Annotated in this window: 77 protein-coding genes, 2 tRNA genes and 1 pseudogene (2 of these 80 only partly in view); 37 read left to right on the top strand and 43 right to left on the bottom strand. The window is 68.8% G+C overall.

The window, feature by feature from the left end; all coding sequences use genetic code 11:
* The 5 genes in view from rplB to rpsJ are tightly spaced (at most 33 nt apart) and all read right to left on the bottom strand, a layout consistent with a single transcriptional unit that may run on beyond the window.
* Positions 1-648, bottom strand: partial view of a 50S ribosomal protein L2 gene (gene rplB / locus AC5W7N_RS00945; protein WP_036533184.1) — the 5' portion only. It extends 189 nt beyond the left edge of the window; 648 of the gene's 837 nt are visible here — the first part of the coding sequence; it begins with the start codon at positions 646-648; its stop codon lies beyond the left edge, outside the window.
* 33 nt (positions 649-681) lie between these two features.
* A complete protein-coding gene (gene rplW, locus AC5W7N_RS00950) occupies positions 682-987 on the bottom strand; it encodes a 50S ribosomal protein L23 (protein WP_011207266.1) in 306 nt (101 codons plus the stop codon).
* Positions 984-1,664 carry a 50S ribosomal protein L4 gene (gene rplD, locus AC5W7N_RS00955; RefSeq protein ID WP_036533182.1) on the bottom strand — a complete coding sequence of 227 codons (681 nt, stop codon included), beginning with the start codon at positions 1,662-1,664 and terminating at the stop codon, positions 984-986. The genes rplW and rplD overlap by 4 nt, the downstream gene beginning before the upstream one ends.
* Entirely contained in the window at positions 1,661-2,326 is a 666-nt protein-coding gene (gene rplC, locus AC5W7N_RS00960; protein WP_036533181.1) for a 50S ribosomal protein L3, read from the bottom strand. The genes rplD and rplC overlap by 4 nt, the downstream gene beginning before the upstream one ends.
* Before the next feature lie 14 nt (positions 2,327-2,340).
* A complete protein-coding gene (gene rpsJ / locus AC5W7N_RS00965) occupies positions 2,341-2,646 on the bottom strand; it encodes a 30S ribosomal protein S10 (protein ID WP_003938093.1) in 306 nt (101 codons plus the stop codon).
* Between the two features lie 462 nt (positions 2,647-3,108).
* Between rpsJ and AC5W7N_RS00970 the strand changes: the two genes are divergently transcribed.
* Entirely contained in the window at positions 3,109-3,585 is a 477-nt protein-coding gene (locus AC5W7N_RS00970) for a hotdog fold domain-containing protein (RefSeq protein WP_163814422.1), read from the top strand.
* Positions 3,586-3,615: 30 nt separating this feature from the next.
* Here the strand turns inward: AC5W7N_RS00970 and AC5W7N_RS00975 are convergent, their stop codons facing one another.
* Both AC5W7N_RS00975 and AC5W7N_RS00980 read right to left on the bottom strand, forming a co-directional pair.
* Positions 3,616-4,506: a lipase family alpha/beta hydrolase gene (locus AC5W7N_RS00975; RefSeq protein WP_163814423.1), complete on the bottom strand. Its 891-nt coding sequence runs from the start codon at positions 4,504-4,506 to the stop codon at positions 3,616-3,618.
* Positions 4,507-4,570: 64 nt separating this feature from the next.
* Entirely contained in the window at positions 4,571-5,581 is a 1,011-nt protein-coding gene (locus AC5W7N_RS00980) for an alpha/beta hydrolase (RefSeq protein WP_195020618.1), read from the bottom strand.
* 240 nt (positions 5,582-5,821) lie between these two features.
* Between AC5W7N_RS00980 and AC5W7N_RS00985 the strand changes: the two genes are divergently transcribed.
* Entirely contained in the window at positions 5,822-7,018 is a 1,197-nt protein-coding gene (locus AC5W7N_RS00985) for a lycopene cyclase family protein (protein ID WP_495923051.1), read from the top strand.
* A gap of 16 nt (positions 7,019-7,034) precedes the next feature.
* On the opposite strand, the gene AC5W7N_RS00990 is transcribed toward AC5W7N_RS00985, so the two are convergent.
* From AC5W7N_RS00990 to AC5W7N_RS01000, 3 genes are read right to left on the bottom strand one after another with little or no spacing between them, the layout of a single operon-like run.
* Positions 7,035-7,907, bottom strand: a complete 873-nt coding sequence (locus tag AC5W7N_RS00990) for an ABC transporter permease (protein WP_495923052.1) — start codon at positions 7,905-7,907, stop codon at positions 7,035-7,037.
* A complete protein-coding gene (locus AC5W7N_RS00995; RefSeq protein ID WP_194989426.1) occupies positions 7,904-8,719 on the bottom strand; it encodes an ABC transporter permease in 816 nt (271 codons plus the stop codon). The genes AC5W7N_RS00990 and AC5W7N_RS00995 overlap by 4 nt, the downstream gene beginning before the upstream one ends.
* Positions 8,716-9,699, bottom strand: a complete 984-nt coding sequence (locus AC5W7N_RS01000) for an ATP-binding cassette domain-containing protein (RefSeq protein ID WP_495923053.1) — start codon at positions 9,697-9,699, stop codon at positions 8,716-8,718. The genes AC5W7N_RS00995 and AC5W7N_RS01000 overlap by 4 nt, the downstream gene beginning before the upstream one ends.
* Before the next feature lie 271 nt (positions 9,700-9,970).
* On the opposite strand from AC5W7N_RS01000, the gene AC5W7N_RS01005 reads away from it, so the two are divergent.
* Positions 9,971-11,491, top strand: a complete 1,521-nt coding sequence (locus AC5W7N_RS01005; RefSeq protein WP_495923054.1) for an aldehyde dehydrogenase family protein — start codon at positions 9,971-9,973, stop codon at positions 11,489-11,491.
* 60 nt (positions 11,492-11,551) lie between these two features.
* Here AC5W7N_RS01005 and AC5W7N_RS01010 read toward each other — a convergent pair whose 3' ends face one another.
* Positions 11,552-12,775 carry a TetR/AcrR family transcriptional regulator gene (locus AC5W7N_RS01010; RefSeq protein WP_495923055.1) on the bottom strand — a complete coding sequence of 408 codons (1,224 nt, stop codon included), beginning with the start codon at positions 12,773-12,775 and terminating at the stop codon, positions 11,552-11,554.
* A gap of 130 nt (positions 12,776-12,905) precedes the next feature.
* Here AC5W7N_RS01010 and AC5W7N_RS01015 point away from each other — a divergent pair, with 130 nt between their 5' ends.
* Positions 12,906-13,697: an enoyl-CoA hydratase gene (locus AC5W7N_RS01015; protein WP_495923056.1), complete on the top strand. Its 792-nt coding sequence runs from the start codon at positions 12,906-12,908 to the stop codon at positions 13,695-13,697.
* 49 nt (positions 13,698-13,746) lie between these two features.
* Entirely contained in the window at positions 13,747-14,805 is a 1,059-nt protein-coding gene (locus AC5W7N_RS01020; RefSeq protein ID WP_495923058.1) for an SDR family oxidoreductase, read from the top strand.
* 87 nt (positions 14,806-14,892) lie between these two features.
* On the opposite strand, the gene AC5W7N_RS01025 is transcribed toward AC5W7N_RS01020, so the two are convergent.
* From AC5W7N_RS01025 to AC5W7N_RS01050, 6 genes are all read right to left on the bottom strand, one after another.
* Positions 14,893-15,918 carry an alpha/beta hydrolase gene (locus tag AC5W7N_RS01025; protein ID WP_163814445.1) on the bottom strand — a complete coding sequence of 342 codons (1,026 nt, stop codon included), beginning with the start codon at positions 15,916-15,918 and terminating at the stop codon, positions 14,893-14,895.
* 236 nt (positions 15,919-16,154) lie between these two features.
* Entirely contained in the window at positions 16,155-32,915 is a 16,761-nt protein-coding gene (locus AC5W7N_RS01030; protein ID WP_495923060.1) for a non-ribosomal peptide synthase/polyketide synthase, read from the bottom strand.
* 248 nt (positions 32,916-33,163) lie between these two features.
* Positions 33,164-45,457 (bottom strand): amino acid adenylation domain-containing protein, encoded by a 12,294-nt coding sequence (locus tag AC5W7N_RS01035; protein ID WP_495924242.1) that lies wholly within the window; start codon positions 45,455-45,457, stop codon positions 33,164-33,166.
* Positions 45,458-45,885: 428 nt separating this feature from the next.
* Positions 45,886-53,265 (bottom strand): amino acid adenylation domain-containing protein, encoded by a 7,380-nt coding sequence (locus tag AC5W7N_RS01040; protein WP_495923061.1) that lies wholly within the window; start codon positions 53,263-53,265, stop codon positions 45,886-45,888.
* A gap of 196 nt (positions 53,266-53,461) precedes the next feature.
* Complete coding sequence (locus AC5W7N_RS01045; RefSeq protein ID WP_194990095.1) at positions 53,462-54,445, bottom strand: helix-turn-helix domain-containing protein; 984 nt, start codon at positions 54,443-54,445, stop codon at positions 53,462-53,464.
* 87 nt (positions 54,446-54,532) lie between these two features.
* Positions 54,533-55,297 carry a M23 family metallopeptidase gene (locus tag AC5W7N_RS01050; RefSeq protein WP_425343122.1) on the bottom strand — a complete coding sequence of 255 codons (765 nt, stop codon included), beginning with the start codon at positions 55,295-55,297 and terminating at the stop codon, positions 54,533-54,535.
* A 341-nt stretch (positions 55,298-55,638) separates the two neighbouring features.
* Between AC5W7N_RS01050 and AC5W7N_RS01055 the strand changes: the two genes are divergently transcribed.
* Positions 55,639-56,685: a nitronate monooxygenase gene (locus AC5W7N_RS01055; protein ID WP_495923064.1), complete on the top strand. Its 1,047-nt coding sequence runs from the start codon at positions 55,639-55,641 to the stop codon at positions 56,683-56,685.
* A gap of 56 nt (positions 56,686-56,741) precedes the next feature.
* Positions 56,742-57,134, top strand: coding sequence for an SCO5389 family protein (locus tag AC5W7N_RS01060; RefSeq protein ID WP_163814437.1), 393 nt, complete (start codon positions 56,742-56,744; stop codon positions 57,132-57,134).
* 185 nt (positions 57,135-57,319) lie between these two features.
* Here the strand turns inward: AC5W7N_RS01060 and AC5W7N_RS01065 are convergent, their stop codons facing one another.
* Positions 57,320-58,966: a long-chain fatty acid--CoA ligase gene (locus tag AC5W7N_RS01065; protein ID WP_195020610.1), complete on the bottom strand. Its 1,647-nt coding sequence runs from the start codon at positions 58,964-58,966 to the stop codon at positions 57,320-57,322.
* A 423-nt stretch (positions 58,967-59,389) separates the two neighbouring features.
* Between AC5W7N_RS01065 and AC5W7N_RS01070 the strand changes: the two genes are divergently transcribed.
* The 3 genes from AC5W7N_RS01070 to AC5W7N_RS01080 all read left to right on the top strand — a co-directional run bounded on the left by AC5W7N_RS01070 (position 59,390) and on the right by AC5W7N_RS01080 (position 62,500).
* Positions 59,390-60,532, top strand: coding sequence for an acyl-CoA dehydrogenase family protein (locus AC5W7N_RS01070; RefSeq protein ID WP_495923066.1), 1,143 nt, complete (start codon positions 59,390-59,392; stop codon positions 60,530-60,532).
* Between the two features lie 76 nt (positions 60,533-60,608).
* Positions 60,609-62,081 carry a flavin-containing monooxygenase gene (locus tag AC5W7N_RS01075; RefSeq protein WP_495923067.1) on the top strand — a complete coding sequence of 491 codons (1,473 nt, stop codon included), beginning with the start codon at positions 60,609-60,611 and terminating at the stop codon, positions 62,079-62,081.
* Between the two features lie 346 nt (positions 62,082-62,427).
* A tRNA-Arg gene (locus AC5W7N_RS01080) sits at positions 62,428-62,500 on the top strand.
* 15 nt (positions 62,501-62,515) lie between these two features.
* Here the strand turns inward: AC5W7N_RS01080 and AC5W7N_RS01085 are convergent.
* The 4 genes from AC5W7N_RS01085 to AC5W7N_RS01100 form a co-directional block, all read right to left on the bottom strand.
* On the bottom strand, positions 62,516-63,730 hold the full coding sequence (locus tag AC5W7N_RS01085) for a tyrosine-type recombinase/integrase (protein WP_495923068.1): 1,215 nt from the start codon (positions 63,728-63,730) through the stop codon (positions 62,516-62,518).
* On the bottom strand, positions 63,727-63,924 hold the full coding sequence (locus tag AC5W7N_RS01090; RefSeq protein ID WP_495923070.1) for a helix-turn-helix transcriptional regulator: 198 nt from the start codon (positions 63,922-63,924) through the stop codon (positions 63,727-63,729). Before AC5W7N_RS01090 ends, AC5W7N_RS01085 begins: the two co-directional genes overlap by 4 nt.
* A 12-nt stretch (positions 63,925-63,936) precedes the next feature.
* On the bottom strand, positions 63,937-65,586 hold the full coding sequence (locus AC5W7N_RS01095; protein WP_495923072.1) for a replication initiator: 1,650 nt from the start codon (positions 65,584-65,586) through the stop codon (positions 63,937-63,939).
* A 709-nt stretch (positions 65,587-66,295) separates the two neighbouring features.
* A complete protein-coding gene (locus tag AC5W7N_RS01100) occupies positions 66,296-67,036 on the bottom strand; it encodes a GntR family transcriptional regulator (RefSeq protein WP_495923073.1) in 741 nt (246 codons plus the stop codon).
* A 941-nt stretch (positions 67,037-67,977) separates the two neighbouring features.
* On the opposite strand from AC5W7N_RS01100, the gene AC5W7N_RS01105 reads away from it, so the two are divergent.
* The 3 genes from AC5W7N_RS01105 (at position 67,978) to AC5W7N_RS01115 (ending at position 69,934) form a co-directional block, all read left to right on the top strand.
* A complete protein-coding gene (locus AC5W7N_RS01105; RefSeq protein WP_014349026.1) occupies positions 67,978-68,139 on the top strand; it encodes a hypothetical protein in 162 nt (53 codons plus the stop codon).
* A 416-nt stretch (positions 68,140-68,555) separates the two neighbouring features.
* Positions 68,556-68,618, top strand: a tRNA-Ser gene (locus AC5W7N_RS01110).
* Between the two features lie 443 nt (positions 68,619-69,061).
* Positions 69,062-69,934 (top strand): hypothetical protein, encoded by an 873-nt coding sequence (locus AC5W7N_RS01115; protein ID WP_495923075.1) that lies wholly within the window; start codon positions 69,062-69,064, stop codon positions 69,932-69,934.
* A gap of 557 nt (positions 69,935-70,491) precedes the next feature.
* Here AC5W7N_RS01115 and AC5W7N_RS01120 read toward each other — a convergent pair.
* Positions 70,492-70,791: a hypothetical protein gene (locus AC5W7N_RS01120; RefSeq protein ID WP_195020606.1), complete on the bottom strand. Its 300-nt coding sequence runs from the start codon at positions 70,789-70,791 to the stop codon at positions 70,492-70,494.
* A 171-nt stretch (positions 70,792-70,962) separates the two neighbouring features.
* On the opposite strand from AC5W7N_RS01120, the gene AC5W7N_RS01125 reads away from it, so the two are divergent.
* On the top strand, positions 70,963-72,183 hold the full coding sequence (locus AC5W7N_RS01125) for a helix-turn-helix domain-containing protein (protein WP_490724621.1): 1,221 nt from the start codon (positions 70,963-70,965) through the stop codon (positions 72,181-72,183).
* Between the two features lie 134 nt (positions 72,184-72,317).
* Entirely contained in the window at positions 72,318-73,118 is an 801-nt protein-coding gene (locus AC5W7N_RS01130; RefSeq protein ID WP_495923077.1) for an alpha/beta fold hydrolase, read from the top strand.
* A 76-nt stretch (positions 73,119-73,194) separates the two neighbouring features.
* Here the strand turns inward: AC5W7N_RS01130 and AC5W7N_RS01135 are convergent, their stop codons facing one another.
* From AC5W7N_RS01135 to AC5W7N_RS01145, 3 genes are all read right to left on the bottom strand, one after another.
* Positions 73,195-73,911, bottom strand: a complete 717-nt coding sequence (locus AC5W7N_RS01135) for a histidine phosphatase family protein (protein WP_163817543.1) — start codon at positions 73,909-73,911, stop codon at positions 73,195-73,197.
* Positions 73,912-74,094: 183 nt separating this feature from the next.
* Entirely contained in the window at positions 74,095-74,757 is a 663-nt protein-coding gene (locus tag AC5W7N_RS01140) for an SGNH/GDSL hydrolase family protein (RefSeq protein WP_194991009.1), read from the bottom strand.
* Positions 74,758-74,776: 19 nt separating this feature from the next.
* Complete coding sequence (locus AC5W7N_RS01145; RefSeq protein ID WP_495923078.1) at positions 74,777-75,067, bottom strand: hypothetical protein; 291 nt, start codon at positions 75,065-75,067, stop codon at positions 74,777-74,779.
* A 12-nt stretch (positions 75,068-75,079) separates the two neighbouring features.
* On the opposite strand from AC5W7N_RS01145, the gene AC5W7N_RS01150 reads away from it, so the two are divergent.
* Complete coding sequence (locus AC5W7N_RS01150; protein WP_495923079.1) at positions 75,080-75,709, top strand: TetR/AcrR family transcriptional regulator; 630 nt, start codon at positions 75,080-75,082, stop codon at positions 75,707-75,709.
* An 18-nt stretch (positions 75,710-75,727) separates the two neighbouring features.
* On the opposite strand, the gene AC5W7N_RS01155 is transcribed toward AC5W7N_RS01150, so the two are convergent.
* Positions 75,728-76,168: a winged helix-turn-helix transcriptional regulator gene (locus AC5W7N_RS01155; protein WP_495923081.1), complete on the bottom strand. Its 441-nt coding sequence runs from the start codon at positions 76,166-76,168 to the stop codon at positions 75,728-75,730.
* A gap of 82 nt (positions 76,169-76,250) precedes the next feature.
* Between AC5W7N_RS01155 and AC5W7N_RS01160 the strand changes: the two genes are divergently transcribed.
* Positions 76,251-77,708 (top strand): MFS transporter, encoded by a 1,458-nt coding sequence (locus AC5W7N_RS01160; protein WP_495923083.1) that lies wholly within the window; start codon positions 76,251-76,253, stop codon positions 77,706-77,708.
* Positions 77,709-77,801: 93 nt separating this feature from the next.
* Positions 77,802-78,428, top strand: a complete 627-nt coding sequence (locus tag AC5W7N_RS01165; protein ID WP_495923084.1) for a helix-turn-helix domain-containing protein — start codon at positions 77,802-77,804, stop codon at positions 78,426-78,428.
* Here the strand turns inward: AC5W7N_RS01165 and AC5W7N_RS01170 are convergent.
* Positions 78,410-78,985, bottom strand: a complete 576-nt coding sequence (locus AC5W7N_RS01170) for a dihydrofolate reductase family protein (protein WP_163814296.1) — start codon at positions 78,983-78,985, stop codon at positions 78,410-78,412. The genes AC5W7N_RS01165 and AC5W7N_RS01170 overlap by 19 nt on opposite strands.
* A 276-nt stretch (positions 78,986-79,261) precedes the next feature.
* Here AC5W7N_RS01170 and AC5W7N_RS01175 point away from each other — a divergent pair, with 276 nt between their 5' ends.
* The 3 genes from AC5W7N_RS01175 (at position 79,262) to AC5W7N_RS01185 (ending at position 82,642) form a co-directional block, all read left to right on the top strand.
* The gene (locus AC5W7N_RS01175) at positions 79,262-79,936 is read left to right on the top strand and encodes a DsbA family protein (RefSeq protein ID WP_495924244.1); all 675 of its coding nucleotides are present in this window, start codon (positions 79,262-79,264) and stop codon (positions 79,934-79,936) included.
* Between the two features lie 83 nt (positions 79,937-80,019).
* Positions 80,020-80,976 carry a transporter substrate-binding domain-containing protein gene (locus AC5W7N_RS01180; protein WP_495923085.1) on the top strand — a complete coding sequence of 319 codons (957 nt, stop codon included), beginning with the start codon at positions 80,020-80,022 and terminating at the stop codon, positions 80,974-80,976.
* 61 nt (positions 80,977-81,037) lie between these two features.
* Complete coding sequence (locus AC5W7N_RS01185; protein WP_495923087.1) at positions 81,038-82,642, top strand: BCCT family transporter; 1,605 nt, start codon at positions 81,038-81,040, stop codon at positions 82,640-82,642.
* A gap of 65 nt (positions 82,643-82,707) precedes the next feature.
* Here the strand turns inward: AC5W7N_RS01185 and AC5W7N_RS01190 are convergent, their stop codons facing one another.
* Entirely contained in the window at positions 82,708-84,297 is a 1,590-nt protein-coding gene (locus AC5W7N_RS01190) for a GMC family oxidoreductase (protein ID WP_495923089.1), read from the bottom strand.
* A 29-nt stretch (positions 84,298-84,326) separates the two neighbouring features.
* A complete protein-coding gene (locus AC5W7N_RS01195) occupies positions 84,327-86,102 on the bottom strand; it encodes an aldehyde dehydrogenase family protein (protein WP_495923090.1) in 1,776 nt (591 codons plus the stop codon).
* Between the two features lie 203 nt (positions 86,103-86,305).
* Here AC5W7N_RS01195 and AC5W7N_RS01200 point away from each other — a divergent pair, with 203 nt between their 5' ends.
* Positions 86,306-87,514 (top strand): PucR family transcriptional regulator, encoded by a 1,209-nt coding sequence (locus AC5W7N_RS01200; RefSeq protein ID WP_416383082.1) that lies wholly within the window; start codon positions 86,306-86,308, stop codon positions 87,512-87,514.
* A 1-nt stretch (position 87,515) separates the two neighbouring features.
* On the opposite strand, the gene ppnP is transcribed toward AC5W7N_RS01200, so the two are convergent.
* Positions 87,516-87,827 (bottom strand): pyrimidine/purine nucleoside phosphorylase, encoded by a 312-nt coding sequence (ppnP, locus tag AC5W7N_RS01205; RefSeq protein WP_138446135.1) that lies wholly within the window; start codon positions 87,825-87,827, stop codon positions 87,516-87,518.
* Between the two features lie 56 nt (positions 87,828-87,883).
* Entirely contained in the window at positions 87,884-88,615 is a 732-nt protein-coding gene (locus tag AC5W7N_RS01210) for an HD domain-containing protein (RefSeq protein WP_495923092.1), read from the bottom strand.
* Positions 88,616-88,899: 284 nt separating this feature from the next.
* Here AC5W7N_RS01210 and AC5W7N_RS01215 point away from each other — a divergent pair, with 284 nt between their 5' ends.
* Entirely contained in the window at positions 88,900-89,781 is an 882-nt protein-coding gene (locus AC5W7N_RS01215) for a universal stress protein (RefSeq protein ID WP_163814289.1), read from the top strand.
* A 92-nt stretch (positions 89,782-89,873) separates the two neighbouring features.
* Complete coding sequence (locus tag AC5W7N_RS01220; RefSeq protein ID WP_194990903.1) at positions 89,874-91,040, top strand: thiolase family protein; 1,167 nt, start codon at positions 89,874-89,876, stop codon at positions 91,038-91,040.
* Here AC5W7N_RS01220 and AC5W7N_RS01225 read toward each other — a convergent pair whose 3' ends face one another.
* On the bottom strand, positions 91,041-91,625 hold the full coding sequence (locus AC5W7N_RS01225) for a helix-turn-helix domain-containing protein (protein WP_104897747.1): 585 nt from the start codon (positions 91,623-91,625) through the stop codon (positions 91,041-91,043). It abuts the gene before it with no gap.
* A gap of 91 nt (positions 91,626-91,716) precedes the next feature.
* Here AC5W7N_RS01225 and AC5W7N_RS01230 point away from each other — a divergent pair, with 91 nt between their 5' ends.
* From AC5W7N_RS01230 to AC5W7N_RS01250, 5 genes and pseudogenes are all read left to right on the top strand, one after another.
* Positions 91,717-92,313 carry a class I SAM-dependent methyltransferase gene (locus AC5W7N_RS01230; RefSeq protein ID WP_195020591.1) on the top strand — a complete coding sequence of 199 codons (597 nt, stop codon included), beginning with the start codon at positions 91,717-91,719 and terminating at the stop codon, positions 92,311-92,313.
* A gap of 185 nt (positions 92,314-92,498) precedes the next feature.
* A pseudogene (locus AC5W7N_RS01235) lies at positions 92,499-94,568 on the top strand (CocE/NonD family hydrolase).
* 70 nt (positions 94,569-94,638) lie between these two features.
* Positions 94,639-95,646, top strand: a complete 1,008-nt coding sequence (locus tag AC5W7N_RS01240) for an adenylate/guanylate cyclase domain-containing protein (RefSeq protein ID WP_163814285.1) — start codon at positions 94,639-94,641, stop codon at positions 95,644-95,646.
* 71 nt (positions 95,647-95,717) lie between these two features.
* Positions 95,718-96,488, top strand: a complete 771-nt coding sequence (locus AC5W7N_RS01245; protein WP_194992248.1) for an RluA family pseudouridine synthase — start codon at positions 95,718-95,720, stop codon at positions 96,486-96,488.
* A gap of 257 nt (positions 96,489-96,745) precedes the next feature.
* Positions 96,746-97,525, top strand: coding sequence for a metallophosphoesterase (locus AC5W7N_RS01250; protein WP_163814283.1), 780 nt, complete (start codon positions 96,746-96,748; stop codon positions 97,523-97,525).
* Positions 97,526-97,916: 391 nt separating this feature from the next.
* Here the strand turns inward: AC5W7N_RS01250 and AC5W7N_RS01255 are convergent, their stop codons facing one another.
* From AC5W7N_RS01255 to AC5W7N_RS01265, 3 genes are all read right to left on the bottom strand, one after another.
* On the bottom strand, positions 97,917-98,903 hold the full coding sequence (locus AC5W7N_RS01255; protein WP_495923095.1) for an Rpn family recombination-promoting nuclease/putative transposase: 987 nt from the start codon (positions 98,901-98,903) through the stop codon (positions 97,917-97,919).
* A gap of 85 nt (positions 98,904-98,988) precedes the next feature.
* On the bottom strand, positions 98,989-100,038 hold the full coding sequence (locus tag AC5W7N_RS01260; RefSeq protein WP_495923097.1) for an AraC family transcriptional regulator: 1,050 nt from the start codon (positions 100,036-100,038) through the stop codon (positions 98,989-98,991).
* A gap of 27 nt (positions 100,039-100,065) precedes the next feature.
* Positions 100,066-100,980 (bottom strand): cation diffusion facilitator family transporter, encoded by a 915-nt coding sequence (locus tag AC5W7N_RS01265; RefSeq protein ID WP_280211116.1) that lies wholly within the window; start codon positions 100,978-100,980, stop codon positions 100,066-100,068.
* Between the two features lie 76 nt (positions 100,981-101,056).
* On the opposite strand from AC5W7N_RS01265, the gene AC5W7N_RS01270 reads away from it, so the two are divergent.
* The 5 genes from AC5W7N_RS01270 to AC5W7N_RS01290 all read left to right on the top strand — a co-directional run bounded on the left by AC5W7N_RS01270 (position 101,057) and on the right by AC5W7N_RS01290 (position 105,730).
* Positions 101,057-103,159 (top strand): ABC transporter ATP-binding protein, encoded by a 2,103-nt coding sequence (locus tag AC5W7N_RS01270; RefSeq protein WP_495924246.1) that lies wholly within the window; start codon positions 101,057-101,059, stop codon positions 103,157-103,159.
* Positions 103,156-103,896, top strand: a complete 741-nt coding sequence (locus AC5W7N_RS01275) for an energy-coupling factor transporter transmembrane component T family protein (protein ID WP_495923098.1) — start codon at positions 103,156-103,158, stop codon at positions 103,894-103,896. Before AC5W7N_RS01270 ends, AC5W7N_RS01275 begins: the two co-directional genes overlap by 4 nt.
* Before the next feature lie 116 nt (positions 103,897-104,012).
* Positions 104,013-104,534: a YbaB/EbfC family nucleoid-associated protein gene (locus AC5W7N_RS01280; protein ID WP_495923100.1), complete on the top strand. Its 522-nt coding sequence runs from the start codon at positions 104,013-104,015 to the stop codon at positions 104,532-104,534.
* The gene (locus AC5W7N_RS01285; protein WP_163814277.1) at positions 104,534-104,845 is read left to right on the top strand and encodes a WXG100 family type VII secretion target; all 312 of its coding nucleotides are present in this window, start codon (positions 104,534-104,536) and stop codon (positions 104,843-104,845) included. The genes AC5W7N_RS01280 and AC5W7N_RS01285 overlap by 1 nt, the downstream gene beginning before the upstream one ends.
* Before the next feature lie 234 nt (positions 104,846-105,079).
* Positions 105,080-105,730 (top strand): DUF8020 domain-containing protein, encoded by a 651-nt coding sequence (locus AC5W7N_RS01290; RefSeq protein ID WP_194991734.1) that lies wholly within the window; start codon positions 105,080-105,082, stop codon positions 105,728-105,730.
* A gap of 85 nt (positions 105,731-105,815) precedes the next feature.
* On the opposite strand, the gene AC5W7N_RS01295 is transcribed toward AC5W7N_RS01290, so the two are convergent.
* From AC5W7N_RS01295 to AC5W7N_RS01315, 5 genes are all read right to left on the bottom strand, one after another.
* Positions 105,816-105,998: an antitoxin gene (locus AC5W7N_RS01295; protein WP_014348983.1), complete on the bottom strand. Its 183-nt coding sequence runs from the start codon at positions 105,996-105,998 to the stop codon at positions 105,816-105,818.
* A 63-nt stretch (positions 105,999-106,061) separates the two neighbouring features.
* The gene (locus tag AC5W7N_RS01300; RefSeq protein ID WP_495924248.1) at positions 106,062-108,407 is read right to left on the bottom strand and encodes an ATP-dependent DNA ligase; all 2,346 of its coding nucleotides are present in this window, start codon (positions 108,405-108,407) and stop codon (positions 106,062-106,064) included.
* 108 nt (positions 108,408-108,515) lie between these two features.
* A complete protein-coding gene (locus tag AC5W7N_RS01305; protein WP_163814275.1) occupies positions 108,516-108,761 on the bottom strand; it encodes an antitoxin in 246 nt (81 codons plus the stop codon).
* 37 nt (positions 108,762-108,798) lie between these two features.
* Entirely contained in the window at positions 108,799-109,941 is a 1,143-nt protein-coding gene (locus AC5W7N_RS01310; RefSeq protein ID WP_495923102.1) for an MBL fold metallo-hydrolase, read from the bottom strand.
* Entirely contained in the window at positions 109,941-110,666 is a 726-nt protein-coding gene (locus tag AC5W7N_RS01315) for an enoyl-CoA hydratase (RefSeq protein ID WP_163814273.1), read from the bottom strand. Before AC5W7N_RS01315 ends, AC5W7N_RS01310 begins: the two co-directional genes overlap by 1 nt.
* Positions 110,667-110,898: 232 nt before the next feature.
* Here AC5W7N_RS01315 and AC5W7N_RS01320 point away from each other — a divergent pair, with 232 nt between their 5' ends.
* A complete protein-coding gene (locus AC5W7N_RS01320; RefSeq protein WP_495923103.1) occupies positions 110,899-112,083 on the top strand; it encodes an NAD(P)-binding domain-containing protein in 1,185 nt (394 codons plus the stop codon).
* A 24-nt stretch (positions 112,084-112,107) separates the two neighbouring features.
* Here the strand turns inward: AC5W7N_RS01320 and AC5W7N_RS01325 are convergent, their stop codons facing one another.
* Positions 112,108-112,992: an aldo/keto reductase gene (locus tag AC5W7N_RS01325; RefSeq protein ID WP_495924249.1), complete on the bottom strand. Its 885-nt coding sequence runs from the start codon at positions 112,990-112,992 to the stop codon at positions 112,108-112,110.
* A gap of 70 nt (positions 112,993-113,062) precedes the next feature.
* Here AC5W7N_RS01325 and AC5W7N_RS01330 point away from each other — a divergent pair, with 70 nt between their 5' ends.
* Complete coding sequence (locus AC5W7N_RS01330; protein ID WP_194992145.1) at positions 113,063-113,338, top strand: helix-turn-helix transcriptional regulator; 276 nt, start codon at positions 113,063-113,065, stop codon at positions 113,336-113,338.
* Complete coding sequence (locus AC5W7N_RS01335; RefSeq protein WP_195020584.1) at positions 113,335-113,877, top strand: hypothetical protein; 543 nt, start codon at positions 113,335-113,337, stop codon at positions 113,875-113,877. The genes AC5W7N_RS01330 and AC5W7N_RS01335 overlap by 4 nt, the downstream gene beginning before the upstream one ends.
* 91 nt (positions 113,878-113,968) lie before the next feature.
* On the opposite strand, the gene AC5W7N_RS01340 is transcribed toward AC5W7N_RS01335, so the two are convergent.
* Positions 113,969-115,343, bottom strand: partial view of a carboxyl transferase domain-containing protein gene (locus AC5W7N_RS01340; RefSeq protein WP_495924251.1) — the 3' portion only. Its footprint extends 233 nt past the window's final position; the window shows 1,375 of its 1,608 coding nt (coding positions 234-1,608); the start codon falls outside the window, past its right edge — the gene reads right to left on this strand; its stop codon occupies positions 113,969-113,971.

Raw genomic sequence — 115,343 nt, forward strand, 5'->3', positions numbered from 1 at the left:
TCCCTTCCAGCGCATACGGCCGGCCTTGCCCCAGTTGATGTTCGACTGCTCGGCGTTGCCGACCTCGCCGACGGTGGCGCGGCAGCGCACGTCGACGCGGCGGATCTCACCGGAGGGCATACGCAGCGTGGCGTAGGGGCCTTCCTTACCCAGCAGCTGGATGCTCATACCGGCCGAACGGGCCAGCTTGGCACCGCCGCCGGGACGCAGCTCCACCGCGTGGATGGTGGTACCGGTGGGGATGTTGCGCAGCGGCAGGTTGTTACCCGGCTTGATGTCGGCGGTGGGGCCGGACTCGATCGGGGTGCCCTGCGTCACGCCCTTGGGGGCGATGATGTAGCGCTTCTCGCCGTCGCGGTAGTGCAGCAGCGCGATGTTCGCGGTCCGGTTGGGGTCGTACTCGATGTGCGCGACCTTGGCCGGGATGCCGTCCTTGTCCAGGCGACGGAAGTCGATCAGACGGTAGGCCCGCTTGTGACCGCCACCGCGGTGGCGGGTGGTGATGCGACCGTGGGCGTTACGACCGCCGCTCTTGGTGAGCGGACGGATCAGCGACTTCTCGGGGGTCGACCGGGTGATCTCGGCGAAGTCCGAGACAGACGACCCGCGGCGGCCCGGGGTTGTCGGCTTGTACTTACGGATTGCCATGAGTTCTTCTCTGCTTTCTGGATTCCCAGGCGCTTACGCGACCGGGCCTCCGAAGATCTCGATGGGCTTGCTGTCGGCCGAGATGGTCACGAGCGCGCGCTTGGTGTTCTTGCGCTTGCCGTAACCGAAGCGGGTCCGCTTGCGCTTGCCCTGACGGTTGGCGGTGTTGACGCTGGTGACCTTGACGCCGAAGACCTTCTCGACGGCGATCTTGATCTGCGTCTTGTTCGAGTCCGGGTGCACAAGGAAGGTGTAGGTACCTTCCTCGATCAGCCCGTAGGACTTCTCCGAGATGACCGGCGCAAGCAGGATGTCGCGGGGGTCGGCGATGGTGGTCACTTGCTCTCCTCCTGTGCCGCCTCAGCCGGCCCGTGCACGAAGGCGTTCAGGGCCTCGACGCTGAACACGACTTCGTCGCTTTCCAGCACGTCGTAGGTGTTGAGCTGATCCGGCGCGATCGGGTGCACGAACTCGAGGTTCTGCACGCTCTTCCAGGCCGCGATGTCCTCACGACCGAGCACGACCAGGAACTTCTTCCGGTCCGACAGCTCGGACAGGAAGGTCTTCGCGGTCTTGGTCGACGGGGTCTGGCCCGCGACCAGTTCGCTGATCACGTGGATCCGCTCGTTGCGCGCGCGGTCCGACAGCGCTCCGCGCAGCGCGGCGCGGATCATCTTCTTCGGGGTCCGCTGGCTGTAGTCGCGCGGCTTCGGGCCGTGCACGGTGCCGCCACCGGCGAACTGCGGCGCGCGGGTCGAGCCCTGACGGGCGCGGCCGGTGCCCTTCTGCCGGTACGGCTTCTTGCCACCACCGCGGACTTCACCGCGGGTCTTGGTGGAGTGCGTGCCCTGACGCGCGGCGGCGAGCTGGGCAACGACCACCTGGTGCATCAGCGCGATGTTGGCGGTGGTGTCGAAGATCTCCGCGGGGAGTTCGACGGTGCCGTTGGTCTTGCCACCCAGTTCCTTGACCGGCAGGGTCAGGTTGGTCTTCTTCTCAGTGCTCACAGCGCTCATGCGTGCGCACCACCCTTCACGGCGCTCTTGACGATCACGACGCCGCCCTTGCGACCCGGGATCGCACCCTTGATCAGCAGCAGGCCGTTCTCGGCGTCGACCTTGTGAACCGAGAGGTTCTGCGTGGTGACGCGGTCGTTACCCATGCGGCCCGACATGCGCATGCCCTTGAACACGCGGCCGGGGGTGGCGCAGCCACCGATGGAACCCGGGCGACGGTGCACGGCCTGCGCACCGTGGGAGGCACCCTGGCCACGGAAGCCGTGGCGCTTCATGGTGCCGGCGAAGCCCTTGCCCTTGCTGGTGCCGGTGACGTCGACGTAGGTGCCCTCTTCGAAGACATCGGCGGAAAGCTCCTGGCCGACCTCGAAGGAGGAGGCGTCGGCGACGCGGATCTCCGCGATGTGCCGACGCGGGGTGACGCCTGCCTTGGCGAACTGGCCGGAGACCGGCTTGTTCACCTTGCGCGGGTCGATCGCGCCGAAGGCGAGCTGCACGGCGCTGTAGCCGTCGCGCTCTTCGGTGCGGATCTGGGTGACGACGTTCGGTCCGGCCTTGATGACGGTCACCGGGACGACGCGGTTCTTCTCGTCGAACACCTGGGTCATGCCGAGCTTGGTGCCCAGGATGCCGGCCGCTGGCCTGTTCTTGTTATCAGTCATGTCTCGAGTCCCCGTCACTGAATGTTGACGTCGACGCTGGCCGGCAGGTCGATACGCATGAGCGCGTCGACCGTCTTCGGCGTCGGGTCGAGGATGTCGATCAGCCGCTTGTGCGTACGCATCTCGAAGTGCTCGCGCGAGTCCTTGTACTTGTGCGGCGAACGGATGACGCAGTACACGTTCTTCTCGGTCGGCAACGGCACCGGCCCGACGACCCGGGCCCCAGTGCGGGTCACCGTCTCGACGATCTTGCGCGCAGACGCGTCGATCGCCTCGTGGTCATAGGCCTTGAGCCTGATGCGGATCTTCTGTCCCGCCACGCTAAGTGTCCTTTTCTCCGCTTTCGTTCGTGATCCGGAAGCTGGGCTTCCGTACCACCCTCATTGGCACAGTCCGAACACACGAAGACGTCTCAGGGAGACCACGACCGGGACGCACCCAGTCTTCGCCGCTGTTCATCTGTCATGGTTCTCCGGTCCACGCGGTCGGGCGTGTCGCCCGCCCGCTCATTCCTCGGCCCCGGAAATCACTCCATGTCAGGCTCGGAACACTGTCCCGGACGTACCCACACCGAAAACGGTGAGGTACACGATTGGTACTGCCTGCCCCACCCGACCAACCGTTTCAGGGAAACGGGCACGGGCCGGTGCAAGGCAACCCGAACAGTATGCCCGAACCCCCCGGCCCGATCAAATCGGGGTCGCCGCGCCCGGGAAAACCGGCCTGACGTGCATCGTCGCAGCCTACTACCGGGCTATCTTACCGCAGAGTAAGATAGCCGCATGACCACAGAGACCGTGACCTATCGCGGCTGGAAGAAGTTGCCGGACAATCGCCTGGGCCACACCCTGTTCTCGCTCGGCATGGTGGCGCGGGTGCCCTTCTTCGGCACCGTGCTACCGAACGTCGTGCGGCTGGAGCCGGGATTGTGCGAGGTCACCTCGCCGAAATGGTTCGGCATCCACAACCACCTCGGCACCTTCCACGCCATCGCGGCGTGCAATCTGGCCGAAGTCGCCATGGGCATGCTCAGCGAGGCCACCGTGCCGACCACCCACCGGTGGATTCCCAAGGCGATGAACGTGCAGTACCTGGCCAAGGCGGAGACCGGGTTGCGCGCGGTGGCCAAGCTGCCCGAGATCCCCGATTTCGACTCGATCGTCGAAGGAACCGAGGTGATGGTGCCGGTGTCGATCTATGACAAGCACGGCCTCGAGGTCGTGCACGCCGACATCACCACCTGGGTCACCCCGAAATAGGACAGGCCCGGCGGCCGGGCCGGCCGCTGCTCAGCAGGGCAGCGGGCGGTCGCGGCCGTCGAGCGCATTGGCGACGGCGGTGATCGCGCGGGCGTCGGCGAGCATGGCGCTGTGATCGGCCTTGTCGGCCGGGCAGCCGTCCTGCAACCAGATATTGCGGTCGTCGGCGTCGGGCTGGGCGAGCAGTGCGGTGTCGGTGGGAGTGATCACGGTGTCGGCGCGGGACGCGATGGCGGTGTAGCGGATGCCTGGCAGGGTCTCGCCGCCGGCGTTGAGCCGGTGCAACAGGGGTGAGCCCGCCGCCTGCTGCGCACCAGGGGTGCCGAAGACCTGGGTGGCGATCTGCCCGTCGGCCAGCCCGAGCGAGGCGAGATCCGGATACATCTCGCGCAGGCCGTCCCAGGTGGTGCCCCGGTACGGAGTGCCGAGCGTGACCACGGTCGCGATATCGGCACCGCCGCGTTCGCGCAGGTACTGCCGGATCACCGTGCCACCGGTGGAATGGCCCACCAGGGCGAGGCGCGGGGCGCCGGTGCGTTCGCGCACGGTGCGCACCACATCGGCGAGCTCATCGGCCATGTTCTCGATCGAGGCCACTCCCCATACCGGGCGACCGGACAGCGCCGCACCCACCGGGCCGACGCCGACCGAGGAGCCCGCGTGCCCGCTGACCGCATCGACCAGAGCGGGGCCCTGACCCAGATTCGCCGCGAACACACAGTGCCCTTCGCCGCGCAGCGCGGGCGCGAGCACACCGAAGCTGCGGGTGATGTCGGTACCGGAGCCGTGCACCAGCAGCACCGGCTCCCGATTCGGCGCGAGCACACACCCGGAATCGTTGGCGCCGGCCAGCGGCGGAAGAAAGACCTGGGCCGTCCCGGAGGGGGCGAGAGTGATCGCCGCGAATGCGACGGTCGTCACTACGACAGCGAGGCGGGCTGCTCCTCGGACCAGCGGACCGAGGGTCGATTTTCCGATGCGCATGTCAAATCCCCAGGGCCGGAGCCAGCGTCGGCCAGGAATCCTTCAGCGCGTCCTGCCAGTAGCCCCAGGAATGGGTGCCATCGGGCCGGAAGTTGTAAGTGGCCGGAATTCCGAGATCATTCAGCCGGTCCTGCATATTGTGCGAGCAGTAATTCGTCGCGGCCTCGATGATGCCGCCGAGCACGATTTGATTCGCGAAAAGCCATGGGCCTTCCAATGAATACTTGCCGCCGTATTGGTCGTACATACCCGGCAGGCCGCTTCCGCTGGAAATGTAGAGCGCTTTTCCGCGCAGGCCCTCGGCCTGGACATAGGGGTCGTTGGCGGCCCAGGCCGGATCGCTCGGCGGGCCGTACATGTTGTCCTTGTCGGCCAGGCCCCACTCTTCGATGGTGAGCCGCACGAACTCCTGCCCGGCCGGATCGCTGATCTGCGCGCATCCGCTGTAGGCGGCCGCCGCGTCGTACAGATCGCCGGTGGTTGCCGCGAGCGCCAGACTGCTGGTACCGGACATGGAGAAGCCCGCGATGCCGTTGCGCCCGTTGCTGCCGAGGTATTCGTCGATCAGCGGCGGCAGCTCGCTGGTGAGGAAGGTCTTCCACTTCTGCTTGCCCAGCCGCGGATCATCGGTGCGCCAGTCGGCGTAGTAGCTGAACATGCCGCCGATCGGCGAGACCGCGTGCACGTTCTTGTCGGCGAGGAAGTCGAGCACATCGGTCTTGGTCCCCCAATTGGCGCCGTCCACGCCGCCGCCCGCGCCGAGCAGCAGATACAGCACCGGCCGCGGCGCGCCGGTATCGGCCGCCTTCATCACCTCGACCGGAATATCGAGATCCATCGCCGCCGAATGCACGGTGAGGGTGACATTGCGGGCGTCACGCTCGGCTACCGAAACAATCGACGATGCCGCGCGGGATTCCGTCGGCTCGGCGGACGCCGAGACGGGAAGGATCGCGGTCGCGGTGACGGCGGCGGCCAGCAGCCCGAGCTGGCGGAGGTATCGGCCTCTCATGATGTCCCTTCTGCATGTGGAACACCTCGATGCTCCGAAAGCAACGCTATGTTGCGGCACAACAACTTTCACGACTGGAATTGCGGGGACACCAGAAATGGGGGCAGCCGCCGGGGCCGTGGCAGCGGAATTCGGACCGATTCGAATTTCTCTGTAACACCGGCACTTTGCCCGCCGATATATCGCGGCACACGCGCGCGATGGTTGCGTCGGCGCCTCGGGTGCGGTTTGAATGCCTCTATGGCAGTCAGCGCGGTTCACAATGTCGACGTGTGCGTCGTCGGCCTCGGCCCGACCGGCCGGGCGCTGGCACACCGCGCCGAAGCCGCCGGCTTGTCCGTCGCCGCGATCGACCCCCGCCCCGACCGGCTGTGGCCGCCCACCTACTCCTGTTGGGTGGACGAGCTGCCCGAATGGCTACCGCAGAGCGCCATCGCGACCCGGATCGAGGCACCCACCGTCTGGGCCAGGACCGAACACCGCATCCAACGGCCGTACTGCGTGCTGTCCAAGCCCGGCCTGCGCGAGGCGCTGCCGCTGGATCCGGCGCGCGTGCGCGCCGGGCGTGCCGTACGGGTGGAACCGCATGTGGTGGAACTGGCCGACGGATCACTCATCTCCGCCGACGTCGTCGTCGATACCAGGGGCCTGCCCACCCTCGGCTCGCGTCGCGCCGCCAGCGCGCACGGCATCTTCGTCGACGCCGAGACCGCGGCGCCGATGGTGACCGACGGCGAGGGCCTGCTGCTGGACTGGCGGCCGGAGAACGGCGCGAGCAACGACGAACCGCCCTCGTTCCTGTACTCGGTCCCGCTCGGTGACGGCACGGTGATCTTCGAGGAGACCAGCCTCGGGCTGCGCGGTGGCATGCCGCAGCACGAACTACGCAAACGCACCCTCAACCGGCTCGCCGCGCACGGTATCCGGCTCACCGGCAGCGAGCCGACCGAGGCGGCGCACTATCCGCTGGATCAGCCGCCGCCGAAGAAGGGCACCGGCCGGGTGATTCCGTTCGGTTCGCGCGGCGGGATGATGCACCCGTGCACCGGCTACAGCGTCGCCGATTCGCTGGCGCTGGTGGATACCGCGGTCGCGGCGATCCAGCAGGGCCGCGATCCGGTTGCCGCGCTGTGGTCGCCGCGGGCGCGGCTGGTCTATTGGATGCGGATGCGCGGGCTGTGGGGCTTGGGCCGGCTGACGACCGAGCAGTCCATCGCCATGTTCGAGGCGTTCTTCACCGCCTCACCGCGTGGGCAGCGGGCGCTGCTGTCAGCGCACGACGATTACACCGCGCTCGGCGCCGTGCTGGTCAATACCGTCGCCCACACCTGGCCCTTCCGCTGGCGCTACGACCTGGTCGGCTGGACCAACCGCAATCGCTGGGTGGGCTACGAGTACGAGCCCGCGCCCAGCCCCGAAACCCCGCGCATCGGCTGAGAAGCCGACCGCAGGATCAGGCCCCCGTCTCGGCGGCACGCCGGTAGCCGCGCACCGCCGGGTACGCGAACACGATGACGATGCCGACGGTCCACAGCAGCGTCTTGATCATCGGTTCGGCCACCGGACCGCCGTAGGACAGCCCACGCATAGCGTCGATGGCGCAGCTCATCGGCTGGTTGGCCACCACGTCCTGCAACCACACCGGGTAGGCGTAGACCGGGACGAAGCCGGAGTTGAAGAACATCAGCAGCGTATTGATGATGCCGATGACGTTGACCAGCATGACGCCCTCGGTGAGCGTGGCCAGCGCCGTGACGAACACCGCGAACCCGACGCCGAACAACACCGGAATGCCGATCAACGCCAGCGCCGCCACCGGCCCCTGATCGAACCGGAACCCGATGCAGAAGCCCACCGCGATCACGAACAGCGTGGTGATCAGGACCCGGATGGCCTCGGCGAACAGCCGACCGGTCAGACCAGCGGCCCGGTGCACCGGCATGGTCCAGAACCGGCCGAGCAGTCCGGTGGCCTTCTCGGTCTTGAAGCCGAGCGCGCTCACCACCGCGCCCGCCATGGCGGCCACCAGGGTGATCATCGGGACGGTGCCGTAGACGCTGGGTTTGCCGGTGGCGTTGGTGATCGAATCGCCGAGCACGATCCAGAACATCAGCAACGTCAGCGCCGGGTACAGGATGGTCTGGATGGTGGTCGCTGGATCGCGCGCCCACACCAGCAGCAGCCGCTTGGTCTGGATCAGGCTGTGCGTCCACCAGTTACCGAGCGAGCGTTCCGAGCGCGCGCGCACGGTCGGCAGCGGGGTGTTCCACCCGGTGTCGGCCGCCTCGGTCACCTCGGTGTCCGCGGTTGTCTCGACTGAACTCATGACCGCCTCACGCTCGCCCACACCGCCAGCGGCGCGAAGACCACCGCCGCGCCGATCAACCACACCAGCGGCACCCACAGCACCTGCCAGGTCACGCCGTCGGCGGCCATATCGCGCAATGCGAACGACAGCTGCGAGATCGGCTGGTTGCGCACGAACGGCCGGATCCACTCCGGGAACCCGGACTCCGGCACGAACCCGCAGGAGAGCATGCCGAAGATCAGCGTGGGCAGGGTCAGCGCCTGGCTCAGCGATTCCGGGCTCTTGGTCAGGCTGCCGAGGGCGTCGGCGCCCAGCGACAGCACGATGCTGATGGCCAGCGAGAACACACAGAACAAGATCGCCTGGCCCCAGCCGGCCTCGAACCGGAACCCGATGATGTGGCCGTAGATCAGGGCCGCGGTCAACGAGCACACCGACCGCACCACACCGGCACTGATCCGTGCCGACAGCGGCACCAGCGTGCCGATGGGCATGGTCTGCAACCGGGTGCTGAGCCCGGTCAACGCCTCGAACGCCGACAGCTGAGCGTTCGACATCATGGTGAACGCCATCGTCTGCAACACGATGATCGGCATGACGAACTGGGCGTAATCGATGCCCTGGAACTTCATCACGTACCGCAGCGGCAGATAGAAGCCGAGGGTGAACACCAGCGGGGTGATGATCGCGACGATCAACTCACCCTTGGTGGCCATGGTCCAGATGATGCGGCCGGTCAGCGCGCGCCACTGGGCGAACGAGGACAGCTTGGCGACGGGCAGTTCGGCGAACAGCTGGGCGCCGCCTGCCTCGGTGGTGGCAACACTCACGAGTGACCACCCGAATGGCCGGTGATGGAGAGGAACACGTCGTCGAGTGAGGGCCGGCGCAGCGCGATATCGGCCAGGTCGACGCCGGCGGAATCCAGCCTGCGCAGGGCCTCGGCCAGGGTCGCGGCGCCTTCCGGCGCGGGGATCGACAGCCGGTCGGCGCCGTTCAGTTCGGCCGAGACCGCCGAAGGCACCAGATCACCGAGCGCGGCTGCCGCCTTGGACAGATCCGACGGGTCCAGCGGGACGACCTCGCAGTAGCTGCCGCCGGTCTTCTCCTTGAGTTCGTCGGCGGTGCCCTCGGCGATGACGGTGCCCTTGTCGATGACGATGATGTTGTCGCTGAGTACGTCGGCCTCTTCGAGGTACTGCGTGGTCAGCAGGACCGTGATGCCCTGCGCCTTGAGGGCGTTGACCAGATCCCACACGCCCTGGCGGCTGCGCGGATCCAGGCCGGTGGTCGGCTCGTCGAGGAACACCACCTCCGGGCGCACCACCAGGCCGCAGGCGATGTCCACGCGCCTGCGCATACCGCCGGAATAGTTGCGCACCGCGCGACGGCCCGCACTGACCAGGTCGAATTCCTCGAGCAGGGTGTCGGCGCGCTTACGGGCGGCCGATTTGCTCAGGCCCATGAGCCTGCCGAACAGCTCCAGGTTCTCCCGGCCGGACAGGTTCTCGTCCAGCGCGGCGTACTGGCCGGTCATCATGATCGAGCGGCGCACGCCCGCCGGATCCTTCTGCACATCGTGCCCGGCGACGATCGCGGTGCCCGAATCGGGGCGGAGCAGGGTGGACAGGATCTTGACGGTGGTGGTCTTGCCCGCGCCGTTGGGGCCGAGCACACCGAGCACACTCGCCTTCTCGGCGGTGAAACTGATGCCTTGCAGCGCGTGCACCTCACCGAACGACTTCCGCACGTCCACGACCTGGACGGCGGGCTCGCTCGCGGGCGACTCGACATGATTCGAACTCGGCATCAACTCTCCACTATCGGCCGGGCAGGGGTGGGTCGCCGGAGCGCACGCAGCGACGTCCCGCATGGTGATCCGTACCGCCGGGCGCGATGTTACCGGCCCGGGTTTCGCATTCGGGCCGGTCCGGGCGCACCGGCGACCGGACCGTTCGATTGTGCGCTTACTCACACTATCCGCCGGGCTTCGAATAGGCGCAGGTACGGCGGGTATTCGGCAGCGGTATGGCAGCGGCGCTACCTTGTCGCCCGGTCACCGCGCCCATAGTCTTGGACGCATGGCCGAGTCCGCGCAGCCACATCTGGCGGCGCGTTCGGGAGGATCGGGCCGACCGAGCGTGCTTACGTCCTACGACCCACGCACCGGGGAAACGGTCGGCACCTACGCCGTCCAGGGTTCCAGCGAGCTGAAACGTGCCGTTCGCGCGGCCCGTGCGGCCGAAAAGTGGTGGGCGCACCTGAGTTTCGGTGCCCGCAAGCGATGGCTGCTGGACTGGAAACGCAGCATCGCCAGGCGATCAGGGGAACTGATCGACCTCGTCCGCGAGGAAACCGGCAAGCCCGAGGCCGACGCCGCCATCGAAGTGATGCTGGCGATCGAGAACCTCGACTGGGCGGCCCGCAATGCCGGGCGCACCCTCGGCCGCCGCGTCATCGATTCCACCTGGCTCACTCGCAATCAACGCGCTTCGGTGGGTTTCCTGCCGCTCGGGGTGATCGGCGTGATCGGCGCCTGGCACAACCCCGTCTTCACGCCGATGGGTTCGATCGCCTACGCGATGGCCGCGGGTAACGCGGTGGTGTTCAAACCGCACGAACTCACCACCGGCGTCGGGGTATGGCTGGCCCAGACCTGGGCCGAGCTCGCGCCCGATCAGCCGGTGCTGCAAGCGATCACCGGCGATGCGAGCACCACCGCAGCGCTGTGCCGCGCCGGGGTGGACAAGATCGCTTACGCGGGCCCGGAAGCCGAGGGCCGCAAGGTGATCGAGCTGTGCGCCCAGACGCTGACGCCGGTAGTGGTCGAATACAGCGGCAAAGGCGCCATGGTGGTGCAGGTCGATGCGAAACTCGACGAGGCCGCCGAGGCGGCGGTGTTCGGCGCCATGGCCAATGCCGGCCAGAACGCCGCCGGTATCCAGCGCGCGTATGTCGCCGAATCGGTGTACGAACCCTTCCTCGATCTGGTGATCGAGCACGCCAGGCGGCTGCGGCCAGGTGCGGCCAGGCACGCCTGCTACGGGCCGATGATCCTCGAAGAGCAGACCGACGTGGTCCGCAGGCAGGTGCGCGACGCGCTGGCCAGGGGCGGACGCGCGGTGGTCGGCGGGCTCGATTCGATCCGCGAGCCGTACGTCGAGCCGATCGTGCTGGCCGAGGTGCCGGAGGAGAGCCTGGTCATCAGCGGCGAGGCGATCGGGCCGGTACTGGTGGTGAACAAGGTCGCCGATATGGACGAGGCGGTGCGGCGAGTGAACGCCGTGGGCAGCGGGCTGTCGGTCTCGGTGTTCACCAGAGACGTCGCCAGCGTCGAGGCCTTCGCCGAGCGGCTGCGGGTCGGCGTGGTGACGGTGAACTCCGCGACGGCGTGCACCGGCATTCCGGCGCTGCCGTTCGGCGGGGTCGGCGAATACGGGCAAGGCCACAGCCACGGCGAACTCGGCCTGCTGGAGTTCACCAGGACGCTCGCGATCGCGCGCACCAAATACCGGGCGCCACTGAAACTCACCACCTTCGAACGCAATTCGCGGCAGCTGCGGATCGCGCGCACGATATTCCGGCTCCGGCACGGGCGCTAGGCATCCGGGATCGACGAGCGAGCCGACGTCGGAGCCGGAATCTGTCGCGAGCCGTCCGCGTCAGCTCGCGGTGCCCAGCAGTGCCGCCATCATCAGCGCGTGCACCCTGGCGATGTGTTCCGGCCGCGCGTCGAACCGCACCAGCCTGCCCACATCGATCACCTGACCGATCGCCGCGTGCACCCGGAAGCGGGCCTCGATCGGATCGCCATCGAGCAGATTGGCCCATTCGAGGACGTTCTGGCGCTGGATCGCGCGCAGCTTGTGCTGCTCGGCCTGCGGCAGATTGCTGAACTCGGCGTAATAGACCGGCATGATCTCCGGCATCGCGAAGCTGAGCCTGGCGTAGCGGCCGGCGATGCGGTCGACGGCGTCGGCGCGGCTGGTGGCCTCGGCCAGCGCCTCGCTGATGGCGATGGCGAGCCGGTCACCGGTGCGGTGGAAGGCCGCGGCCAGCAGATCGGACTTGCTGCTGAAGTAGCGGTAGACGCTGGAGGCGTTGATGCCGACGGCCGAACCGATCTCTTCGATGCTCGCCTCGTGATAGCCCTGCCTGCCGAAGATGCGGATGGCCTCGGTGAGCAGTTGTTCGCGTTTCGAGGTGACCGGAAGCCCGCGCGGCTGCGGCGCCGGATCGGCCGAATTCGGCGCGGGCGGCAACTCGGCGCGCACGATCGCGGTGGACATCTCGCGCAGCAACGGCAGCAGCCGGGCGGTGGACAGCGCGGTGCGGTGCGCGGAGATGCTGCCGATGGTGCTGAGTACACCGGCGGCCAGCAGCGCGACGTCCTCGGGCGGGGATTGCGGGCGCAGCTGCGCGATGGGCGCGGCGAAGGTGGCGTTGAGGCCGTCGTAGAGCGCCTTGATGCGGGTGCGGTCCCCCTTCTCCAGGTAGCGCCGCTCCCAGCGGTAGAGCCCGGCCTCGCGCCGGATATCGATGGTGTGGTCGGCGACGGCGCGGATCAGCGCGTCCAGACGTCCGGCGGGGTCGAGCGCTGGATCGTCGGCGGCGACGGCGACATCGAGCAGCTGCCGCGCGCCTTCTTCCGCGGCGGCGACCAGCAGGGCGTACTTGTTGGCGAAATGGCGATAGAGCGCGGGACCGGAGATGCCGACCTCGGCGGCGATCTCGTCGACACCGACCGGGTAGTACCCGCGTTCGCTGAAGGCGCGAGCCGCCGCCCGGATGATCTGGACCTTGCGATCCTTGGGCCTGCGACGCACGGTTCGACCGCCCGCCGGCCGCGTGCGCACGAGGTCGACCTCGCTGCGATCGGCGACCATGTTGCTCTCCATTCTGCGGCGGCGCCACCGGTTGACAGCGCCGGACGAATCATCCTAAGTTAACCACAATTCGCAAAGTTAACCACGATTCACGGCCGGTGTCCGCCGAATCGCAGCACAGGGAGCGGAAATGGTCAGCGACGGTTCATCATCCCCGACCGCCGGGTTCACCGCGGTGCGGGACGGCAGGGTTCTCCGGGTCACCCTCAGCAATCCGGGCCGCAAGAACGCCCTCTCGTATCAGACGATGGTCGCCCTCGGCGACACGTTCCTGGCACTCGCCGACGACCCGGGAGTACGGGTCGTCCTGCTGACCGGCGACGGCGCGGACTTCTGCACCGGCGCGGATCTGGCCGCCGACACCAATGGCATCACCCCCGAGATGACGATGGATGCGGCCAACCGGCTGGTCCGCGCGATCGTGCACGCGCCGGTGCCCGTCATCGCGCGGATCCGCGGCGCGGCCGCAGGCGTCGGCGTCGGCATCGCGCTGGCCGCCGACCTGGTCTACGCGGCCGATGATTCCTATCTGCTGCTCGCCTTCATCAATATCGGCCTGATGCCCGACGGCGGCGCGGCGGCGCTGGTGGCCGCGGCGGCCGGACGCCCACTCGCCACCGAGATGGCGCTGCTCGGCAAGCGCTTGCCCGCCCCGGCGGCGCGCCAGGCCGGATTGCTCACCGCGACGCTCCCGGTCGACGAGCTCGACGGCGCCGTGGCGGCGGCGGTGGACAAGATCGCGCACGGCCCGCGCCGCGCGCTCGAACTCACCAAGAAGGCGCTCAATATCGCCACCCTGCGTGCGCTGGACGAGGTGCTGGACGCGGAGAAGACCGGCCAGGTCGAGCTGCTGCGATCGGCCGACTTCCGGGAGGGCGCAGCGGCGATGCTCGGCAAGCGCAAGGCCGTGTTCGCCGACTGACGCACACCGGTCGCCCCGGCTCCGAGACCGGGGACTATGTTGACCGGCTATGACTTACCTGGTTACCGGGGCAACTGGGTTCAGCGGTCGGTTCCTCATCCCCGAACTACTCAAACGTGCGGATGACATTCATGTAGTGGTGCGGCCGGGGCCGAATTCGGCCGCACGCTTCGACTATTGCGCCAGGGAATGGTCGGCGGGCGATCGGGTGCGGCCGGTGCCGGGCGATCTCGGTGCGCCGGGCCTAGGCATCGACCCGTTGTGGCTGGCCGAGCATCGGGGGCGCATCGACCACATCTTCCATCTGGCCACCGGATACGACGAGCAACGTTATCGGGAGGCGCAGCAGCGGCCTCCTGAGGGCCGCGCGCACGGTACCCGCAATGTGGTCGAGCTGGCGGCCGACCTACGCGCGCAGCACCTGCATCATCTGTCCACCGTCGAAGTCGCCGGACGCTTCGAGGGCCTGTTCACCGAGGACATGTTCGAGGTCGGGCAGGAGCTGACCACACCGGCCCAGCGGGCTGCCTTCGATGCCGAGCGGATCGTGCGCGAGTCCGGGCTGAACTGGCGGATCTACCGGCCCTCGATCGTCGTCGGGCATTCGGTGACCGGCGTGAACGACCGCGTCGACGGTCCCTACTACTTTTTCCGGCTGCTGCGGATGGCCGCCCAACTGCCGCGGCTGCTGCCGGTGCTGGTGCCGAAGCTGGGTGAGACCAATATGGTTCCGGTCGATTTCGTGGCGCAAGCGCTGGCCCACCTCGCCCATCTCCCCGGGCCGGGTGCGCAGACCTATCACCTGGTCGATCCGCGTCGCCGCGGCGCGGTGCCGGCCCTGAATCTGTTCGCCGACGAGGCCGGCGCGCCGTACCTGGTCGAGATCATGCCCAAACGCACGCTGGACATGATGCTGCGGGTGCCCGGCGCTCAACGGGTACTCCCCCGGGTCGGGGTGCCGCTCGACATCCTCGAACACAGCGAGTTCAGCTGCTGGTTCGATTGCCGGCACACCACCGCCGCGCTGGCGGGCAGCGGGATCGCGGTGCCGCCGCTGGAGGCGTACGCACCGGTGCTGTGGCGGTACTGGATCGAGAACTGGGTCTAGCGGGCCCGATAAACGCGGACAGGCCCGCGGAAACGACGACAGCCGCCCCGGTATGACCGGAGCGGCTGTCGTGCGTCGGAAGCGGGATCAGATGCCGAGGCCCTTGGCCAGGACCGGCCACGAGCGCTGGAACTCGTCACGCCAGTAACCCCACGAGTGGGTGCCGGAGTCCCGGAAGTTGTAGGTGGCCGGGATGCCGAGCGAGTCGAGCTTGTTCTTCAGGTTGTGGGTGCAGAAGTTGGTGCCCGCCTCGATGACGCCACCGATGACGATCTGGTTGGCCAGGCCGTAGGCGCCGGGCAGCGCGTAGGGGCCGTTGAGGGTGTCGTACATGCCGGGCAGGCCGTTGCCGGTGGAGATGTAGAGATCCAGGCCGCGCAGACCCTCGGCATTCACGTACGGATCGTTCTTGACCCATTCCTCCGAGCCCTGCGGGCCCCACATGTTCATGGTGTCGCCGCCGCCCCAGGTCTCCACGGTCAGCTTCACGAACTCCGAGCCCACCGGGTCGCTGGTCTGGGCGCAACCGCTGTAGGCGGCCGCGGCCTTGTACAGGCCGGGCTTGGCGATCGGCAGCGCGAGCACGGTGGTGCCCGAGGTGGACAGGCCCGCGATGGCGTTGGTGCCGTTGGTGCCGAGCGCGCCGTCGATCAGCGGGGGCAGCTCTTCGGTGAAGAAGGTCTTCCACTTGTTGCGGCCGAGCACCGGATCATCGGCGATCCAGTCGGTGTAGTAGCTCCACTTGCCGCCGATCGGCTGCACGACATTGACGTTCTTGTCCGACAGGAAGTCGAGGGCGTCGGTCTTCACCTGCCAGGAGGCGTCGTCCTCGCCGCCGCCCGCGCCGTTGAGCAGATACAGGGTGGGGCGCGGAACCGAGGCGTCGGCCGGGCGCTGCACGTCGATGATGACGTTCTCGTCCATCGCGGTGGAGTGCACGTGCAACCGGATGTTGCGGTCGTCCTTGTACTCGGCCTTGACGATGCGGGAACCGTCGGGCGCGGTGGGGTCGGCCAGCAGGCTCCGGTTGTCGATGATCGGGTCAGCCGCTGCCGCCGGGGATGCGCCGAGTCCGGACATGACGCCCGCGAGAACTGCCGTTGCCGCGATCATCGCCGCGGCACGAGTACCGCGGCGCCGGGTGGGTCGACGTGTCAATTTCGCACCTTCGCTTCTTATCGAGATTTATCGGGCATTCCCATGACGACCAGCTGTCGGTGGGCACCCCGGTCCGGACCGGGACAGACACCGCCGCGTCACGCCCGACCATACGGTCTATGTAGTCGTGACAACAGTGGACATCGTTACCTCACCGTTGCCACCATCATGCCGGAGCCGCCCATATCTGATCATGATCGACCCGCCGTTCGGGCGGGATCGAGCCGGTCGGCCAGCAACGGGCCGATCTCGGCCAGCGCCTCGGGCGAGGTCATCTGATCGTGATCCGCGGCGACCGGATGGTCGGCGACGGTGCCGTCGACGTAGGCGTCCCAGTTCCGGGCCGCCGTATCGTGGCCGGCCGCGCTGAAATAGTCCAGCCTGCCGCGGAACACCCCTGGCCGGTGCTCGGCGATGAGTTCGGCCGAACGGACCGCGCTGCGGTAGATCCGGCGCACCCGCTCGGGCGTGAGCACCGCCATATCCGGCGGGATGGTGGCGTGCAGGGCGGCCAGCGCCTCGTCGGTGAGGTCGTGGATATCGCCGTCGGGCAACTGGGCGTCGCCGATGCCGAGTTCGGCCAGCGCGTCGCGGATGGCGGCGCGGAAATCGGTGACGTCGATGGCGGGATGGCTGTCCAGCATCGCCAGCAGCGACACCTCCTGGCCCGCGGCCTGCAGTTCGGTAGCGATCGCGTGCGCGATCACCCCGCCGAGCGACCAGCCGAGCAGCCGGTACGGGCCCTCGGGCTGCACCGCGCGGATCTCGGCGGCGTAGCGGCGGGCCATCTCGCCCAGCGAGCGCGGCAGGTAGCCATCCTCCGACAGCGCGGGCGACTGCAGACCGTAGATCGGGTACCGGGCGGGCAGATAGCGGGCGAATCCGGCGTAGCACCAGGACAGTCCGTACATCGGGTGGATGCAGAACACCGGGTCGTCGGGCGCGGTGTCGTGCGGTACCCGGGTGCGGATGGGCAGCACCACGCCGAGCGCGGCGTTGGAATCCAGGTCGTAATCGTGCTCGCCGGACAGCACGGCCAGGATCCTTGCGGCCAGATCGGCCGGGGTGGAGTCGGTGAAGAACCACTGCACCCGGATCTCGGCGCCGGTGCGGGTGCGCAGCCTGCTCACCGCACGGGTGGCGATCAGCGAATTGCCGCCCAGGTCGAAGAAGTCGTCGTCCATGCCGACGCGCTCGACCCCGAGGACTTCGGCGAACACCTCGGTGATGGTGCGCTCCAGCGGTGTGGACGGCGCGCGGAACGGACGGCCCGACAGTTGCGGCACCGGCAGCGCCATCCGGTCGAGTTTGCCGCTGGCGTTCAACGGCATCCGCTCGAGCACCACCACGGCCGAGGGGACCATGTAGGACGGCAGCGCGGCGCGCGCGTGGGCGAGCAGTTCGCGGTCGTCGACGGTGTGGCCCGGCGCGGCGACCACATAGGCCACCAGGCGATCGCCGGTGGCGGCGCGCACCAGGGAGACGGCCGCGTGACGCACCGACTCGTGGCCGAGCAGGATCGTCTCGATCTCACCCAGCTCCACGCGCTGGCCGCGCAGCTTCACCTGGAAATCGCTGCGGCCCAGGTATTCCAGGGCCGCGTCCGGGCCGGGGCCGACCCAGCGGACCACGTCGCCGGTGCGGTACAGGCGGGCGCCGTGCTCGCCCGCGACGAAGCGTTCGGCGGTCAGGGCGGGCCGGTCGTGGTAGCCGCGGGCCAGCTGCACGCCGGCGACGTACAGCTCACCGGCAGCGCCGGGCGGCACCGGCCGCAGCTGCCGATCCAGCACCAGCACCTGGGTATTGGCGACGGGGGTACCGATCGGGATCGCGGTGACGTCGGTGTCGGTCACCGGATGCGCGGTCACGACGGTGGCCTCGGCGGGCCCGTACCAGTTGATCAGCTCGGTGCCGGGCAGCGCGGCGGTGAATGTCGCGGCCGTCTCCCCGGACAGGGCTTCACCGGCCGCGAACACCCGGCGCAGCGACGGGTATCCGGCCCCGGCGGCGCCACCGGTCACCGGATCGAGGAACGCGTCGAGCATCGAGGGCACGAAATGCACCGTGGTGACGGCGTTCTCGGCGATGATCCGCGACAGGTACGCCGGATCGCGGTGCCCGTCGGGTTCGGCGATCACCAGGGACGCGCCGGTGTGCAGCGGCCAGAACAGCTCCCAGGTGGAGATGTCGAAGGTGATCGGCGTCTTGTGCAGCACCACATCGCTCGCATCGTGCGGGTAGGTGCGCTGGGCCCAGCGGAACTGGTTGGCCATCTGCCGATGCGTGATCATTACACCCTTGGGGCGGCCGGTGGAGCCGGAGGTGTAGATGACGTAGGCGATCTCGTCGGGGTGCACCCGGGGGCCGGCGAAGCCGTCGGCCGGTGCGAGATACAGCGTGTCCACCGCGACCACCGGCACGCCGGTGCCGGTGGTGAAACCGTCGGCGCTGGTGGTGAGGACGCAGATCGGCGCGGCGCCGGTGAGCACGTACTCGCTGCGCTCGGCCGGATGGTCCGGGTCGATCGGCACATAGCCCGCGCCGGCGCACAGCACCGCGTAGATCGAGACCACCAGGTCCAGACCGCGGCGCATGGCGACGCCGACCAGCGTGCCGGGGCCGACGCCGAAGTTGCTCAGCTCGGCGGCAAGCGCCCGGGACCGCGCGTCCAGTTCGCGGTAGCTGAGCACCGCGTCGCGGTAGCGGACGGCAGGCGCGTCCGGCGTGCGGGCCACCTGGGCGTCGAACAACGTCAGCAGCGTCGCGTCGTCGAGCAGTTCGGGCACCTCGGTGGCATTGCGCGCGGCCAGTTCGGCGGCCTCCGCGGGCAGCAGCACGTCGATATCGGCGACCTTGGCCTGCGGCTCGGTGACGAACCGGCCGATCAGGGCTTCCAGCCTGCGCGCGAGCGCATCGGCGGCATCGAAGTCGAACAGGTCGCGCAGGTACTTCACCGACACCCGCAGCTGGTGGTCGAGCACCACCATGACCGTTACCGGATAGTGGGTGCCGTTGACCGCGCCCACACCGGTGATGTTCATGCCGTCGATGGCACTGGCCTCGGCCAGCCCCTCCCGGTCCACCGGGAAGGACTCGAACACGACCAGCGAATCGAACAGGCCCTCCACCCCGACGGCGTCCTGGATATCACTGAGCCCCAGGTAGTGGTAGCCGAGCAGATCGGCCTGTTCGGCCTGCAACTGCCGCAGCAGCCCACCGAGGGTGTCGGTGGCGCCCAGGCGCACCCGTACCGGGATGGCGTTGAGGAACAGACCGACCATGGCCTCCACACCGTCGAGCTGCGGCGGGCGGCCGGACACGGTCGCGCCGAACACGACGTCGTCGCGGTCGACGCTGCGCCCGATCAGCAGCCCCCACGCGGCCTGGACCACGGTGTTCACCGTGACGCCGAGGTGGGCGGCCAGCCGGGTCAGCGCGGTCGTATCGGCCTGGGACAGTTCGAATCCCACCTCACCGACACCGGCCGAGATCTCCCGGCCCGGATCCACCGGCGCCAGCGGCGTCGGCTCGGTGATGCCGTCCAGCGCGGTGCGCCACGCCTGCCGCGCGGCCTCCGGATCCTGCGTGATCAGCCAGGCCAGGTAGTCGCGGTAGGGCGGAACCTGCGGCAGATGCCGCGAGTTGCCGCCGAGGGCGTAGAGGGTGAGCAGATCCTTCATCAGCAGCGGCATGGACCAGCCGTCGATGAGGATGTGATGGCTGGTGACCAGCAGCTGGTAGGCGCTTTCGGCGCCGATTCCGGCCGCGCTGGTGCGGATCAGGGTGAAGCGCAGCAGCGGCGCGGTGCGCATGTCGAAATGGTCTGCGAGATCGGCGGATTTGATCCGTTCGGCCTCGGCCGCGGCGGCGGCCGGGTCCAGATGCGAGAGGTCGATCATCCGCCACGGGACCTCGATGCCGTCCTGCACGATCTGCACCGGCGAGCCCTCGGCGTCGTCGGCGAAGGCCACCCGCAGGTTGGCGTGCCGGTCCAGCACCGCCTGCGCGGCGGCCTGCATCCGGGCCGGGTCGACGGTGCCGCCGAGGTCGAGCACGAACTGGGTGGTGTAGACGTCGACGGAGGTATCGGCCAGCAGCGCGTGGAACAGCATGCCCGACTGCAATGGCGTCACCGGCCAGGCATCGATCAGTTGCGGGTAGTCGCGGGCGAAACGGTCGATATCGTCCTGGCGCAACGAGATCAGCGGGAAGTCCGACGGGCTGAAACCGCCGGCGTCCGGCCGCAGCCCGTGCTCGGCCAGTCCGCCCAGTGCCCGGATCCAGTGCTCGGCGAAGGTCTTCACCTCGTCGGCGGAGAATACCGCTGCCGCGTAATCGAATCGGGCCAGCAGGCCGTCATCGGTGGCGTCGACGGTCAGCGCGAGCAGCAGATCGTCGGCCGGGGCGTCGGTGTGCACCCGGGCCGGGCGCAGATCGCGGTAGCGCAGCGCGAAACGTCCACGACCGAAATCGCGCAGGCCCGCGGCGGACTCCGGATTCAGGTAGCAGAGCAGGCCGTAGCCGACGCCGCGTCCCGGCACCGCGCGATGCAGTTCCTTGATCTGGGTGAGCGCCGCACCCGCGGACCGGCCGCCCACCAGCGCGTCCGAGACGTCGATGCCGTCGAGGCGCAGCGGCAGCGGGTAGGCGGTGCGGAAACCGCCGACGATATTGCTCGCGTCGATCTCGGCCACGCCACGGCCGTCGGCGTCCAGGCGGATCACCGAACCCACCGCGCGGGTGACGGATTCGCGCTGCGCGGTACGCAGGGCCAGCGCGACGGCGGTGAGCAGCACCTCGTCGACGGTGGCGTGGTAGGCCTCGGCCACCGCGGCCACCGCCTCGGTGCCCTCGGCGGTGATGGTGAGCGAGACCCGGCGCCGGGAGCGCAGATCGGCGGCGCCGGTGGGCAGGTCGTCGCGGGTGGCGGCGGCCAGCGTCTGCTGCCACCATTGCGCCTCGGCGGTCATGGCGGGCGAGTGAGCGCTCTCGGCGAGCGAGCGGATCAGCGCGCCGAGACCGGATTCCGGTGCGGCGGGGGCGGCGTGCCTGCCGCGGTTCCATGCGGTGGTGAGCTGATCGATGATGGTCCGCCAGGACACATCGTCGACGACCAGCGCATTGGCCACCACCACCAGCCGGAAGGCCTCGGGGGTTCCGGTGGCCACGAAGTGGATGTTGCGGCCCTGTTCCGGATCGAGGGCGTCGACGGCCGCGCCGACGACGTCATCGATGGGCAAGGTGGTCTCGCCGAGTTCGGGATCGAGCCAGCTGAAGTGGGGCTCGTCGCGATCGGCGGCGGCGGGGATGCGCAGCACCGGGGCGGCGCCCGTCAGGTCCAGGCGTGCCCACAGCATCGGATGCTGATCGAGTACCGCGCCGACCGCGGTCTCCACCGCTTCGGCCGGGCAGCTGGCGGGCACCTCGAGCACGATGGCTCGCGGCTCCACCCCGGTACCGCCGTGCTCCAGCAGCCGCATCGCGGTGGGGGTGGCGGGCAGCTCACCGGCCTCGTCGCCGGGCGCGCCGGCGACGGTGGCCGCGGCGGCCAGCGCCTCGACCGTCCTGGCCTGGAAGACGTCGCGCGGGGTGAAGTCGACGCCCTTGGCCCTGGCCCGCGACACCACCTGGATGGAGACGATGCTGTCGCCGCCGAGGGCGAAGAAATCGTCGTCGAGGCCGACCTGCTCGACGCCGAGCACGTCGCCGATGACCTCGGCGATCACCTGTTCAGCGGTGCTGCGTGGGGCCCGGTAGGCGCGGGTCTCCAGCACCGGTTCCGGCAAGGCCCGCCGATCGAGCTTGCCGACCGGGGTCAGCGGGATCTCGTCGAGCACCACGATGGCGGTGGGCACCATGTAGTCGGGCAGCACCCGGCCCAGCTGGGTGGTCAGCTCGGCGACATCGGGGGTGGCGCCGCGCTCGGGCAGCACGTAGGACACCAGAATGGTGGCGCCCGCGGCGGTCTCGCGTCCGATGGTGACCGCGAAGTCGATACCGGGCTGGGCGGCCAGCGCGCTGTCGATCTCGCCGAGTTCGATGCGGAATCCGCGCACCTTCACCTGGAAGTCGTTGCGGCCCACATACTCCACCTCGCGGCCGCGCCAGCGCACCACGTCGCCGGTGCGGTAGAGCCGCTCCCCCGGCGCACCGTAGGGGTCGGCGACGAAGCGCGCGGCCGTGAGCCCGGGCCGCGCGTGGTAGCCGCGGGCCAGCTGGATACCGCCGAGGTACAGCTCACCGGCGACGCCCTCGGGCACCGGCCGCAGCCTGGTGTCGAGCACCAGTGCCCGCATGCCGCGGATCGGCGCACCGATGGTCACCGGATCGCCGGGACGCAGCGGATCGCTGATATTGGTCATGATGGTGGTCTCGGTGGGCCCGTACCCGTTGTGGAAGGCGCGCCCGTCCACCCCACCCCACTTGGCGACCAGCTCGGCCGGGACGGCTTCGCCGCCGGCGACGATGCCGCGCATACCGGACAGCGCCGACGAATCCAGCGACGCCAGCACCGACGGGGTGATGAAGGCGTGCGTCACGCCCTCGGCCCTGATCAGCTCGGCCAACTCGTCGCCGCCGAACATCAGCGGCGGCGCCACCACCAGGGTGCCCGCCGAGCCGAGCGCGAGCAGCAGCTCCAGCATCGAGGCGTCGAACGACGGTGAGGCGAAAGCCAGTGCGCGGGTGGAGGTGTCGAGCTGGTAGCGCTGCACCTGCTCCGCGCTGAAGTTCGCCAGGCCCGCGTGGGTGACGACGACGCCCTTGGGCAGGCCGGTGGAGCCGGAGGTGTAGATGACGTAGGCGGCGTTGGTGGCGCGGATCGGTCCACGCCGGTCGGCGGCGGTGATCGGGCGATCCGACCGTCCGGCGACGTCCATGGTGAAGCCGCGATCGTCCATCCGGATCCAGCCGCCGCCGGTCATCGGCGGCAGCTCGTCGAGTTCGGCGTTCATCGTGATGCCGAGCGCCGCACCGGAATCGCGCACCATGTGCGCGATCCTGTCGGCCGGGTAGGTCGGGTCGATCGGGACCAGCGCGGCGCCGGTCTTGGCGACGGCCCACAGCGCGAGCACCGATTCCACCGAGCGGCGCAGGGCCACCGCCACCAGCACATCCGGTCCGGCGCCGCGCTCGATCAGCGCCCGCGCCAGCTGCGCGGAGGCGGCATCGAGCTCGGCGTAGCGGAAGGAGCGCTCGCCCACCACGAGGGCGACGCCATCGGGATTGGCGGCGACGGCGTCGGCCATCAGCTCGGGCAGGGTGCGCACCGGTTCGGCCGGTGCGCCCGCGCGGCTGATCAGGTCGAGGCGTTCGGAACCGTCGAGGATGTCCAGATCGCCGACGGCGCGGCTGCTGTCGCGGGCGACGGAGGCCAGGATGCGGCGGAATCGGCGCCCGAAGTCCACCACTGTCGACTCGTCGAACAAGTCACGCGCATAGGTGAATTCGGCCGCGATTCCGGCTTCGGCGCCGTGCTCGTCGCGCTGCTCGCGCACTGTGAGCAGCAGATCGAATTTGGCGGCGTCGGCGGCCGGATCGAGGGCGGCGAAGCTCAGCCCGGGCAGCTCGAAGCCGGTGGCGGCCAGGTTCTCGAACGACAATGCCACTTGGAACAGCGGATGACGGCCGGCCGAGCGTTCCGGGTCCAGCGCTTCCACCAGCCGCTCGAACGGAATGTCGGCATTGGCGAAAGCGCGCAGATCGGTGTCGCGGTTGGCAGCGAGCAACTGGTCGAAGCTCAGCTCCGGCGCGACCCGGGTGCGCAGTACCAGGGTGTTGACGAACATGCCGATCAGGTCGTCGAGTTCGGCCTCGCCGCGCCCCGCGATGGGGGTGCCGACGGCGATGTCGTCGGTGCCGGACATGCGCGACAGGAATACCGTCAGCGCGGTGTGCACCACCATGAACAGGGTGGCGTTGTGCGTGCGGGCGAGCTCGGTGAGCGCGGCGTGCACGCCTGCGTCGACGACGAACTCGGTCTTGCCGCCTGCGAAGCTCTGCGCCGGTGGACGCGGCCGGTCCGACGGCAGATTCAGCTCGTCGGGCAGGTCGGCGAGCTCCTTGGTCCAGTAGTCGAGCTGGGCGCCCGCCACCGAGTCCGGATCGGTCTCCTCGCCGAGCACCTCGCGCTGCCACAGCGCGTAATCGGCGTACTGCACCGGCAGCGGCGTCCAGGCGGGTTCGTTGCCATTGCTGCGGGCGGCGTAGGCCAGCATGAGGTCGCGGGTCAGCGGGCCCATCGACCAGCCGTCGGCGCTGATGTGGTGGGCCACGAACACCAGTACGTATTCACTGCCCGCGAGCTGGAAGAGCTTGGTGCGGAACGGGACTTCGGCGGTGACGTCGAAGCCGGCGCCCACCACCCCGGCCACCTCGTGGCCCACCCGTTCCTCGCCGATCTGAGCGGGGGTGAGGTCGACGGGCACCTCACGCGGCGCCAGCACCTGCTGAACCGGGCCGTCGGGGGTGTTCGGGTAGATGGTGCGCAAAATTTCGTGGCGGGCGACGATATCGCCGACCGCCTGCTCGAGCGCCTGCACATTCAGCTCGCCGGAGAGCCGGATGGCGGCCGGGATGTTGTAGACGGCGGCCGCGGTGTCGAACTGGTTGAGGAACCACATGCGCTGCTGGGCGAACGACAGCGGAATCCGGTCCGGTCGAGGCTTCGCCACCAGCGGGACGCGTGCGGTCTCGGTCGCGGTGTGTTCGACCTTCACCGCGAGCGCCGCCACGGTCGAGGCCTCGAACAGCGCCCGCACCGGCACCCGGGTCTCCAGCGCCGCGCCGATCCGGGCGGCGACCTGGGTGGCCAGCAGCGAGTTGCCGCCGAGGGCGAAGAAATCGTCATCGGCGCCGACCTGGTCGATGCCGAGCACCTCGCCGAAGACGCCGGCCACGATCTCCTCGACCGGTGTTGCGGGAGCGCGGTATTCGCGCGCCTCGAACTCCGGTTCCGGCAGCGCGTTGCGGTCCAGCTTGCCGTTGACGTTCAGCGGCAGCGCATCCAGCACCACGAACGCCGAGGGCACCATGTACGAGGGCAGAGCCGAGCCGAGGGCGGCGAGCACCTGGGGCAGGTCGAAGCCCGCGCCGTGCGACCCGGCGGGCACCACGTAGGCGACCAGCCGGTCACCGGTGTGCGGATCCGACTTCGCCAGCACCGCGGTCTGCGCGACCTCCGGCAGCGCCAGCAGCGCCGCCTCGATCTCACCGAGCTCGATGCGGAAGCCACGGATCTTCACCTGGAAGTCGGTGCGGCCCCGGTACTCCAGCTCACCATCGCGATTCCACACCACCAGGTCGCCGGTGCGGTACATGCGCTCGCCGTCGCCGAACGGGTCGGCGACGAAGCGATCGGCGGTCAGATCCGGGCGGCCGAAGTAGCCGCGGGCCAGCTGCGCGCCGGCCAGGTACAGCTCACCGGGCACGCCCACCGGAACCGGCCGCAACCGGGCATCGAGGACGTAGACCCGGCTGTTCCACTCCGGCGCGCCGATGGGCACGGTCGCGCTGTCGGCGGCGGTGACCCGGTGGGTGGTGATCGAGACGGCGGCCTCGGTCGGGCCGTACAGGTTGTACAGCGCCACACCGGGATTCGCGGCCAGGAAACGCTGGGCCAGTACCGCGGGCAACGCCTCGCCGATGGCCAGCACCCGGCGCAGCGCCGGCGGCGCGGTGTCGGAGGCGATGAGCAGCGCGTCCAGCATGGACGGCACCACATGCAACGTGGTGACCTGCTCGCGCACCATGAGGTCGTGCAGGTAGGCGGGGTCGCGATGACCGTCGGGTGCGGCGATGACGAGCCTGCCGCCGCTCACCGCGGCCGACCAGAACTCCCACACCGACAGGTCGAAGGTGGCCGCCGTCTTCAGCAGCACGGCATCATCGGCGCCGAGCGCGAATTCGGACGTCTTCCATCGCAATTGGTTGACGATCGCGGCGTGCGGCACCGCGACGCCCTTGGGCCTGCCGGTCGAGCCGGAGGTGAAGATGACGTAGGCGGTGTGGCCGGGGCGGATCGGCGCCACGCGTTCCGCGTCGGTGATGGGCGCGGCGGAGGTCAGCGGGTCGACGTCGTCGAGACGGACCAGCAGCGCCTGATCGGTGCGGAAATCGGTGGCGGCATCGGTCAGCACGCAGACCGGTCGCGCGGTATCGAGGATGTGGCCGGTGCGTTCGGCCGGTTGGTCCGGATCCAGCGGGACGTAGGCGCCACCGGCCCGCGACACCGCGTACATGGCGATGACCAGCTCGGGCGAGCGGCGCAAAGCCAGCGCGACCCGGGATTCCGGACCGACGCCGAGGGCGAGCAGATGCCGGGCCAGCCGGTTGACGCGGGCATCGAGTTCGGCATAGGTGAGCCGGCTCGACGCACCCTCCCGATCGGCGACGATCGCCACGGCCCCGGGCGCTGCCGCGACCGTGCGATCCAGCAGGGTGACCAGTGTGGTCCGCTCCGCCTCGGGCAATTCCCGGCGGGTGTCGTTCCAGGTGGTGAGCACATCGGCGCGTTCGACCGGATCGAGCAGGTCGATATCGCCGACCGCCGCGCCCGCATCCGCGACCACGGCCTTCAGCAGCCGGACCAGCCGATCGCCGAAGGCGCGGACGGTGGCGGCGTCGAACAGGTCGGTGGCATAGGTGAAGAAGCCGCCGAGGCCCGCGGGCGCGCCGGATTCGTCATAGACGTCGGAGACGATCAGATGCAGATCGAACTGCGACACGTCCAGATCGGCGTCCACGGCACCGACACTCAGCCCCGGCAATTCCAGTTCCGCCCGCGCGACGTTCTGGAACGACAACCCGACCTGGAACAGCGGATGCCTGGCGGTCGAGCGCGGCGGGTTCAGCACCTCGACCAGCCGCTCGAACGGCACGTCGGCGTGCGCGAAGGCCTGGAGGTCGACCTCGCGCTGGCGGGCGAGCAGGTCCTCGAACGAGGCGCCGCCGTCGACCCGGGTCCGGAAGACCACCGTGTTGACGAACATGCCGATCACGTCATCGAGCTCACGCTCACCACGCCCGGCGACCGGGGTGCCGACGGCGATATCGTGCTGCCCCGACAGCCGCGCCAACAGTACGGCGAACGCGGTGTGCACGACCATGAACAGGGTGGCGTTGTGGCTGCGCGCGAGATCCACCAGACCGGCGTGGGTGCCCGCATCGATCGACACCTCGACCCGGCCACCGGCCATCGACGCCACCGCCGGACGCGGCCGGTCCGCGGGCAGTTCCAGCACATCGGGCAGTCCGGCCAGCTGCGCACGCCAGAACGCGAGCTGGCGCGCGGCAACGGATTCCGGATCGGATTCGTCGCCGAGCACCGCACGCTGCCACAGCGCGTAATCGGCGTACTGCACCTTCAGCGGCGCCCACGACGGCGCCTCGCCCGCCACTCGCGCGGCGTAGGCCACCATCACGTCGCGCACCAGCGGACCCATCGACGAGGCGTCGCCCGCGATGTGATGCACCACGACCGCGAGCACATACTCGGGCGCCGAACCCTCCGGCAGATCGGAGATCTCGATCAACCGGACCCGGACCGGCACTTCCTCGGTCACATCGAACGGCTGCGCGGCCAGCGCGTGGACCGCGCCCGCGACGTCGACCTGTGCCAGCCGGCGCACCGCCACATCGAGGCCGACCTGCCCGGCGGGCAGCACCACCTGCACCGGGCCCTGCGGCGTCTCCGGGTACACGGTGCGCAGCACCTCGTGCCTGGCGACCACGTCGTCGAGGGCGGCGCCGAGCGCGGCGGTATCCAGCGCGCCGGTGAGCCGCAGCGCGAACGGCAGGTTGTAGGCGGCCGATCCCGCCGCGGCGGCAGCGCCTTCGCCCTGGTCGAAGCGGTTGAGGAACCACATGCGCCGCTGTGCCAGCGACAACGGCAGCTGCGGCGGGCGCGGGATGCTGCCGAGCGCGATGCGGTGACCGTCGGTGTGGGTCTGCGAATCGAGCGCGGCGGCCAGCGCCGATACCGTCGAGGTCTCGAACAGCGCGCGGACCGGAACCCGCGTATCCATCGCCGCACCGAGCCGCGCGACGACCTGGGTGGCGACCAGCGAATTGCCGCCGAGGGCGAAGAAATCGTCATCGGCGCCGACCCGGCTCAGCCCGAGCACTTCACCGAACACACCGGCGACGATCTCCTCCACCGGCGTGGCCGGCGCGCGGAAGGCGCGCGTCTCGAACACCGGCTCGGGCAGCGCCTTGCGGTCCAGCTTGCCGCTCGGGTTCAGCGGGAAGGCGTCGAGCGCGACGATGGTCGCGGGCACCATGTAGGCGGGCAAGGTCTCGCCGACGGCCGCGAGCAACGCGGTCTGGTCGATGCTGTGGCCGGGTGCGGGGACGGCGTAGGCCACGAGCTGGTCGCCCAGCGACGTCGGCACCACCAGCGCCACCGCCTGGCTCACCGACGGCTGCGCCAGCAGCGCGGTCTCGATCTCGCCCAGTTCGATGCGCTGACCACGGAACTTCACCTGGAAATCGGTGCGGCCCAAGTAGTCCAGGCGATGCGGGGTGGTGCTGGTGGCTTCGCGCCACACGCACAGATCGCCGGTGCGGTACATGCGCTGACCGTTGCCGAACGGGTTGGCGACGAAGCGGTCGGCGGTCAGGTCCGGGCGGCGCACATAGCCGCGGGCCAGCTGATCGCCGGCCAGGTACAGCTCGCCCGCGACGCCGGGCGGCACCGGGCGCAACCGCGAATCCAGCACGTACACCCGGGTATTCCACTGCGGCAACCCGATCGGCACACTGCGTTCGATGGAGCCGGCGGCGGGCCAGAAGGTCACCGAGACCGCGGCCTCGGTGGGGCCGTACAGGTTGTGCACATTCGCCGTGCACACCGCGCGCAGCGCCGCCACGGTCTCCGGCGGCAGCGCCTCACCGATGACGAACACCTCACGCAGCGTCGGCACCGCGCCGGGGCGGGTGTGCGCGGCGAAGACGGTGAGCATCGACGGCACGAAGTCGGTGACCGTCACCTGTTGTGCGGCAATGGTTTCCGCGACGTATGCGGGATCGCGATGCCCGTCCGGGGTCGCCACGATCAACCGCGCGCCGGCGCGCAGCGGCATGAAGTAGCCCCACAGCGACACATCGAACGTCGTGGCGGTTTTTTGCAGGTACACGTCGTGGAAGCCGAGCGGGTACTCCGCGAGCATCCAGGTGATCTGGTTGTGGATGGCCGCGTGCGAGACGGAAACGCCCTTGGGGCGGCCGGTGGAGCCGGAGGTGAAGATGACGTAGGCCGGATGGTCGGGCCGGACCGGGCGCAGCAGCTCCTGCGGACGCACCGGTGCGGCGTCGAAGCCGGACAGGTCGGCGGTATCGATGTGCAGCGCGGGGGTGCCTGCGGGCAGCGACCTGGCGTCGGTGCTGGTGGTGACCACGCAGACCGGTTGCGCGGTGTCGAGGATGTGCGCGATGCGTTCAGCCGGATGATCGGGGTCCAGCGGCACATACGCGCCGCCGGCGGTGACGATGGCGTACATGCCGACCACCAGGTCCAGCGAACGCCGCACCGCGAGACCGACCAGCGATTCCGCGCCGACACCCTGGGTGATCAGCAGCCGCGCGAGCTGGTTGACCCGGTCGTCGAACTCGCGGTAGGTGAGCTCCTCGCCCTCGTACACCACGGCCACCGCGTCCGGGCGCTGCTCGACCGTGCGCCGGTAGCCGTCGAGCAGCAGTTCCGGCGCGACCGGGAAGCGGGTGTCGTTCCACTCGCGCAGCACACGATCGCGGTCGGCCGGGGCCAGCAGGTCGATCTCGCCGACCGGAACCTGCGGGTCCGCGGCGACACCGGTCAGCACCCGGGCGAAACGCTGGGCGAATTCGGCCACCGTCGGCTCGTCGAACAGATCGGTGGCATAGGTGAACTGGGCCGACAGGCCCGCGGCGGCGCCGTCGACGGTGCGCGGCACGATCGTCAGCTGGAGGTCGAATTTGGCCACCGCACCGGCGAATTCGACGCCCTCGGCGGCCAGACCCGGCAGTTCCAGCCGCGGCGCGCTCATGTTCTGGAAGAACAGCGCCACCTGGAACAGCGGATGATGCGCCTGCGAACGCACCGGATCGAGCACCTCGACCAGCCGCTCGAACGGCAGCTCGGCATGCGCGAACGCGGCCAGGTCGGCGTCCTTGACCTCATCGAGCAGGTCGGTGAACGAGGACCCGATATCGACGGTGGTGCGCAGCACCAGCGTATTGACGAACATGCCGATGAGCGCGTCGAGTTCGCGTTCGCCGCGGCCCGCCACCGGCGTGCCGATGGTGACGTCGTCGGTGGCGGCCAGCCGCGCCAGCAGCACCGCGAAGGCCGCGTGCACCACCATGAACTCCGAGGCCCCGGTGTGCTGGGCGATCTCGGCCAGCCGGGCATGGGTTGCGGCGTCGATCTCGAAGTCGTAGACCGCGCCACGACCGGAGGCGATCGACGGCCGCGGCCGGTCGGCGGGCAGTTCGATGCGATCCGGCACACCGGCCAGCGCGTCGCGCCAGAACCGGATCTGGGTGGCCGCCAGCGATTCCGGGTCGTCCTCGGAACCCAGCACCTCGCGCTGCCACAGCGTGTAATCGGCGTACTGCACCGCCAGCGGCGCCCACGAGGGGCGCGCACCGTTGCGGCGAGACAGGAACGCCGCCAGCAGGTCCCGCATGAACGGCGCGACCGAGGCGCCGTCGGCGGCGATATGGTGCACCACCACGGCGATGACGTGCTGTTCCGGCCCCACCTCGGCCAGCGCCATCCGCAGCGGCACCTCCGCCGCCACATCGAAACCGGTCAGTGCGAGCCGGCCGAGCCATTCCGGTAGTTCGGCCTCCGACACCGGTTTCGGTGCCAGATCCGGCACCACCTCGGCGGCGGACACCACCACTTGATAGCCGGTGCCGTCGATGGCCGGGTACATCGTGCGCAGCGTTTCGTGCCGGTCGATCACGTCGGCGACCGCGGCTTGCAGCGCGGCCACATCGAGCAGGCCGTCCAGGCGCACCGCGAACGGGATGTTGTTGGCCGCCGAGGCGGTGTCGAACTGGTTGAGGAACCACATGCGCTGCTGGGCCAGCGACAGCGGGATGTGCTCGGGGCGCGGCATGGGCGTCAGCGGGCGCCGTCCGCCCGCACCCTTCAACGGTTCCAGCTTGCGCGCGAGCCCGGCCACCGTGGGCGCTTCGAAGATCAGCCGGGCGGGCACCCGCGCGCCAACGGCCTCACCCAATCGGGCGGCCACCCGGGTGGCGATGAGTGAGTTGCCGCCGAGTTCGAAGAAATCGTCGTCGGCGCCGACGGGTTCGCCGCTGCCGAGCAGTTCGCCGAACACCTCGGCGACGGCCTGCTCCAGCGGACCACTCGGCGCGCGGAACACCCTGGTCTGCAACTGCGGTTCCGGAAGCGCGCGTCGATCCAGCTTGCCGACCGGCGTCAGCGGGATCTCGTCGAGCACGGTGATGGCGGTGGGCACCATATGCGCGGGCAGGCTGCGTTCGGCGAACGCGTCCAGTTCCGCGACATCGATGACGGCACCCGGCGCGGCGTGCACATAGGCGGCCAGGATGATCGCACCGGATTCGAGCCGATGCCCGACGGTCACCGCGAAATCGACGCTGTCGTGCGCGGCCAGCACGGCGTCGATCTCGCCGAGCTCGATCCGGAAGCCACGGATCTTGACCTGGAAGTCGTTGCGGCCCAGGTATTCCAGCTCGCCATCGGGGGTGATGCGGACCAGGTCGCCGGTGCGGTAGAGGCGAGCGCCGCTGGGGTCGAACGGGTTGGCGACGAAGCGCGCCGCCGTCAACGCGGGCCGCGCGTGGTAGCCGCGCGCCACCTGGGCGCCGGCGATGTAGAGCTCGCCGACGGCACCGTCGGCCACCGGCATCAGCCGCTCGTCCAGGACGTGTTCGGTGATGGCGCGGATCGGCCCGCCGATGGTCACCGGTTCGCCCGGCACCAGCGGCGCGCTGATATTGGTCATGATGGTGGTCTCGGTAGGACCGTAACCATTGAAGAATTCGCGGGTGCGGCCCTCGGAAATGGGCAGCACCCAGCGGCGCACCAGCTCCGGCGGACACGCCTCACCACCGGCGACGATCACCCGCAATTCGTCAAGGCCCGCCGGATCCACCGAGGCCAGCGCGGCCGGGGTGATGAACGCGTGCGTCACGCCTTCGCGGCGCAGCAGCGCGGCCAGCTCGTCGCCGCCGTACACGGTGGGCGCGACCACCACCATGGTGGCCGGGCCGCCCAGCGCCAGCAGCAGTTCCAGCACCGAGGCGTCGAACGACGGTGAGGCGAAATGCAGGGTGCGCGATTCCGGGCCGACCCGGTAGCGCTCGCGCTGCTCATCGCAGAAACTCGACAGGCCGGCCTGGGTGACCACCACACCCTTGGGCAGACCGGTGGAACCCGAGGTGTAGATGACATAAGCCGGATGTTCGGCACGCAGCGGCCGCACCCGGTCGGTATAGGTCACCGGGTCGACCGGGTAGCTCTCCAGCGCCCGCGCCGTCTCCGGGGTGTCGATGAGCAGCCATTGCACCCGATCGGGCAGGTCGTCCCGGACCGCGGCCACGGCCAGGCCGAACACCGCACCGGAATCGGCGACCATGTGCTCGACCCGGTCGGCGGGATAGTTCGGGTCCACCGGTACGAAACCGGCGCCGGTCTTGGCGACCGCCCACACCGCGATGACCGATTCCAGCGACCGCGGAATCCCGACCGCGACCAGATCCTCCGGCCCGATCCCGCGCGCGATGAGCAGATGCGCCAGCCGGGTGGAACGTTCGTCCAGCTCGGCGTAGGTGAGGCTGCCGAGCGAGGTGGTGGCATCGGCGTAGGTGACCGCGACACCACCCGGATTCGCCTCGACGGCGGTGGCCAGCAATTGCGGCAGGGTGGTGACCCGCGGGCGCCGGATGCGGGTGGGGCGAACTCGTGCCGGACGCGTCATGCCGGCATCGTCCCCCGGACCTCGCCGCGCCACTGCCCACCCACCGGTTTCATGTAGCTGCCTCACCCTGCCTGTAGTCGTGTCATCGGCCATGCGGGACCGATCGACGGAGCACGCCGTCATCACTCAATCGAGTGGGCATGTGCCGATCGTTACCGTTCGCGGCGGTTCATCGCTGCCACCGACGAACTACCGGGGCCGATTATCCCCCGCCCGCGCAAGCAGCGGGCGGCCACGGCCACGACCGGTCAGTCTGCCTGGTCGAGCAGGGCGGCCAGGCGCGGTCCGATCACATCCAGCGCGGCGGGTGAGGTCATCTGATCGTGGTTCACCGGAATCGGATGATCCACCACCGAACCGGAGACGTACCGCTGCCAATCGGCGGCCCGCGGACCGCCGGTGAGCTGGCGCGGATGCGGTACCGAGGCGCTGAAGTACTCGACCGTGCCGTCGAAAACGCCAGGCCGGTACCCGGAGATCAGCTCCGCCGAGCGCACCGCGCCGCGATAGACCCGCCGCAGCCGCTCGGGGGTGAGGGCGAGCAGTTCGGCCGGGATCATCGCGTGCAGTGTGGCCAAGGCCTCGTCGGACAGGTCGTAGATATCGTCGCCGTCGCCGAGCACATCGGTGCCGAGGCCGAGTTCGGACAGGGCCTCACGCACCGCGGCCCGGAATCCGGCCACATCGGGGTCGGGATGGCTGTCCAGCATGGCCAGCAGGCTCACCTGCTCGCCCGCGGCCTGGAGTTCGGTGGCGATGGCATGGGCCAGCACACCACCGAGCGACCAGCCGAGCAGCCGGTACGGGCCGTGCGGCTGGACGGTGCGGATCTCGGACAGATAACGACGCGCGAGCTCGGCCAGCGTCTCGGGCAGCTCGCCCTCGCCCGAGAGCGCGGGCGACTGCAAGCCGTACAGCGGAACCTCGTCCGGCATATGCCCGGCGAGCCCGGCATAGGACCAGGCCAGCCCGTACATCGGGTGCACACAGAACAGCGGCTCGGCCTCGCCTCCGGCGCGCAGCGGCAGCAGCACATCGAGGGCGGCGCCCGCGTCGAGTTCCGGTGCGGGCGCGTGCAGCCGGGCGGCCAGGCCCGCGACGGTGGCGTCGGTGAACAACCACTGCACCGCCACCGGCACGCCGGTCGCCGCACGCAGCCGCGCCACCGCGCGGGTGGCCAGCAGCGAATTGCCGCCGAGGGAGAAGAAATCGTCGTCGAGCCCGACGCGGGTGGCGCCGAGCAGATCGGCGAAGACTTCGGCGACCGTCTGCTCCAGCTCGGTCTCGGGTGCCCGGAAGTCGGTGGCGCCGGTGAACTCCGGTGCCGGCAGGGCGCGACGATCGAGCTTGCCGTTCGGGGTCAGCGGCAGCGCGTCCAGCACCACGAACGCGTCCGGAACCATGTAGCCGGTGAGGAACTCGCCGACCTGCCCGCGCAGCTGTGCGGGGGCGAGGGTGGCGCCGGCAGCCGGGACGACGTAGCCGATGAGGCGCTCGCCCGCGACCGCGTCGGCGCGGACCGTGGCGACGGCGTGGCCGACGCCGGGGCAGCGCAGCAGGGCGGCCTCGATCTCGCCGAGTTCGATCCGGAACCCGCGCAGCTGGACCTGCTGGTCGCTGCGGCCCGCGTACTCGAGCGAGGCCGGTGCGTCACGCCAGCGGCCGACGTCACCGGTGCGGTACATCCGCGACCCCGGCGCACCGAACGGATCCGCCACGAACCTGGTGGCGGTCAGGCCGGGGCGGCCGAGGTAGCCGCGGGTGAGCTGGGCGCCGGAGACGTGGATCTCGCCCGGCACGCCGAGGGGCGCGGGATGCAGCCGGTCGTCGAGCACCCTGGCCGCCAGCCCGGGCAGGGCGCGCCCGATCAGGCCGGGGCGGTCGGCGGTGTGCTCGTCCAGCGACAGGAACGATACGTGCACCGTCGTCTCGGTGATGCCGTACATGTTCACCAGGCGCGGGGCATCCATCGGATGACGTTCGTACCAGCGAGCCAACCGGCGCGAATCCAGTGCCTCACCGCCGAAGATCACATAGCGCAGCGCCAATTCGCCGTCGGCCTCGCGATCGGCCTCGGCCAGTTGGTAGAACGCCGACGGCGTCTGGTTCAGCACCGTCACCCGTTCACGAATCAGCAACTCGCGCAATTGTTCCGGCGAGCGCGAGGTGAGGTAATCGACCACCACCACGCTGCCGCCGTGGGCGAGCGCGCACCACAGCTCCCACACCGAGAAGTCGAAGGCGTAGGAGTGGAACAGCGTCCACACATCGGCGGCGCCGAAACCGAACTGCGGCTGGGTATTGGCGAACAGCTCGACCACGTTGCGGTGGGTGACGCCGACGCCCTTGGGCACGCCGGTGGAGCCGGAGGTGTAGATGACGTAGGCCAGATTGTCCGGCCGCAGCGGGGCGAGCCGGTCGGTGTCGTCGATGCGGGCATCGGAGTAGGACGCGGCGTCCTCGAGCAGCACCACCGCGCGCTCCCCCACCGGGACGCGTTCGCGTTCGGCGGCGGTGGTGAGCACACAGACCGGGGCGGCGTCGTCGAGCATGAACTCGAGCCGCTGCGCCGGATAGGTGGCGTCGATCGGCAGGTAGGCCGCACCGGCGGTGAGCACGCCGAGCAAGGCCACCGGCAACTCTTCGGTCCGCTCGACGGCCACCGCCACCAGCGTTTCCGGGCCCGCGCCGCGCGCGATCAGCGCACGGGCGACGCGGTTGGCGCGCCGCTGGAGTTCGCCGAAGGTGAGCGCGACGGCGCCGGCGCGGAGGGCGACGGCGTCCGGGCGGCGCCAGGCCTGTTCGGCGATGAGGGCGGGCAGCGTGGTGCCGGGCACCCAGGCGCCGGGGGCGTTCCACGCGTGCAGCACTCGTTCACGTTCGCCGGGGGCGAGCAGGTCGATCTCGCCGACGACGGTGCTCGCGTCGGCGGCGACGGCGGCCAGGACCCGCTGGAAACGATCCGCGAACGTGCGCACGGTCGCGGCGTCGAACAGATCGGTGGCGTAGGTGAATACCGCGCTCATGCCGGACGCGCCGGGTTGCTCGGCAATGGTGACCTGGAGATCGAACTTGGCGACGGCGTCGTCGAGATCGACGGCCGACACGGTGAGACCGGGCAGGGCGAACTCGGTGCGACCCAGGTTCTGGAAGGTCAGCATCACCTGGAACAGCGGATGCCTTGCCGTCGACCTGGCCGGGTCCAGCAGTTCCACCAGCCGCTCGAACGGGACATCGGCGTGGCCGAAGGCCGCCACATCGGTGCCGCGGACCTCGCGCAGCAGCGCGTCGAATCCGGCCGCCGAATCGACCTCGGTGCGCAGCACGAGAGTGTTGACGAACATGCCGATCAGCTCGTCGAGTTCGGCCTCGCCGCGTCCGGCGACCGGGGTGCCGACCGCGATATCGCTGCTGCCGGACAACCGCGCCAGCAGCACCGCGAGCGCGGCGTGCACGACCATGAACAGCGTCGCATCGTGTTCGGCGGCCACGCGTTCCAAGCCGGCGTGCAGTTCGGCGTCGAGATCGACGGCGAAGGTCTCGCCGCGGTAGGACGCCACTGCCGGGCGGGGCCGGTCCGCGGGCAGCGGCAGTTCCTCCGGCAGACCGGCCAGCGCGGTGCGCCAGTACTCGGTCTGGGTGGCGATGAGGCTTTCCGGATCGGCTTCGTCACCGAGGATCTCGCGCTGCCACAGGCTGTAGTCGGCGTACTGCACGGGCAGCGGAGTCCAGTGCGGTTCGCTGCCACCGCTGCGGGCGGTGTAGGCCAGCATCAGGTCCCGGGTGAGCGGGCCCATGGACCAGCCATCGGCACTGATGTGGTGGGCCACGAACACCAGCACATGGTCGGTGGGCGTGATGCGCAGCAGCGCGGTGCGGAACGGGAGTTCGCGCGTCACATCGAATCCGGCGGCGACCACCTCGCGCACCGCATCGGCGATCTCGGATTCGGCGACGGCCCGGAGCGTGGGTGCCACCGGGGCGGCGTCGGCCACGCGCTGGATCGGGCCGTCGTCGGTCTGCGGGTAGGTGGTGCGCAGGATTTCGTGTCTGGCCACCAGATCGGTGATCGCCGCGGCCAGCGCATCGGTATCCAGCTCGCCGGTCAACCGGATCGCGGCCGGGATGTTGTAGACCGGCGAGGACGTGTCGAACTGGTTGAGGAACCACATCCGCTGCTGGGCCGGCGACAACGGAATGTCGTCCGGGCGCGGCATGGGGGTGAGTGCGCGACGGCCGGAGCCGGCGTGCCGCGCGGCCTCGGCCGCGAGCCCGGCCACGGTGGACGCCTCGAACAACGCCCGCACCGGCACCCGCGCGTCCAGCGCCGCACCCAACCGCGCCGCGACCTGCGTGGCCAGCAGCGAGTTGCCACCGAGAGCGAAGAAATCGTCGTCGGCACCGACCCGTTCCGCGCCGAGCACCTCGGCGAACACACCGGCCACGATCTCCTCGGTCGGCGTCGACGGCGCCCGGAACTCCCGTGGCCGGAACTCCGGCTCCGGCAGGGCTTTACGGTCGAGCTTGCCGTTGACCGTGCGCGGCAGGGCCTCCAGCACGACGAACGCGGACGGCACCATATAGGAGGGCAGAGCCGCCGAGAGCGCCGATTTCACCGCCGCCACGTCGACCTCGGTGGACGAGGACACCTCCGCGTGGTGACGGGAGCGGGTCCCGGTCATGGTGTCCGCCGGCTGCGCCGAGTCCGGCACCAGGTAGGCGACCAGTCGCTCACCGGTGTGCGTATCGGACCTCGCGACGACCGCGGCCTGCGCCACACCCGGCACGGCCAGCAGCGCCGCTTCGACCTCGCCCAGTTCGATGCGGAAGCCGCGGATCTTCACCTGGAAGTCGGTGCGGCCCCGGTATTCCAGCTCACCGGTGCGGGTCCACGCGGCCAGATCGCCGGTGCGGTACATGCGGGCGGCCGGCTCGAAGGGATTGGCGACGAAACGCTCGGCGGTCAGGTCCGGCCGCGCGATGTAGGCGCGGGCGAGTTGGGCGCCCGCGAGGTACAGCTCACCCGTGACGCCGGGGGCCACCGGCCGCAGCCGGGCGTCCAGGACGTAGACCCGGCTGTTCCATTCGGGCCCGCCGATCGGCACCGAGGCCTGGTCGGCGCGGGTGACGCGGTGGGCGGTGATGGACACCGCCGCCTCGGTCGGACCGTAGAGGTTGAACAGTTCGACGCCCGGATGCTCGCGCAGCACGCGCTGGGCCGGTGCGGCGGGCAGCGCCTCGCCGATGGCGAGCACCCGGCGCAGCGCACCGGGCAGACCGGCGGTCACCAGGGCATCCAGCATGGACGGGACCACGTGCAGGGTGCTCACCCGCTGATCGGCCATGAGCTCGGCGAGGTAGGCCGGGTCGCGGTGACCGTCGGGTGCGGCGATGACGAGGCGTCCAGCGCAGGCGGCGGCGGACCAGAACTCCCAGACCGAGAGGTCGAAGGTCGCCGCCGTCTTCAGCAGCACCACGTCGGCGCCGGCGAGACCGAATTGGGTGGTCTTCCACTGCAATTGGTTGACGATCGCGCGATGCGGGACCGCAACGCCCTTCGGGCGTCCGGTCGAACCGGACGTGAAGATCACATACGCGGTGTGCTCCGGACGCAGTGGTGCGAGGCGGTCGGCATCGGTGATCGGTGCGGGGTCGAACGCGTCGAGCGCCAGTTCGTCGAGCGTCCGCACCGGCGCCGCCACGGCATCGAATCCGGCCTCGGCGTTGGTCAGGACACACAACGGCTCGGCCGTCGCCAGGATGTAGCCGGTCCGCTCGGCCGGCTGATCCGGATCGACCGGCACGTAGGCGCCGCCCGCGCGGGTCACGGCGTACATGGCCACGACGAGATCGATCGAGCGCCGCAATGCCAGCGCCACCCGCGTCTCCGGCCCGACGCCCTGGGCGATGAGGTAGCGGGCGAGCCGGTTCACGCGCTCGTCCAGGGCGCGGTAGGTCAGCGTCGCGGCATCGGCCGGGGCCGGATCGGCGGAGCGCGCCGAACCGCTCGATGCGGGCACGGACGGCAGGTCGGCGACGAGCGCGACCCGGTCCGGTGCGGCCGCGACGGCCGAATCCAGGATCGCCGCCAGAGTCGCAGCGCCGTCGAGGGCGTGCTCGGTGGCGTTCCATTCGCGCACCACCCGCTCGCGCTCGGCAGCGTCCAGCAGGTCGATATCCCCCACCACCGCGTCCGGGTGCTGGACCACCGCGGCCAGCACGCGCGCCAGCCGGTCGGCGAAGCCGCGCACGGTGGATTCGTCGAACAGGTCGGTGGCGTAGGTGAAGAAGCCGCCGAGGCCGGTGGGCGTGCCGGATTCGTCGTAGCTGTCGCCGATGATCAGGTGCAGGTCGAACTGCGACACATCGAGATCGGCGTCCACCGCGCTGACGGCGAGGCCGGGCAGTTCGAGCTCGGCGCGAGCCACGTTCTGGAACGACAGGCCCACTTGGAACAGCGGGTGGTGTGCGGTCGAGCGCGGCGGGTTGAGCACCTCGACCAGGCGCTCGAACGGGATGTCGGCGTTGGCGAAGGCTCGCAGATCGGTGTCGCGCTGGCCGGCCAGCAGGTCGGTGAAGGTCTCGCCGCCGCCGACGCGGGTGCGGAACACCACGGTGTTGACGAACATGCCGATCAGATCGTCGAGTTCGCGTTCACCGCGCCCGGCCACCGGCGTGCCGATGGCGATATCGCTCGACGCCGACAGCCGCGCCAGCAACACCGCGAATGCCGTGTGCACCACCATGAACAACGTCGCGTTGTGCTCGCGCGCCAACGCCACGAGCCCGGCGTGCGTCTCGGCGTCGATGGCGACGGGCACCTTGCCGCCCGCCATCGAGGCGATCGCCGGGCGCGGCCGGTCGGTGGGCAGGTCGAGCACGTCGGGCAATCCGGCCAGCTGTTCGCGCCAGAACGCGATCTGCTGAGCGGCAACGGAATTCGTATCGTCTTCGGCGCCGAGCACCGCGCGCTGCCACAGCGCGTAATCGGCGTACTGCACCGGCAGCGGCTGCCATTCGGGCGCCATACCCGCCGTCCGGGCGGCGTAGGCGATCATCACGTCGCGCACCAGCGGCGCCATCGAGGACGCGTCACCGGCGATGTGGTGGACGACGACGGCGAGCACGTACGTGCGAGCATTCGAAGCTACTGCCGCACCATGGCCCGCCGTCCCCTCGGCGGCCGTCCGGTCCTGGCTGCTGGGGTCCTGCACACACAGCAGCACCGCCCGCAACGGCACCTCATCCGTCACATCGAACGGCGCCGAGGCCAGGGCGTACACCGCGCCAGGGACATCAGCTTCATCCACCGAGCGGACATTCAGCACAGGCGCACCCTCGCCCGGCGGCAAGATCACCTGCACCGGCCCGTCCGGCGTCTCGGGGTACACCGTCCGCAGCACCTCGTGCCGCGCCACCACATCCGCCAGTGCCGCGCCGAGCGCATCGACGTCGAGGGTGCCGGTCAGCCGGAGCGCGAAGGGCAGGTTGTAGGCCGAGGAGCCGACGGCGGCGTCCTGGTCGAAGCGGTTGAGGAACCACATGCGCCGCTGCGCCAGCGACAACGGCAACCGTTGCGGCCGTTCGATGCTGCCCAGTTCGATCGTGCGGCGGCCGTGCGTCTGCGATTCCACGGTGGCCGCGAGCGCGCCGACGGTCGGCGTCTCGAACAGCGCACGCACCGGCACCCGCACACCGAGAGCGGCACCGAGCCGGGACACGGCCTGGGTGGCGATCAGCGAATTGCCGCCGAGCGCGAAGAAGTCGTCATCGACGCCGACCCGGCCCACGCCGAGCACCTCGGCGAATACGCCGGCCACGATCTCCTCGACCGGGGTGGACGGCGCCCGGAACGCACGGGTTTCGAACTCCGGTTCCGGCAGGGCCTTACGGTCCAGCTTGCCACTGGGATTGAGCGGGAACTCCGCCAGTTCGACGATGGTCGCGGGCACCATGTAGGCGGGCAGGGTATCGGCGACCGCCGCCCGCAGTCGCTGCTGGTCGATCCGCTCCCCCGGCGCCGGCACCGCATAGGCCACCAGCTGGTCGCCCAGCGCGGTCGGCACCACCAGCGCCACCGCCTGACTCACCGATGGCTGCGCCAGCAGCGCGGTCTCGATCTCGCCGAGCTCGATGCGCTGGCCACGGAACTTCACCTGGAAATCGGTGCGGCCGAGATAGTCGAGCACCGCATCGTCGCCACGGCCGCGCCACACGACGAGATCACCGGTGCGGTACATGCGTTCGCCCGCGCCGAACGGATTCGCCACGAAGCGATCGGCGGTCAGATCCGGGCGACGCACGTAGCCGCGCGCCAACTGATCACCCGCGAGGTACAGCTCACCCGCCACACCCGGCGGCACCGGACGCAACCGCGCGTCCAGCACATACACCCGGGTATTCCACTGCGGCAACCCGATCGGCACCGACCGCTGCTCGGCACCGTCGGCCTGCCAGTAGGTCACCGAGACCGCGGCCTCGGTGGGGCCGTACAGGTTGTGCACAGCGGCGTCGGAGATCGCGCGCACGGCGGCAACGGTTTCCGGCGGCAGCGCCTCACCGATGACGAACACCTCACGCAGCGTCGGCACCGAGCCCGGCGGTGTGTGCGCGGCGAACACGGTCAGCATCGAGGGCACGAAGTCGGTGACCGTCACCCGTTGCGTCGCAATGGTTTCGGCCACATAGGCCGGATCGCGGTGCCCGTCCGGGGTCGCGACGACTAGCTTGGCGCCTGCCCGCAGCGGCAGGAAGAAACCCCACAGCGACACGTCGAACGTGGTCGCGGTCTTCTGCAGGTACACGTCGTCGGGGCCGAGTGGATAGGCGGTGAGCATCCACTCGATCTGGTTGTTGATGGCGGCATGGGTGACCGCCACACCCTTCGGGCGGCCGGTGGAGCCGGAGGTGAAGATGACGTAGGCCGGGTGGTCGGGCCGCACCGGGCGCAGCAGCTCGCTCGACCGGATCGGCGTCGCGGCATAGCGCTCCAGATCGACGGCGTCGATGCGCAGCACGGGAATTCCGGCGGGTACGTCGACTGCGTCGCGGGTGGTCGTGACCACGGCGACGGGTTGAGCCGTATCGAGGATGTGCGCGATGCGTTCGGCCGGATGATCGGGGTCCAGCGGCACATACGCACCACCCGCGGCCACGATGGCGTACATGCCGATCACCAGGTCCAGCGAACGCCGCACCGCGAGACCGACCAGCGATTCCGCGCCGACACCCTGCGCGATCAGCAGCCGCGCCAGCCGGTTCACCCGCTCGTCGAACTCGCGGTAGGTCAGCTCTTCACCCTCGTACACCAGCGCCACCGCGTCGGCGTGTGCCGCGACGGCGTGCCGGTAGCCGTCCAGCAGCAGTTCCGGGGTCAGCAGATTACGGGTGTCGTTCCATTCGTGCAGGATTCGATCCCGCTCGACCATCGACAGCAGGTCGATATCGCCGATCGGCCGGTGCGGCGCATCCGCCACCGCGCGCAGGGTGCGCCGCAGCCTGGCCGCGAACTCGGCCACCGACTCCTCGTCGAACAGATCTGTGGCGTAGGTGAACTGGGCCGACATCCCGCCGTCGGCCAGCGGAGCGATGGTGAGCTGCAGATCGAATTTCGCTGCCGCACCGTCGAAGTCGATCGCCTCGACCGACAGGCCGGGCAGGTCGAGCGCCGGCGCGGTCATGTTCTGGAAGAACAGCGCCACCTGGAACAGCGGATGATGCGCCTGCGAACGCACCGGATCCAGCGCCTCCACCAGCCGCTCGAACGGCAGCTCGGTATGCGCGAAGGCGGCGAGATCGGTCTCCTTCACCGCCGCGAGCAGTTCGGTGAAGCTCGCCCGCGGATCGATCTCGGTCCGCAACACCAGTGTGTTGACGAACATGCCGATCAACCCGTCGAGTTCGCGTTCACCGCGCCCGGCCACCGGGGTGCCGATGGTGATGTCGGCCGAGCCGGACAGGCGCGCGAGCAGCGCGGCGAACGCGGCGTGCACCACCATGAACAGCGAGGCGCCCGCGTCGTTGGCGAGGCCGTCGAGCCGCGTGGTGGTGTCGGCGTCGATGGCGAAATTCAGGGTGGCGCCACGCCCGGAGGATCGAGTGGGGCGCGGACGGTCGACGGGCAGATCGATCCGGTCCGGGATGCCTGCCAGTGCCTGCCGCCAGAACGTCAGCTGGCGAGCGGCCAGGGATTCCTGGTCGTCCTCGTCGCCGAGCACGTCACGCTGCCACAGCGTGTAGTCGGCGTACTGCACCGGCAGCGGCGCCCACTGCGGTGCCGCACCGGTGATCCGCGCCAGGTACGCCGTCACCAGGTCGGTGGCCAGCGGCGCCAGCGAGGTGCCGTCGGCGGCGATGTGGTGCACAACGACGGCCAGCACGTGCTCGTCGGCGCCGAGCTCGGCCACCGCGATCCGCAGCGGCACCTCGGCGGCGACATCGAATCCGGTCAGCGCGCGGCCGGCCAGCCAGTGCGGCAGCTCGTCCCGCGAGACCGGCTCGGCGATCAGCTCGGGCAGCACCTGCTCGACGGGCAGGATCACCTGATGACCTGCGCCGTCGCTGGCCGGATACACCGTGCGCAGGCTCTCGTGCCGATCCAGCACATCGGCGATGGCCGCATGCAGTGCGGCGAGGTCGAGTGCACCGGTCAGGCGCAGGGCGAACGGAATATTGTTCGCCGCGGACTCGGTGTCGAACTGGTTCAGGAACCACATCCGCTGCTGGGCGGGCGAGAGCGGAATGCGCTCCGGACGCGGCATCGGCGCGAGCGCGCGACGTCCACCGCTGCCGCGCTCGGCGCCGAGGCGTTCGGCCAGGGCCGCCACCGTCGGGGCCTCGAAGATCACCCGCGCCGCGATCCTGGCGTCGACGGCGGCGCCGAGGCGCGCCGCGGCCTGGGTGGCGATCAGCGAGTTGCCGCCGAGTTCGAAGAAGTCGTCATCGGCGCCGAGCGGCGCCTCGGTGCCGAGCAACTCGGCGAACACCTCGGCCACCAGCTGCTCGGCCCACCCGGACGGCTCACGGAAGGTGGTGGTCTGCAACCTCGGGGTCGGCAGCGCGCGCCGGTCGAGCTTGCCGACCGGCGTCAACGGGATCTCGTCGAGCACCGTGATCGAGGTCGGCACCATATGCGCGGGCAGGCTGTTGCTCGCGAACGCCAGCAGCGCGGCCGGGTCGACCTCGGCGCCCTCGGCGGGGTGCACATAGGCGGCGAGAATGGTTGCGCCGGTGTCGAGCCGGTGCCCGACCGTCACCGCGAAATCGACGGATTCGTGCCTGCCGAGCACCGCGTCGATCTCACCCAGTTCGATCCGGAAGCCACGGATCTTGACCTGGAAATCGTTGCGGCCCAGATACTCCAGATCGCCGTCCGCGGTCCAGCGCACCAGGTCGCCGGTGCGGTAGAGCCGGGAGCCGTTGTCGGCGAACGGGTTCGCGACGAAACGCTGCGAAGTCAGGCCCGGTCGCTCGTGGTAGCCGCGCGCCAGCTGCGCGCCGGTGATGTAGAGCTCGCCCGCGACACCGGTCGGCACGGGCGTCAGGCGTTCGTCGAGCACGTATTCGGTGACCGCCCGGATGGGCCCACCGATGGTGACGGCGTCCTGCGGGCTCAGCGCCGCACTGATATTGGTCATGATGGTGGTCTCGGTGGGACCGTAACCATTGAAGAATTCCCTGGTACCGTCCGCGACCGGCCGCACCCAGCGGCGCACCAGATCCGGCGGGCAGGCCTCACCACCGGCCACCACCACCCGCAGCTCATCAAGGCCGGCGGGATCGACCGAGGCCAGCGCGGCCGGCGTGATGAACGCATGCGTCACGCCCTCGCGGCGCAGCAGATTCGCCAGTTCGTCGCCGCCGTAGACGGTCGGCGCGGCCACCACCATGGTTCCGGCCCCACCGAGCGCGAGCAGCAGCTCGAGCACCGAGGCGTCGAACGACGGCGAGGCGAAATGCAGGGTGCGCGAATCCGGCGTCAGCCGATACCGTTCGCGCTGCTCATCGCAGAAACTCGACAGTCCGGCCTGGGTGACCACCACGCCCTTGGGCAGACCGGTGGAACCGGAGGTGTAGATGACGTAGGCAGGGTGTTCGGCGCGCAGTTGACGCACCCGGTCGGCGAAGGTGATCGGCTCGGCGGAGTACTGCTCGCGTCGGCGCGCACCGGCCTCGTCGTCGATGATCAGCCAATCGACCTGCCCCGGCAGAGTTTCCGCGGCGGCAGCCACGGTCAGGCCGATCACCACGCCGGAATCCTTGACCATGTGCTGCACGCGGTCGGCGGGATAGTTCGGGTCGATCGGCACGAAGCCGGCGCCCGACTTGGCCACCGCCCAGACCGCCACCACCGACTCGATGGAGCGCGGGATGCCGACGGCGACCAGATCCTCCGGCCCGACCCCGCGCTCGATCAGCATCCGGGCCAGCCTGGTCGACCTGGCGTCCAGTTCGGCGTAGTCGAGCTGCCCACGGGTTGCCGAAGCGTCGGCGAAGACGACCGCGCGACCGCCGGGGTTGGCCTCGACAGCGGCCGCCATCAGTTGCGGAAGCGTGGTTACCCTCGGCCGCCGGGTACGGGTCGGCCGTACACGAGCGGGACGAGTCATCCGCGGTGGCTCCTATGGCATCCGCTGATACCGATCACCGCGGACCGCCGCTCATGAGTCAGTCGCCCCCCGACTGCGCCAATCATGAAAGTCTGCCCACCTAGCTGTCGAAACACGTCTTCGCCAGGCTTCCAGCGCTTCTGCCCATTCGCCAAACCGATATGCTGTGGCACTTATCACAAGCCTTGCCCACCTGCACCGACCCGAGTTATCGGGGCAAGAATTCATGGGGCATTCACCAATGCTGGCAAGTACTGGTCACATGACCAGCTAATTCCTCGCGTATGCCGTCGAGCCGCACGCGCACCGACCGGTACGACCGGTGGGCGCACGAACGCACCCACCGGTCGCCAGGAATGTGCTCAGTCGCGGTACAGATCCGCCAGGGTCAGCACGGTCGCCACCGCAGACCATGTCGCGGGCACCGCGGCGCCGCCGTCGACGACGACGGCACGCAGATCCTCCAGCGGACGCGGGTCGATGACGTCGAGCCCGGCGCGGTCGGTCAGCACATGGGTGACCCACTCGTCGGCCAGCTCATCGGTCAGCGCGCCCGTCCCCGGCACCAGCACCACCGAGGCGCCCTGCGACCCCGCGGCGACGGCTTCCAGCACCGCCGCGAACGAATCCGAGCCGCCGTGCTGGAACAACCGCGATTCGAAGGTCAGCTCGGTGGCGGCGACGAATCGGGCGGACGCGGCCGCGAGGTCGTCGTAGCTCACCGAGACCGCGCCCGCGTAGGCGAGATCGGCGCCGCGCAGCGCCCGGGTGCGGTGCGCGTAGGTGACCGGCCGCGGCGATTCCGCGGCGATCTCCGCGCTCACCGAGGGGTCGTCGAGCACGAGCCAGTCGATCCCGGCCACCGCCTGCGCGCCACCGGCCGTGAGGCCGACTTTGACCTCGAGACCGGCCGCGGTCGCCGCGCCGATCCCGTCGAAGGGCACCACCGCCGCACCGGCCTTGAGCACCGCCCAGGTGGCGACCACCGCGTCCACGCCACGATCCAGCCGGATCGCGACACCCGCGCCCGGTCCGCTGCCACGGGCGATGAGCACCCGGGCCAACCGGGAGGACTTCGCGTCGAGCTCCTGGTAGGTGAACACGTCCGAGCCGGAGACGACCGCCGGGCCGTCCGGATCGTCTTCGACGGTGGCGGCCAGGGTCTGGCTCAGCGCGGTGCCCGCCGTCGGGGCGACCTCGGCCTGCACCGGTTTGGGCGCCGGAGCCGCCGTCATCCGCTCGCGTTCGGCGGCATCGAGAATGTCGATGTCGGCGATGCGCACCTGCGGATCGGCCGCCACCGCGGTCAGGATGCGCTCGAACCGACGGCCGAACGACTGCGCCGTCGACTCGTCGAACAGATCGGTGGCGTAGGTCAGCACGGTGATCAACTCACCCGGTGTGCCGTCGGCCTCGTGCCGCGGATCGACATTCACCTGGAGGTCGAACTTCGCGGCGATGGCGCCGGCGTCCAGCGCCGTCACCGTCAGGCCCGGCAGTTCCAGGCTGGGCTGCTCGTTGTTCTGGAACGACAGCACCGTGCCGAACAGCGGATTGTGCGCGGTCGCCCGGCCGGGTGCGACCACCTCGGCGACCCGTTCGAACGGGATGTCGGAGTTCGCGAACGCCGCCAGATCGGTTTCCCTGGCCTGATCGACCAGCGCGGCGAAGCTCGCACCGGCTTCGACCTCGGTGCGCAGCGCCAGCGTGTTGACGAACATGCCGACCAGATCGTCGAGCGCGCGTTCCCCACGCCCGGCGATCGGCGTACCGACGGCCACGTCCGATTCCCCCGACAGCCGCGACAGCAGCACCGCCAGCGCCGCGTGCACCACCATGAACAGCGTCGAATTGTGCTCGCGCGCAATCCTGGTCAGCGCCTGGTGCACCTCGGGAGAGAGCGCGAATCCGGTCGAGGCGCCACGCATGGACGGGATCGCCGGGCGCGGGCGGTCCAGCGGCAATTCCAATTCGCCGCTGAGGCCATCGAGCTGATTGCGCCAGTACGCCAGTTGGCGTGCGGCGATGGAATTCTCGTCGGCATCGGTGCCGATCACGGCGCGCTGCCAGATCGCGAAGTCGGCGTACTGCACTTCCAGCGGCGACCAGCGCGGCGAGTTACCACCCCGGCGCGCCAGGTAGGCGGTCATCAGATCGCGCGCCAGCGGCGCCATCGAGGCGCCGTCGGCGGCGATATGGTGCACGACCATGGCCAGCAGGTATTCGTCGGCGCCGTTGCCGAGCAGCAGCGCACGCACCGGAACCTGCTCGGTGACATCGAATCCGGTGGACATCAACTCGGTGATCCGGCTGATCGGATCCGCCGTCGTCACCACCTCCAGTCCGCCCGGCAGCGCCGCGCTGACCGGCAGGATCTCCTGATAGGCCACCTCGTCGGTGCCCGCGGCCGCCGGGTAGCGGGTACGCAGCGTCTCGTGCCGCTCCAGCACGTCGGCCACCGCGTGCCGCAGCGCGGACACATCGAGCGAACCGGACAACCGGATGGCCAGCGGAATGTTGTAGGCGGGTGAGGCCGGATCGAACTGGTTGAGCACCCACATCCGCTGCTGGGCCAGCGACAGCGGCGCCCGGTCGGTGCGCTCGGCCCGCACCAGCGGCGGCCGTGCCGCGCCCCCACCGGCGCCCGGTTCGATCCGCGCCGCGATTTCGGCGACGGTGGGCGCCTCGAACAGCTCACGCACCGCGAGATCGGCATCGAGCGCCTCGTTGATCCGCGCCACCGCACGGGTGGCCAGCAGCGAATTGCCGCCGAGACCGAAGAAATCGTCGTCGAGCCCGACCTCGGCGGCGCCGAGCAACCCGGCGAACACCTCGGCCACGGCCTGCTCCACCGGCGAACCCGGCGCGCGGAAGGTCGCACCGGACACGAACTCCGGTGCGGGCAGCGCCCTGCGGTCCAGTTTGCCGTTGGGGGTCAGCGGCAGCGCGTCGAGCACCACGATGGCGTCCGGAACCATATAGCCGGTGAGGAATTCGGCGACCTCGGTGCGCAGCGCGACCGGATCGAGTTCGGTCCCCGGTGCGCGATCGGCGGCCGGGACGACATAACCGATCAGCCGGTCGCCGGTGTGTTCGTCGGAACGCACCAGCGCGACGGTCTGGCCGACGCCCGCACAACGTTGCAGCGCGGCTTCGATCTCGCCGAGTTCGATGCGGAAGCCGCGCAGCTGCACCTGCTGGTCGCTGCGGCCGGCGTATTCGAGATTGGCGCGGCCGCCGAAGCCGACCCAGCGGCCGATATCGCCGGTGCGGTACATCCGCGAACCCGGTGCGCCGAACGGGTTGGCCACGAACCTGGTCGCCGCCAATCCCGGCCTGCCGAGGTAACCGCGCGAGAGCTGCGCGCCGGCGACGTAGATCTCGCCCGCGACGCCGACCGGCGCCGGATGCAGGCGGTCGTCGAGCACAACGGCGTCCAGACCGGGCAGCGCCCGCCCGATGACGCTGGCCGGGTTGTCCACCAGCTGTTCGTCCACCGACAGGAACGACACGTGCACCGTGGTCTCGGTGATGCCGTACATGTTCACCAGCCACGGCGAGCTGTTCTCGGCCGAATCAGGGCCGCCGTGGCGCTCGTACCAGCGGCGCAGCTGCCGCAGATCCAGCGCCTCACCGCCGAAGACCACGTAGCGCAGCGCGAACTTGCCCTCGTCGTCGGGATGGACCGCGCGATCGGCCTCGGCCAGCTGATAGAACGCCGACGGCGTCTGGTTCAGAACCGTCACCTGCTCGCGGATCAGCAACTCGCGGAACTGTTCCGGCGAGCGCGAGGTCAGGTAGTCGACCACGACGACAGCGCCGCCGTTGGCCAGCGCGCACCACAGCTCCCACACCGAGAAGTCGAAGGCGTAGGAGTGGAACAGCGTCCACACATCGGATTCGTCGAACTCGAACAGCAGCTGAGTGTTCGCGAACAGCTCCACCACATTGCGGTGCGCGACGCCGACGCCCTTGGGCACACCGGTGGAACCGGAGGTGTAGATGACGTAGGCGAGATTGTCCGGGCGCAGCGGGGCGAGCCGATCCGCATCGGTGACCGGAGCGTCGGCGAAGCGATCGGTGTCCTCGACCAGCACGATCGGAATATCGCCCGCGGGAATCGCCTCGAGTTCGGCGGCGGTGGTCAGGATGCAGGTCGGGCGCGCGTCGCCGAGCATGAACTCGAGCCGCTGCGCCGGATAGGTGGTGTCGATCGGCAGGTAGCCCGCGCCCGCGGTGAGCACGCCGAGCAGCGCCACCGGCAACTGCTCGGTGCGCGGCATCGCCACGGCCATCAGGGTTTCCGGCCCTGCGCCCTGCGCGATCAGGGCACGCGCCACCCGGTTGGCCCGGCGCTGCAATTCACCGAAACCGAGGGTGGTGCCGTTGTAGCGGATGGCGTCGGCGTCCGGGCGCCTGCGCGCCTGCGACTGGATGAGATCGACCAGCGTGACCTCGGGGACCGAGACGCCGGGGGTGTTCCACTCGCGTAGCACCAGGTCGCGTTCGCCGGGCGCCAGCACATCCACATCGCCGACGACGGTGCTCGAATCAGCGGCCGCCGCGGCCAGGATCCGGCCGAATCGGTCGGCGAAATCCTGCACGGTCGCCGCGTCGAACAGGTCGGTGGCGTAGGTGAACGCGGCCGAGAGGCCCTGCGGCGCGCCGTGCCGGTCGATGTTCTCCACCAGCGCCAATTGCAGGTCGAACTTGGCCAGCGGCACGGCCAGATCCACCCCGGCCACCTTCAGGCCCGGCAGCTCGAGTTCGGTCTGCGCGAGGTTCTGGAAGGTCAGCATCACCTGGAACAGCGGATGCCTGGATGCCGAGCGCACCGGGTCGAGCAGCTCCACCAGACGCTCGAACGGCACGTCGGCGTGGCCGAAGGCCTGCACATCGGTGTGCCGCACCGCGGCGAGCAACTCGTCGAAGCTCGCACCCGGATCGACCTCGGTGCGCAGCACGAGGGTGTTGACGAACATGCCGATCAGATCGTCGAGCGCGGCCTCACCACGGCCGGCGACGGGCGTGCCGATGGCGATGTCCCTGGTGCCGGACAGCCGAGCCAGCAGCGCGGCCAGCGCGGCGTGCACCACCATGAACAGTGTCGAATTGTGCTGATGCGCAAGGCGGGTCAGCGCGGCGTGCACGTCGGCGTCGATCTCGAAGGCCAGGGTGGCGCCGCGGTTGGACGCCACGGCCGGGCGCGGCCGATCGGCCGGCAGATCCAGCTGCTCGGGCAGCGCCGCCAATTCCCTGCGCCAGTAGTCGATCTGCTGGGCCAGCACCGATTCCGGATCGTCCTCGGCGCCGAGCACCTCACGCTGCCACAGCGCGAAATCGGCGTACTGCACCTGCAACGGCGGCCATTCCGGCGCACCGCCCCGAGTGCGGTCGACGTAGGCCGCCATCAGGTCGCGGGTCAGCGGGCCCATCGAGAAACCGTCACCGGCGATGTGGTGGATGACGCAGATCAGCACATGTTCGGTCTCGCTGAGCACCAGCAGCCGCAGCCGCACCGGCGGCGCTGCGGTGACGTCGAAGCCCGCGGTCACCGCGGCGGCCACCAGTTCGGGCACCTGAGCCTCGGTGGCGGGTTCGACGGTCAGGGCGGGCACCGCGCGCGGATCGCCGATCGGCAGCACCAGCTGGTAACCCTCGCCGTCGACCTCCGGGTAGCGGGTGCGCAGCACCTCGTGCCGTTCGGCGAGATCGCGTACCGCGGCGCGCAGAGCGTCGACGTCCAGGCGGCCCGACAAGCGCACCGCGACGGGAATGTTGTTGACCGCGCTGTCGGGATCGAAGCGGTTGAGGAACCACATCCGCTGCTGGGCATACGACAGCGGAATCCGTTCCGGGCGCTGCACGGCGGTCAGCGCACGGCCCATCGCCGAACCCGAATGCTGTTCCACCCGTGCGGCCAGCGCGGCGACGGTGGTCGCCTCGAACAGCAGCTGCACCGGAACCCGCACATCCAGCGCCGCGCCGATGCGGGCGGCGGCCTGGGCGGCCAGCAGCGAATTGCCGCCGAGCTCGAAGAAATCGTCGTCGGCGCCGACCCTGGTGTCCGCACCGGAGACCAGCAGCGCCGCGAAGACGTCGGCGACGATCTCCTCCACCGGCGTCGACGGCGCGCGGAAGGCCCGCGCGGCGAACACCGGTTCGGGCAGCGCGGCCCGGTCCAGCTTGCCGACCGGGGTCAGCGGGATCTCGTCCAGCACCATGATCGAGGCCGGAATCATGTAGCCGGGCAACGATTCACCGATGAATTCGACCAGTTCGCCGGTGTCGACGCTGGTTCCGGCACGCGGCAGCACATACGACACCAGCGCCGTCGCGCCCGAGGGCAGCGTCTTGCCGAGGGTGGCGGCGTAGTCGATGTCCGGGTGCGCGGTGAGGGCGTTGTCGATCTCGCCCAGTTCGATCCGGAAACCACGGATCTTGACCTGGAAGTCGGAGCGGCCGAGATATTCGATGACGCCGCCGTCGGGCCCACCGGTCTCGGTGCGCCGCACCAGGTCACCGGTGCGGTACAGACGCGCGCCCGGATTGCCGGTGTCGGCACCGAAGGGGCTGGCCACGAAACGTTCGGCGGTCAGGCCTGGGCGACCCAGATACCCTTGGGCCAGCGCCGGACCCGACAGGTACAGCTCGCCCACCACGCCCGCCGGTACCGGCCGCAGCCGCGAATCCAGGACGAACGCACCCACTCCGGGGATGGCGGTGCCGATGGTGATCGGCCCGTCGGGACTCATCTGCGCGGTGCTGGTGGCGAGGATGGTGGCCTCGGTGGGGCCGTATCCGTTGAAGAAGGCGTGCTCGCCGGCCCAGCGGCCCACCAGCTCCGGGCCGAACTTATCGCCTGCCACCACGACGACCTCGAGATCGTCGAGCCCGGCCGGATCCACCGATTCCAGCGCACCCGGAGTGATCAGCATGTGGGTGACCTGCTCGCGGCGCAGCAGATCGGCGAGCTCGAAACCGCCGAACACCGACGGCGGCGCGATCACCAATGTGGCGCCCGAGGTGAACGCGAGCAGCAACTCCAGCACCGAGACATCGAAGTTCGGTGAGCAGACGTGCAGCACCCGCGAGTCCTCGGTGACCCCGTAGTGCTCGCGTTCGGCGGCGACCAGACCGGCCAGACCGGTATGGGTGACCACGACGCCCTTGGGGCGGCCGGTGGAACCCGAGGTGTAGATGACGTAGGCCGGATGCCGCTCGTCCAGCGGACGCACCCGGTCGGCGTAGGAAATGGGATGGCTGGGCCGCTTGGCGATCCGCTCGGACACCACCGGATCGTCGAGTTCCACCCAGTACACGCCGGTGCCGAGCACCGGACGATGCGCCGAGGTGGTCAGCCCGATGACGGCGCCGGAATCGGAGACGATGTGGTTGATCCGGTCGGCCGGGTACCCGGGATCGACGGGCACATAGGCGGCGCCGGTCTTGGCCACCGCCCACACCGCGAGCACCGATTCCAGGCTGCGCGCGATACCGATCGCCACCACATCGCCCGGTCCGACGCCACGGTCGATCAGTTCCCGCGCGACCTGCGAGGACGCCTGGTCGAGCTCCTGATAGGTGAGGGTGCGCTCGTCGGCGGGCTCACCCGTCGGGTTGAACCGGATCGCGACCGAGGTGGCCGACGATTCCACCGCCGCGGTGAGCAGCTGTCCGAACAGCGGACTGCCCGAGCGGCGGCGACGGCTACCACGAGCGGAACGACGGGCAGTTTCCATTCGAGTGCATTCACCTCTCGCGTAAAGCCAGAACCCGGCCCTGCCCCGAGAACCAGGGCGTCGTCAGCCCGGGCCGGCGCGGTCCGGGCCATCATATAAGGGCGTGTGACAGTGCCACGCCCGCTGCATCGGTTGCCCCCGGTATATCGGGACGGCCCATCCGATGTTGCAGTACTACCCGTTCTGATGAACCACGTCACAGCCAACCGCGGCGGATGGCCTGCACCCCCGCCTGGAATCGGGTGCTGGCGCCGAGACGTTCCAGCAGCCGCGCTGTCCGGCGCACCACCGTGCGCCGGGACATGCCGAGCCTGCGGGCGATGGTGTCGTCGGTGGCGCCGAGGCCCATCAGGGTCAGAATGGCGCGATCGCGTTCGTCGAGATCGGTGGCGGCCGGATGCACCGAGATCGGCGCGGCCAGCGACCACAGCACGTCGAAGGTCTTGACCAGCAGTTCGAGGCCGGGTGAGCGGGTGATACGCAGGCCCATCGGATCCGAGCGACGTTCGTCGGCGTGCAGCACCAGACTGGCGCGCTCGTCGTCGGCGACGATCAGCTTGAACGGCGGCTCGGGCAGCGTGCGGGCACTCGCGCCGCGGGCATTGGTGGCCAGAGCGTGCCGCAGTCGCTCACCATCCTGATAGATGGTGTCCTGGTAGAGAGTGCGGTAGCGGATGCCGTCGCCGATACGCGACTGTTTGAGCTCGAACAGGCGACGTTCGCGTTCCACATCGCTGAGGAACGGTCCGCGTTCGATCACCTTGACCGTGCGCCGCGCGTTGACTTGGAGTTCTTCGAAATCCGCCAGCATTTCCAGGCGCTCGTACACCGGCACCACCGCGCCCGCCCCGCGTGGTGAGCGGCGCACCGAGCGGAAGGTCTGGCTCAGCCGCGCGGCGGCGGCGTGCATGGTGGCGATTTCCTGCTGACGGCGCCTGGCCTCGGCTTCGGACAGCGCTTCGGGTGCGTGCGCGTCCCAGACCGGAGTGCCGTCGTTCTCGGTGAGGCGCACCGCGGCCTGCACCTCGCAGAGCCGATCGAGCGCACACCGGGCCTGCGCCTCGGAGACGTCGAGATGGTCGGCGATATCGGCGAGCCGGGACCGGGGATGGTGGACCAGCAGCGCGTACAACCTGCCGTGCAGCGATCCGGGTTCGAATATGTCGGCCAATTCGGTCATCGGGCGCACCTCGCGGTGGGCCGATGGTCCGGAGATCCGGGCGAGCGCCAATGTCTCAATTGTCCAGGAGAAGGGGTCGCGGCCGGATCAGTGCGACGACGGGCCCCACTCCATGGGCACGCCCTTGGACGCCAGGTACGGAATCGGGTCGATCTTGGCGCCGCCCTGATCCCAGATCTCCAGGTGCAGGTGCGGGCCGGTGGACTGGCCGCGGTTGCCGACGGTGGCGATGACGTCACCGGCGTTCACTCGCTGCCCGGCCTGCACGAACATGTCGTTGACGTGGCCGTACACGGCGGTGGTGCCGTCGTCCTGGAGGATGCGGACCCAGAGCCCGAAGCCCGAGGCCGGCCCGGCCTCGACGACGGTGCCGCTGCTGACGGAGTGGATCGGGGCGCCGAGCGCGTCGGCGAAGTCGATGCCGTAGTGCATCGCGCCCCAGCGGCTGCCGTAGGAGGAGCTGATCGCGCCGGCGACGGGGCGAACGGCGGGCGCCGGGGCCACCTGCTGCTGGAGATCCTTGAGCACCTGCTCGGCATGGGCCAGCGGGCCCGCGATCTCCGGCGGCAGACCGCCGAGTCCGAACGGGGCGGCGACCGGAGCGGGCGCGGCGATCGGAGCGGCCACGGGGGTGGCGGCATCGGCGACCGGTGCGGGCGCGGCGGGCGCTTCGGCGGCGGGGGCCTCGGCGGCAGGCTCGGCGAACGAGACGGGCGCGACCTCGTGGTCGGCGTCGTTGTCATTGTGCGAACCGGGAAGCAACGGCGACGCGTAGGCGATGGCCGGAGCGATCTGGGAGGCGGTGCCGATCAGGGCGCCGGCGGCGACGGCGGCGGTGGCCGCGGCCTTCACCCGTTCGACCCGACCGGCTTCGGCGCGGTGCCGCGTCGGCCGACCCTCGACACCATCGCCGAGAAGGCTGGAGACGGTAACGGAACTGGGGCCTACTCGGTGCTGCGGCAAAGCTTCGTCCTAGCGTCCGATGAACAATGGTCACGGATGCCGATCCCGGTGCCGACCGTTCGAGTAACGATCTGCCGGAACCGAGCGAAATAACGTTTCGGCATCCGTCGTGACGGGAACTCTACCCCGTCGTGACCATTTCGCAACCTTCGGTGCCGTTTCAGTCACGTATGTGCGGAAAATTGCAGGTCAGGCGCGTCCGCGAACGGTAACGGCGGCAGACTCGAACCGTGATCATCGACGATATCGACGTGCCGATCGTGCTCGCCCCGATGGCGGGCGGGCCCTCAACTCCCGAACTCACCGCCGCCGTCGCCGAGGCCGGCGGATTCGGCGTACTGGCCGCCGGATACCTCACCGCGGCCACCCTCGCCGAACGCATCGCCGCCACCCGCGCGGCCACCGCGAAGCCGTTCGGGGTGAATCTGTTCGTCCCGAGCCCGCCGACCCCGCCGGCCGCGTTCGCCGGATATCTGGATCGGCTGCGCGCACGATTCCCGCTGGGCGAGCCGGCCCACGACACCGACGACTGGGAAGCCAAGCTCGATCTGCTCAGCGCCGACCCGGTCGCGGTGGTCGGCTTCGCTTTCGGCTGCCCTTCGGCGGCGGAGGTGGCGCGCCTGCACGAGGCGGGCTCGGAGGTGTGGGTGACGGTCACCTCGCCCGCCGAGGCCGCGATCGCGGTCGAGGCCGGCGCCGACGTCCTCATCGCCCAGGGCGCGGAGGCGGGCGGGCATCGCGCCACCTTCGTCGACCGGATCGCCGACGATGCCGTCGACCCGCTGGGCCTGCTGGCCCTGCTGCAACTGCTCACCGCCGCGACGGATCGTCCGATCGTCGCCGCGGGCGGCATCGCCACCGGCGCGGGCATCGCCGCCGCACTCGCCGCGGGAGCGAGCGCCGCTCAGCTGGGAACCGCGTTCCTGCCCTGCCCGGAGGCGGGCACCAATCAACTCCTGCGCGCCGCCATCGGCACCGATACCCCGACCATGCTCACCCGCGCGTTCACCGGTCGACGCGCACGCGGCCTGCGCAACCGCTTCCTCACCGACTTCACCGCCGACGCTCCCGTCGCCTACCCGGAGATCCACTACGCCACAGGGCCGTTGCGCGCCGCCGCGCGAGCGGAGGGCGATGCCGACGCGGTGAACCTCTGGGCCGGGCAAGCGCATTCGCTGACCAGGCAGCTTCCGGCCGGCGAGCTGGTCGCGGCGCTGGCCGCCGAAACGAAAACCGCGCTGGAATCGGCACTTTCACGGCGAATCCAGTCTTGTTGACAACGACTTTCGTTTAGAATCGAGTCGCCGATCGCAGCAACCGACAGGAGAGCGCTATGTCCCTCGATGTCCCCACCGCACTGCTCGAACGCGCCGAACGAGGCGAGGTAGACGACGCCGAATTCGTCGAATGTGTCAAGAACTCCCTGCCCTACGCCTGGGAAGTGGTCAGCCGGGTGGCCGGTGAATTACACGAGGGCACCGCCGAATTCGCCGACAACGAGGTTCCCCCGCCGGACGAGGTGGCCCGCGGTCAACTGCTGCGCGCACTCGCCTCGGACGCGATCCGCGGCGGCTTGGAACGGCATTTCGGGGTGAAGCTGGCCTTCCAGAACTGCCACCGGGTGGCGGCCTTCCCGCTGGCGGCCGTCGGCGGCGAGACCTACACGCGGTTCATCAGCACCCGCGCGCAGCTGCTCAACCAGAGCCCGGAATTGCGTAACTGCTAACGCTCGGGGCTTCGGTCCTGCCGCAGGGCCCCCCGAGGGCGCGCCGCACGGGTTGGGCGAGTGAGCACATAGGCTGTCGCGAAATCTGCGGGAGACAACCTGTGTGACACCGTTACAGCTTGTGTGACAACACAACAGAACCGGCCCCCGCTCCGGGTTCGGAGCGGGGGCCGGGTTGGGTGGGGTCAGCCGAGGGTGATCACCGCGAGGTCGCCGTCGGCGTACTGGGCGCGGAGGCGCTTCTTGTCGAACTTGCCGACGCTGGTCTTCGGCACCTCGTCGATGAAGGTCCAGCGTTCCGGCAGCTGCCATTTCGCGAACTTGGCCGCGAGGAATTCGCGCAGTTCCTCGGCCTGCTTCTCGCCGGGCTCGGCGCCTTCGGCCAGCACGATGGCCACCAGCGGGCGCTCGTCCCACTTCTCGTCCGGCACCCCGATGACGGCGGCCTCGGCGACCGAGGCGTGCCCCATCACGGCGTTCTCCAGATCGACCGAGGAGATCCACTCGCCGCCGGATTTGATGACGTCCTTGGAGCGATCCACCAGGGTGAGATAGCCGTTCGGGCTGATCTTGCCGACGTCGCCGGTGCGCAGCCAGCCGTCGTCGAACTTGTCCGGGTCGACCGGAGAACCGTCGGGCGAATAGTACGACCCGGTGATCCAGGGGCCGCGCACCTCGAGCTCGCCGAGGGATTCGCCGTCGTTGGGCACCACGCTGCCGTCATCGGCGACCAGCCGCGCCTGCACGCCGGCCGGGAAACGCCCCTGGGTGATCCGGTAGGCCCATTCCTCTTCGCCCTCCACACCGGCGGGCGGATGCGCGACGCTGCCCAGCGGGGAGGTCTCGGTCATGCCCCAGGCGTGCACCACTCGCACGCCGTGCTTTTCCTGGAAGTCGCGCATCATCGACGGCGGCACCGCCGAACCGCCGACGACCACCGAGCGCAGATGCGTGATGTCCTGCGGTGCGGCGGCCAGGCCGGCCAGCACGCCACCCCAGATGGTCGGCACCGCGGCGGCAAAGGTCGGCTTGACGGCGGCCATCATCTCCAGCAGCGGGCCCGGCTGCAGGAAACGGTCCGGCATCAGCAGGTTCGCGCCCGCCATCAGCGCCGCGTAGGGCAGGCCCCAGGCATTGGCGTGGAACAGCGGCACGATCGCGAGGATGGTGTCGGTGTTGTAGAGACCCATGCCGTTGGGCGAGGCGACCTGCATGGCGTGCAGCCAGTTCGAGCGATGCGAGTAGACGACGCCCTTCGGGTCGCCGGTGGTGCCGGAGGTGTAGCACATGGCGGCGGCCGAGCGTTCGTCGATGACCGGGAAGTCGAAGCTGTCGGACTGCGCGTCCAGCAGTTCGCGGTAGGAGTGCACCTGCACGCCCTCCGGCGCGGTGAGGCTCGCGGCATCGCCATTGGCGACGATGACGTGACGCACCGTCTTCAGTCGCGGCAGGTACTGGGCGAACATCGGCACCAGCGTGCCGTCCACGATGACGACCTGATCCTCGGCGTGATCGGCCACGAACACCAGCTGATCCGGGAACAGCCGGATGTTGAGCGCGTGCAGCACCGCACCCATCGCGGGTACCGCGACGTAGGCGACCAGGTGCTCGTTGTTGTTCCACATGAACGTGCCGACGCGATCGCCCTCGCCGATCCCGAGCCCGCGCAGCGCGTTCGCCAGCCGCGCCGCATCCGCGCCGACCTCGCGGTAGGTCATGGTGCGCACGCCCTCGCCGGTCCAGGTGGACACGGTGGCATCGCCGACGAAGGTCGACGCGTACCGCAACAACGTCGCCAGCGACAGCTGGTCGTCCTGCATGGTGCTCAACATCGGGAAAGACCCCTCACTCTCGGGCGAACGGCCCTGCCTCGGCGCTTCGACCAGGGCATGAGCCACATCACACCGGGAGCCTACCCAAGGGTAGGCAGGAGTGGGGTGCGGTCGGTGGCAGGACCGGCATGCCGGCGGCACCCCCAGCTTGCCGCCGGCACCGGATCCCGGTGAACGGGTCCGTCATGTGTCTAGCGTCCGTGGCCGTGCGGCGCCACCCCGGGTGACGAAACCGAGACCTGTGCAGGGTTGCAGGACGAACGACTCGACCGCGCCGATATCGCCGGCAGCGCAGTGACCTGCACTTTCTCCGGGTAAGCCGCTGCGGAGCGACGGCCCCGGATTCACGCACAGATGCACACGCATAACGTGAGCGTCATCGGTACGAACCGACGGACGAGGCGACCAGCGGAGGTTGACACCATGCCAGTGGATCGAATGCTGCCCACCGAGGAAGCTCGGGATCTGATCGAGCTGACCCGCGATATCGCGGACAAGGTGCTGGCGCCGCGGGTCGTCGATTGCGAGAAGACCGAAACCTTCCCCGACGGCGTCTTCCCGGCGCTCGGCGCGGCCGGTCTGTTGAGCCTGCCGTATCCGGAGGAGTTCGGTGGCGGCGGACAGCCCTACGAGGTGTATCTGCAGGTGCTCGAGGAGCTGGGCGCGCGGTGGGCCGCGGTCGCGGTGGCGGTGAGCGTGCACAGCCTGTCGTGTTTCCCGCTGTTCACCTTCGGCACCGATGAGCAGAAGCAGCGCTGGCTGCCGACCATGCTCTCGGGTGAAACCATCGGCGCCTACAGTCTTTCCGAGCCGCACGCCGGCTCCGACGCCGCCGCGCTGCGCTGCCGCGCCACCGCGACCGACGACGGCTATCGCATCAACGGTTCGAAGGCCTGGATCACCAATGGTGGCCGCGCCGACTTCTACACTCTGTTCGCCCGCACCGGCGAGGGCTCGCGCGGAGTGTCGTGCTTCCTGGTGCCGAAGGACACCGAGGGCCTGAGCTTCGGCAAGCCCGAGGAGAAGATGGGCCTGCGTGGCGTCCCGACCACCACCGCGAGCTACGACGACGCCTTCGTCCCCGCCGAACGCCTGATCGGCACCGAGGGGCAGGGCCTGACCATCGCGTTCAGTGCCCTGGATTCCGGCAGACTCGGCATCGCGGCGGTCGCCACCGGTCTGGCCCAGCGCGCGCTCGACGACGCCGTCGCCTACGCCAAGGAGCGAGAAGCGTTCGGCAAGCACATCATCGACCATCAGGGGCTCGGTTTCGTGCTCGCCGATATGGCCGCCGCCGTCGATTCCGCCCGGGCCACCTACCTCGATGCCGCCCGTCGCCGCGACGCCGGGCTCCCCTATTCCCGCCAGGCCAGCGTGGCCAAGCTGGTGGCCACCGATGCCGCCATGAAGGTCACCACCGACGCGGTGCAGGTACTCGGCGGTTACGGCTACACCCAGGATTTCCCCGTCGAGCGGTACATGCGCGAAGCCAAGGTCATGCAGATCTTCGAGGGCACCAATCAGATCCAGCGGCTGGTGATCGCCAGGCAGCTCGCCGGGAAGTGAGCCCGATGGCCGGAAATGTGGATTTGTTGTCCGTCGATCTCTTCGGACCTGCCCGTTTCCGGCCTACTCTCGAACCATGACTTCGCCGTCGATCATCATCATCGGAGCCGGCTTCGGCGGGCTCGGCATGGCCCTGGAGCTGCGTCGCGCCGGGATCGGTGAGTTCACCATCCTGGAGAAGGCCGCGGATCTCGGCGGCGTCTGGCGGGAGAACACCTATCCGGGTGCCGCCTGCGATGTGCCGTCGCCGCTGTACTCGTGGTCGTTCGAGCCGAAATCCGATTGGCCCCGGCGGTTTTCCGAGCAGGCCGATATCCACGCCTACATGCGCGGGGTGGCCGACAAATACGGGCTCACCCGGCACATCCAGTTCGGCGTGGAGGTCACCGACGCCGAATTCGACGAGAGCACCGCGCAGTGGCAGGTCCGGCTCTCCGACGGTTCGACCCGAACCGCCGACGTGCTCATCTCCGCCGTCGGCCAGCTCTCCCGCCCGGCCATGCCGAACATCGCGGGCATGGACACCTTCACCGGGCCGGCGTTCCACTCCGCCGAATGGGATCACAGCGTCGATCTGACCGGCAAGCGGGTGGCGTGCATCGGCACCGGTGCCAGCGCCATCCAGTACATCCCGCAGATCCAGCCGAAGGTCGAGCAGCTGACGCTGTTCCAGCGTTCGGCCGCGTGGATCATCCCGAAACCCGATGTGGCATACCGGCCGATCCACCACACGCTGTTCAAATACCTGCCGCCACTGCGAATGGCCGAGCGGTTCGTGGCCTGGTCGTTCTTCGAGCTGATCGCCCTGGCCATCACCGATGTTCCCGGACTCAAGGGCCCGGTGGTCGCCATCGCCGATCGCCATCGCGACAAGCAGGTCCCCGATCCGGAACTGCGCGCCAAGCTGACCCCCGATTACGAGGCAGGCTGCAAGCGCGGCCTGCTGTCCAACGATTACTTCCCGGCGCTGACCCAGCCGAACGTGCACGTGGAGACCACCGCGATCACCGAGATCACGCCGAAGGGCGTGCGCACCGCCGACGGGGTTGAGCACGAGGTCGACGTCATCATCTACGGCACCGGCTTCAAGGGCACCGAATTCCTTGCCCCGATGAACGTCTACGGCACCGGCGGCCGCAAGCTCGCCGACGCCTGGGCCGCCGAAGGAGCCCGCGCCTACCTCGGCGTCTCGGTGCCCGACTTCCCCAACCTGTTCCTGATGTACGGCCCGAACACCAATGTCGGCTCCGGCTCCATCATCTACATGCTGGAAGCCCAGGCCCGCTACATCCGCCAGATCATCGAATACCTCGGCGAGCACCCCGGCCGCGGCCTGGCCGCCCGCCCCGACACCGAACAGCAGTGGGACGACTGGCTCCAGAACCGGCTGAAGGACACCCCCTGGAACTTCTGCTCCAGCTGGTACCGCAACGCCTCCGGCCGCATCACCAACAACTGGCCCGGCGCCACCCTGCTCTACCGCTGGAAGACCCGCCGCTTCGACCCGGCCGACTACCAGGAAACCCGCATCCCCGCAGGGGCCCGCTGATCGTCAGATCCCCACCGACCCGGCCCCCGGCAGCAACGGGTTGAGAATCTTCGCCAACGCGCACAACACCGGCGAACCGAAAGGCGGGCATGGCACCGCCTCGACCGCCGTGGGGGCCTTCTCCCCCCCCACAGGAGGGAGCGCGCCGGTCTCGGCCGCAGCCACCCCGCTCCCCACCCCCGCAACCACCATCGCCCCCGCAATAATCACCGACATCCGCCGCATATCCATCTCCTTCCACAACCTGTCCTAACCCCCTCATACCCCGTCTCCGGGATCGCACGCACCACAGATGCTGTCCCCACGCCCCACACCCGGTAGACTCCCACCGTCCCCCACCGGACTGGCCCTCGTAGCTCAGGGGATAGAGCACCGCTCTCCTAAAGCGGGTGTCGCAGGTTCGAATCCTGCCGAGGGCACAGAGTTTGCGCAGTTCAGGCGGTTTTCTGTTCGCCCTCATCGGGTGCCGTAGCCCGCTCGGTACGCAGTCGGTACGCAGCGGCAAAGTCGACACGCGCCGAGTCGAGACGGGACGCTACGTCGTCCAGATCGTCATCGAACAGATCGGCGTAGAAGTCCAGAGTGGTGCTGGGCTTGTCGTGCCCGAGCATCCGTTGCAGGGCCAAGACCGAGGCACCTTGCGAGACCGCAAGCGACGCAGCCGTATGCCGGAGCTCGTGAGGCGTGAGCCCGGCCAGACCTGCCGCCTTCGCAGCGTCATCCCACCATGCCCGACGCATGTTCCGCACCCGCAGGACCGCGCCTTGCCGAGACGTGAACACTTCAGCATCAGCGCGACGGCCCGTCATGTGGTCCTTCAGCGGTTCGACCAGAAATGCCGGAATCGGCACGCTACGCCGCTGATGGTCCTTTGGAGCCTTGGTCACCAGCACCCCGTCTACCTCGGTGATGGTTCGCTCGATCTGCAAGCGCCGGCGCCGCAGCGACACTGCCGAAACCTGTAATCCGGCCAGTTCCGCGAACCGCAGGCCACAGTATGCGAGGACCATCACTGTCAGCCAGTCATTACCGGCCGCCTCCGCCAGCCTCTCGACCTCCAGGCCCGACAGGTACCGACGTTGCGCGAGACGCTGTTTCGGCCGGTCCACGGTGCCGCACGGGTTCACCGCGATCCGGCGAGTGACCACCGCGTAATCGCATATTTGCGACAGCACGCCGAGGTTCTTGCGGACCGTGCCGCCCGCCGCACCGGCCACCACCTGCTCATTGACCCACCCCTGAATGTCGTCGTGCGCCAGATCGACCAAACGCACATTGCCCCATCGCGGCCGGATGTGCTTCGCGACAATCGACTTGTACCGCGAACGCGTCGACTCCTCCCACGACGGATGCCCCGCCAGCCACGCAGTCGCAACGACATCGACGGTCACGCGGCCAGCAGACGGCGGAGCGTGAAGACCGGTCACTATCGCCGTGGTCTGCCCGTCCAGCCACGCCTGGGCATCAACCTTCCGAGCGAACCGCTTGGTGTGCTCATCGCCACGACCGTCGACATACCTTGCACGCCAACGCATTCCCTTACCGTGGAGCTTGGACGGCACACGGATAGTCGTGCCGTCCTCCTGGCGCTGCTCCTTAGTCCACAGGTCTTCGACGCCCGCGCGCCGATTGCGCCGCACCTTACTCATGCCGCATCGCGCGCCGCAGCGGCTTCCTGTTCCGCGATCCACGCCAGGACAACCGATTTACGCCACACCCGACGACGGGCACCGAGCTTGAAGCTCGCCGGTCCACGGCCGACGTGTGCCCACCATCGCCAGGTAGCCTCGGGAATCCCGGTCAGGGCCTCGCAGTCCTTGGCCCGCAGGTAGGTCTCTTCCATCTCTCTATCCCCCTATGCTGCCGCGTGGTTGGTCGGGTCGTGCTGAACGTCTGGTGGTGTTGCCGCGGCTTGTGCTGCCGCGAGTTGGGCGCGGGTGTATTCGGCGTCCCAGGCGATCTTCTGGGAGACCATCGACATGATCAGGTGCTCGCGAGGTGGCACGTTAGGGTCGCCGGGCTCGGCCGGGGTGATCTTCCAGTTCGCGGTCTCGGCCTTGGAGATGCCGGCGTCTTCGAGGCGCTGACGGACGAACTCGGCCCGGTCGGCTCGGTGGTCGGCCAGATCCTTGCCGGTCCACTTGCGCGACACCAGCACCCGACGACCCCGCAGGCCGAGAGTTTCGCGGCGATGCGCCTTGCCCTTGCAGACACCGGGAATGGTCTTGGCCTTGGCGTTCTTCGGAACCACGCCGTAGCGGAACCAAATCCCGCACGTCGGCGAGCACGGCGTACGGCACAACTCGGTATGCAAGCGGTCGTAGTGGTCGGCCGCGCGCTGGGACTGCGGTTCGATCACCTCGCTGATCGACTTCGTCAGGTACTTGGTCAGGTAGCCGATGTGGCGGTCGGCTTCCGGGGTGCCACCGAGGATGCCCTTGACGTCGATCTGAGTGCCGAACCGGATCACGTGCGCGGGTTCGAGGTCGTCCACCGAGTCCATCAGGTCCAGGACCTCGGTCCAGGTCGGCACCGGCTCGCGGGTGTCGGGGTCGAGGAACCGCTGGGCCTGGTGGTCCCAGTAGGGCATCCGGCCATCGCTGTAGACCTCGCGGTCGAAGTGCGGCCACCACACCTGGTGATAGGTCGCCGCCGCCACCTGCTTGATCAACGCCCGAGGGTCCGAGCCCCGCACACCCACATGCAGGTGCGGGGCACCACGCTTCTGCGGTTCCATCGTGGCGAAGTACTGGATATCGCGGCCGGCCGCACGCCGGTAGTTCTGAATGAACCGGTCATAGAGCGCCGCGAAGTGGATGATGTCGCGGGCAGCTTGCCGGTAGTCGTAAGACTCCGGGTCCACCGGCGCACCATCCGGGCCGATCCGCCCATACGACGGCAGCGTCAGCGTCACGAACATCGAAGGCCGGTACTTGCCCGCATACTCCCGGCCGATCGTGGCCTTGGACACCTTCTTCACCGGCAGATCCGGAGCCGCCTGACGCCGCCTGGTCGACCGCTTCCGCGTGGTCTTCGCCTCCGGGTCCAGGCTGGGCAACCTGCCCCGGATACCGGAGGCCCGCAACTCCTCATCCAGGGATGCCACTACCTCCCGGATCGCGTCCATGGTCTCGATATCCCCGCCGTCCTTGGCCTCGGCGTAGTCGGCCGCGAGATCCGCGCGCGCCTGAAGCAGCTCGACCTGCTGCGGGGTGGGTGGCTTCTTCTCCACCACGGGTTCCTCCTCGATGTGCCAGCCCTCCCGGGCCTGATGAATACGCAAAACCCGAGCCCTGGCCGCGCACGCCGGGCACACACACTCCAACGTCGACTTGCACGGGGCCGCAACATATTTCGTCTCTCCGGTATCGCTGTCGGTGGCCAGCATCGCCAACGGACGACGACACACGCCCCGCTCCTCGGCCACCGCCTGCGCCAACTCGACCAGATTCAGCTCCGAACGCCGATCAGCCGCCGTCACCCGCTCGACCACCGCCGCCGTCATCAATCGCACCTCCGACCCGACGCCGCCCGACGACGAGCAGCTGCGTAGTAGTCGAACGGCGGGAACTCGCTCGCCGGACGCGGCACCAGCCCCGCAGCCTCCCGCAGCCCCGGCTCCGAATCCGCACCCAGCAACCGAGCACGACGAGCCGCCACCCGCTCCGGGGAATACGTCACCCGATACACCGAATCCACCGCGATCACCGACCCGTCCACCGCACCGGAGCACCGCCACCGGCAGGCCAGGACTCGTAGACCCGTTCCGGCCGCAGTTCCACCACCGGAGCCACCGCCCCCGCCGACACGCCGGCCGGAGTCGCCTCGACCAGGCCGCCGACACAGTCACACCGGCCCGCAGCCGTGGCCGGATCACGATGCCCGTTCACGTACTCGGTACCTCCGCAGCGGTCGCACACCTCCCACACCGACCGCGCATGCGCATCGATGCAGCGAGCCGACTCGCAATTGCGGCCCAAGCAGTAAACACACCAGCCCGCCGCATTCAACCGGAACGGACGGAGAATCTCTGCGCTACCCGCGAATCCCTGAACGATCATGACCGGCTCCCCTTGTCCTCGTGTGCGCGCCGTGTGCGCACCGTGTACACACAGTATGTGCGCTACAACTCACGCGCACAAGGTGCGCACACAAAAAACCCCCGCCAATTTTCTTGGCGGGGGTTGGGTCGAGGTCAGAGAGGGTTCAGCGGGTCATGCCACTACAAGCCACTGGCCCTCAATGATAAAAAACTCACCGAACTCCAGGACCGTTCCGTCTGCTTCGCGCCACCAGTTCTGGCCGTACAGCACCGGATCTCCCTCTGCGATCCCTAGGGCGGCGGCAGTATCGGCGTCGGCCCGTGCGACCTTTTCTCGGTACGTGTCGGTTTCTACCGTCCGGCCGGTGCGCGCCCGGATAACGCCCGTTGTACCTCCGAGGCTCGCAATCGATTCGCTGGATAGTAGCTCGGGGGCAGCCTCCGCGAAGATGCCTGGCAGCCAGGTGATCGAGCGCTCGACATCCTTAGCCTCATCCGCCAGTGATCGAGTTACGCGCTCCCGCCGGATCATCGGCGTACCAGGTTCAACGTCCACCGCAGCGGCGACGTGCGCGGGTGCCGGCACAACGGCCGCACTGATGATCCGGGAAGGCCCGCCTGGATGCTGGCGAACCACGCCGTTCTGTGCACGAAGTCGACCCCGAGGAGAGAACGTGTGCTCTTCGCCCCAGGTTACGACGCTGCCTTGGTTGCTGGTGGCGATCAGATGTTCAGCGGCGAGCTGCCGCAGGGCCTTGGCAACGGTGGTGTGCGCAACCCCCCAGGTGTTGGATATTTCCCGGACAGGCGGTAGCCGATCGCCATGCTTTAGGTGCCCCTCGGTGATCTGGTCACGGTAGAAGTCCACGAGCTGACGCCACACGGGTTCTGGTCGCTGTAGCTGTGGCTGCATGGTCGATCATCCTTCGAGTTGCGGTGCGTTGGCTCGTCCAGTGTATCTCACGTGTGCGCGTGTGCGCAGTGGCTACCGCATCACACGGCCGAGCCTCACATCCTGCCTTACCCGCAGCCGACCGCGCGTCCGGCGCACCCGAGCCCGCCGCCAGCCGAACCGCCCGAGTCTGTGTCATGCCCCAGCTCGATCTACACCGGACACGACTTACGAGCGCCCCTCGCGTTGAGCGGTTGCTGCCGAATTTGGCTATATAGGATCAAGGCGCGGCCAGGCGGCGCTAGCGCGCCGCCGCCGCGCTACGACGCGCAGCGGGTCTCGCTCGTACCTCACAGCCCCGGCGCGTCGGCACGTCGGCGACGTGCTAGCGCCAACAAGGTCAGCTCCATGACATATCTGGCCACCTTGCAATAACCGAGCAGTGCTGGGCACGACGTCTGCCCTACCGGGCTTGCTCTCCCGCAGCTCGCCCACGAATCGGCCGGCCTCGTACGTGGGGCCTGGCTGTGGTCCCGTCCGAGGTAGGACTTGCCGAGGAAGCCGCGGTGGGGTTGCCGTGGACGGTGACGGCTCTGGTTGCGTTGCGATGCGATGCAGGCGTGGTCGTGTTCGTCGCCGGGCACATAGCCCGCTGGTCACCAAGCGGGGTTGGTGCAGCCGGGGGTGGCGCAGACAGGTGGATGGTGACGTTCGCCGTGTTCCTCTCTGTCCGGGCCGGCGGAATCTGCCGATGGCGTACCAGACCGGACCCACCCTCGCAACGGCCAAGCGGTGTCGACGGCCGGGGGCCACGCGGCACAGTCCCAGCCTCAAGCTGCGGTGACCTCCGAGAGGGAAGGGAGCCGCGCGACCCCCGGCCGCCGAGCCATTGCGAGGGCGGGTCCGGCCTGGTCCGGGCGGAGCCCAGATTCCACCGACCCGGACAGAGAGGAACCCTCACCATGAACGCCACCATCCACCCCACCGCCTGCACCACCCCCGGCTGCACCAACCCCGCCACCGGCACCCTCCCGTACTACGTGCCCGGCGACGAACACGACCACGCCTGCACCACCTGCCACGCCGCCTACCTCGAAGCCCTCACCGCCCGCGACGACGACTAACCCGAGGGGGCTTCGGCCCCCTTCTCTTCCGTTGCGGAAAAAGCGACCGGCCCGTGCCGTCGTGGTTGGCCTGGTAGTCGTTGCGCGTCCTTCGGCCGCGTGGCCCTGGTGGTCGGTGGCCTGCATTGTGTTCCCGCGCCCCTCCAGCGTCAAGGGCGCTACGCGTCACTGCGTGATGGGCAAGCCCACCCTTGACCCCGGAGCCTCTACGCGAGAAGAGCAGGCCCTATGGGGCAGGCGGTGAAGCCAGCCCCCGACATGCGCAGCCCACCAACCACCAGGACCAACCCCCGCCGGGCTCGGTACGCAGTGAGTACGCAGCAGCGCCACACGCCGCCATTCCCCACCAACGAACCCAACCGAATTTCCCCTGGTCGCACCAATATCGCCAACGATCCCAACGACACGAATACCCGGCAAACCGGGCATTTACCGCTCTCCTAAAGCGGGTGTCGCAGGTTCGAATCCTGCCGAGGGCACAGACATCTGTGCAGGTTAGGCGACTTCCTTGCCCTACCTGTTCGCCCTTCCACACGTTCCGTACGGTAGCCGCGAAACCTTGGGGCCGAGTCAAGGCGCCTCCGGCGGCGCGTGCGCGGCACCACCAGGCGCCCTGACTCCTTGCAGCTCTGACAACATTGACCCGAGCGGTAGACCGGTACGCTACGAGGCCTGACCCGATTGCTGAACGGATTCCCGAGCCCGAATCGCCCGGCATCTCCTCGATCGACGGCCATCAGCGCGCCGACTCCCATACGGTGCTGCCGTACGGGCTTCGCTCGCTTGCCTCGTAGAACATCTGCCGCGCACCGAGCCGTGACCGTTCGCAGCCGTCCCAGCCGAAAGTTCTGCGCAAGTACGGTTCGGCGATGAGTCCTTCGATCGAGCGGTCCGCTTCATGGATAGGTCCACGATGGTGTACTTGACCGTGATGGACGCAAATGAACAGTTCACGGCCAAGATCGCCAAATGGCTCCGTGAGCAGGGGTATCCCCTTGAGATGCGCACAGCCAAAGCGCTGGCGGCGAACGACATCGACACGACCTTGGGCTGGTACTACGCCGATGTCGAGACCGGCCAACAACGCGAGACAGACATCTACGCGTACGCTCGGCGGTTCTACCCCCATGACGAATACGCGATAGTCCAGGTCAGTCTTGCTATCGAGTGCAAGTCGTCGAAGGACAAGCCGTGGATCCTCTTCACTGACGGCCCTACCCGGATGACCTCGACGGCACGGAGGGGCCAGCGGTTCGTGGCCCCCGATCGGAATTGGATCCGGCCACTGCGGGTTGAGTCTGCTGAGCTTCCGCTTCTTGATGGATACAGTCCCCACGGGTATGCACTCGTGCGAGCCTTCGCGGGCGACAACCAGGATGCTGCCTTCGGGGCAATGCTGTCGACTGCAAAAGCCGCCGCGGGGATTCAACGGTGGCACCAGCGAGCGCGTCGCAAGGAAGACACGTTCAACTCCATTGTCCTTCCTGTCTTGCTCGTAGACGCTCCCCTTCTACAGTGCGAATTGGATAGCGACAGCAATGAGCGTTTGACTCCGATCGATCGAGGAACGATCGAGTGGCGCTATCAACTCACTCCGACGGACCCGCCGCACACGATAATCACGATAGTCACGCCAGATGCCCTGCCAAGCCTGGCAGAGGACTTGAACGCCACCGCTGACGAAGTGCTCGGACTAACTACCCAGTGGCACTTGGACAAACAGGCGAAAGCTGCCGAACTCCGCTCCAAGGCACAGCTTCCCACACGTCCCCAACCGGCTGAACTGAGTGAATGAGTTGCTGAAAATCCGGTAGCCGTGGGAACGATGGAGCAGTCTTCGGTCGCTTCGACCTGCCCCTGGATTGGCCTGCATTGTGAATTGGCCTGCATTGTGCTCGTGCACCCCGCGAGCCTCTCCGTACGAAGGGAGGCGCCTACGGGGTGGGCGGGTAGCCAGCCCCTTCATGCACAGGCCAACCCAGACCAGGCACGTGGACCGGGCACGACAAAGCGGCCGGGGTATCAGCCCCGCCGCTTCGGTGCGCAGTTCGTACGCAGCAGTACCAGCCGGTGCTATCACGTATCAACGATGCCAACCAACGCCGTCCAGGTTAGACACGCGTCATCCGCTCTTCAAAGCGGGTGTCGCAGGTTCGACCCCGCCGAGGGCACAGAGTTTGACCAGATCAAAGCGCCGAAACTGTTGGCAGTTCGTCACTCGGAGCCCGGCCACCTTGTCCACACTCGGTGGAGTAACGAACCCCGCAGGTCGTCGTCACCGGCGTGGCCAGAGCACCGCCCACACAAATACGCCCACCGGTACCGCGATCACGACGACCCATCCGAGCGCGATCACCGGTCGATCCGCACCAGCCCCCAGCGGGCGAACGACAGTCGGGGCAAGATCACCTCCACGTCGGCCACGCTCATGACCCGGTTCAGCTCCAGCGGGCCGAGGTGGCTCGGCGCGGGCACGATCACGACATCCGCCCCGGCATTGCGTGCTTGGTCGGCGATCGGCAACACCGACCGGTCGTCCGGCCACACGATCCGGTAGCCGAGGTGCCGCGCGAATCTCGTTACCTGCGCCCGTTCCCATCCTGGCGCGGCGCTCACTTCGTAGTCGATCCATCCGAGTGCGGTCGGTCTCATCGTGCCCCCTGCTGTCGGTGTCCGTGGCTTGCACCCGCCGCCGGGGAATCGGGTTCGACCCGGCGGCGGGGCGTGCATCGGAGCTTCGCAATGGGACGAACGAATCCTGTTCCGAGATGGAACAATGCACGTAAAGCGTGGGACTCGACAGGGAGAGCGCAGGTGCGCGGCATGACCGACGAACCGGATACCTACATCGGGAAACGAGTACGCCAGATTCGCTGTCGGCGTGGAATCACCCAACAGGTACTCGCCGACCGGATAGGGGTCAGCCGCTCGGTGATCGCCAAGTATGAGACGGGCCTCCGGCCGGTCGATTCGCGCCGCGTGCTGCTGGCATTGGCCGGTGCGCTCGGTTGCACACTCGGCGACCTGACCGGCTACGAGCAAGACCGCCAGGACCCGTCCGCCGCCGGATTCCACCTGTCGGTACCCGATATCGAGATTGCCTTGTGGACGGCGGGCAACGTCACCCACACCGCGCCGCCGCGCCCTCTGAACGAACTGACCACCGCCGCCAACCATGCCGCAGAGCTGCGCATTGCCTGCGATTACGCGGCGCTGGGTCCGATGCTCGCGCCGATGCTGACCGACTGCTACCGGCACATCCGGGACGGCAGCGCCACCGACCGTGAACGGGCGTGGGACGTGCTGAGCATGGTTGCGCACACCACGGCCGCCGCGCTCAAGGCACGCGGGTACGGTGCACTGTCCTGGACGGCAGCGCAGGAAGCCGAGAACGCTGCCCGCAACATCGGCGGTACTGCCGCGCTCGCCGCCACGGCCTTCGCTCGGTCGCAAGTGCTGCTGTCGCGTCCCGGCTCCCTGCCTGCCGCGTTGGAGCACGCCGAAGGCACAGCCGAGCAGATCGCCGCCGACGTGCACACGGTCGGCGAAATCGAAACGTACGGAATGCTGCACCTCCAAGCGTCGCTGGTGACGGCTGCAATGGGCGGCGACCCGGACCCGCATCTGGACGAGGCAGCCGAGCAGGCGCGCAGACTGGCCGATGCCCCCGCCGGCACGTCGATCCTGCGCAATCCCACATTCGGCCCGGCGAACGTCCAGCTGTGGCGCATGTCGGCCGCGATGGAACGCCGCGAGCCCGGTCAGGTACTCGCGCTCGCACCGTCGCTGTCACCAAACGATCTCCCCGCCGAAGGACGACGCGCTCAGTACTTCGTGGAGATCGGCCGGGCGCACGCGATGAAACGCGACTACCGCGATTCGCTGTACGCGCTGCTGCGAGCCGAACACACAGCGCCCCAGCACGTTCGAAATATGACCCACGTCCGCGAACTCGTCGGCCACATGATGCGCACCGCCCGGCGCGACCTCACCACCGGCGAACTCGGCAAGCTCGCGCGACGGGTCGGCGTGGTACCCGCCTGAGCTTCCCGATTCGCTCGCGTGACCGCTGCCGAGATCGACCTACGACGCCGCTGCCCGATCTCGACGCGAGGGTGTCAGCGGCGGTGTCAGTCCGGTATCAGGGCAGTGTCAGCCCGGGCGGCGACTCTATTCACATGACGAACGCACTGAACACCCAGACCAACGAATCGACCGCAACGGCGTGGACCGGCATGGTGCCCGTCGAGGACACCGCACTGTACGTGACCGACACCGGTGGCACCGGTACTCCGGTGGTTTACCTCAACGGCGCCTACGCCGACCACAAGCACTGGCGGAAGGTGATCGCCGAGCTCGGGCCCGGCCTGCGGCACATCACCTTCGACGAGCGGGCCCGCGGCAAGTCGCAGCAATCGTCCGACTATTCCTTCGAGGCGTGCCTGCGCGATATCGACGCCGTCCTCGCCGCACGCGGGGTGGATCGCGCGATTCTCGTCGGCTGGTCCTACGGCGGGGTGCTGGCCTGGCACTGGACCGACCGCAACCCCGACCGCGTTGCCGGCGTGGTGACCGTCGACTCCGCACCCTACGGACTCACCGGCGCCGAAGGAGCCGAACGTATCCGGAAACTGTTCCACCGCATGCGGTTCCTGCTCCCGCTGACCCGTCCGTTCGGAATGGCCGCGCGGATGAGCGCCGCCCAGCACGCCGAGGTCAATATCGAACTCAACGAGATCGCCGACGCCAGCGGCCCGGTCCTCGAGCGCCTGCGACGGCCGGTGCGGTTCGTGGTGGCCACCGGTAACAGCCTCGGCAGCGAGGACGGCGAGATGGAAAAGGGGCGGACCTCGCTCGAACCGGTATTCGCCAACAACCCGAATGTCGTGCTCAGCGCGAAGGTTTCCAGCAATCACTCCAAGATCCTGAGCAAAGACTTTCGTGCCATCGCCGACGCGGTCCGCGAGATCGGAGCGTGAGCCGACGACGTCACCGCCCCGGCTCGGACCGAGACCGGACCGCACTCGGTGTGGTCCGGTCTCGCCGGTTCGCGGATCAGGCCGCGGGATGGCCGTCCCACGACACGAGCTTCCAGCCCTTGGCCGGGGTGCCCTTCACGACCACTCGTCCGGTGTTGTGCAGCGGATCGGACTGGAGCTTGCTCATATCAGGGTTCGAGACCGACATGAGTGCCCAGAACATGATGGCGCCGCCGTGCGAGAAGATCACCGCGCGCTTGTTGCCGCGGTCCTGGATGTCCTGGATGGAGTCGTCCATGCGCTTCTTGAATTCGTGGCCGTTGAGCGATCCGGGGATCCTGGCATCCAGGTTGCCCTGCAACCACTGGATCGGTGCGGCCAAGTAGCCCTCGCGCGCGTCCTTCTCCGGGGTGCCCTCGTAGATGCCCGCCTCGATCTCGTGGAATCCCTCTTCGACGACCGTCGGATGGCCGCACAGCTGGGCGGTCGGCTCCGCCGTCTGCTGGGTCCGCACCATCGTGGACGCGTAGACACCGTCGAACTTGCAATCGCCCAGCAGCTGGGCCACCGCGGCGGCCTGCACCCGCCCCTTCTCGGTGAGGCCGGGTCCCGGCACGGAAGTGTCGATCAGACCGGAGGTGTTGCCTGCCGATTCACCGTGGCGGACAAAGGTGAGGAACATTTCCCCGGTGTGCGGCGCCGCGGCCGCGCTACCGGCTCCGGCTGCCATCAGCGCCACCGCCGCGATGATCGTCGCGATCACCGCGAACAGGCGAGACTTCATCAGATTCATTGGGACTCCTCGTGGATATGCTGCGCACCACACTGGGACGTGTCAGTGGCCGGAGTCACACTAGGAGCGGCTCGACGGGCGTCGAGCTCGATCTCCCGGTGGATGGGAAGCTTCGGCTACGTTCCGGTACCGATTTCGCCCGCGAGTCGAGCAGGGCCCGCGTTACCTGGTAAACACGCACTCTCACCGGATCGCCGGCACACCAGCCAGTCCCCGGATGACTTCAGCGGCCATCACCGCCTGGCCGGAGGTGGAGAAGTGGATGCGGTCGGCGCTGAGCAGGTTGTCGCGATCGTTGACCGGGTGGTTCCACATATCGATGACGAGGGCACCGTAGTCGCCGGCGACGCGGCGGGTGATGTCGTTCATCGCCCGGCTCCGCTGGTTCCAGTCGGCAACTGACGGCATGACGAATGCTCTGCCGAGCGTGAAGGTGATCAGTTGGGCGCCGGTGCGGGAGGCGGCGTCATACATGCGGCGCAGCGTCTGTTCGATCTCGTCGAAATCGGGGTCACGGCGCATGATGTCGTTGGGGCCGCAGGGAAGGTGCAGCAGGTCGGGGGCGAATTCGGCCATTCGGTCGAGCTGGCCGGTGATGGTCTCGGACGTGGTGGCGCCGATCTCCGCGAGGTTGCGGTACTGCGCATCGGGGGCGACGAGCCGAAGAGCATCCGCGACTCGGTCCGCCCACCCCTTGTTCGCGTAGCCGGGCGTGGGGTCGCCGATACCGGCGGACAGGCTGTCGCCGATGACGCCGAATCGGCGCCAGGGGGCGTCGACCAGTAAGGCGGCGGCGGTCGCCTCGGAAAGGCAGAGGGGGTCGGTGTGTTCGGTCATGTCCGGCATGTGCGGCTCCTTGTTTCGGTTACGACGTGCGGGTACGGGCAGTGAGGCCGAGGGCGGTGGCGGCGACCAAGACGCCGAGCATCGCCATGAAGGCAGCCGCGCACAGAATCCACACGATCGCCGTCGAATGGTCACGACCCCTCGTGTTCGAAGTGAGCGATTGCTCGGCGATTACGCCATCCATCGGGCATTCCTCCTCGCCCGCACCAGGCTCGGCGACGTACCCGAGCACGTTCCGATGCGACACCGGTAACAATACGGTCGACCGTATGTATTTCTCAACCCGTCGACCGGGTTCACCGAGCGGCATACGATCGACCGTATGGTCACCACTGGGCACCCAATGGCGAGGGAAAGCGCCGACCTGCGGCTACAGCGGGGAGCCCGCTCCCGGCGCGCAGTCACCCGCCGCGCCGTCGACATCGCCTCGCAAGATGGTCTCGACGTCCTCAGCTTCGGGCGCCTCGCCGGAGATCTCGGCATGAGCAAGGCCGGCATCCAGACTTTGTTCCGGACCAAAGAGGCACTACAGCTCGCGACCGTGGAAGCAGCGCAGGAAGCCTTCGCCGAAGCCGTCGTCCGGCCCGCCGAGGATGCCCCCGCCGGCGCCGCGCGAATCCGTGCGCTGATCGACCGGTGGATCGACTACGCCGCACAACCCCTGTTCGCCGGCGGCTGCTTCTGGGGCGCGAACCTGCCGATCTTCGACAGCCGGCCCGGCCCGGTCCGAGATGCGCTATCGGCGCAACAGCGCGCGTGGCACACGACTCTCGCGACGCAATTCGAGCTGGCCGTCACCGCGGGAGAGATCGCCGACCTCGATCCCGCGGTGGCCGCCTTCCAGGTCAGCGCGGTATTGAATGCGGTCAATCTGGCCCTGCGCCTGGGCGAGGAGGACAGCGTGAGCATCGCGCGGCAGGTGATCGACGGCCTGCTCGCGGGCGGCACGTGAAGGAGACCGCCGGCCGCGCTAGTCGACTTTCAGTACTCGCGTGTTGTCCGGCCCGAGCGGCGCCCCGTCCGCGTCGATCGGCGCCAGCGACGGGAGCGGCGCGCCGTGTTCATCGACGAGGGCGGAGTGGGTTTCGCCTGGGCCGAATGCGTGCCGTTCACCCCATTGCCGCAGCGTCACGATGACCGGGAACAGGTCGCGGCCGGCTTCGGTGAGTACGTATTCCCTGCGCCGGCCGGAGGGGGCGGTGCGCTGGGTGATCAGGCCGTGGTCGGTGAGTTTGCGGAGGCGGTCGGTGAGGATATTGCGGGCTATGCCGGTGCGGCGCTGAAATTCGGTGAACGATCGAGCGCCGTCCATGGCGTCGCGGATGACGAGCAGGCTCCACCGGTCGCCGACGAGGTCGAGGGTGCGGGCGACCGGGCAGTGCGGGTCGGTCCAGCTCACAGTGGGCGGCATGTCACCTTTCCGATCAGTTGCAGTTTGAAACCATCATGCCTTACCGTCGGATCAGTTGCATTTTGCTACCGATTGGATGGTGATGGGTGTTCGGCAGCGGGCTCTGCTCGCACTGGTGTGTGGTGTCGCGGTCGCGAGCATCTATGCCGCGCAGGCGATTCTGGAGCCGATGGCGCGCGATCTCGGCGTGCCGGCCGAACGCGCGGGGTGGTTCGTCGCTGCTGCTCAGCTCGGCTACTTGGCCGGCTTGATCCTGCTGATTCCGCTCGGCGATGTGGTCGCCGACCGGCGCGGCCTCATTGCCGCGCACCTCGCGCTGATCGCCGCTGCGCTCCTCGTGACAGCGACGGCGTCGGCCGCGTGGGTGGCGTTCATCGGCCTGGCCTCGACCGGGGTGGTCGCGGTCGTCGTGCAGACCACGGTGGCCTACGCGGCGTCGGTCTCGGCGCCTGGTGAACGCGGACGAAATATCGGCGTGGTGACCGCGGGGGTGGTGATCGGCATCCTGGGCGCCCGAGTCGTCACCGGAGGGCTCGCCGACCTGTGCGGCTGGCGCAGCGTCTACGGTGCGCTCGCCGTGCTGTCGGTCGTCCTGGCCACTCTCGTCCTCGTCGCACTGCCGCACCACGCAGATACTCCGCACCACGCAGGCAGTCCGCACCATCCAGCCCCCTCGCACCACCCAGCCACTCCGCACCACCCAGCCCCCTCGCACCACCCAGCCACTCCGCACCACGCACCCCTCTCACGCCACCCAGCCCCGCCGCACCACGCACCCCTCTCACACCAAGCCCCACCGTCGCCCGAGCGGCCGACGCCCACGGCCTACCGCCGAGCCGTCGCCGCACTCAGCAGGCTGTTCACCCGGCGAAACTTCCTGGCACACGGGCTGATCGGATTCTTCTTGTTCGCCTCGTTCGGCACCCTGTGGAGCGGATATGCCGTGGCGCTGGCGGACGCACCGTGGCAGTTGAGCGAAAGCCGGATCGGACTGTTCGGCGTGGCCGGGCTGGTGGGTGCGCTCGGAGCGGCAGGCGCGGGCCGGTGGGCGGATGCGGGCCGGGCGAAGTCGGTGACCGGCGCCGCGCTCGCCCTGCTGATTCTCTCGTGGGCGGCCATCGCGCAACTCCCGCACTCGCTGTGGCTGCTCGCGGTCGGCGTGGTGATACTCGATTTCGCGGTGCAGGCGGTCCACGTGAGCAATCAGCATGTGCTCACCGCCGCGTACCCGGACCGCGTCAGCAGCGTCATCGGCGGCTACATGGTGTTCTACTCCCTCGGCTCCGCCCTCGGCGCTGCCGCGACCACGGCAGTGTTCACCGCGTATGGCTGGGCGGGCTGCTGCCTGCTCGGCGCAGGATTCGCGGCGTGCGCATTCACCGTCCGGACCATCGCGGGACGGCAGGGGAAGGCGATCCGAACCCGGCGATACGAGACACCGACTCCGGGTTCGGCGAGCCCAGCGGACACCGGTGTCCCGCCACAGTCAGCCCGGAGCCTCGGCGCGGAGCAGGCCTGCGGCACGTGCCGGCCGACCTAGTATTCCCTTGTGGGACTGCTCTTCGAAACGCGCGCCTCCGATTCGCCGTGGGTCGAATCCATCTGGACGTGCCGTGCCGAGCAGGTGTCGACGATGACGTCCGTCGCGAGCGAGACCTGGGGCCTGGTGTTCTGGGAGCAGGCTGGGCAGCGATTCGCGGCGGTGACGGGGCCGGAAACGCGCACCGGGACGGCGCCGGTCCCTGAGGGGGCGGTCTTCACCGGTATTCAGTTCGCGGTCGGGACGTCGCTGCGCACCGTGGCGACATCGACGCTGCTCGACGGCGGGATCGCGCTGCCCGATGTGAGCGGCCGGACGTTCTGGCTCGACGGTGCGCACCGGGAGATACCGGGCCCCGATGACGCCGAAGCGCTCGTCGAACGGCTCGTGCAGGAGGGCGCCGTGGTGCGCGATCCGCTCGTCGCGACCACCTTGCGGGGTGCACCGCCCGAGGTCAGCGAGCGGACGCTGGAGCGCCGGTTCCGGGCCGCGACCGGACTCACCCACGGCGCGGTCCGGCAGATCGAGCGGGCCCGCACGGCCGCGTTCCTGCTGATGACGGGCGAAGCGCCGGGCGATGTCGTCGCCAAGCTCGACTATTACGACGAACCGCATCTGGCGCGTGCGCTGCGCCGCTATGTCGGGCGCACCGCCGGGCAGCTGCGCGCCAAGGCCGGTGGCGCGATCGCCCTCGATCCCACTCAGCGCACCACGTCGTAGATCAGCTTGGTCACCCCGTTGGCGTAGCCGGCCGAATCCCGCAGCCGCAGCTGCTGCTTGTCCCGATCCGAGCGCGGGAACAGGTGTTTGCCCGCGCCGAGCAGCACCGGGAACACCAGCAGGTTGTACCGATCGATGAGTTCGGCTTCGGCGAGACGGAGGGCCAGCTCGGCGCTGCCGTGGATGAAGATGCCGCCACCGTCGGTCTGCTTCAGCTTCGCGACCTCGTCCTCGGACCGCAGGATCGTGATCGGCCCCCAGCCGTCGATCAGGGCGTCCTCGGTCAGGCTGGCAGACACGACATACTTCGGCAGGTCCCGATAGGCGGCATGGTCTTCGGAGTCGCGCCAGATCGGGGCGAAGGCCTCGTAGCTGCGGCGGCCGAACATCAGGGCCGCGGTATCGGCGAGTTCTTCGGCCTTGAGCGAGTAGGCCTCCGGGACGAATTCGGTCTGCATGACCCAGCCGCCGCTGCGGTGCCCCTCCGCCGTGCCGCCCGGCGAATCCACGACGCCGTCCAGCGACATGAAGCCCGTGTAGACGAGTTCGCGTGCCATCAATTCCTCCTGAATGTGTGCCTCGGCTTGTGCTCGACGCCAAGCCTAGGAACGGGCCGGCAGCGTTGTCTTGGACGAAACCGACACCGCGCGAGTTCCACGGTCGGCCGGGAAGTGACCGGTGGACTCGCGGCTTTCGCGCCGGGCACCGGGCCGACCGTTAGGCTGACCCGGGAATGTCCGGGCGAGCGGGGAGCATGGCAAGTGAACACCTATCCGGGCGGGTGGCAGCAGCCGCAACAGCCGCAGCAGAATCGTCGGCTTCTGGTCGTGCTCATGCCTTTTCTGGTGCTGGTGCTGGTCGCCGCCGCGGTCGGCATCGGGTTGCTGGCGCGGGGTGCGGTGACGACCGAGGTCACCGGCACAGCGACCGCGATGGCCGACGGCTCCACACCGAAGAACGTGCTGGCCGACGGTGCCGTGCGGGTCGGCGACGAGGACGCGAAGGTGACCGTCCGGGTCGTCATGGACCTGCAATGCCCCGCCTGCAAGGCCTTCGAGGAGGCCAACGGCTCGGTGCTGGAGGAGGCCGTGCGCGAGGGCACCGCCGCCGTCGAGTACAGCGTCATCACCTTCCTGGACACGATGAGTGAGACCGAATACTCCTCTCGCGCCGGAAACGCCTCGTTCTGTGTCGCCACCAGCGGCCTGGACAATTACCAGAGCTGGCTCTCGGACATGTATGCCAAGCAGCCCACCGAGGGCGGTGCGGGACTGCCCGACAGCGACCTGATCGATATCGCCGAATCGGCCGGATACACCGATTCCGCTGTAGCCGAATGCATTACCAACCGGCAGTACGACAGTTATCTGCGGACGAAAACCACCCGGGTGCTCGCCTCCGGCGTCAGCGGCACGCCCACCGTTTACGTCAACGGCGCGGAGGTCACCGACCGCAGCGCCCTCATGATCCAGGGTGGGCTCGCGGCGGTGATCGAGGCCGCGCGGTGAGTTAGCCGCGAACTCCCGCACGAGCCGCCGCCACGGGTGGATCATGAGGCGGACAACGTTGTCGGCGGAGGGATGGCGCAGCTATGACGCGAACCTGGTCTAGGCGACGATTCTTGCAGGTCACTGCGGCGGGAGGCGGTCTGCTCACGGTGCAGGGACTGATCGCCGGATGTGATGCGGTCGGGCTCGGGGACACGCTGGAGAAGATCAGAGACGCGGGGGTGGTCACGGTCGGGTATTCCGGCGAGCGGCCGTACGCCTACGACGACAACGGCCTCGTCGGTGCGATTCCGGCGGTCGATCGCGCGGTGTTCGAGCGGCTCGGCGTCGACCGGCTCGACGGCGTGCTGGTGCCGTTCCGCAGTTTGATCGGCGGGGTGAATTCGGGCGCTTTCGACGTGATATCGGCGGGCATGTTCGTCAACAAGGCCCGCTGCGAACAGATCGCCTTCAGTGAGCCGATCTACTGCGCGCAGTCGGCGTTGCTGGTGCGGCGAGGTAATCCGATGCGGCTCACCGATTTCGCTTCGATCGCCGGCACCGGCGCGACCGTCGCGGTACTGGCCGGCGCGGCCGAAGAGGGGTATGCGCGAGCGGCAGGCGTGCGAGACGAGAAGATCACCGTGGTCGGCGGCCAGGACGAGGGGCTCGCACGGGTCGCGCAAGCGCAGGTCGACGCCTTTGCGCTGACCGGCATTTCCTTACGCGCCATGCTCGAACGCGCCGAACAGTCCGAGCCCTCCCCCGACGGCGGCCCGGCGGAATGGGCGCGCGAGGTCGAGTTGTCACCGCCGTTCACCGCCGTGGTGGACGGGAAGCCGCGCCTCGGTTGCGGCGCCGCGGGATTCCGGAAAACCGACGGCTCACTGCGTGCGGCCTACAACGACGAATTGGCCGCGCTCCGCAGGGAAGGCCGGATACTCGAGCTCACCGCACCCTACGGATTCACCGCGGCCGAAATGCCGGATCCTTCGGTCCGGACCGACGATCTGTGCACAATCGACAGCGGCGGAAGTATCCGCGGCCCGCTGCCACGGTAATCCTCGAGCGACACCGACCCGAACGCCCAACGCAACTCACCTCGGCTGATGTGGGGAATCAATGAAAGATTCACGAGGGCAAGGACACAAACACCGGCGCGCAGGGATCGACGCACCGGTCACGATCACCGCCGCAGCACTCACCATCCTGTTCCTGATCGTCGGCGTGACGTTCTCGGACGAGATGCGGGTGGCAGGCGAACACATCTACGCGTTCATCGCCCGGCAATTCGGCTGGGTGTTCGTGCTGTCGACGGCCGGGTTCGTCTTCTTCATTCTCTATCTCGCATTCAGCAAGTACGGGCGGGTGAAACTCGGCGTGCCCGGCGACGAGCCCGCGTATTCGACGTTCTCGTGGATCGCGATGATGTTCGCCCTCGGCGTCGGTATCGGCTTGATCTTCTACGGCGCGTACGAGCCGGTGACATTGTGGGCGGAGCCGCCGCCCGGCGGGCCACAGCCGCGGACCGATTCGGCCGCCGTGGTCGCCATGCAGTATTCGATCTTCCATTGGGCGCTGCATCCGTGGGCGTTCTTCGGTGTCGCGGGCCTCGCATTCGCCTACGCGACGATCGTCAGGGGGCGTCCGTCGCTGGTCAGCGCCACCTTGAAGCCATTGATGGGCAAGGCTTCCGACGGGTTGGCCGGCCGCGGCATCGACACCTGGGTCATCGTCACCACGATGGTCGGCAATGCGGTGACCCTCGGGCTCGGCACGCTGCAGATCATCGCCGGACTCGGATTCATCTCCGATATCGAAAGCTCAACGCTGGTGCTGATCATCGTGGTCGGATTGCTCACCGCGGCGTTCATCTTCTCGGCGGTGGCGGGTGTAGACAAGGGCATCAAACGGCTCGCCGACTTCAACACGCTGCTCGCCATCGCGCTCGGGCTGTTCATCCTTGTGCTCGGACCGTTTTCGTTCATCTTCAATCTGCTGTCGCAGGCGATGGGCGGCTACATCTTCAACTTCCTGCCGATGTCATTCGAGACCGGCGCCTTCGCCGACGGACAGTGGATGCAGGACTGGACCGTCTTCTTCTGGGCTTGGGGAATCTCCTGGGCGCCCTACGTCGGTAGTTTCCTGGCGAAGATCTCCCGAGGTCGCACGATCCGCGAGTACGTCTTCGGCGTGCTGATCGCGCCGAGCCTCGCGACCATCGTCTGGTTCTCGATCCTCGGCGGCGCGGCCCTGGATCTGCAATTGAGCGGAGAACGCGATATCGCCGCCGTCGCCTCGGAGAGCGCTCAGGCGGCATTCTTCGAAGTGCTCGCGGCATTTCCGCTGTCCACCGTCACCAGTATCGCGGTGATCATTCTGGCCGGAGTGTTCTTCGTCAGCGGCGCGGACGCGGGTACGATCGTGCTCGGCACATTCTCTTCGAAGGGCGCCGACGAGCCGAAGAAATGGCTGGTGATCGCCTGGGGGCTGCTGGTCGGCGCGGTCGCGTTGACGCTGCTGGTGGTGGGTGGGCTCGACGCCCTGCAATGGGGCGCCATCGTTGTCGCATCACCGTTCGTCTTGATCCTGGTGGCGATGTGCGTCGGGCTGGGAAAAGAGCTGCGCGCGGATGTGAAAGCCGGGCGGGTGACCATGGTGGGTAAACGCTCCGAACGGCCGCGGACCCACACCACCTCGGTACCCGGCGATGAGCGCGCGGACTGATCGGGCTACCGGCTATGGCGGGCGAGCGCCGCACCCAGTCGGGGTACAGCGTTCGCCCGCACAGCTCAGTGGTCGGCGGCTTTGATGAGGTCGGCCGCCTTCTCACCGATGACCACGGCCGGCGCGTGGGTGTGGCCGCGGATGATGGTCGGCATCACCGAGGCGTCGGCCACCCGTAGCCCCTCGACGCCGCGAACCTTCAGCTCGGGCGTGACGACACTGGCCGCGTCGGTGCCCATGCGGCAGGTGCTCGTCGGGTGGTAGAGGGTGTGTGAGTGCCAGGTGAGGGCGTCTTCGAGGGTCTGCTCGATGCTCGCCTGCTCGCGTTTGGGCTGCAGGAAGCGGCCGATCTTGGAGCCGAGCGGCGCGGAGGTGATGATGCGGTGCGCGGTGCGCAGTCCGGCCATGAGTGCGGCGCGGTCGGCGCCGTCGCTGTCGGACAGGTACTTCGGGTCCACGACCGCTTTGGCCATCGGATCACCGGAAGCCAGCGTCACGGTGCCCCGGCTGCGCGGCCGGAGCAGGATCGGACCGATCGCGATGCCGTGCCCTGGCGCCACCCCGATGCCTTCGTCGTAGAACGGGGCCGGGCCGAAGATGATCTCCAGATCGGGCAGCTCCACTTCGGGCGTGCTGCGCACGAACCCGTACGCCTCGCCCACATTGGAGGTGAGCATGCCGCGCCGCCGGACCAGGTAGTTGATCAGCTCGAGCGGCTTCTCCGCGGCGAACAGGGTGCCGGACTCGACGGCGACACCGATCAGCGAGATCAGGTGGTCGGTGAGATTGCGGCCCACCTCGGGAAGGTCGTGCACTACCGGGATACCCTGCGCGCGAAGCTGTTCGGCATCGCCGATGCCGGACAGTTGCAGCAGCTGCGGGCTGTTGATCGCACCGCCGCACAGCACCACTTCCTTACGGGCTCGCACGGTACGGGTGCCGCCACCCTGGCGGTATTCGATGCCGACGGCGCGGTTGCCCTCGAACAGCACCCGCGTCGCCTGCGCGCCGGTGATCACGGTCAGGTTCGGCCGTCTACGCGCCGGTTTCAGGTAGGCGTCGGCGGTGCTCCAGCGGGCACCGCGCTGCTGGCACACCATGGTCCTGGTGAAGCCTTCCGGCTGCGGCAGGTTGGCCCGCTCGGTTTTGAAACCGGCGTGCTCGGCCGCGGCGAGGAAGTCGGCGGTCCAGCGGCTCGGGCTGCGCTGGTGCGAGATGTGCAGCGGCCCATCCCGGCCCTCGTGGGGTTCCGCCGCACCTTCGACCGATTCGATGCGCTCGAAATACCCGACGACGTTGGCGAACGACCAGCCCTCCCCCGCTGCTCGAGCCCATTCGTCGTAGTCGGCGGCGAATCCGCGCACCCACATCATCGCGTTCATCGACGACGACCCGCCGAGCATCTTGCCGCGCGGCCAGAAGATCTGCCGGCCGCCGAGTTCGGGCTGCGGGGTGGTGAGATAGTTCCAGTCCAGATCGGTCTGGAACAGCTTGGAGAACGCGGCCGGAATGTGGACGGCCTGATTCTTGTCCTCGGGGCCCGCCTCCAGGGCGATCACCGAGTCGGACGAGCGTTCGCTGAGCCGCGCGGCGACCACCGCTCCCGAGGACCCGGTACCGACGACGACGTAATCGGCAATGCTGTTGGTGCTCATGTGTTTCTCCCGGTGTGGTGTGAGTCGGCTCAGCCGCGCAGCGCGGAGACGAAGATCGCGGGCAGACGGGTCCAGCCGGGGTCGGCGCCGAATCCGGCGAGCAGCTTGCCGGTGCCCGCGGCGGTCTTGTTACCGACGAACCACGGCGGCTTCGGCGAGATCGCGAACTCCCCGTGCAGCAGCGACCGCGGAGCCGGCCGGAACGGACCGCGCACCGCGGTGCGCTGCACCCGGTCGATCAGCCAGGCGTTGTGCACCACACCGATACCGCTCTGGACGTCGTCGAGGGTGTGGCCGGGGAAGGCGCCCCATGCGGCGGACGGGGTCAAGAAGCCGACGCCGGTCCAGGCGTTGATCGCGATGGTGCCGTAACGCAGATCCGCGACCAATTCGTCGAAGGCCGCGCCCAGTTCGGAGATCGTCTCCGGTGCGGCGATGATGTTGACGCCGAGGGTGCCGGTGAAATCGTCGTTGGCCGTCCTGGCCGCGGCCCGGGCGAAACTCGCTCCGGTCCCCGGTAGCTCGACCACACCGAGCACCGGCGCGAAATACTCCTCGGCCAGCAGCGGTTCCTGCGCGGACGGGTCGATCCCGGTGACGAGCACCCGGGTGCCGTCGGGGCCGAGACGTTCGGCCCGCGGATAGGACGCGAGCGCCAGGGCGACCCGGTCGTCGCTACCGGGGTAGTAGGCGCGGCGAGCCGGCGCGTTCGCCAGGGCACTGCGCAGCGCGTCGAGGAACTGCCTTTTCTGCGGCCAATCGGCGGAGATGATCACCGCCTGCGACGCCACGCAGTTGTAGCCGCCGTTGTGCAGGCGCTGGGTCGCGACATGCTCGGCCTGGAACGCGATATCGGCCGAACTCCACGTGCCGGGCAGCACGATCGTCGGCGAGACACCGCCGAGTTCACTGGTGACCGGCTTGGTCAGCTTCGGCGTTCCGGCCAGTTTCCGTTCCGCGGCCTCGGCGCCGGTCCCCCACACGATCGCGTCGTGGGTCCGTGCGCTTCCGGTCATGTGCACATGCACGACGAGGTCGTGGCCGACCAGATAGCCGCCCACCTCGGCCCCGCCGGTCAGCAGCCGCACCGCGCCGAGCTCGATCAGCGGCGCGAGGATCTTGCCGAACACCGGCAGCAGAGGATCGGTGATGGGGTTGAGTTTGAGTGCCACGACCCGGTTGTGCGCGATCAACTCGTAGAGGGTGTCCAGTGGCGCGATCGAGGTGATGTTGCCCGCGCCCAGGACCGCGCCGATGCCATTGGTGCGGCGCGGATCGAGTTGGGCCAGGCCGGCATTGGCTTTCGCGGCGGCGCTGCTCACGCCGCGCTGCAACCACACCTGCGCGCTGAAGCCGTTGAGCAGCAGCGCGTCGAATGGGCTCGCGGGCAGCACGTCGACGGTGACGTGGTCGCCCGCTGCCCCGAAGGTCGCCTGCTCGAGCGGACTCTTGCCGTCGGCCAGCGCATCGAGGGTTTTCGACAACGCGCCGAGCGCAGCGGCGAACACATAGGGTCCCGACATCCATTCCTCGCCGATCAGCGGCGACGACGGCGCGAGCCCCTTGATACCGGCGGCGGCGTCCACCCACTCCTGCGCGTGCCGTCCGGTGAGCGCGCGCACCCGGTCGAGCAGTGCGCGCCGTTCCGGCAGCGGCAGCGCGGCCCATCTCTTCTCGCCCTCGACGAGCTCGGACAGGGCCGCGTCGACGGCGGCATGAGTCGATGGCGCCAGGTTCGTAACCACGTTCGGTCCTCCAGGGGATGAGCGGTCTGCGCGGGACTCCCGCAGACGAGACCGTCCCATTGTGTGACGCCGGACACTTCCGAGGCCAGGTGCGAAGGTTGCGGACCGGGCGGCCCCAGTTTGTGCTCGCGCACAAAGCTCATGCCCTCGTGCGCGCGATCATACGAAGACAGTGCGCGTCTACTCGCACCGCTGACGGTGCATTTGTGTCCGCGCACAAGTCGACGTGGCGCAGGACACGTGCGGACGCGTAGGCTGCTGGTGTGAGCGCACCACCACCGATCGCCCCGACGCGCGCGCCCCGGCTCGCCCGGGAACTGCTCGCCGAGGTCGAGTCCATGGCCGATGAGCTGGTCCTCAGGATCACCGTCGCCGACCGTTCCTACGCCGACCCCGGCCTGCTCACCGCCGAGGAACTGCGCCAGGCGTGCCTGGACAACCTCACCGAGATCATCAGCGCCCTGGCAGGCCGCCCCGCCCGGCTACAACCGGCGCGCGCGGTCGGACGACTCAAGGCCGAGCGCGGCGTCCCCATCGCCGCCCTGCTGCACGCGTTCCGGCTCGGCGGCCGGATGATCTGGGAGGAACTCACCGCCCGCTCCGCCACACCCGGCGATCCCGAACTGCGTGATCTCGCCACCGAACTGTGGGAACTCATCGACACCTACTCCGATACCGCGGTCGAGGCCTACCGCGAGACGGAGATCCTGCTCGCCCACGCCGATGCCCAGACCCAGAGCCGATTGATCCGCACCCTTTTCGACGACAACTCCGGCAATCCGGCCCGCGCGCTGACGGCGTTGCGGACCTTGGGGCTGCCGGAGAGCGGAACATATGCGGTCGTGTCGATCGAGCCCGACGATCCCGGTGCCGCGCTGCCGGGCCATCTGGTCGCCACGATGAAAGATGCCGGGGTGCGATCGGTGTGGGATTCCCAGATCGATGCCCACGTCGGGTTACTGTGCCCGGCTTCGCCAGCGGCGATCGACAAGGCGGTGGCGAAGCTGGCCGATCTCGTCGACGGACGGATCGGCGTGAGCACGAATTTCACCAGCCCGCAAGGCATTCCGGGCGCTCTGGCCGAGGCCAGGCTGGCCGTCCGCAGCGCCCGCCCCGGCGCACGCACGGCCGTGCGCTACGGCGAGCAGCCCGTGGCGCACCTGCTGGTCATGCTGCCGGAGGCGAGCAGGCAGGCCGCCGCCCAGATCCTCGGACCGGTGCTCGGCCTGCCCGAGCCCGAGCGCGACGATCTGATCGCCGCGCTGCGCGCCTGGTACGACTGCGCCGGTTCGACCGCCGCGGCCGCCGAACAACTGCACTGCCACCGCAATACGGTGCGCTATCGCCTGCGCAAGCTGCGCGATCTCACCGGACGCGACACCACCGATCCCGTGCAGTCCGCCGAACTGCATCTGGCGCTACAGGCCGTCACCCTCCTCGGGCCCGGCCCCGCGCCGCGGACTCCGGCCTAGATCAGCCGTAGTGGCAGACGTAGTGCATGGTCTGGCGGACCTCGATGTCGAAGGAGCTGTCGCCCGGCACCGAGAACGATTCACCCGCCTTGTAGACCACGGCCTCGTCGGCGCCGGCGAAGGTGACCGCGCATTCGCCCTCGATCAGCTCCATCACCTCGGGCGCAGCGGTTCCGAAGGTCAGGGTGGCCGGCTGGATGACGCCCACCGACTTCTTGGTGCCGTCGGGCAGCTCGAGGCTGTAGCTGACGCACTTTCCGTCGAAGTAGACGTTGGCCTTCTTCGCGACGCTGACATTCTCGAACTGCGACATGATCTCTTTCCCGTGGTGAGCTGGAGGGCGTCAGCCTACTTCAGTAGATCCGCCGATCAGTCACCCCACCCGCCGGCATCGATGATCTCGTCCCAGGTCAGGTAGGGAAGCTCGGGGTTGCGCTGATGCACGACCTCGCCGGGCAGGGTGCCGGGCAGGGCCTTGCGCGGGTCGGCCAGGGCCTGGGCTTCGATGATGTCGGTGAGGGCGCGGGAACCGCCGAGCCGGGGGTAGACCGCGTGCACCTGATCGGCGTAGCCGGGTGGCAGGTCGGCGGGGCCGCCGCCGATATCGATCCCGATGCCGTCCACCGCGATCCAGATGGCGGCGGGCCTGCGGCGCCGGTAGACGGGTGAATCGCTGAATCCTGACGTGTGCGCGGCGATGGCGTCCCACACCATGTCGACGCGGCCGTCGGTGAGGCCGTTGCGTTCGAGGAATTCGGCCGCGTAATCGGCGCCGTCGACTTCGAAGCGCTGGTGGCCGTTGGCGATATCGCCGAGGCCGATGTCGTGCAGGGCACAGATCAGATACATCAGCTCCTCGTCGTAGTCGGCGCCCGGCCGCAGTCCCTGCGTCTCGGCAAGGGCGCGGCCGAAGAGGAATCCCCGGATGCTGTGGTTACGCACCGGCGCGGTGAGCGCGGTGTCGATGAGTCGCTGCGCGGCCGCGGCTATCGGCGTCGATGGCAGTGCGAGCGCGGGCGGTTGCGCGGCGGCGGCCGCCCTCGACAGCGCGATCGCGGCTCCTGCGGCGGCGCCGAGCGCGGTACGACGTGACATTTCCATGAAAACTCCGATCCGGGTTGTCGGGTCGCTCCAGGCGAGCCCGGCCTGCAGGCTCCGCTCGGTGACCTTCAGGCATACTGAAGGCTAGCCGATGAGCTTCAGCCACACTGAAAGATGTGACCGAACCGGCACGTCGGATGCGCAGTGTCGCGGCGTGAAGCTGAACCCGCTGACCGCCTTGCCACCCCACGGCTAGGCTGAGCGCAAGCGTCACCGATGAGATCAACCGCGCCCGCCCTGGTCGGATGCTCGCCCGGTCCGGCCTCGACACCCGGAGGCCCGCCATGTCGAATCCCCGAATCATGCCCGCCGACGCTCCGATCGTGGTGGCCGTCGACGGATCGCCACAGTCCATGCACGCGGTGGCGTGGGCGGCGGCCGGCGCCGCGTCCAGGGCCAGGCCACTCGCCATCGTCGGCTCGCCGGAACTGCCTTCGGATATGCGCCCGAGTGTGCTGTTCTCCGCCGACGACATCGCCGGGTCGCGCCGCCGCGCCGAGGAGAGCCTGAGGCGCGCCGCGGAAGTGGCCGAGAAGAGTTCCGTGCCCGCGGTCTCGACCGAGTTGGTCGAGGGCCGCATCGTTCCCTACCTGCTCGCCCGCTCGGCCGATACCGTGATGATCGTCGTCGGCAGTCGCGGGCTCGGCGCGTACCGGCGCAGCCTGCTCGGCTCGGTCAGCACGGCGGTGACCAGGCACGCGAAGTGCCCGGTAGCGGTGATCCGTGATGTCTCGGCGCTGGACGTAGTGTCGGCCGCCAAGCCGGTGCTGGTCGGCGTCGACGGCACCCGCAACAGCGAGCCCGCCATCGAATTGGCCTTCGACGAGGCCTCCCGGCGCGGCGTCGGGCTGATCGCGCTGCACGCGTGGACCGATGTGACCGGCATGGACGTGCCCATGCTCGACTGGGTCGACAGCGAAGACATCGAGGCCGCGACCCTGGCCGAGGCACTGGCCGGCTATTCCGAGCGCTACCCCGACGTCGAGGTGCGGCGGGTGCTCGAACGCGATCGCCCCGCCCGGTCGCTGTCGCGCGAGGCCGAGAACGCACAGCTGGTGGTGCTCGGCAGCCACGGGCGCGGCGGGTTCACCGGCATGCTGCTCGGCTCTACCTCCGAATCGGTGCTGCACTCGGTGGAATGCCCGGTGATCATCGTGCGCGCGTGAGCCTCCAGGCTGGCCGACACACGCGAATCCGTGTTAACTTACTGCGGAATGGTCATTAACTTGACCGGTCGGCCGGAAGTCAGGAGTTGGTCATGGAGACCGCGGTCATCGTCGACGTCGTACGCACCCCCTCGGGCAAGGGAAAGGCCGGTGGCGGACTGTCCGACGTGCACCCCGCCAACCTGCTGGCCGGGGCGCTCTCGGATCTACTCGGCCGCAACGACCTCGACCCAGCTCTCGTCGACGACGTGATCGGCGGCTGCGTCACCCAGAGCGGTGAGCAGGCGTTCAACATCAGCCGCACCGCGGTGCTCGCCGCCGGATTCCCGGAGTCGGTGCCCGCGACCACCGTCGACCGGCAGTGCGGATCCAGCCAGCAGGCCGCGCATTTCGCCGCGCAGGGCGTGATCTCCGGCGCCTACGACATCGCCATCGCCTGCGGTGTCGAGTCGATGAGCCGGGTGCCGATGTTCTCCAACGCCGCGGGCCAGGACGCCAACCGCGGACCCATCGCGCACCGCTATCCGGAGGGCCTTGTTCAGCAGGGCATTTCCGCGGAACTGCTGGCCGCGCGCTGGAAGCTCGATCGCGGACGCCTCGACGAGTTCGCCGCCCGCTCGCACCGGCTGGCCGCCGAGACCGCGGCGTCCGGCGGGTTCGACAATGAGCTCGTCACCGCCGGACGGCTGGACGCCGACGAAACCATCCGCGCCACCACCACTGTCGACAAGCTCGCCGGACTGACGCCGGCCTTCGTCGACGAGGCGTACCGGAAGCGGTTCCCGGAAATCGAATGGTCGATCACACCGGGCAATTCGTCCCCGCTGACCGACGGCGCCTCGGCCGCGCTGATCATGAGCGAGCGGATGGCGAGCAAGCTCGGATTGCGGGCGCGGGCGCGGTTCCATTCGTTCGCCGTCGTCGGCGATGATCCGCTGCTCATGCTCACCGCCGTGGTGCCCGCCACCCGCAAAGCGCTGGACAAGGCGGGGCTGAGCATCGACGACGTCGACGCCTACGAGGTGAACGAGGCCTTCGCGCCGGTGCCGCTGGTGTGGCAGCACGAACTCGGCGCCGATCCGGCCAAGCTGAATCCGCGCGGTGGCGCCATCGCCCTCGGCCACCCGCTCGGCGCGTCCGGCACCCGCATCCTGGCCACCATGGTCAATCACCTGGAGCAGACCGGCGGCCGGTGGGGCCTGCAGACCATGTGCGAGGCAGGTGGTCTGGCCAACGCCACCGTCATCGAACGGCTGTAGTCATTCGGGCCGGTAGCGGGCCCTGATGTGGAAGCGTTCGCCCTGCGGACCGTAGATGCTCAAGTACTCGACGGGGTGTTCGTCGGCATTGCCGAACCAATGCGGCAGGTGCGTGTCGAATTCGGCGACCTCGCCCGCGGTGAGGATCATGTCGCGATCGCCGAGGATCAGGCGCAGTTTGCCGTTGAGCACGTAGAGCCAGTGGTAACCCTCGTGCGTGCGCGGATCCGGTTCGCGGTCGGCGGGGCGCCCGGCCAGGATCTGTTTCCAGGCCTGTAGCCCGCCGGGTTTGCGGGTCAGCGGGATGACGGTCTGGCCGTTGCGGGTGAACGGGCGCGCGTAAACGCGCGGATCGCCGGTCTCGGGGGCGTTCACCAGTTCGTCCAGCGGGACCTGATGGGCCTTCGCCAACGGCAGCAACAGCTCGAGGCTCGGTTTGCGCTGCCCGGACTCCAGCCGCGAGAGCGTGCTGACCGGGATGCCGGTCAGTTCCGACAGCGCGGCCAGCGTGGTGCCGTTACGTCTGCGCAGCTCGCGCAGCCGCGGCCCCACCGCGTCGATCACCTCGTCGAAATCCCGATCCATACCGATATTGCAGTTCTGGCAAATTTGTTTGTCAAGTTCGCATGGCTGCTCGCATGCTGGGCCGTACTACACCGAGGGACGGAGAAACGCGATGGACCAGCAGTTCTGGGACGAGATGTACGGCAGCAGGGACCAGCTGTTCAGCGGGCTACCCAATGATGTGCTGGTCGCCGAGGTGAGCGGTCTCGCGCCGGGGCAGGCCCTCGATGTCGGATGCGGTGAGGGCGCCGACGCGCGTTGGCTGGCCGAACAGGGGTGGCAGGTCACCGCGGTGGATGTGTCGCGGGTGGCGCTGGAGCGCGCCGCCGCGACCAGCGACGAGGTGGCATGGTCGCACGCCGATCTCACCGCGGTCGCGCCGCCTGCGGCCTCGTTCGACCTGGTCTCCGCGCACTACTTCCCCATCGAGCTGGAACCCGATCACGCCACCATTCGCGGGCTGATCGACGCGGTGGCCCCGGGCGGCACGCTGCTCGTCGTCGGCCACGATCCCGCCGACTTCCCGCCCGATCACGAGCACGGGTTCGACCCGCGCGATTACTACCAGCCCGAACAGGTCGCCGAGTTGCTCGGCGACGAATGGACGGTGCTGGTGAATTCGGCTCGCCCGCGCACCCGCCCGGGCCCGCCGGGAACGCACCACACCAGCGATGTGGTGCTGCGCGCTCAGCGCAAGCCGGCGAGCTGATCGGCGCCGAGCCCCCGGAACCACCGCCCGGTCGAGCCACACCGTGCACCTACCGCCGGCGTCGCGAGGCCAGTTCCTGCCATCGCAGACGGCCGGGCGAGTCATCCCCGCGTTTCCAGAGCAGATTGCTATGGTCTGGATCACATGTGCGCCGGATGCGTAAACCATGAGGCGGAGGGGTGTCGATGCGGTTGACCCGGCGGGTCCAGGGTGTGGCGGCAGCGTTCGTGATCCTGTTGACCGGCGGGGCGGCCGGGGTGGCGACGCTGACCGAGAACGCGGTCGCCTACGAAACGCCCGCACCCGCCGTCGCGCCGGACGAACTGGCACGCCAGTGGACACAAACCCACGACGGGCCGCAGCCGTACCCCGATGTACACATCGACTGGGATGTACCGATCACGATGAGCGACGGTGTGGTGCTCAAGGCGAACGTGTACCGGCCGATCCGCGCCGACGGCCAGGTCGAGACGGCGCCGCTGCCGACCATCGTCAACCTCACCCCGTACACGAAACTCATGACCAACCTGATCGATTCGGCTGTGTCCATGCCGGGTCTGCAGCAGTTGACGATGGACCTGGTGGGCCGGATCAACCTGTCCGGCACTCCGGTCAGCGGTTTCGAGGATCTGCTGCACGCCCTGGACGGCGGCACCATCCAGACCGTACTCGGCCTGGACCGCAAGCTGATTCGCAGCGGCTACACCCAGGTCGTCGCCGATGTGCGCGGCACCGGCTTCTCCCAAGGCACCTGGAACACCCTCGGCGCCCGCGAACAACTCGACACCCGCGAGGTGATCGATTGGGCGGCCACCCAGCCCTGGTCCAACGGCCGGATCGCGATGAGCGGCGGCTCCTATTCCGGCATCAACCAGCTGCGGGCGGCGGAGAATCCGCCGACATCGTTGCGCGCGATCTTCCCGGTGGAACCAGGCAGCGACCTCATGCGCGATGTGGTGGCGCCGGGCGGCGGCATCGGCACCACCTTCCTGCCGATGTGGCTGAACTCGGTGAACAATGCCAAACTGCTGCCCGATATCAGCTCGATGCTGAACGGCACTTTCGACTGGCGCTGGTTCAACGACCGCCGCCGCGACCCGCTCACCAACTTCGATCTGCTGGCCCAGGCCCTGCTGACACCTTCGCTGCACAACGTGCCACCCGCACTCTCGGCCGCGCTCGACGAGGACAGCGCCTTCCGGGAAGGGATCATGGGGCGTCCCGAGAAGGTCGGCGTGCCCACCTTCGTCTACGGCGGCTGGCACGACATCTTCGCCAACAGCGCCACCACCCTCTACAACGCCATCCCGCTGCCTGCCGACCAGTAGAAGCTGGTGGTCGGCGACACCTACCATGCGAATCCCGGTGCGGGAACCGGTGTTCCGGGCGCACCCGCACGACTGGACGTCCTGCAGCAGGCGTGGTTCGACCACTGGCTCAAGGACATCGACAACGGCGTCACCGGATTCGGCCCGGTCACCGTGTGGGAGCAGGGCGGCGGCTGGGTCACCCTCGCCGAGTTCCCGAAGCCGGGGATGACGCATCGGCGGGTCTATCTGTCCGGCGCACCCAGCGGCACCACCCACGACAGCCTGCACGACGGCGCACTGGCGGCCGCACCCGCTCCCGAACCCACCCGCCTCACCGTCGCCCCCGGCCTCACCACCGCGTGCTCGCGCGATGCCGCGCAGGGTTCGGCGGGTATGACGGCGGTGATCGACGCCTGCGCCAAGGATTCCCGGATCGCCGAACGCAACGGGCTCACCTTCACCAGCGCCGAGATCACCGAGCCGACAGTGATTTCCGGGCCGATCAACGTCCATCTCAATACCGTGCACGACGCCGCCGACGGGTATTGGAACGTCACCGTCAACGACGTGGCGCCGGACGGGACGTCCACGGTGCTGTCCACCGGGCAGCTCACCTCCTCGCTGCGCGCCATCGACGAGGCCAAGAGCAGCCGCTCGGCCAACGGCGATCTGACCACACCGCACAACCCGATCACCCTCGACAGCGTGCTGCCGGTGCCGCCGGGCGAGGCGATCACCCTCGATATCGCCGTCATCCCGACGCAGGCCATCCTGCAACCTGGGCATCGGCTGCGGGTGGACGTCTTCGCGGGCAATTCGCCCAAGGCGCTGGCCTTCCGGCCGATGCTCAATGCCAGCGAACTCAAACCGCAGCATCTGGTGCTGGATCCGAACGCACCGAGTTTCGTCAACCTGCCCTCCGACCGGCCGATCGCCGTCCGGTGATTTCGTGTGACACCACAATGTCGTCGGAAGACCCTGCTTCGGCGGCGCCGGGACCCGTAGGGTTTCGGGCATGGTGTCGCCGGAGATGACGCAGCTGGTGCAGTCGGTGGTCGAGACATACCTGCTGGACGGCACGCGCCGCTACAACCGCGATGACGTGGCACGTCAGACCGGTGTGCCGGTCGAGGTGTCGCGCCGGTTGTGGGTCGCGCTCGGTTTCCCCGCGGGTGGTGACGAGGCGACGCTGGACTACACCGACGCCGATGTGCGCGCCATGCGCGAATTCCGGGAACTGGGCGTGCTCGCGTCGACGGATCTGCGTCAGCAGGCCGCGACCGCCCGCACCATCGGCCAGTCGATGGCCCGGCTGGCGGAATGGCAGGTGGATCTGGTGCTGGACGAGATCACCCGACGGGTCGCCGCGGCCGACCCGGACGCCGATCCGGCCGCCATCGCCCGCCGAGCCACCGAGGCGACCGTGCAGATCCTCGAGGAACTGCACGCCTACGCCTGGCGCAGGCACCTGGCCGCCGCCCTGGCCCGCTCGCTCGACGGAGCGGGCACGGCCGCCGATTCGACCAGAGAGCTCGCTGTCGGTTTCGCCGATATGGTCGGCTACACCCGGCTGACCAGGCATCTGCACCCGGATGAGCTGTCCACCCTGCTGGAGGCGTTCGAATCCACCACCACCGCCGCCATCACCGAGAACGGCGGCTGGGTGATCAAGAATGTGGGCGACGAAGTCATGTTCGCCACCGAAACCGCGGTGCAGGCGGCCAGGATCGCCCTGGCCATTCAAGAAACCACCATGACCGTCGGCACCACTCCGGAACTGCGTGTCGCCCTCGCCTACGGTCCGGTGTTACAGCGGTTCGGCGACCTGTACGGATCGGTGGTGAACATCGCGGCCCGCCTGACCGGTGTGGCCCGGCCCGGCACCGTCCTCGTCGACGACGCCGCAGCCGCCGAACTCGCCGGCGAACCCGAATTCGCCATCCGGCATCTGCGCAGTGTGCGAGTGCGCGGGTTCAACCGGCTGCGGCCGCATGTGCTGCGCCGCAACGGCAAGAACCGCTGACCCGGTGAGCGTGGTGCGGATCCCGCCCAGTGGCGGGGAGGCGGCGCTGACACTCATCTAGGCTCGGTCCGGTGGATATCGACTGGCCCGACCTGCGTGAACGCTGCCGCATCGAGGAGGACGACGCGATCGTCGCGGTGAACAAACCCGCGGGAATTTCGGTGACCGGGGAACGCCACGACACCGATATCGTGCAAGCCGCGGCGGCCGTCGGCGAGACGCTGTATCCGGTGCACCGCATCGACAAGGTGACCTCCGGTGTGGTGCTGCTGGCAAAGGATCTCGCCGCGCACGGGCAGTTGACCAGGCAGTTCAACAAGCAGACCGCCCGTAAGACCTACCTCGCGATCGTCTCGACGCCCGAAGGCGACCTGCCGGACACCGGCACCATCGACCTGCCGCTGAGCGTCGGGCGGAAGAACCGGGTGCGCATCGCGGCGCCGAGGGAGAGCATTCAGGACTCCGAGGGCCGCTGGTTCGTGCACCCAGCCGACCTGCTCGATACCAAGAACTACCCCTCCACCACTCGGTTCGCGACGGTGCTGCGCGACCGCGACCACACCGTTCTCGCATTGCGCCCCGTCACCGGACGGCGGCATCAGATCCGGGTCCACCTGGCGTGGATCGGCCACGCCATCGCCGGCGATCCCCTCTTCGACACATCGGGTGCCCACGAACGCACCTACCTGCACTCCTGGCAGCTGGCGCTGGCGGCGGATTGGCGGACGCCGCCGGAGTTGAACCTCGAGGCAGAGCCAGGCGCCGGTTTCTGGGCGCCGCTGACGGCCGAGCCGAAGGCCACGGCCGCGCTGTTGCACAGTGCCCTCGAACGGCTGGGATGACCGAGCACCTCGCCTGATCGAGGTGCGGTCAGCAGGCGTTCCTGACACAGCCGGCCGCGGTCACCAGCAGACAGCGCCGCTGCTCGCTGGAAAATCGACTGTGAGGCGCAACGCGGTCGCACGGTAACGGAAATCGTGGTGGTGAGCCTCATGACGACAACAATTCCGCTGGTCAACTAGCCTGAAACACGGCACTGCGGGAGGTGCGGTGCACTCTGTTTCGCAATGGAGCGATCCCCCAGAGAAAGCAGATGGGCATGATCCTGGTGGCTCAGGTCAGCGACACACACTTCGATCTCGGACCCCGCAACGTCGAACGCGCGGAGCGGGTCATGGCCTACCTGGCCGATCTACGCCGGCGACCCGACGCGATCCTGGTAACCGGCGACGTCACCGATTCCGGCAAAGCCGACCAGTACGCGGAAGCGCGGATCGCCCTTCAGGCCGACATCCCCGTCTACGCCCTCCCCGGCAACCACGACGATCGCGGCGCGTTCCGCGAGGTCCTGCTCGGGGTGCCGTCCTCGACCGAACCGATCAACCACGCTCACCGCGTCGGCCCGCTGACGGTCGTCCTGCTCGATTCCAGCATCCCCGGCGAACCCAGCGGACAACTCACCGACGAGACCTACGACTGGCTGCGCGGCGTCCTCGCCGACGCCCCCGCGGGCGACCCGATCCTGCTGGCCCTGCACCATCCCCCCGCCCACCTCTACAGCCCGGTGGTCGACGAGATCGCCCTCGCCGATCCCGATCGCCTGGCCGAGCTGGTAGCCGCCGACGACCGCATCCTCGGCGTCCTCACCGGCCACGCCCACTCCGCCGCCACCACCACCTTCGCCGGCAAACCCCTGCTCGTCGCCCCGAGCACGGCGTCGGTGCTCGGCGGCGAATGGGAACTCGCCCTCCCCGACCACGTCATGGACTACGCGCCGGACCCGGCCGTCGCCCTACACGTCATCGACGAGAACCACACCCTGACAACACATTTCCGCAGCGTGCCGATGGGCGGCTGGATCGGCGTCGCGCCGTACTGAGGCAGTGGATGCCCTGCGGCCGTGATCAGCGGTGATCCAGGATCACAATCGGAATAGTCCGGTGGGGCGGCCTGCCGCTGGTAGAACCCGAAGTCAGGGAAGACCGCCACCAATCGCGGCCACAGCGGAGATTGGCGACCTTTCTGTCCGCAGTTGCCAATCAGACGTCAGAGCGCCGCGCCGGACTGCCTCACATCGAGCAAGCCCCGACTACCGTCCTCGTACGCTCCGGCGACACCACCTGGAACTTCACCCCGACCGAGTGGGCAGCCTTCACGGCCGGCATCGCTATCGGCGAATTCGCCGCCGCCTGAACGGCTTTCATACGATCACCCGGATCGCCCTTCGCGGACATCCGGCATCGCTGGGTTGTATGGACCCATGGTCCCGTTCACGCGAGCGTTTCGTCCGGGGTGCTCGCGGTCAGTACCCGCATCGTCCAGGCTCGCACCTGCGCCGGGCTGGCTGATCGGACTTTGTGGATCACCCCGGCGGGCAGCGGGCCGAATTTGGCGGTCATCTGCTCGAGTAGAGTTTCCGCGCGGCCTCGTGCTTCTCCCCGTGCTTCCCCGCGTGCCTCGATCATCTCCGCCGTCGTCACGATCGCCTCCTTCGCTCGTGGGCCGAGCCGTTCGAATACCGCCGCGATATCGGCCTCGGCGGTTTCGCTGACCGTCATGATGTAGGTCAGTACGGTCAGGTAGTCGCCAAGGGGGTCGGGCCCGGCCTCCAGGGCGTGCAGGTCTTCGAACCAGTCCAGCATATCGTTTCCCAGCGCGGTGTTCTTGGGTGCGATGCGTTGCAACACCAGCAACACCCTGGTCGCGGGGGTGAGGTCGCGGTCACGCAGCGCGGCCGGGTCGATAGCGGCGATATCGTCGAGCAGGAACCGCAACCGCGGCAGATGGGGGCCAAGGGCGTCGCGGGCGGCGGGGTCGAGATCGATCAGGTCGGCGACCTCGGTGGGGTGGGACCAGCGGGTGCCATCTGCGGCGTTGTGTACAACCAGCGGGATGATCGCCGGCAATGTGTTCGGCTTGGAGGTGCTGGGGTTCTGGGCCATGTGTTGCCGCCAGATCGCGACCATGTATTCCAGCATCCGGAAGGCCATGAACCGGTCGCTGCTCGACTGATGTTCGACGAGCAGGTAGATGTAGGCGGGGTGCCCGTCGAGGCGAGTGCGGAACAGCAGGTCGCTGAATCGGTTGCGGAGGTCTGGCGAGACGAAGCTACCCGGCTGGAGCTGTAGAGCGGGCCAATCGATGCGAGTACTGATCTTCTCGGGGAGCACGGCACGTATTTCGCTTGCCGCGTTCTCGGGGCGTGCCATGACCTTTCGGAAGTACGCATCGTGCGGGTTCGACCGCTGCTCCGGCATGGCCGGTGACGCTACAGCGCGGCACCGACAAATCGATGGGCTCCAGTGGGTTTCGCGTATCCGGCCAGTGCGGGTACCGATCGCATCAGACGCGGACACGTTGCCTCCGATACGCCGCAGGTGTGGTCCCCGTCCACCGTTTGAACGCGTAGATGAATGTCGATGCTTCCGCGTATCCCAGGCGAATCGCCACGTCGCTCACCGACAGTGGTGTGGTGCTGAGCATTTCCTCGGCCAGGGCGCGGCGCATTTCGTCCAGCAGCGCGCGGTAGCTGGTGCCCGCGGCGTCCAGGTGGCGACGCAGGGTGCGGGTGCTCATGTTGAGATCGCGGGCCACCGCATCGATTCCGGGTGGGGCGGCCAGGCCGTCGGTGCCGCCGTGCGGGATGAGGCGGGAGCGGACTTCGGCGGCGATGCCGGTGCGGGCGCGGCGGCGATGGACGAGATCGCGGCATTGGGCGAGGCAGATGGCGAGGGTGTGTTCGTTGGCTTGCGGAAGGGGCTGATCGAGGATGGCCGGGTCGATCGCGAACAGGTTGTGCGGGCGGTCGAAGCGTGGCCGGACCACGGTGATGTCGGCGATTCGGTCGGCGTAATCCGGTTCTGGGAACGAGAATTCGGCCCTGATGAGCGGCAGATGGCGGCCGACGAGGTCGCTCATCACCTGATGCATGGCGGTCACGTCCCGCTCGATGAGGAACTGACGCACGTCGGCGGGGACCGATTCGGCGTGCACCCACGCGATGAACTCGCTGTCGCGCAACTCGGTCGCGGGCAGGCAGAAGGTGAAGCTCAGGTCCAGATAGCGCAGCGCGAAGGCGATGGCCTCGCCCAGCGTCGGACTGCTGATGCAGGCGAAGCCGAAGATGCCGAAGGTGGTGATCCGGTAGCGGCGGCCGACCTCGACGCCGAGCGCCGGATGGTCGGGCAGCGCCCCGACCAGGTTGCGGACCACGGTGAGCTCGGTCCGCGCGTCGATCTGGGCGTCCGGGTCGTGCAGGATCGGTTCGGTCAGCCCGGTGCCGTCGAGCATCCGTGCCACGGAAATGCCGTGCTCACCGGCGTAACCGGTGAGCAAGGCCACGCTGCCCACACCGCGCGGGAAATCCCAGTCGCGTACCGGACTGTCCACCATGGACAACAGTATGGCCGAAAGTGTCGATTACCAGGACAGCTCCGCGCACCGACGTGCGCTGTCGGGGGTTTCGACCTGGAGCGTGGCATGGCTGATGTGGAACCGCTCGGCCAGCACGTGCTGAGCGGCGCGCAGCACGTGATCGCCGCTGGCGCCGTCGGCGGTGGTGATGTGCGCGGAGGCGACCTCCATGCCGGAGGTGAGGGTCCACACGTGCAGGTCGTGCACGTCGGCCACGCCCTCGACGGCGCCGAGTTCGGCGGCGACCTGTTCGACGTCGAGTTCCTCGGGGCTGTGCTGGAACAGGATCCGCAGCGACCGCTTCGCCAGCACATAGGTGCGTGGCAGCACCCACAGGCCGATCGCGACACCGATGATCATGTCCGCGTACCGCCAGCCGGTGGTGATGGTGATGGCCGCCGACAGCAGCACGCCGAACGAGCCGATCATGTCGGCGAACACCTCGAGGTAGGCGCCGCGCACGTTCAGGCTCTCCTTGGCGCCGCTGCGCAGCAGCAGGAACGAGGCCACATTGGCCAGCAATCCGACCACGCCGACGATCAGCACCGGCCATCCCGGCACCTCCGGCGGTTCACCGACGCGGGCCAGCGCCTCGTAGAGCACATAGCCCGCCACCAGGAACAACAGCACCGCATTGGCCAACGCCGCGATCACCTCGGCCCGGTAGTAGCCGAAGGTGCGGGTGTAGGTGGGGCGGCTGCGCCGGGCCAGCAGAATGGCCGACAGCGCCATGCCGATGCCCACCACATCGGTGAGCATGTGCGCGGCATCCGACAGCAGCGCCAGCGAGCCGGTGGTGAACGCCACCGCGAACTCGACCAGCATGAATCCGATGCCGATGGCCAGCGCCAGGCCCAGCCGGCTCAGGTACTTCCCGGACGCGCTCTCCGGCGCTATCCCATGCGAATGATCATGTCCCACACCTGACAACATATGCGTACATGCGCATGGATGCAACACCCTCGATCCGGGCTGGCAGACTTGTGCCGTGAGTGATGTGTCCACCGACTCGGCCCCGCGCGGCGAACACGGCCCGTTACGGCCGATCGAGCTGGCCACCGGCGCCGTCCTCGGTGGTGTCACCGTCGGTTTGGTAACGATCGGTTCGGTGGTCCCGCTGGCCACCGCCCTGCAACTGGTCGCCGCGGTACCGCTCGGACTGCTGGCCCATCGTTACCGCTTCCGCGCCGTAGCCACCACGACCATCGCGGCCGCCCTCGTCACCTTCGTCGCCGCCGGATTGCTCCCGGCCACCGGCATGGCGGCCTCGGCCACCATCGGCGGCATCATCGGCGGGGTCAAACGCCGAGGCGGCGGCATCGTCGCCGTCCTCGGGCTGGCCGTGCTCGCCGGCCTGGCCTGGGCGGCGTTCTCGATCGGGTTCCTGCTGGTGTTCTCCCAAGCACGCAACCTGCTGTTCGACACTATCCGCAATACCTCCGAAGGTGTGAAGGATCTGGCCGGGCGGGCTCCGCAACTGGAACCCCTCGGCAATGGCGTCGCCGATGTGACCGAAGTGGTGCTGCGCTTCTGGTGGATCTACGTCGGTGGCGGCGTGCTGTTCGGCACCGTGCTCACCGCCCTCATCTCCTGGTTCGTTCTCGGATCGGTCCTGGATCGGCTGGCCTGGCTGCCCGGCACCGATCGGCTCGACGCCCCGGCCGACGACCGGCCGGTGGCGCCCCTGCCGGTGACCATGCGCGCGGCCGGCTACCGCTATCCAGGGGCCCACACCGACGCGTTGAGTGGCATCGACCTCACCGTCGACGTCGGCGAATTCGTGGCGGTGGTCGGCCACAACGGCTCCGGCAAATCGACGCTGACCCGGCTGCTGGCCGGGCTGCCGCCGTCGTCCGGCACCGTCGAGCGGCCGGGCTCGGCCGGCCTCGGCCATCTCGGCGGCACCGCGCTGGTGCTGCAACGACCGGAAAGCCAGACCCTCGGCGTCCTGGTCGCCGACGACGTGGTGTGGGGGCTGCCCGCCGCACTCGCCGAACAGGTCGACGTGGAGGGGCTGCTGCGCGAGGTCGGGCTCGATAGCATGGGCGAGCGGGAAACCGCGGCGCTGTCCGGCGGCCAGCAGCAGCGGCTCGCGGTCGCGGCGGCGCTGGCGCGGCGGCCCGCGCTGCTCATCGCCGACGAAGCGACCTCGATGATCGACCCGGACGGGCGCCGCGAGCTGGTCGCCCTGCTGGCCGCACTGCCGAAACGGCACCGGATGGCCGTCGTCCTGGTGACCCACCACGAGGCCGATGCGGCCGCCGCCGATCGCGTCGTGCATCTGTCCGGTGGCCGGGCGGTGCGGCATCTGCCGGGCTGGCCCAAACCGCGCCACGATCTGCGCCGACGGCCGATGGGTGAGCCGATCATGCAGCTGCGCGATATCCGCCACACCTACAACCGGGGCACACCGTGGCAGGCGCCCGCGCTGCACGGTGTCGATTTGACGGTGCACCGCGGCGAGGCGCTGCTGGTGGTCGGCGGCAACGGCTCGGGCAAATCCACGCTGGCCTGGATCATGGCCGGGTTGATCAAGCCGAGCGGGGGCCGCTGCGAGCTGTCCGGCAAGCCCGTCAGCTCGCAGATCGGCCGGGTCGAGCTGGCGTTCCAGCATTCCCGGCTGCAACTACAGCGACAGACCGTCGGCGCCGAGATCGCCGATTGGGGCGGCCGGGCCACCGGATCCGGTGCGGTCGGGCGGGCCCTGGACGCGGTGGGCTTGGATCGTTCGCTGGCTGCCCGGTCGATCGAGGAACTCAGCGGTGGGCAGGCCAAACGCGTGGTGCTCGCCGCGATCGTGGCCAGCCGGCCGCAGGTGGTGGTGCTGGACGAGCCGCTGGCCGGGCTGGATCCGGAGGGCCGCGCCGATATCGTCGATCTGCTGGCCCGGCTGCGGGATTCGGGGCTGACGCTCATCGTCATCTCACACGACGTCGAGGATGTGGCCGCCATCTGCGACCGCACGGTCCACCTGCGCGACGGCCGGATCGCCGAATCGGTGCACGCGGCCGCGGAAACGCTGCGCCGGCCCGCCGAGACCGCGCATCCCCAGCCCCTGCCTGGCACCGCGTGGCGGATGGAGCAGGGAGGGCAGTCATGAGCCTCGTGCTGCTGCGGCAGGTCCCGGTGGACAGCCCCATCCATCGACTCTGGGCCGGAACCAAGATGATCGGGGTCTTCCTGATCAGCGTGGTGCTGATGCTGTGGCCGACCTGGCCGGTGCTCGGCATCATGACCGGATTCCTGGTGCTGGTCGGCGTGCTCGCCCGGCTGCCGCTCGGCACGCTGCCACGGCTGCCGTGGTGGTTCTGGGGGCTCGCCGCGATCGGCGGGCTGGTCAATGTGCCCGTCGGCGGCGCGGCCGTGCTGCGCTTCGCCCAGGTCCTGGTATTCAGCCTGATCTTGGTGGCCGCCTCCTTCCTCATCGCCTGGACCACCCCGATGAGCGAGATCGCGCCCGCGCTGGCCAAGCTGGGCGCGCCGCTGCGCAGGCTGCGCGTTCCGGTGGACGAGTGGGCGGTGGTCGTCGCGCTGACGTTGCGTGGTCTGCCGTTGCTGATCGACGAGATCCGGGTGCTGCACGCCGCCCGCCGCCTGCGCCCCAAAGATGATCTGCTGCACCGCGCCGCCGACAACGGGCTGATCGACATCCTGACCGCCGCCATGGCGGTATCCACCCGCCGCGCGGGCGAATTGGGTGAGGCGATCACCGCGCGCGGCGGCACCGGGCAGCTCACCGCCAACCCGGGTTCGCCCCGCCGCGCGGATGCGTTCGCCCTGCTCATCGTGGTGGCGGTAGGCCTCGGTTCCGTCATGATCGACGTGCTGTTGCTGTGACAAACTGGTGGCCGATCGGCCCGGATCACAGCAGGCGGCGAATTCGATGGAACCGAACGCAGGCCGGCCGCGTCGAAATGGATATACGGACCGAGTCTGGGGAACAGGGGTAGGCGATGAATAACGACCGCGAGGCCATGCGCTCGCGCAACGACGCGTTGCGCGCGCAGGTCGGCGACATGCTCGAGACCTTCGAACGGCAGCGCCAGGATCTGGCCGCCGCCCAGCAGCGCATCGCCACCGCTCAGGTCTCCGCGTGGTCGTCGGACAACCTGGTTCGGGTGACGAGCAATGCCGCAGGCATTCCGCTCGACGTGCACATCGAACCGGAAGCGTTCAAGCGGTCCACTCCCGAACGGCTGAGCCGCTCGATCACCGAGGCCGTGCAGGCCGCCGCCCGCGAAGGCGTGCAGGTGTCGCAGCAGGCCTTCGCCTCCGTCGAAGCCGCCGCCGACGATCTGCCCGACCTGCCCGATCTGGTCCCCGGCGCACCGAGCATCCGCGACCTGGTCGGCAAGCTCATCCCGGAGCCGCCGCTCGTGCAGGACGCCCCGCCGCCGTCCGCGCAGGCGCCGCTGGATGACGAAGACGAAGACGAGTACTACCGCAACCGCAGCTACCTCGAGGGTGGCCGTTGATGAGTATGTTGAAAGCCGATCCGGAAGCGATCAAGGCCACCGAACCGGGGTTCCAGAGCCTGGCCACCCAGGTGGCCGATGCCCTGAGCACCCTGAAGTCCGCGCTGGATGCCGAAGGCGAATGCTGGGGCGGCGACGAAATCGGCCAGAGCTTCGCGGGTAACTACACCCCCGGCGCGGAAAAGGCCCTCACAGCGGTCGAGATTCTCAGCACCACGCTGTCCGCGATGGGCACCGGTGCCACGAATACGGCCACCTCGCTGGAGAGCCAGGACCAGGCCATCGCCGACGCGCTGGGCAAGAGCGAATAGCCGATCCATCCATCACGGTTCCCGATAGCTGTGCGCTATAACGGGCGGCAGGTTTGGTACTGACCCAAAACTGAACTGATACCCGTAAATCCATCGTGTCAAACCAGTAACCGGTTGTAACGTGACGACCGGGAGAGCTGTCCACTTGATCACAAGGCGCCGAGCGCAGGGCGGGGAAGATTCACAGCGCGCGGTGCGTTCGGTAGGGAACCTGATGAAGATGGGAACAACAGAATGATTTTCCGCAGAATCGCCGCGTTGGTGGTGCCGGTGGCGGCCGCCATCGTGGTCGGCACAGGCACCACCCATGCGCAGCCGGCCGCGGCACCCGTACCCGACATCGGCTACGAGGCGAAGCTGGTCGGCGACCGCATCATCACCACACTGACCGGGGGTACATTCGAAGTCGCCGGTAACACGGTGAGTATCAAAGACTCCGCGGGGAACACGGCCTTCACCATGCCGACGGCTTTCCGTCAGGACGGGCTGGAGTTCCCGATGCCGAGCACGGTTCGCAACGAAGGTCGCGAACTCGAGCTGACAGTCGTCAAGGACTACACGAAGGCACGTCCGGTTCCGGTCACTCCGGTGGCTTCGCTCGAGGAGAACCAGCGAGCCCAGGATGCCTTCCTTGCGCAGTTCGGAATCGCCACCGCAGTCGGTGGATTCATCGGCACGGTGATCGGCGCACTGGTGGGATTGACCGGCATCATCGGTGGACCGACCGTCATCGCCAGCGTTGTCCTCGGCGCCGCGATCGGCGGCGTCATCGGCACGATCGTTGTCGGCGGCCCCGCCCTGATCGTCGCAGGCATCGACCTCATCAACACTCTCACTGCCCCGCCGGGCACGACCAAGTGGATGGACCAGACCGGCAGGAACTGACCTACCGGAAACCGATACGACACTGGGCCGATCGCGCACCCACGCGATCGGCCCAGTTCCGTTTGCTGATCAGGTAATTGCGCGCTCAGCCCTGCTGCTTACGCACCGCGTTCTTCGCGGCTTCCTGCGCGGTGTCGACCTTGTCGGCGTACTTGCCACCGGTCTTCTGGTCGACGATGTCTCCGGCCTTGTCGATCACGGCATCGACCTTGTCGGCGTTCTTCGCCGCCAGGTCCATCGCCTTATCGGCCAGGTTCTTGAAATCCACGTGCACTCCTCGGGTCGAGCCGCGTTCGAATCGCGATTACCATACCCGCGCGTACGGTGCCGCTCAGTCGGAGCGGCCCAACCAGGCCGGGTGCCAGAGTCGTCCGCCGTCGGTCCAGTTCATGAAGCGGACCGTGCCGGAGATCTCCGGGGTGACCCAGGTGGCGTCCTTGGTTTCCTCGCGTGACATCTCGTTGACGAACGGGCTGGTCTTGCGGCGACGGCGCTGGAGTTTCGTGGCCAACGCGCGTATTTCGTCCTCACTGAACCCGGTACCGACCCGGCCCACGTAGATGAGTTTGCCGTCACCGGGGATGCCGACCAGCAGTGACGCGAACGGTCGCGCCGCGCTGCCGCGAAACCCGCCGACCACGACCTGCTGGGTCTGCCAATTGCGCTGTTTGACCCAGGAGTGCCCGCGCTTACCCGGCAGGTAGACCGAATCCCTGCGCTTGGCCACCACGCCCTCGGCCCCGACGTCGCGACTGGCGTTCAGCGCGTCTTCGCCGGTGCCTGCCAACTGCGGCGGCACCGACAGCGCAGGCGTGGTGGCGGCGAGGGCTTCGAGCACCCGCCGCCGGTCGCTGTAGCGTTTGCGGATCAGCGAGGTGCCGTCGAGGTAGAGCAGGTCGAAGGCGACGAGTTCGGCGCGACGGGTGTCGGCTTGCAGCAGAGCGAGATTGGCGACGCCATTGGCGTCGAACACGACCGCTTCACCGTCGAGCACCACGCGATGGCCTGCCAACTCCTCGGCGAGGGCGGCGATCTGCGGATAGCGGTCGGTGACGATATTGCCCGCGCGGCTGCGCAAGGTCGGTGTGCCGTACTCGAATTCGAGGATCAGGCGGTAGCCGTCCCACTTCGTTTCGAAGGCCCAGTCCTTCGGATCGAGGCCGGCGACCTCGCCGGTGGTGGCGAGCATCGGGGACAGGCCGCGCGGTAGTTCGGCGCCACCGGATCGTTCGCCGGGCCGATCACTACTCGCTGCGCCGCTGGACTCCGACGTGCCTGCGTCGGCCGCCGCTCGCCGGCCCTTACCCGAGCTCTCGGCCCCGTGACCGTCACCGGGCTGCTCCCGCATGAGATGCATCAACCAGTTCTTGCCACCGGTGCGGATCAGCGCGTAGCGACCGTGCAACCGCTCCCCCCGCATCACCACGATCACCTCGTCGTCGCGCCACTTCTCGGCCTCATAGGTACCCGAATCCCAGATCGTCATGGTTCCGGCGCCGTACTCGCCCTTCGGGATGGAACCGTGGAAATCGAGGTACTCGAGGGGGTGATCCTCGGTGTGGACGGCGAGGCGGTTCTCTTTGGTGTCGGTGGGCGGGCCTTTCGGTACCGCCCAGGACACCAGTACACCGTCGCGTTCCAGACGCACATCCCAGTGCAATCGCCGCGCGTGGTGTTCCTGGATGACGTACCGGTTGCCGGGGCCGGGCCTGGGCGGATGCGCGGGAACGGGTTCCGGTGTGCGCGCGGGATCACGCATGGATCGGTAGACGGCCAACGGGTCCTGGCGGGCGGTGCCGGCCTGCGAGATCGGCGGGTCGAGCCCGGCCAGCAGGTCGCCGTCGTCCTGAAAACGCGCGAGCACCTCGTCGAATCGCAGATGCCTCAGCGATTCCCGGTCCTCGATCTCCGCCCAGCTACGCGGTGCGGCGACATTCGGCTGTGTGCGCCCACGCATCGAGTACGGCGCGATCGTGGTCTTTGCCGGATTGTTCTGGCTCCAGTCCAGGAAGACCTTGCCGGTGCGCACCTTCTTCGCCATCGTCGCCGTCACCAGGTCGGGATGAATCTTCTCCAGGTTGGTGGCGACCTGTTTGGCGACAGTGGACGCGCCGCCGGGGCTGAGCACCCGATCCAACGGCACATACAGGTGAATTCCCTTGCTGCCGCTGGTCACCGGGAACGCGCGCAACCCGATCTCGGCGACCATATCGCGCACCTCGAGCGCCACGATCGCGCATTCGGCCAGGCCCACGTCCGGGCCCGGGTCCAGATCGAAGACCAGCCGGGTGGCCGGGCCCATCTGATCGCCGTCGAAACGCCATTGCGGCACATGCACTTCCAGCGACGCCTGCTGCCCGATCCAGGCCAGACCGGCTTCGGAATCGATCAGCGGATAGGTGACGGTGCGATCGGAATGCCGCATTGCGCGGCGCGGCAGCCAATCGGGCGCGTGCTCGGCGAGGTTCTTCTCGAAGAACGACGCCTCGCCGACGCCGTTGGGCCAGCGTTTCCTGGTGACCGGCCGCCCGGCCACATGCGGCAGCATGGCGGGGGCGATCGCGGTGTAGTAGGCGATGACCTCGCCTTTGGTGGTCCCCGTTTCCGGATAGAGCACCTTGTCGAGGTTGCTCAATTCGATCGTGATGGCGGGCTCGCCCGCCGCATCCCGGAACATGCGGCGCGACCCGTTGTCCGCGACCCGGCGGCGGGAACCGGCGTTCATCCGGTTCCCGCCGCGCACGGCCTGCGGACAGTCATTGCCCTGCGGGCGGTCTCGGCTCGATCAGACCTGCGGTGGCACCGGGCCGCCACCCGGCTGCTGGCCCGGCTGTTGCCCCGGCTGCTCCGGCGGCACTACCTTCTTGGCGGCTTCCTTGCCCTTCTCGATCTTGTCGGAGTACTTGCCCTTCGTCTTCTGATCGATGAACTCGCCACCCTTGTCGATGGCTTGGTTGATCTTGTCCGCATTCTTGGCCGCTGCGTCCTGCCCCTTGCCGACCAGGCCCTTCAAGGTGTCCATCAAGCTCATATGCTCTACGTCCTTCCCAGTGCCGTCGTTGAGGTGTTCACCCGATATCTTTCCACCACAACTGTCCGGACGGCAGGTCATCGGGGTCCAGCCGCTCCCCCGGCTTCGGAACGGCCGCCGTGGTGCCCGCCGCCCGCGCGGCCGTCACCATCCGCTGCACCGGCTCCGACCACCCGTGGAAGGCGAGGTTGAACGTCGCCCAGTGGATCGGAACCAGCAGGCCGTGGCCGGGATCACCGGCACACAGATCGGCGTGCGCGCGGACCGCCTCTTCCGGATTCATGTGCACATCGGTCCAGCGTTCGTCGTAGGCGCCGATCGGCAGCAGCGTCAGATCGAAGGGACCGAGCGTGGTGCCGGCCTCGGCGAAGGCCTTGGTGTAGCCGGTGTCGCCGCCGAAATAGACCCGTCGGGTAGGACCGGCCAGCGACCACGACGCCCACAGCGTGGTGTTGCGGATCAGACCGCGGCCGGAGAAGTGGCGCGCCTCCACACAGGTGATCGTCAGGTCTTCGCCGGCCCGGGCGCGCCCCAGTTCGGACAGCGAAATCGAACCGCCCCAATCCAATTCGACGATCCGCTGATCGGGCACACCCCAGTGCCGCAGATGCGCGCCGATGCCGACGGGCACCACGAACGGTGCGCTCTGCCCGGCCACCAGCGCCCGCACGGTGGCGGCGTCGAGGTGGTCGTAATGGTCGTGCGAGATGATCACCGCGTCCACCGGCGGCAGCTCCGACAGCGGAGCGGGCACCGGATGCAGCCGGGCCGGGCCGACCAGCGGCGAGGGCGACACCCGTTCGCACCACACCGGATCGGTGAGGATGCGGTAACCGTCCACCTCGATCAACGCCGTCGCGTGCCCGTACCAGGTGACGGCCAGATCAGCGGCCTGCGCGGGCAGCTGCGGCGTCACCAGCGGGACCGGCCGCGCCGGGCGACCGGCATGGCGCTGGGTGAGGAACGAACGCAGCAGCGACGGCGCCGCACCGGGCGCGATCTGGCTGCTCGGTTCGGTGTTGTGGAACTGGCGGTTGCGGTAGCTGGTGGCGCCGGTCGCGTACGGCTGGATCGCCGAGATCGACGCGCCCATCGCGGTGGGCAGACCCCACAGCGCCCGCGCCACCCAGGTGAGCCCGAGGGCACCCGCGGCGCCGGTGGCGATTCGTCGGATGCGCATCATCGCCCCTGGAATTTCGCGGCGCGCTTCTCTTGCCTGGCCAGCCGGCCCTCTTGCGCGTCGGCGCTGGTCCAGGCCGCTTCCAGGGCCTCACGCTGTTGCGCGTTCTCCGGATCACGGGTGCCGTCGTCGTTGAGCACCAGCTTGAGATGGCGTAGCGAGAGCGGCGCCAGTTCGGCGATGGACTTGGCCCAGGCCTGCGCGTCGGCCAGGGTGCCGATGCGGTTGGCGAATCCGAAGCCGTAGGCGTCCTCGGCCGACACCGGTTCCGCGCCGAGCAGGATGGTGCGCGCCGGACCACCGCCGATCAGCGAGACCAGCCTGCGCACCGTCCACCGATCCACGGTGATGCCGAGCTTGGCGGCCGGAATCGCGATGTAGGAATCCGGCTCGAGGACCCGCAGATCCGAGGCGAGAGCCAGCTGCACACCCGCACCGAGGGCGGCACCATTGATCGCCGAGATCACCGGCACCGGCGCCGATTCGATGGTGTGCAGCATCTCGAGCAGCCTGTCCAGGAACTCCTCGGAGTACACCCCGCCGAGATCGGCGCCCGCGCTGAAGATCGGCCCACGGCCGGTGAGCACGATGACCCGCGCCTGCTCGGCGGCATCGATCACCGCATCACGCAGCTGCGTGACCAGCTCGATGTTCAGGGCGTTGCGGCGCTCCTCGCGCTGTAATTCGATGGTGACGACGTCACCATCGCGGCTGACACCGAGCATGCTTCCTCCCCAGCTGAACGAAATCCGACTGTTGCGTTCATGCTGCCACAGGAGCTGACACAGTCCGGTGCAGGCGCGAATGTGTGCGGTCACAGTCGGGTGCGATCGACGTCTGCGGGCGCACGACTCGATCGTGGGCGCCGGCGGCCGGCGCCGGCGGACCACCGGGTGCGATTCGATCCGCGGATCGCGCGTGGCAGGACCGAGGGCGAGCATGCATACGATCGGAGCTGTGCTGTCCGATCAGACGACGTCCTCCGGCGAACGCGATGCCGACCCGCTCGCGGTCGATTACCCGATCTTGGTGATCGGTGCCGGGCAGGCCGGGTTATCCGCGGGATATCACCTGCGCAGGCGCGGGCTGGTCCCCGAACAAGATTTCCTGATCGTCGATCACGCACCGGGCCCCGGTGGCGCCTGGCAGTTCCGCTGGCCCTCGCTCACGCTGACCACGGTGAACCGGGTGCACGATCTGCCGGGGATGTCGTTCGCGGAAACCCTGCCCGACGGCTCGGAATCCGCGCCTGCCGCGACCGCCGTCCCGCATTACTACGAGCTCTACGAGAAGCGGTTCGATCTGCGGGTGCGGCGGCAGGTGACGGTCAAGGTCGTCTGCGATCGCCGGCCGAGCGAAGTCGATCCACCGCACCCGGGTGCGGGCGATGGCGCCGATCGCGATGGTGTGCTCCATGTGGAAACCGATGCGGCGGGCACCATCCGGGTCCGAGGCCTGATCAATGGCACCGGCACCTGGGAGCATCCATTCATCCCGCGTTACCCGGGGGCGGAAACCTTCGCCGGACGCCAACTACACACGCGCGACTATCAGTCGGCCGCGGAGTTCGCGGGCGAACACGTGGTCGTGGTGGGCGGCGGCATCTCCGCGGTCCAGTTGCTCGACGAGATCTCCCAGGTCACCACGACCACCTGGGTGACCCGCACGGAACCGAGGTTCCGGGAGACCCCGTTCTCCGAGGAGGACGGCAGGCGCGCGGTCGCCATCGTGGAAGACCGGGTGCGGCGCGGGTTACCACCCGGCTCGGTGGTGTCGGTAACCGGTCTGCCGCTCGACGACCGGCTGCGCGCCGCCAGGGCCCGCGGCGTGCTGCACCGGCAGCCGATGTTCGATCACATCGAGCCCGACGGTGTGCGCTGGGCCGACGGAACCTTCCAGCCCGCGCAGGTGATCCTGTGGGCGACCGGCTTCCGCAGCGCGCTCGACCATCTCGCGCCGCTGCGATTGCGCGGCCCCGGCGGCGGCATCACCATGACCGGACGGCTGGCCACGCAGGTCGCCGTCGATCCGCGTGTCCATCTCATCGGGTACGGGCCGTCGGCCAGCACCATCGGCGCCAATCGGGCCGGACGGGCGGCGGCGGTCGAGTTGACCACCTACCTGGGTATCGGCACCCGCTGAGGGGTCGCGACCGGGCGAGCGCGCCTAGTCCAGGCCGGCGGTAAAGGTGGACGGGTCCGGGCCGACCCGGCCGCTGTCGTCGAGGGCGCTGATCGCCGCCATCTGCTCGCCGGACAGTTCGAAACCGAATACATCGAAGTTCGACACGATGCGCGAGGGCGTCACCGACTTCGGGATGACGATATTGCCCAGTTGCAGGTGCCAGCGGATGATCACCTGCGCGGGGGTGCGGTCGACCGCTGCGGCGATCTCGGTGATCACCTCGTTGTCGAGCAGCGTGCCCTGGCCGAGCGGGCTCCACGCCTCGGTCGCGATCGCCTGGTCGGCATGGTATTTGCGCAGCTCACGCTGGGTGAGCCGGGGATGAAGCTCGATCTGGTTCACGGCGGGGATCTCGCCGGTCTCCCCGATCACCCGCTCCAGATCCGGGATCCGGAAGTTCGATACCCCGATCGAACGGACCCGGCCGTCGGCCTTGAGGGCCTTGAACGCCTTGAAGGTGTCGACGAAGCGATCCGCTGACGGCGCGGGCCAGTGGATGAGATACAGATCGAGATAGTCCAGGCCGAGCCGCTGCATGCTGGCGTCGAAGGCGCGCAGCGTGGAGTCGTAGCCCTGTTCGGAGTTCCACAGCTTGGTGGTCACATAGATCTCGTCACGGGGGATCCCGGACTGGCGGATGGCCCGGCCGGTGCCCTCCTCGTTGCCGTAGATCGCGGCGGTGTCGATGCTGCGGTACCCGGCCTCCAAGGCGGCCGTGACCACGGGAAACACATCGTCGGCCGGAACTTGGAACACCCCGAACCCGAGCTGCGGGATCACGTTCCCGTCGTTCAGCACGATCGAGGGAATGGCGCAGGTCTCGCTTCTGAAGGTCACGGATTCGACGTTAGAAGCGCCGGGGCCCATGGTCAACGAGCAGCCGGTACGTGTTGACATCGACTTGACGAACTGTTGGGTTTTTACAACACTATGTTGTGTGAGCCCAGTAAGAAGGGGGGAAACCCTCCCGATCTACAACCGGATCGCGGTGCTGCGCGCCGAGCATCGGATGAGCCGGGCCGCGCTGGCCGAGGCGGTGAACGTCAACGTGCAGACCATCGGTGCGCTCGAACGTGGCGACCACTATCCGAGCCTCGACCTGGCCCTGCGCATCTGCGACGTGTTCGAGCTGCCCGTCGAAGCCGTGTTCTCGCGCACCGAGTTCGGCCCGCTGTCGGCCGAGCTCTACCCCCGGACGAAAGGACAGTCATGACCAACGCCACCGCCGGTCTGCTCGACCGCTACCAGGAATATCGGGTCCGACGCTGGCTGGTCCAGGAGGAACGGACCGCCGGGATGCTGCCGGGTTGGCGCACGCAACGACGGCGACGCGTGCTCGTCGTCGTCGTGATGGTGACATTGCTCGTGCTCGCGGTGGCAGGCCTGCTGTGCGCGTTCGGCGTCGACTCGGCCGCGCTGGCCACCCTGCCCGCCGCCGTGGTGTTCATGGTCGCCTGGGTGATGCTGCGTATCGCCTCCAATCGGCAAGACCACGCGCCCGAAGAGGTGCTCGACGAACTGGAGGTCGCCGAGCGGAACAAGGCGCACTCGGCGGGCCTGTCGCTCACCCAGATGCTCACCCTGCCGCCGCTGATGTTCCTCATCTTCTCCGGCGCGCTCCTCCCCGAGGCCGACGCCTTTCGCACCGCCTACGCCGGCGGGGTCATGATGCTCGCGGCGCTGCTCGCGGGTGGTTGCGCACCGGCGATGATCCTCGGCTGGAACCGGCCCGACCCCGAACCCGAGGGCTGAGCCGGATGCCGAGCCTCGGCCGGACACCGCGACAGCGAGTGCGCCGGCCGGAGCTGCGGCGGTCGTGCGGCCGGGGAGCTACGGCCGGGGCTCAATCCGCTTGCGGGAGACCGAGGCGGCGATAGCGCAGGTACCGGGCGGCCCGCAGGTCGTGCAGCGGCATCGCGCGTAGACCGGCCAGCTCCGCGCCGATGGCGGCGACCATGCGACGGGCGAACTCAATGGGTTCGTCTGCCGCATCGGGCTTTTCGGCGACGATGCGGTCGACGATCCCGGCAGCTCGCAGATCGGCGGCCCGGATGCCCTGCGAACGGGCGAGTTCCGGAGCGTGCTCGGTATCGCGGTGCACGATCGCGCTCGCACCTTCCGGCGGCAGCGGGGCGAGCCAGCCGTGCGTCGCGGCGAGCACCCGGTCGGCGGGCAGCAGGGCCAGCGCGCCGCCGCCGGTGCCCTGGCCGAGCAGCACCGAGATGGTCGGAGTATCCAGCGTGACGAGATCGGCGATGCAGCGCGCGATTTCCGGCGCGAGCCCGCGCTCTTCCGCCTCCTTCGACAGGGCCGCGCCGACCGTGTCGATCACCAGCACCAGCGGCACCCGCAATTCCTGAGCCAGCTGCATGCTGCGCCGCGCCTCCCGCAATGCGGCCGGTCCCATGGTGTTCTCCCCCACCTGCCCCGCCCGGTCGTGACCGAACACCACACAGGGGTGCCCACGGAAGCGCGCCAATGCCAGCACGACGGTCCGGTCGGTTTCGCCCTGGCCGGTACCGCTGAGCGGAACCCGTTGCGTCACATGGCGTAGCAACTCACGCAACCCCGGACGATCCGGGCGCCGGGAGCTCAGCACCGACCGCCAGGCCGGATTCGTCTCCGCGGCCTCCGTACTCGACCCCTGGCCGGCCGCCGTCGGTTCGGTTGCCCTACCGATCAGTGAACCGGTAGCCGGAAACGGCGGTGCCGCATCGGGATCCGCTACCCCACTCAGCACACTCAACGCGCGATGGGCGATGCGCCGGAAGACCGAAAGCCCCACCACCCCGTCGATCACGCCGTGCCGGTACAGATTCTCCGCCGTCTGCACACCGCTCGGGAACGGCCGGTCGTAGAGCGCCTGATACACCCTCGGCCCGAGGAAACCGATCATCGCGCCGGGCTGGGCGAAGGTCATGTGACCGAGCGATCCCCACGAGGCGAACACACCGCCCATGGTGGGATCACGTAGATACACCAGATAGGGATATCCGGCCGATTTGTGCGCGGCGACGGCACCGGCGATCTTGACCATCTGCACGAAAGCGACGGTGCCCTCTTGCATCCGGGTGCCGCCGGAGGTCGGCGAGGCGATCAGCGGCAGGCCGAGTTCGGTCGCCCGTTCGACCGCGGTGACGATGCGTTCGGCCGCCGCCACACCGATCGAACCCGCGAGAAAGCCGAACTCGCAGGCGATCACGGCCACGCGGCGGCCG

It is taken from the genome of Nocardia sp. CDC519 (assembly GCF_059509835.1).

Bases quoted from the DNA above. Each gene is read 5' to 3' on its own strand.
- rplD (WP_036533182.1), bottom strand. From the start codon at position 1,664: ATGAGCGCTGTGAGCACTGAGAAGAAGACCAACCTGACCCTGCCGGTC.
- rplC (WP_036533181.1), bottom strand. From the start codon at position 2,326: ATGACTGATAACAAGAACAGGCCAGCGGCCGGCATCCTGGGCACCAAG.
- AC5W7N_RS00970 (WP_163814422.1), top strand. From the start codon at position 3,109: ATGACCACAGAGACCGTGACCTATCGCGGCTGGAAGAAGTTGCCGGAC.
- AC5W7N_RS00980 (WP_195020618.1), bottom strand. From the start codon at position 5,581: ATGAGAGGCCGATACCTCCGCCAGCTCGGGCTGCTGGCCGCCGCCGTC.
- AC5W7N_RS00985 (WP_495923051.1), top strand. From the start codon at position 5,822: ATGGCAGTCAGCGCGGTTCACAATGTCGACGTGTGCGTCGTCGGCCTC.
- AC5W7N_RS00990 (WP_495923052.1), bottom strand. From the start codon at position 7,907: ATGAGTTCAGTCGAGACAACCGCGGACACCGAGGTGACCGAGGCGGCC.
- AC5W7N_RS01000 (WP_495923053.1), bottom strand. From the start codon at position 9,699: ATGCCGAGTTCGAATCATGTCGAGTCGCCCGCGAGCGAGCCCGCCGTC.
- AC5W7N_RS01005 (WP_495923054.1), top strand. From the start codon at position 9,971: ATGGCCGAGTCCGCGCAGCCACATCTGGCGGCGCGTTCGGGAGGATCG.
- AC5W7N_RS01010 (WP_495923055.1), bottom strand. From the start codon at position 12,775: ATGGTCGCCGATCGCAGCGAGGTCGACCTCGTGCGCACGCGGCCGGCG.
- AC5W7N_RS01015 (WP_495923056.1), top strand. From the start codon at position 12,906: ATGGTCAGCGACGGTTCATCATCCCCGACCGCCGGGTTCACCGCGGTG.
- AC5W7N_RS01020 (WP_495923058.1), top strand. From the start codon at position 13,747: ATGACTTACCTGGTTACCGGGGCAACTGGGTTCAGCGGTCGGTTCCTC.
- AC5W7N_RS01025 (WP_163814445.1), bottom strand. From the start codon at position 15,918: ATGATCGCGGCAACGGCAGTTCTCGCGGGCGTCATGTCCGGACTCGGC.
- AC5W7N_RS01030 (WP_495923060.1), bottom strand. From the start codon at position 32,915: ATGACGCGTCCGGCACGAGTTCGCCCCACCCGCATCCGGCGCCCGCGG.
- AC5W7N_RS01040 (WP_495923061.1), bottom strand. From the start codon at position 53,265: ATGGAAACTGCCCGTCGTTCCGCTCGTGGTAGCCGTCGCCGCCGCTCG.
- AC5W7N_RS01045 (WP_194990095.1), bottom strand. From the start codon at position 54,445: ATGACCGAATTGGCCGACATATTCGAACCCGGATCGCTGCACGGCAGG.
- AC5W7N_RS01060 (WP_163814437.1), top strand. From the start codon at position 56,742: ATGTCCCTCGATGTCCCCACCGCACTGCTCGAACGCGCCGAACGAGGC.
- AC5W7N_RS01065 (WP_195020610.1), bottom strand. From the start codon at position 58,966: ATGTTGAGCACCATGCAGGACGACCAGCTGTCGCTGGCGACGTTGTTG.
- AC5W7N_RS01070 (WP_495923066.1), top strand. From the start codon at position 59,390: ATGCCAGTGGATCGAATGCTGCCCACCGAGGAAGCTCGGGATCTGATC.
- AC5W7N_RS01075 (WP_495923067.1), top strand. From the start codon at position 60,609: ATGACTTCGCCGTCGATCATCATCATCGGAGCCGGCTTCGGCGGGCTC.
- AC5W7N_RS01085 (WP_495923068.1), bottom strand. From the start codon at position 63,730: ATGAGTAAGGTGCGGCGCAATCGGCGCGCGGGCGTCGAAGACCTGTGG.
- AC5W7N_RS01090 (WP_495923070.1), bottom strand. From the start codon at position 63,924: ATGGAAGAGACCTACCTGCGGGCCAAGGACTGCGAGGCCCTGACCGGG.
- AC5W7N_RS01095 (WP_495923072.1), bottom strand. From the start codon at position 65,586: ATGACGGCGGCGGTGGTCGAGCGGGTGACGGCGGCTGATCGGCGTTCG.
- AC5W7N_RS01100 (WP_495923073.1), bottom strand. From the start codon at position 67,036: ATGCAGCCACAGCTACAGCGACCAGAACCCGTGTGGCGTCAGCTCGTG.
- AC5W7N_RS01105 (WP_014349026.1), top strand. From the start codon at position 67,978: ATGAACGCCACCATCCACCCCACCGCCTGCACCACCCCCGGCTGCACC.
- AC5W7N_RS01120 (WP_195020606.1), bottom strand. From the start codon at position 70,791: ATGAGACCGACCGCACTCGGATGGATCGACTACGAAGTGAGCGCCGCG.
- AC5W7N_RS01125 (WP_490724621.1), top strand. From the start codon at position 70,963: ATGACCGACGAACCGGATACCTACATCGGGAAACGAGTACGCCAGATT.
- AC5W7N_RS01130 (WP_495923077.1), top strand. From the start codon at position 72,318: ATGACGAACGCACTGAACACCCAGACCAACGAATCGACCGCAACGGCG.
- AC5W7N_RS01135 (WP_163817543.1), bottom strand. From the start codon at position 73,911: ATGAATCTGATGAAGTCTCGCCTGTTCGCGGTGATCGCGACGATCATC.
- AC5W7N_RS01140 (WP_194991009.1), bottom strand. From the start codon at position 74,757: ATGCCGGACATGACCGAACACACCGACCCCCTCTGCCTTTCCGAGGCG.
- AC5W7N_RS01145 (WP_495923078.1), bottom strand. From the start codon at position 75,067: ATGCCGCTCGGTGAACCCGGTCGACGGGTTGAGAAATACATACGGTCG.
- AC5W7N_RS01150 (WP_495923079.1), top strand. From the start codon at position 75,080: ATGGTCACCACTGGGCACCCAATGGCGAGGGAAAGCGCCGACCTGCGG.
- AC5W7N_RS01155 (WP_495923081.1), bottom strand. From the start codon at position 76,168: ATGCCGCCCACTGTGAGCTGGACCGACCCGCACTGCCCGGTCGCCCGC.
- AC5W7N_RS01160 (WP_495923083.1), top strand. From the start codon at position 76,251: ATGGGTGTTCGGCAGCGGGCTCTGCTCGCACTGGTGTGTGGTGTCGCG.
- AC5W7N_RS01165 (WP_495923084.1), top strand. From the start codon at position 77,802: ATGACGTCCGTCGCGAGCGAGACCTGGGGCCTGGTGTTCTGGGAGCAG.
- AC5W7N_RS01170 (WP_163814296.1), bottom strand. From the start codon at position 78,985: ATGGCACGCGAACTCGTCTACACGGGCTTCATGTCGCTGGACGGCGTC.
- AC5W7N_RS01175 (WP_495924244.1), top strand. From the start codon at position 79,262: ATGCCTTTTCTGGTGCTGGTGCTGGTCGCCGCCGCGGTCGGCATCGGG.
- AC5W7N_RS01180 (WP_495923085.1), top strand. From the start codon at position 80,020: ATGACGCGAACCTGGTCTAGGCGACGATTCTTGCAGGTCACTGCGGCG.
- AC5W7N_RS01185 (WP_495923087.1), top strand. From the start codon at position 81,038: ATGAAAGATTCACGAGGGCAAGGACACAAACACCGGCGCGCAGGGATC.
- AC5W7N_RS01190 (WP_495923089.1), bottom strand. From the start codon at position 84,297: ATGAGCACCAACAGCATTGCCGATTACGTCGTCGTCGGTACCGGGTCC.
- AC5W7N_RS01195 (WP_495923090.1), bottom strand. From the start codon at position 86,102: ATGGGACGGTCTCGTCTGCGGGAGTCCCGCGCAGACCGCTCATCCCCT.
- ppnP (WP_138446135.1), bottom strand. From the start codon at position 87,827: ATGTCGCAGTTCGAGAATGTCAGCGTCGCGAAGAAGGCCAACGTCTAC.
- AC5W7N_RS01210 (WP_495923092.1), bottom strand. From the start codon at position 88,615: ATGGAAATGTCACGTCGTACCGCGCTCGGCGCCGCCGCAGGAGCCGCG.
- AC5W7N_RS01215 (WP_163814289.1), top strand. From the start codon at position 88,900: ATGTCGAATCCCCGAATCATGCCCGCCGACGCTCCGATCGTGGTGGCC.
- AC5W7N_RS01220 (WP_194990903.1), top strand. From the start codon at position 89,874: ATGGAGACCGCGGTCATCGTCGACGTCGTACGCACCCCCTCGGGCAAG.
- AC5W7N_RS01225 (WP_104897747.1), bottom strand. From the start codon at position 91,625: ATGGATCGGGATTTCGACGAGGTGATCGACGCGGTGGGGCCGCGGCTG.
- AC5W7N_RS01230 (WP_195020591.1), top strand. From the start codon at position 91,717: ATGGACCAGCAGTTCTGGGACGAGATGTACGGCAGCAGGGACCAGCTG.
- AC5W7N_RS01240 (WP_163814285.1), top strand. From the start codon at position 94,639: ATGGTGTCGCCGGAGATGACGCAGCTGGTGCAGTCGGTGGTCGAGACA.
- AC5W7N_RS01250 (WP_163814283.1), top strand. From the start codon at position 96,746: ATGATCCTGGTGGCTCAGGTCAGCGACACACACTTCGATCTCGGACCC.
- AC5W7N_RS01255 (WP_495923095.1), bottom strand. From the start codon at position 98,903: ATGCCGGAGCAGCGGTCGAACCCGCACGATGCGTACTTCCGAAAGGTC.
- AC5W7N_RS01260 (WP_495923097.1), bottom strand. From the start codon at position 100,038: ATGGTGGACAGTCCGGTACGCGACTGGGATTTCCCGCGCGGTGTGGGC.
- AC5W7N_RS01275 (WP_495923098.1), top strand. From the start codon at position 103,156: ATGAGCCTCGTGCTGCTGCGGCAGGTCCCGGTGGACAGCCCCATCCAT.
- AC5W7N_RS01280 (WP_495923100.1), top strand. From the start codon at position 104,013: ATGAATAACGACCGCGAGGCCATGCGCTCGCGCAACGACGCGTTGCGC.
- AC5W7N_RS01285 (WP_163814277.1), top strand. From the start codon at position 104,534: ATGAGTATGTTGAAAGCCGATCCGGAAGCGATCAAGGCCACCGAACCG.
- AC5W7N_RS01290 (WP_194991734.1), top strand. From the start codon at position 105,080: ATGATTTTCCGCAGAATCGCCGCGTTGGTGGTGCCGGTGGCGGCCGCC.
- AC5W7N_RS01300 (WP_495924248.1), bottom strand. From the start codon at position 108,407: ATGTTCCGGGATGCGGCGGGCGAGCCCGCCATCACGATCGAATTGAGC.
- AC5W7N_RS01305 (WP_163814275.1), bottom strand. From the start codon at position 108,761: ATGAGCTTGATGGACACCTTGAAGGGCCTGGTCGGCAAGGGGCAGGAC.
- AC5W7N_RS01310 (WP_495923102.1), bottom strand. From the start codon at position 109,941: ATGCGCATCCGACGAATCGCCACCGGCGCCGCGGGTGCCCTCGGGCTC.
- AC5W7N_RS01315 (WP_163814273.1), bottom strand. From the start codon at position 110,666: ATGCTCGGTGTCAGCCGCGATGGTGACGTCGTCACCATCGAATTACAG.
- AC5W7N_RS01325 (WP_495924249.1), bottom strand. From the start codon at position 112,992: ATGGGCCCCGGCGCTTCTAACGTCGAATCCGTGACCTTCAGAAGCGAG.
- AC5W7N_RS01335 (WP_195020584.1), top strand. From the start codon at position 113,335: ATGACCAACGCCACCGCCGGTCTGCTCGACCGCTACCAGGAATATCGG.